This is a genomic window from Tuberibacillus calidus DSM 17572 (genome assembly GCF_000430685.1).
In the GTDB taxonomy this organism is placed as follows: domain Bacteria; phylum Bacillota; class Bacilli; order Bacillales; family Sporolactobacillaceae; genus Tuberibacillus; species Tuberibacillus calidus.
Genome location: NZ_KE387193.1, coordinates 1 through 97,916 on the forward strand (window position 1 = coordinate 1; position 97,916 = coordinate 97,916).

Here is a 97,916-nt window from a genome sequence, read left to right on the forward strand (position 1 = left end):
TGACTTCTGATAGTTCAGCGGGCATTCGCATGCCCGGTTACGCAATGTGTTGCGCGTGTCTATCAGATCTCCCAGGGTAAGCGCACATTCTTCCTCTCCATGTCCCCACTCCATTTACTCTGTATGCCCTTCGGCAGTACGGGCTTTGACTTGTATGGCAGCCTCACCCAAGCACACCTAGCCTTATATGGAGTTCGTGTTCCTTGGGGCGGAGATTTGCCGCCGACTTCCTTCAGATTCCAGGTCACCCTGGACACCCTTGTCTTAAGCTAACGACTACTACTGCCTTCGTCGTTCGGGACTTGAACCCTATAGAACGTGCGCATGCCTGGCGCACCACAAAAAAACGCCGGCAACATGCCGACGTTTATTTTTCCTCAAGGACGCGTTGGTCTTTCGTGATGGCTTCCGTGACCCGTTCTGAGATCGTCTTTGAAATATATTGCAGCAAATCGTTGACCTCTTTTTGGGATTGTTTAAACTCTTTGACTAACGGGATGGCATCCAATTCATCCATCAGTTGGTCAATTTTGTTTTCGTTTTCCCGCAAAGCCTCAAATTTTTGATAATGTTGTAGGTTGACGGATTCTTTTTGCAAGCGTTTAATATCCTGGATCAACTTTTGCACTTTTTCATTTTTATTGATTTGCGCTTCTGCTTTTTTAAAAAAGGCGACTTCTTCGGTTTCGGCGAGCATTTTGGCAAGCTCATTGGCTTTCGCTAAAATTTCGTCATGCGTATACACGGTCATTGAGTGACAGCCTCCGCTTCTTCAACGAGCTCCCCATCCAGCGTCCATGTTTTTGCGCGTGTGATGCGGACATTAACGAGTTGGCCAATCAATGATTGCGGACCGCGGAAATTGACCACTTTATTCGTGCGAGTATGTCCCGATAAAACCGCATCGTTTTTCTTGCTGACACCTTCTACGAGCACTTCGACGATTTGGTCTTGATATTTCTCGTTGCTTTTTCTAGCTAATTCATCAACGAGCTTATTCAAGCGCAGGAGGCGTTCTTTTTTCACTTCCATGGAAACATTGTCTTCCATCCGTGCTGCCGGTGTTCCCGGGCGCGGGGAATAGATAAATGTATAAGCACCGTCAAATTGGCATTCTTCAACGAGTGATAATGTATCTTGGAATTGTTCTTCGGTTTCGTTCGGGTACCCGACAATAATATCCGTTGTAAAAGATGCATGAGGAATAGCCTTTTTCAACTTATGAAAAAGTTCGAGATACAATTCTCTCGTGTAATTTCTACCCATAATTTTGAGAATGGCATTATTGCCGGATTGCACCGGTAAGTGAATATGTTCGACAAGATTGCCGCCTTTCGCCAAAACCTCAATTAAATCATCAGTAAAGTCCCAAGGATGGCTCGTCGTAAACCGCACGCGGGGAATGTCAATTTTGCGGATTTCATCCATGAGATGGCTTAACCGATACGAGCCGTCACCGAGATCCTTGCCGTAAGCATTGACGTTTTGACCGAGAAGCGTGATTTCCTTATAACCTTGGCGGGCAAGGTCGCGCACTTCTTGTATGATGTCTTTTGGCAAGCGACTCCGCTCTTTTCCCCTTGTATAAGGCACAATGCAGTAAGTGCAGAATTTGTCGCAGCCATACATGATGTTCACCCATGCGCGAACGCGGCCTTTTCGGGCTTTCGGCAAGTTTTCAATGATGTCGCCCTCTTTAGACCAGACTTCCATCACCATTTCCTTGCTGAACATGGCCTCGTTCAAAAGTTGTGGCAAGCGGTGAATATTGTGCGTGCCAAAGATCAAATCCACATGTTGGTGTTTTTGTAAGATGCGGTTGACGACGGCCTCCTCTTGCGCCATGCAGCCGCAAACACCCAAAATAAGGTCAGGCTTTTCCAATTTCAGCGCCTTTAAGTTACCGATTTCACCAAACACTTTATTTTCGGCGTTTTCACGGACGGCACATGTGTTTAACAGAATAATATCCGCCTCTTCTTCCCGTTCCGTGGCCGTATAACCGAGTTCTTCAAGAATCCCCGCCATGACTTCCGTGTCATGTTCATTCATTTGGCAGCCGTATGTGCGGATCAAAAACCGTTTTCCCTTACCAATGCCAATGAGGTTTTCGGGGATCGAAAAATCATTTAAATATTGCGTGGTATTGCGCCGTCTTCTGCGCGCTTCTTTTAAATTTGGCGCTTGGTAGGTGTGTTGGAAATATTTCGCGAAATCTTCAGGTTTCTTATTTAAAATCCGCTCTAAATTTTTATCTTTCGTTATATTTTTAGGCTCAACAGCCTGATCATGCATTTTTCTGTGCTTTTCGTCCATGACTGTACCCCTTTCGATCAAGGTCACTTGGTTAAATCTATACCTTATAACAGTATAAAGGCTTTTGAGAAATTAAACAATCTAGAAGCCCACCAAGAAACGCATGGTTTTCAATCATTTAAAAGTATTATTGACATATCAATCAAAAATCAATTATCGGATTCCTGGTCCGTGTGAAAACAGAAAAGCTGACCCTCGGAAAACATCCGGAGAGTCAGCTTTTTTAGAGTTATATGATGCCGATTTCTTTTCCGGCTTTTTCAAAAGCGTTGAGCGCTTCTTGCAGCTCATCTTGGGTATGCTGAGCGGTCACAATGGTGCGGACTCTTGCCGTTCCCTTCGGCACGGTTGGATAAACGATACCTTGAGCGAAAACACCGTATTCAAAAAGCTTATCGGAAAAGGCGAGCGCTTTAGCTTCATCGCCAATGATAACCGGTGTGATCGGCGTTTCACTCTTTCCGGTGTTAAAGCCGAGCGCTTTCAAGCCATTTTTGAAGAACGCGGTGTTATCCCAAAGCTTCACGATGAGTTCCGGCTCCTCAAGAAGAACATCGATGGCTGCTGAACAAGCCGCTGTAACGGCCGGCGGATGTGAAGTGCTGAACAAGAACGGACGTCCCTTATGTATGAGATAATCGCGCAATGTATTGGTGCTTGCGACATACCCGCCGAGCACGCCGATCGCTTTACTCAATGTGCCGACTTGAATGTGGACGCGACCATCCAATCCAAAATGATTGACCGTACCGCGGCCGTTCTTCCCTAACACCCCACTTGCATGGGCATCATCCACCATGACCATCGCGTTGTATTTTTCTGCCAGCTCAACGATTTCAGGGAGTTTCGCGATGTCGCCGTCCATCGAAAACACACCATCTGTCACGATGAGGCGAGCGCGATAGCCATCAGACTCTTTTAATGCCGCTTCCAAGGAATCCATGTCTGAATGCTTATAAATTTTGCGATCCGCCTTCGTTAAACGAATCCCATCGATGATAGAAGCGTGATTGAGTTCGTCGGAGATCACGACATCTTGTTCCGCTAGAATCGCTGATAATACCCCTTGGTTGGTCGTGAAGCCGGATTGGAAGACAAGTGCTGCCTCAGTATGCTTAAAATCGGCCAACTTCTCCTCCAGAGCGTTATGCATGTCCATCGTCCCAGCGATGGTCCGGACAGATCCCGTTCCAGCACCAAATTTTTCAATCGCTTCAATGGCGGCTTGTTTCAAGCGGGGATGGTCGGTTAAACCGAGATAGTTGTTCGATGACAATTGGATGACATCTTTCCCTTTAATCTTTACGCGTGAGCCTTGTTTTGAAGCAAGCGGAATTAAAGGGCGAAAGGTTTGATTCTCCTTCATTTGATCTAATTCTTCTTGTAAATATTGAAAGGCTTCTTTCATTTTTTGGCCTCCTTTGTCATGCAAAAGGGTCCCGCACAGTGGAACCCTTTTCATTCATTAGTCTTATTGTAACACCTTATTTTAAAGGAAGACAATACTAGGGCATTTATAATGGCATCGCGCGGTAAAAGTTTTCGAATAAGAGGCCTTTCACCATATCTTCCGAATAATGTTTCAACAATTCATTGATTAAAACGGGATAGTCTCCGTAATTGGTTAGTTCCCTCGGGGTTGTTTCAATCCCGTCGAAATCGGAACCAAAGCCGAGATGGTTGGCACCGCCGAGGCTTGCGGCATAATCAATGTGCTTTAAAATGTCTGCGATTTGCGCCTTGCCGCTTTCGTTTAAAAAGGAAGGCACAAAGGTGATGCCCATGACACCCCCTTTATCAAAGAGAGCTTTCATTTGCTCATCCGTTAAATTACGCGGATGGTTGCAGAGCGCTTTGACATTGGAATGAGAAGCAATGGGAAACTCGGCCTCCTCGAGGACATCCCAAAAGCCTTTCTCCGAGATATGCGACACATCCGTCCAAACCTTAAATCGGTTGTTTTCGCGAACGATGCGTCGCCCGAAGTCTGACAAGCCGGCTTTCCGGGATTCCAGCGCACCGTCGCACGCTGCATTCGCGTTGTTCCACGTCATGCCCACCGAACGCACGCCAAGTCGAAACAGCGTTCGCAGCTTGACAAGATCGATATCGATGGCATCAACGCCCTCTAATGTAAGCATAATGCCCACTTCATCCTCGCCAAGCGCATCAATGTCCTGTCGTGTTCGTATGAGGTGAATATCGCTATGACGGTCCAGAATCTCTTGATGTAAAAGGTCGATCATGTCCAGGGCAGTTTTAAATTTGATTTCCTGGGGCAATGTGTCTGGTACAAAAAGGGCAAAGCATTGGACTTTCGCTTTCGCTTGCTTTAAGTATTCATAAGTAATATGTAAACCGTTCGCTTGGTCAAAACGCAATTGGTTATCATGGTGCATCCGATATAAAACATCACAGTGCGCATCAAAGATCGCCATTTGTATCCCTTCCGTTTCTGTATTTAGTCAAATATGGTGGTCAACCCCCACATAATGATCGCAACGACAGGAACGAGTACCCATACCGCCGACCCCAAGGACGGGCGCTTTTGAACGAGCCGTTCCAAATTCTCTACTTTTTCCTTAAGCGCCTTGATTTCGTTTTCTAACTGCTCCCATGGCGCATGATTTGGATCCATCCGTTAACCTCCTTTCTTTTTTTCTTCTTTCGCCATAAAAGCCGTCATTCCTTCTCACATTTTCGAATTTCTCTAAAAATGAAAAACCTGTTTGCGAGTTGGCAAACAGGCATAGAAGGCGTCAGCGCGGCTCCACAATTAACTTTATGGCTGTTCGTTCTTCCCCATCGATCAAAATATCCGTAAAAGCGGGAATACATATGAGGTCGACGCCACTCGGTGCAACAAACCCTCTTGCAATCGCTACCGCCTTCACCGCTTGATTTAAGGCACCGGCACCTATCGCTTGAATTTCAGCGGTTCCGCGTTCCCGAAGAACACCCGCTAACGCACCGGCTACGGAGTTAGGGTTCGATTTTGCTGAAACTTTTAATACGTCCACTCCTGTCCCTCCTCTTGAATGGTCATCCCATTAAATCTATATTCCCCATTGAGAAGCGGTATTCCTGCTCGTGAAAAGTAATTTTCCAATTTTTCTAAAAAGCCTTGGCGTTAAACATGTTATACATTAAAAGGATGATCGTCATTAATCAGCCGTCGGGAAATGGCCGTTGCCCTCCCGGTTGCCTCATCGATATCAATGACGACGGCCGAAAGCTGACCGCGTCCGGTAGCACTCTCGAAACGAACAGGAAGTGCTGTTAAGAATTTGCGAATGACGGCTTCCCGCTCAACGCCAATGACCCCGTCATAAGGACCCGTCATCCCTGCATCCGTTAAGTAGGCCGTGCCTTGAGGCAAAATGCGCTCATCGGCCGTTTGCACATGCGTGTGCGTACCGATCACAGCAGAAACTTTGCCGTCCAAATACCAGCCCATCGCGACCTTTTCACTCGTCGTTTCCGCATGAAAATCGACAAAAATGATAGGCGTTCGCAAACGGGCTTCGGCGATCAACGCATCGGCCGTGCGGAAAGGGTCATCAATAGCGGGTAAAAAGGTGCGCCCTTGCAAATTGATGATGGCGACCTCCACACCATTGCGATTCAAAAAGAGCATGCCCACTCCGGGCGTTCCGTCAGGGTAATTAGCCGGTCGAATCAATTTCGGTGCACGGTCAATGAACTCGAAGATTTCTTTGTTATCAAATGTGTGATTGCCCATTGTCACCGCATCGGCGCCGCATTCCATCAGCATCCGATAAATTTTTTCGGTGAGACCTTTCCCGCCAGCGCTGTTTTCGCCATTGACAATCGTAAAAGTCGGTTTATAATAATTTTTTAATTTTTGAAGGTAATCCTCTACCATCTTTCGTCCAACTTTGCCATAGATGTCGCCAATAAAAAGCAATCGCATGTTTTTTCTCCTTCTCTTGATGAACGATTTAAAGCGTATAACCTTATTTTAACAGAAAAAGCGACCGTTCGGCCGCTTTTTCTATTTGGCGTATTCAATGGCGCGCGTTTCCCGGATGACCGTGATTTTAATGTGTCCCGGGTAATCCAGTTCGTTTTCGATTTTCTTCGTGATTTCCTTCGCCAGTTGATAGGACTTCGCATCATCAACAATATCGGGTTGAACGATGATGCGAACTTCCCTCCCTGCTTGAATCGCATACGATTTTTCCACGCCTTCAAAGGACTCGGAAATCTCTTCTAGCTTCTCCAGGCGGCGGATATACGTCTCAAGCGTCTCTCTTCTGGCACCAGGCCTTGCTGCTGATAAAGCATCGGCCGCGGCAACCAAGACGGCAATGACCGATGTCGCTTCGGTATCACCATGGTGTGAGGCGATGCTGTTGACGACCACTGGATGTTCTCCGTATTTCGTCGCCAGCTCAACCCCAATTTCAACATGGCTGCCTTCCACTTCATGGTCAATCGCTTTCCCAATATCGTGCAATAGACCAGCTCTTCGGGCAAGCATGACATCTTCTCCGAGTTCAGCTGCCATCAATCCCGTCAGGAAAGCAACTTCCATAGAGTGTTTGAGCACGTTTTGCCCATAACTGGTACGGAAACGCAAGCGCCCGAGAATTTTGATCAAATCTGGATGCAATCCGTGAATACCGACCTCAAACGTCGTTTGTTCGCCGTATTCGCGAATCATTTCATCCACTTCTCGCCGTGATTTTTCCACCATTTCCTCAATGCGCGCCGGATGAATGCGCCCATCTTGAACGAGTTTTTCCAAAGCGATTCTCGCAATTTCACGGCGTATGGGATCAAACCCGGATAAAATGACGGCTTCGGGCGTATCATCGATGATGAGGTCAATGCCTGTTAGCGTCTCTAGCGTGCGAATATTACGGCCCTCACGGCCAATGATCCGACCTTTCATCTCATCATTTGGCAGAGACACAACGGAGACAGTCGTTTCGGCAACATGGTCGGCGGCACATCGTTGGATGGCAAGAGAAAGAATGTTTTTCGCCTTTTTGTCGGCTTCTTCTTTCGCCCGGTTCTCGATGTCCTTCGCCATCTGCGCAGCTTCATGAATGGCTTCCTGCTTGACTTGGTTCAAAATAAAATCACGCGCTTCTTCCCTTGTCAAACCGGAAATCCGTTCAAGCTCCGTTTGTTGCTCTTGGAGTAATACCTCCACTTTGCTTTCCATCTCTTTAATTTGTCGTTGTTGTTTCTCGAGAGAATCCTCCCTTTTCTCAAGTGATTCCTCTTTTTTATCAAGCATTTCACTTTTCCGATCTAGGAGATCTTCCTTTTGGACAAGTCGATTTTCTTGTCTTTGGAGTTCACTGCGTCTTTCGCGAATCTCGCTTTCGGCCGCTGTTCGTAAGGCGTGGATTTCATCTTTTGCCTCAAGAAGCGCCTCTTTTTTTGTGGCTTCGGCATCCCGCTTGGCTTCTTCGATAATTTGCCTTGCTTGATTTTCAGCGGATTGAATCCTCGCCTCAGCGATCGATTTACGCACAAAATAACCGACAAATAACCCAACGACTACAGAGATAAGCGCAATGGAGATGATGATGAGTGTCGTTCCCATACGTTTCACCTCCTCGCTATCAACAGTCGTTATGCATCGACGTGCTGAAGCCATACTGCTCTCGGCACACAATTTTCTTAAATTTTCAGCCTATCAATATAAAAAAATATAAAGAGACAATTTCATTGTATAATTGGAAAAATTAGTTGTCAACCTAGGCGGGTGAAATTCAAGTCAGAGGGCATAAAAGAAAGGACACCCGCTTTAGCGTCGCGGGTGCCTTAATGACTATAATAATTCACTTTGTTCGAGTGTTTCGTTGTTTGTCTCCACATTGAGGCCAAAATGGCTGCGGATTGCCTTTTCGATTTCATTGCGGATGGCTTCATTTTCTTGTAAAAAGAGTTTGGCATTCTCACGGCCTTGACCCAGTCGCTCATCATTAAAGGAATACCATGCACCGCTCTTTTGAACGATATCCAATTCCGACCCGATGTCGAGAATTTCCCCCTCTTTAGAAATGCCTTTGCCGTACATAATGTCCACTTCCGCCTGTTTGAATGGCGGGGCTACTTTATTTTTGACAACTTTAATCTTCGTACGGCTCCCAACCATATCGTTTCCTTGCTTCAGCGTTTCTGCCCGGCGAATCTCAAGTCGGATGGAGGAATAAAACTTTAAAGCGCGCCCACCGGGAGTCGTTTCGGGGTTTCCGAACATGACGCCAACTTTTTCACGAATCTGGTTGATGAAGATCGCAATCGTTTTGGATTTGTTAATGGCTCCTGATAATTTGCGCAAGGCTTGTGACATTAAACGCGCCTGCAAGCCAACGTGAGAATCGCCCATTTCGCCTTCGATTTCGGCCTTGGGAACCAGTGCGGCGACAGAGTCGATGACGATAATGTCAATCGCCCCGCTTCGGACAAGTGCCTCGGCTATTTCCAAAGCCTGTTCACCGGTATCCGGCTGCGACAACAGCAATTCATCAATATTGACGCCAAGATTCTCGGCATATACAGGATCAAGGGCATGCTCAGCATCGATGAAAGCCGCTTGTCCACCCGCTCTTTGGGCTTCGGCGATGGCATGCAACGCAACGGTCGTTTTCCCGCCTGATTCCGGGCCGTAAACTTCGATAATCCGTCCGCGCGGATAGCCACCGACACCCATAGCTATATCCAGCGCCAAGGATCCGCTGGAGATGGTGGACACACGGGTTTCTGCTTGTTCCCCGAGCCTCATGATGGAGCCTTTACCAAATTGCTTTTCTATTTGTTTCAACGCCATATCTAAAGCCGCTTTGCGTTCATTCAAAGTTAATCTCTCCTTATTTTCACCTAGTATATCTTTATCATAGCCGTTTCCAAACGATTTGCCAACCATTTTCTCGAACATTTATTCGTTTTTTTGCCCAAACGGCTCTGCGTTTAAAAGGAAGCGTCGAATGAGATCAAAACCCGTTAAAACCGTGCGATGACGGATTTGCTCGCGCGTTCCGTTAAATCGATAGGAAAAGGATCGGGTTTCTCGACCGTCGGCGAAACCGATAAAAACCGTTCCGGGTGTTTTTCCTTCACTTGAGTTGGGACCTGCGACCCCCGTAAAACTAATGCCGAGATCACTTCCCGTCATCACCCGCACCGCGCAAGCCATCTTTTCCGCACAAATTGCGCTCACGGCGCCTTCGGTTTGCAGGACATCGACCGGTACGTTCAAAACTTGTTCTTTCACCGCGTTGACATAAGAAACGACACCGCCGACAAAGACATCGGAAGCGCCTGGGACATCCGTGATTTGTTTGGCGAATAATCCCCCTGTCAGGCTTTCCGCTGACGAAACGGTCAGATGATGCTCCCTTAATAGATGGGAGGCGACTTCCGCCAACGTCGTCTGGTCCCCATAACCATAGAGGGTATCGCCGGTTCGTTCGCGGATGCGCTGTTCAGTTTCATCAAGTAATTTTTTGGCGGCGAGGGGATCAGAGTGAGCGGCCGTTAACCGAATGGTGACTTCCCCGTCTTTGGCTAACGGAGCAATCGTGGGATTAGTTTGATTTTCAATTAAATCCAAGATCTTCGTTTCCAAAGCCGATTCGCCTATACCGAAAAACCGAAGCACTCTTGAGACGAGTCGTTTTCCACTTGCGGAGGCTAAGGCGGGAAGCACTTGGTCAAGGAACATGCCTTTCATTTCTGAGGGGACGCCGGGCATGAGGACATAAGTCGTTGACCCTTCCGTCAATATCATTCCTGGAGCTAAACCGTTATGGTTTTCTAAAACGCGAGACCCTTCAATGACCAAGGCTTGTTTGCGATTGTTATCCGTCATCTTCCGCCCTGTTTTGGCAAAATGATCTTCAATCTTCTTCAACGCCTGTTGATCGGTAACGAGCCGCTTACCAAGGCAGGAAGCGATCACTTCTTTCGTTAAATCGTCTTTGGTCGGACCAAGTCCCCCAGTCACGATGACAAGGTCAGATCGGTCGCGCGCGGTTTCAAACACATGTTTTAACCGATCGGGATTGTCGCCGACAACGCTATGAAAGTAAACGTTGACACCCACATCTGCCAAACGCTCGGAGATCCATTGCGCATTCGTATTTGCGATTTGGCCGAGCAAAAGCTCCGTACCGACAGCAACAATTTCTGCGTTCATTTTTCAACACCCTTTAGACCATGCGAAATTCTCCAGCATTTCACCGTATTACCCCACTTTATTAATTAGCCAAATGCTGCGAAATTCCTTCTAAATTAAGGAAAAAACCGCAATTTTCTTCATTTCGATTTGAGAATGATCGCGCGATTTTTATAAAAATATTCCCAACCACTGACGATCGTCATAACTACAGCTACCCACATGAAGATCATGGCGAGAGGAAATCCGTCGCGTCCAAAAGGAATATTATCAAAAAGAAATAAAATGGTAGCGACCATTTGCGACGTCGTTTTCCATTTGGCCATCGTGCTTGCCGCAAGAACAACCCCTTCATCGGCAGCAATCGTCCGCAACCCAGTGACTGCAAATTCACGCGCTAAAATGATGATGACCATCCAGGCCGGAATGAGCTCTACCCCAACAAATGCCACAAGGGCACTCATGACGAGCAATTTATCGGCTAGTGGATCGAAAAATTTTCCAAAATTCGTGACCAAATGGTACTTTCTCGCTAACCGACCATCAATAAAATCAGTCATTGATGCGACAATAAATACGATGGCCGCGATGAACCGACTGATAGGAATAACCGATTGACCAATGGTCAGTTCTCCCATCTCCATCGGCACAAGATAAAAGACAAGAAAAATCGGGATCATTATGACCCGTGATACAGTAAATTTATTGGCAATATTCATCGTTGACCTCCGTTCAAAAACCCTCTTATGTACTGTGTTCATTATAATCCTATAGAAAAAACGTGTCATCCATTTCCCATTGAACATCAACATTCCGAATGTCGCTTCACTCTTATTGAACAACCTGTAAATATTAATGCCACCGTCATCGCTCGCCCATTGCCACTATTGGACAGCATGCATAAAAAGAGAGTCATCCTTCGATGACTCCGCTAGTCAAGAGGCTTTGTTAAAAGTGATGTACAGTTCCTGGACCGTATTGTCGTTTGGAAATGTGAAATCTTGACCGTTAATTTGAATGCGCGTATTGGGGGCACTGCCAATTTTAATATAAATGGTCTTAACATCTGAAACATCTTGATGGAATTTCGCATCCTTCGTACCGTTTACCCCGTTTGACACCATGCTGTAGAAAAGCCGTTCACCTTTCGGACTATCTTTGGAAACTTGGATCCATGAATTTCCACCTTGTTTAGCCGTGATTTCCAAATCAAAATGCGTGGTTCCCGTTAAGGTGTAATGGGAGACGTGACCGCTTGTTTCCTCCAATTTCAATTGTTGGGCGGCTTCGGCATCGGACTTGTTAGAAGTTTGTCCGGCTAACTCATCTTCTTTTGATTGTTTTTGGTCGCTTGTCTCTTTTGCCGAAGATTTTGAAGCCTTTCCGTTACCAAGATCTGCACCTTTTTTAATCGCGACATGATTCGCACTGTCAGCTCCCGTTTGACTATCCTCATTCGATGTAATTTTTTGCATGAATACCCAAATGCCGACTAATATGAGCACAATGACGAAAACGGCAAGAATTTTGGGCATGGCGTTGACCCATTTGGACGACTTTGCCGAGACCTCATGGGTTTCCGTGCGAGAGGGGACGGTATCCACACCATTTTCCAACCGCGGCAAATCCTTGGCATATTCGGAGAATAACTGTTTCGGATCCATTCCAACAGCCTCGGCATAGCTTTTCATAAAAGCTCTTGTATAAAAATTGCCGGGAAGTTTATCGTATTCACCGTTTTCAATGGCCAAAAGATACCGTTTCTGTATTTTCGTGAGATCTTGGATATCGTCAAGCGTCATGCCACGCGCCATTCGTGCTTCTTTCAAAGCTTGACCCAACTCACTCAATCCAAACACCTTCCCGTTCAATTAATATCATCAAAAGGGGTGATATCCTGATCGACCGCATCATAGGTAATTTCTTCATTCTGATGGTTGCGCAGCTCGATAATATAATCAAAGTCATCCATACGATACTCTGTGTTTCTCACAAAAATATCCGGATGTTCGATGATTTTTGTGACCGGCATGCGCATCACTGTTCGTAATAATTCCATATGCCTTTCAGAGGAGCGCCGCGTTGAGACGATCCCATCAATTATAAAAATATGGTCATCGGAAAACTCATCATCGGCAAGCTGATTGCGAATCGTTTGCTTTAATAAAGTGGAAGAGAGGAATACCCATCTTTTATTGGCGCAAACACTGGCGGCGACGACGGATTCTGTTTTGCCAACGCGGGGCATCCCGCGAATCCCAATCAGCCGATGACCTTCTTTTTTAAATAATTCCGCCATAAAGTCGACCAATAACCCAATCTCATCGCGGACAAAGTGGAAAGTTTTTTTGTCATCTGCATCCCTTTGGATATATCGGCCATGCCGTACGGCTAAGCGATCACTAAGTTTCGGTTCACGAAATTTTGTAATTTTAATACTGTTCATGGATTCGGCCATTGTCATCAGTTGACGGATTTGGGTTTCGTCCTCTGTGACTAAAAGCATGCCACGGCGGCTATCGTCTACGCCATTGATTGTTAAGATATTGATGCCAAGCATCCCAAGTAGAGAGGCGACATCCCCAAGTAAACCAGGGCGATTTCTATGTATTTCATATTCGAGATACCATTCTTTCCGACCCATTTTCCTCTCCACCCCTTGGTCTGATCCATGAAAATAGTCATACACATTTATCATAAATCAAAAATCATATGAAGAAAAGAGGAAAGGGAAAATTCAAGCCGATTTGCTGCCTTTCATCCATGCCAAAAAGGGATGCCCCCGGGGACACCCCTTTTTTATTTATTGCGTTTTACCTGTACCATTATTTTGTACGAGCTTAATCATCATATTGGCGATCGCCCGTTGCTCATCTTTGTTTGCGACGCTCCAAAGGTCGGATAGCACGCGTTGTTGCTCATTTTTTGGATCAACTTTATCGGCAAGGTAATCGCCAATCTCAGTGGCAAAATTCGCAATGGTTTCATCACTGATGCCTTTGGCTTGTGCTTGATGAAGGCGATCGGCTAAAAAGTTTTTCCAATCATCCCAGCTTTCTAATACTGACATCCCTTTATCCTCCTTCAATTGTTCTACAAGGGTTAGGATGCCAATACCTTCCGTAAATTATGCGCCATTAACCATACCAAGCGCCGTTTACGGAAATAATTTGACCATTAATGTAAGAGGCGGCTTCGGACGATAAAAATCGGACAAGAGCAGCCACCTCTTCAGGCTGCCCCAATCTGCCGGCAGGAATGTCATCTTCCAGAAGACGCAAATCTTCCTCCGAAAAGACATCCAGCATGGCGGTGCGAATGGCACCCGGTGCGACACCGTTTACCGTAATTCCGCTTGGAGCCAGTTCCTTGGCCAATGCTTTAACGAGGCTGTTTTGACCGCCTTTAACCATCGAATATAAAACTTCGGTCGCAGCTCCCGTTTTTCCCCAGACCGAGGTTACAAAAATCATTTTTCCACGCTTTTTACGAACCATTGACGGCGTGAGCGCCTGCACGAGACGAAACGGCGAGATCAATTGCATTTGAATCAGCGCATCCACCACGTCGGGGGGTGTATCCTGAACCAAACCGATGTAACTCTTTCCGCTGTTTTGAACAAAACAATCGATCGGGTGGACAACCCCTTGAAGTAGTGTTTCCACCCCATTCTGGTCGCTTAAATCCGCTTGGACGATCTCAAAAGTTTGGTGAGGAAATTTTACGCCAAGCTCTTCCAGCAGAATAGCGAGGGGCTGTCGGTTCTGATTATAATGAGCATAAATGGAATACCCTTCTTCCGCCAATGCTTGAACGATGGCGCGCCCTATTCCGCCGCTGGCTCCGGTCACTAAAGCCCATTTTTCCCCATGCACTTATTTTTTCACCACTTTACACTGACTAAAGGCTTCTTCTTTGAAATGGTCATTTAAAACCGTCACAAGGTCATCTGCCGTTAATTTTTCCAAGGCACTGACGGTATCAAAGAGATTCATCTTATTAAAAAAGTAGCGCGTATATTGGTTGGCGATAAACTCAGGCGAATTCAGCGCTTTTAAAAAGGAGCCAATTTTTTTCTTGCGCACGCGATGAAGGCTCTCTTCATCCAGTGCCCCGCTTTTAGCCGCGCGAACGATTTCTAGCAACCGTTCGGATAGCCGATCGGGGTCTTCGGTATTTCCGCCGACTGCAGAAAACCCGAACTCATGCTCCTCGGTATATTCAAAGGAAAAACTATCATCAATCAACCCTTCATCAACAAGCGCTTGATAATTTTCCGAGCTCTTTCCAAACATGACTTCCAATAGAATTTGAACCGCTAATTCATGGCGAAGAAGATCGCCACCTTCCCGATGTACCCGGCCTTCTTTAAATCCGATCATGCATTTTGGCGTTTGCACAGCCATTTTGAGGACAGATTCTTTCTGGTACGCTGTCTTGGGTTCATCGGGATAACGGCGCTCGATGGGCGGTGCATCATCGTAGTTTTTCGCTTGCTGGTTAGCTTCCACAAGGGCGATGATTTTTTCAGGATCGACAGGGCCGACAACAAAAAGCACCATGTTACTCGGATGATAAAAAGTTCGGTAACAATCTAAAAGCAAATCTTTCGTAATATGTGAAATGGACGATACCGTTCCGGCAATATCCACTCGAACAGGATGGGTGTGATAAAGATTTTCAATCAGGCCGAAGTACACCCGCCAATCCGGATTATCATTATACATGCGGATTTCTTGGCCAATAATCCCTTTTTCTTTTTCGACACTTTGCTCCGTAAACCCGGGCTCCTGTACAAAATTTAACAGCGTCTCGATATTCTTTTCCACGTGTGATGTGCTGGAAAATAGGTACGAGGTTCGGGTAAATGTGGTAAACGCATTCGACTCTGCACCTTGTCTGCTGAATACCTGAAAAACATCGGTCCCATCGGGCTGTTCAAACATTTTATGCTCCAAAAAATGGGCGATGCCATCCGGCACTTGTAGCCAATGTTCGCTGTAAAACGGTTTAAAGTGATTATCAATCGATCCATATTGGGTGGTAAAGGTCGCATAGGTCTTATGAAACCCTTTTTTCGGCAACACACAGACCGTTAAGCCATTGTCGAGCACATGTCGATAAACGGTTTCTTGAAGCCTCTCAAAATATTCGGTTTTCATGCTCATACCTCCGAAAAAGAATTCAATCCTCTTGTCCTTGTAAAAAATAAATGGTATCCAATGCCGTCATCCCAGCCACTTGTTTGACCTCATCAGGTGTCACCTTTTCAATGCCGTTCAGCCAAGCAGTGAGATCCCCACTGTCTTTAATAAGGACTTTTCTGTACAACTGTTCGATGAGACTGAAGGGGTTGTCTAATGCTTCCAAAACCGCATTTTTCAAAAGGGCCTTCGTTTGATCAAGCTCTGTGACCGTAAACGCACCATCCTGTAAGCTTTGAAATTGCTCTTTAATAATGGCAACGGCTTTCTCGTAATTGGCACATTCAATGCCGCTCATCACGATGATGATGCCTTTATAGCTATCGTAACGCGAGGCAGCATAATAAGCGAGCGACGCTTTTTCGCGGACATTCATAAATAGTTTTGAATGGGGGAATCCGCCGAAAAGGCCATTGAAAACCTGTGCCGCATAAAAGAGCGGGTCATTGGCAACGATATTCGTTCGATAACCAAGGTTTAATTTGCCTTGTTCCACATCTTGACGCTCTTTAACCACTTTCGGTGCCGTGACGTGAACAGGCTCAAAGAGAAAATCATGGACGAGACGGCTTCGTCCTTGAAATGAGAAGACCCTTTCAATGATGGAGAGGATGTGATCACGGTCGATATCGCCAACAATGTAAAGGTCAATCTCGTCTTCTTTTAAAGCTTGCTGAAAATAATCATAAAGCGCCTTAGGTGTGAGACTGTCAATGTCTTCGGTATAGCCATAGGCATGTAAGGCATACGGTTCATCTTTACACATTTCATCGATGAGTCGTTCATTTGCATAGAGCATTTTATCATCAAACGTTGCCTCAATGCGTTTTCTTAATGCGCGTTTCTCTTTATTTACTGTCTTTTCATCGAATGCACCATCTGTAGCATGGGGTTGAAATAGCGTTTCGGCTAAAAGCCGGATGCTTTCTTCGGTTAATGACGAAGTTCCAGACAGGAAGCGGTCATTTGCCGTATGTACAAATAAGGAAATAAGGTGGTCATTGCCGCGCTTTTGCACCTGTGATGATAAAGTCGTCCCGTATAAATCATCCAACCGGTTTTGCAACGCTTTGGTGGACGGGGATTTTGCCGTTGCGCTTTTTAAAACATACGCTAAAAGCGCTCGTTTCGTAACGGTATCTCGCTTGAGAGGCGCTCGCATTTGCAAGACGAGCGTTAACGTCTTAAATTGATCGGTTTTGACGGTATGAACGGTAATGCCATTAATTGGATGAATCTTTTCATCAATATAATCCAAATTCTATCCCGCCTTCCTTATATTTCATCTCCCATTTTAACTTAAAGCAAGCTCATTGAATATCATTTTTGACCTAAATTCATTCATCCTATTCCAAAAAGGCTGTGAAAATCCCAAGGGCATTTTGTCCATCCTCACAAGCCATAAAAAATAAAAAGCCGCCTCGAGCGTCCCAAAAGGACATCGAGGCGACGACGGACTTTATCGCCTTCCTTTAATATACGGAATACCGATGGCTTTCGGAGCTTCCGCACGTCCGACAAAGCCAGCCAAAGCTAAAATGGTGAGGACGTACGGAGCGATGAGCAAATACACACTCGGTACCTCTTTTAGAAGCGGGATGGATTCCCCGGTGATACTTAGGGATTGGGCAAAACCAAAAAACAATGCGGCACCCAAAGCCCCAATCGGATTCCATTTACCAAAAATCATCGCCGCGAGCGCCAAAAACCCTTGACCAGAAATGGTCGTTGGGCCAAAGTTGGTGGCAATGGTGACGACGTAAACAGCACCGCCAATGCCACCAAACGCCCCGCTGAGGACAACGCCAATATAGCGCATCCGTGAAACGTTAATCCCAAGCGTGTCAGCAGCCATTGGATGCTCACCAACCGAACGGAGACGCAAGCCAAATGGCGTTTTATAAATGACATACCAAACTAAAAAGCTAAAGATGATCGCCACATAAGACGTATACGCAATATGCGAGAAGAACAGCGGCCCGATAATCGGGATATCATGTAAAAGCGGTACGTTGGCCTTATCGATGCGGTAATCAATAAACGGTGTTTGACCGCTTCCTTGAAACAGTTTCTTAACAAGAAACACCGTTAAGCCAAGTGCTAAAAAGTTAATCGCAACGCCGCTAACCGTTTGGTCGGCGCGAAACGTCACACAAGCGAGCGCATGAAGCAAGGAAAAGAGGCCTCCGCAAATCGCAGCAACGACAAGCGATAACCAGGGCGATGCGGCACCTAGGCCGAGATGCTCAAACCAAATCGTAAATACCGCTCCGACAAATGCGCCGATGATCATCAACCCTTCAAGACCAATATTGACGACACCGGATCGCTCACTGAAGACACCGCCCAAGGCTGTAAAAATAAGAGGTGTTGCCGAAAGAATGGCACTCGGAATGATGATTTCAAGGATTTGCATCAGACTCACGATACCTCTCCCCCTTTCTTCAAGCGAGCCATCGCCCATTTAATAATATAACTAGATGCGACAAAGAAAATAATTAACGCGATAATAACTTGAACGAGATCATTCGGTATGCCGAGCGATTGCATGCTGATGCCACCCGTCTCAAGCGCGGCAAATAAATACGCCGCGAGAACGACGCCAAAGGATGTGTTTAATCCGAGCAGAGCAACGGCAATGCCATCAAAACCGATTCCGGTAAAATCACCGTTAATTGTCATAAAATGATAAGTGCCAAGCCCTAATGTTGAGCCAGCAGCACCGGCAAAAGCACCGGCGATGACGAGTGAGATAATAATATTTCGATTGACGTTCATGCCTGCATACCTGGACGCATCGGGATTATAGCCGACTGCCCGCAGTTCAAATCCTTTTGTTGTCCGCCAAAGCAAAAACCACATGACAAAAGCTCCAATCAAGGACACAATAATACCCCAATGCAGCCTCGAACCTGTCGTCAAATCCGTCAAAAACTGTGAGGATAGTGACGCATTATCAGGAATGACCGGTGTATGTTCCCCTTTTGCAAAAAGAAAATTTCGGATAATAGCATTCGTCATATGAAGGGCAATATAGTTCATCATGATGGTGGTAATGACTTCGTGAACATGAAAGCGCGCTTTTAACAAGCCGGGAATAAATCCCCAAAGTCCGCCAGCTACTGCAGCCACTAGAATACAAAAAGGAATCGCCAAAATCTTCGGCAAATCCGGAACAGCTAGGGCTGCTGCAACCGAGGCGAGCCAACCTACCAAGAGCTGACCTTCGACACCGATGTTAAACAACCCCGTGCGGAAAGCAAAGGCGACGGATAACCCGGACAAGATCAGCGGAATCATTGTCACAAACGTCTCACCAGCATAGTATGGATCCATAAAGACCATTTGAAAAATCGACAAATAGGCAGAAGCCGGGTTATAGCCACTGATCACCATGATGACAGCGCCGGCGATGAGCCCAAGCAAAACGGAGATAACAGGGATGAGCGCATTGGATAATTTATTGCTTTTCATGAGATTCCGCATGATGAGTCCCCCCCGTCAGTTTGTGGCCGGCCATCAGCAACCCGATTTCTTCTTCATTTGTTTCGCGCGGATTTAAGATATCAATGATCTTACCATCATAAATCACGGCGATGCGGTCGCTGATATTCATGATTTCATCCAACTCCAACGATACGAGAAGCACGGCCTTTCCCTTTTTACGCTGTTCAATTAAGCGCTTATGAATAAATTCAATCGCACCGACGTCCAAGCCCCGCGTCGGCTGACTCGCGATCAACAAATCTGGGTCCCTGTCCACTTCGCGGGCAATAATCGCTTTCTGCTGGTTACCGCCGGATAAAGCCCGCGCTGGCGTATCAACGCTCGGTGTGCGCACATCAAATTCCTTAATCAGCCGTTGTGCATGCTTTTTGATTTCATCGAAACGCATCAGTCCGCCGCGAGCAAAAGGCTTTTGATAATAGGTTTCGAGTACCATATTATCCCCAATGGAAAAATCCAAAACGAGGCCATGCTTATGGCGGTCTCCAACTTATGCAGATTTTCGTTAAAAAATTTGTCTAAATTTGTCGAGTTATGATGTTTTTTCTTCATCACTCTTACTAATTAACACTTCCCGCGGCCGCGAACCTTCATATGGCCCGACAATTTGCCGCGCCTCCATGGCATCGATCAGGCGTGCCGCACGGGCGTAACCGATTCGAAAACGCCGTTGAAGCATGGATACCGATGCAGTCTGCATATCGACGACGAGTTTGACCGCTTCATCAAACAGTTCATCATCAACCTCATCCGGTCCGCCTTCCGGTTCATCATCGGGAATCATATTTTCTTGATATTGCGCTTTTTGTTGAGATATAACGAAATCAACGACTCGCTCAACTTCCTCGTCGGTCAAAAATGCCCCTTGAATCCGCGTGGGCTTGGAAGCTCCGATGGGTAAAAAGAGCATGTCCCCTTTGCCCAGCAATTTCTCAGCGCCAGCGCTGTCAAGAATCGTCCTTGAGTCCGTTTGCGAGGAGACGCTAAAGGCGATCCGCGATGGGATATTGGCTTTAATTACACCAGTGATGACATCGACGGACGGGCGCTGGGTCGCAATAATGAGGTGAATGCCCGCCGCCCGGGCCATCTGAGCGAGACGTGTAATGCCATCTTCCACATCTTTGGAAGCGACCATCATCAGATCAGCCAACTCATCGATAATCACAACAATATACGGCATGAGCGGTTGTTGCTCACCGGTTTCTTCATTGCGTTTTCGAATAATGTTATTATAGCTTTCAAGATTGCGGGTTCCGGTTTCGGAAAACCGTTCATAACGCCGCTCCATCTCTTCTACGACTTTTTTTAATGCAAGAGAAGCTTTTTTCGGGTCTGTGACGACCGGTGTCAATAAATGCGGCACCCCGTTGTAACCGTTTAGCTCAACCATTTTCGGGTCGACCATCAAAAGTTTGACTTCATGCGGTTTTGTTCGCATTAAAATGCTCGTAATGATGCAATTAATGCAGACGCTTTTCCCGCTACCAGTTGCACCGGCAATGAGTAGGTGCGGCATCTTCGCTAGATCAGCCATGATCGGTACGCCGGATATATCCCGTCCGAGCCCGATGGCCAGTTTCGAGCTTTCCCGTTTTGCCTCATCCGAATCCAATACTTCGCGAAGACTGACCATTGCGATTTCTTGATTCGGAACTTCAATGCCGACGGCGGATTTGCCGGGGATCGGCGCTTCAATGCGCACCCCTTTCGCCGCAAGCGCCAAGGCAATATCGTCGCTAAGGCTGACGATGCGGCTGACCTTCACACCGACATCGGGATAAACCTCATATTTCGTCACGGATGGACCGAGATGCACTTTTTTTATCTTCGCCTTGACGCCGAAGCTTTCAAAAGTTCTTTCCAGCTTTTTCACATTTGTCGCGATATGTTTTTTTTCACCGGCCTGAGTTTGTACAGGCGGACGGTTCAATAGATCGATCGGTGGCAAAACATAGGTTTCATTTTCAGGTTCCGAGTGAATTTGAAAGGAGTCGGGAGTCGCTTCTTTTTCCCTTTCCGATTTTACAGAGGTCTGTCCGTTTTGCTCCGTTGGGACTTCACGAATGTTTTCATTAAAGTCATGAATGACTGGCGGCTCCTCTGGCAATGTCGTAAGCTCTGGGTTGTCCATTTCGGTCGGTTCCATTGTAGAAGGCGAGGACGATGCCCTTTTCGCTTGCTGTTGAGCTTTTCGTTTCTCCCAATTCATTTTTTGCCTTTCCCATATCGCCTTATTCGCGGACTTCGTTTTATTCAATAGACGTTCCATACCATCGCGGAGCGAACGGCCGCTGAGTAAAATGATGCCGACGAGGATTAAAATGATCGACATGAACAGCGCACCTTGAGTGCCAAACATGAGAAAGAAAAAAGCAAAACCAACCGCACCGATCATCCCACCGCCTAAGTATTTGGAGGGAATGTCACCGATGATTTGCCCTTTGTAAAGTTCCCAAGTGTTGCGGATGACTGAAGCATCTTGCCACTGGCCGTTTCCGGTTAAGGCTTCAAATAATTTGACATGGGTAAATAAAAGTATCGCAAAAACGAGGAGATATGCCCCTGTCAGCCTTCTTGAAAAAAACGACGGTTGCTTGCGGTGCCATATGTAATAAATCGAGAGTGAAAAAGTGCCTAATAAGATGAGACTCCACCAGTTCCCGGCAAAAAAGCGAGCCAGTTGATAAATGACCCGGCCGACCACACCCATTTTTGCCAGTCCAATACATGTGATGGCAAATAACAAAATGCCCGAGATCTCATAAATGATGGATTGCTTCCACCCCTTATGAGCATGGCGTTTCCGTCTTTTCCTTTTGGCCATAAGGACCACCCTAATCTCATAAAATTAAAGAAGGTTAGCGGGCTAAACGCGGCGCCCGCTTGCTCGTCTACTTATACTCTACATGATGTCTTGCGTTTCTTCAAAGGTAACCTTAGTGCCAAAAAGGTTTTAGCCCGATTTTTTTTCCTGGTTGAAAACGGGCATCGAGAAAGTGGGAGGGATTTGAGCTGATCAAGCGAACAATTTCATACTCTTCCTCATTGACTTGTGCCACTTCAAGAAATGCCCCGCCGATATCTATGGTGCGTCGCTTTTTTTTCTTTTCATCCTCCACCTCCTCCTCACCAAAAATCTGTTCCATCGGTATCAGTGTGTACAATACCATTACTGCATCACCCGATTCACACGTTGTTTTCCGCGCCGTTCCTCAATTAATTGATGGAGTTTACCAAGGGCTTGGGCGACGCCGCCGACTTCATCAATCAGCCCGTATTCTACCGCTTGCCTGCCGACGACATTTGTCCCCACATCGGTCGTGAGACTTGCCTTGCTGTACATCAGCTCCTTAAATTTCTCTTCTGAAATATGGGAATGCTCGACAACAAAACGGGTGATGCGCTCTTGAATTTTTTCAATGTAATCAAAACTTTGCGGGACACCGATGACAAGACCGCTCATCCTCACCGGATGAATCAACATCGTTGCACTTTCGGCGATAAATGAATAGTCGGCAGAAACGGCGATCGGCACCCCTATGGAATGCCCTCCGCCGATGACAAGGGCAACCGTCGGTTTTGAAAGCGTTGAAATCATTTCCGCGATGGCTAGCCCTGCTTCCACATCGCCACCAACGGTGTTTAACATCACCAATAAACCCTCGATTTTTTCATTTTGTTCGATGGCAATAATTTGTGGGATCAAATGTTCATATTTGGTCGTTTTGTTTTTTGGCGGGAGGGCGAGATGCCCTTCGATTTGACCGATAATCGTCAAACAGTGAATATTGCTTTCGGCTGCGGCAACATTCGTTTGACCCAATTTTTGTATTTGCTCCATAAGCGTATTTTGTTGTTGATTTTCTTGAGTTTCTTGTTGTTCTTGTTGTTCTTCCATTTCGTTGGACATATATGCCATCCTTTCCTGCATCTATGGTTAAGACTTGTTTTAGTATTTGAATGACAACGGTTTTTGATGCAGGTGCGATGCAAAAGAACGACTCGTCAACGTTAAATGATTTTTCAAAAGCCGCCGCAAAGCCTATATGGCACTTAAGCTGACTTGACAAGATGTTCTCTTTCCTTACTTATATAAAAAAGACGATGCCCGTAGACATCGTCTTCCATGTTATATTTCCATAATGATTGGCAAAATCATTGGGCGGCGTTTCGTTTTTTCATAAAGATAGCGGTTTAAGCTGTCGCGGATGCCGTTTTTCAACGAAGACCATTCGGAAACATTCTGTGTCAGAGATTTCGACAACACTTCCCTTACAATACGGATGGCATCTTCAATCAAGGCTTCGGATTCTCTGACATAGACGAAACCGCGGGTGATGATCTCCGGTCCCGACAAAATTTTCTTGCTTTGTTTTCCAATTGTGACGACAACGATTAACGTTCCGTCTTCGGCAAGAAGCCGGCGATCGCGTAAAACAATGTTGCCGACATCGCCAACACCGAGTCCATCCACGAGTACCTGTCCAGCCGGAACTTTTTCCGTCTCACGCGCCACACCATCCGAAAACTCAACAACATCACCTTTATCCAGCAGAAAAATATGATGTAATGGCATGCCAGTTGAGGCCGCAATATCCATATGCGCTTTTAACAGACGAAATTCCCCATGAATCGGAATTAAATATTTCGGCCTTACCAGTTCTATCATCAATTTCAAATCTTCTTGGGATGCGTGCCCGGAAACGTGAACATCGTCTCCATAAACGACTGTAACGCCAAGGCGCATCAGCGCATCAATCGCTTTGGTCACATCCTTCTCATCTGCCGGTGTTGCTGATGATGCATAGATAAATAAATCATTAGCTTTGGCACTAATCCGTTTGTGCGTATGAGCAGAAATCCGCATTAACGGTGACATCGGATCACCGGTTTGACCGGCAGAAATGATGCAGATTTCACGATCTGGTCGCTTATCGATCTTATCTAAATTGATAAACGCGTTTTTGGGGATGTGTAAATACCCTAATTTTGACGCCAGTCCGATAATTCGTTCCAAATATCTGCCGTCCAAAGCTATTTTTCGGTTTGTCTGAACGGCTGCGTTTATCACTTGTTGAATGCGATGGATATTGGAAGCGTAAAGGGCCGTGATGACTCTACCTTCCGCAAAATAAAAATAGTCTTCCAGTCGCGGGCCGATCACGGATTCAGACGGAGTATTCCCCGGACGATCGGCATTTTTGCTGTCGCTTAATAAGCAGAGCACACCTTCATCGCCGATCCGAGCTAATTTACTTAAATCAAATTTCACGCCATCAACGGGCGTATAATCAAATTTAAAATCGCCGGTATGAACGACAGCCCCTTGGGATGTATGAAAGGCAATGCCGATGGAATCAGGCACGCTATGGTTGGTTTTAAAAAATGAGATGCGGTGCCCACCAATCGTCACATCTTTATTTGGATCGATCGTCACCATCATCGGCTTTTTCGTCATTTGCGCCTCTTTAAAAATCAGCTCAAGAAGCTGTAGCGTAAACAACGTTCCGTACACCGGTGCTTTTATTTTCCTGATCAAATAAGGCAGGCCCCCGATATGTGCCTGGTGGGCATGAGTCAGAAAAATCGCTTTAATGCGGTCCTTATTTTGCTCAAGGTAAGTCGTATCCGGAATAACGCTATCCACGCCGAGCATTTCATCTTTTGGGTGCATTAACCCCGCATCCACAATGAAAATATCACCGTTCAACTCAATAACGGTCATATTACTGCCAATTTCGCCAACGCCGCCCATCGCATAAACCCTGATTTTTTCATCAGTCGTCTGCAATGAGCATTCCTCCCAGTATTCAATTTTTATAGAACGATCGATTCACCCGTACCAATCATTGGTCTTATTATAACCGAATCAGCGCTCCTTTCACAAGACCAAACGGGATAATTAGCTTAAAAGACGATCCCATCCATAGATTCTCCCAAAAAACAAAAAATAAAAAGAGGGTGACAACGTCCCCTCTTTTAACTGTTTTCTTGGTAGCGCGAAAAAACGCGCTCTAATTCGCTTTTTTCCCCAGCAGTCAGCGGAACCAGCGGCAGCCGGACATCGCCAACTTCCACGCCGATTTTGTTTAACAGCGCCTTGGTGGGCGCAGGGCTCGGCTGGGCAAACAATTGGCGCATGATCGGCAGTAATTGGCGGTGAAGGTCTGCGGCTTGTTTAATATTACCCGTTAAATACGCCTCAATCATCTGCGCCATTTCTCGCCCGACGACGTGAGAGGCGACCGATATCACCCCATAACCGCCAATCGCCAAAATCGGTAAGGTAATCCCGTCATCACCGCTGTATACGACAAAATCATCGGGTGTCCGTTCGATAATTTCAGCCACTTGATCCAAGTTGCCGCTCGCTTCTTTGACACAAACGATGTTGTCGATCTCTGAGAGTTTGACAATGGTGTCTGCCGTCACATTGACATTTGAACGGGATGGGATATTGTAAATCATAACGGGCAAATGCACGGATTCGCTAACGGCTTTGAAATGCTGGTACAGCCCTTCTTGATTTGGTTTGTTGTAATAGGGGGCGACGAGCATGACGCCATCGACGCCGATTTTTTCCGCCTCTTTCGTTAGTTCAATCGTGGTTTTCGTATTGTTCGAACCCGTTCCAGCAATAACCGGCACTCTTCCAGCTGAAGCTTCGATCACTTCCGCAAATAAGGTCAATTTTTCCTCATGGCTGAGTGTCGGCGATTCCCCGGTCGTTCCCGCAACGACCAAACCTTCTGTACCATGGTCTATTAAATGATCGACTAATTTTTTTATTCGATTCGCATCTAACGCGCCATGATCATCAAAGGGGGTCACCATTGCCGTTAATAATCGACCAAAAACCATAAAGAGTTCCTCCTTAGTCACCGTAAAAAGTGACAGTGAGATTAACGCTCTGAAATCGACCTTTTACACTAAATTAATAGTTGTAGGTTTTCTCGACTTCTTCCTTTTCAAGTTCAAACGTTTTGTGCAAGGCATTGACCGCAGCCTTTAAATGCTTTTGATGAATTAATACCCAAATGGTCGTATGCGAATCGGCCGATTGTAAAATTTGAATGCCCAAATCGGTTAAGGCGCTGACGATTTTCGCCATGACCCCCGGCACTCCAGCGATCCCAGCACCGACCGCGGAAACCTTTGCACAACCGCGATGACATTCAGGTTGATAACCGAGTTGTTTCAGTGCGTCAAGTGCCCGATCCGTGACATGGTCGCTGACCGTATAGACGATTTCTTGCGGGCTGATATTGAAAAAGTCCACACTGATATGTTCTTGAGCCATTGCTTTAAAAACCTTCGCCTGGAAATCAAACTCTCCTTCTCCGGCCTTCACTTTTATCTGTGTCACATTATCCATGTATGTGATCCCGGTGATCAACCGCTCTTGAACATCGCGACCGCGGTTGATTTTTTTAATGGACGTCACAAGCGTCCCAGGATGGTCCGTATAGGTAGAGCGAATGCGCAGCGGTACTTTGGCGTTCATCGCAATTTCCACCGCTCTTGGGTGGATGACCTTTGCCCCTTGATACGCCATATTGCACACTTCAGTATACGTCATTACTTGCAGTTTGCGCGCATTGGCCACAATGCGGGGGTCCGCTGTCATGACGCCATCCACATCGGTAAAAATATCAATCCATTCCGCATTGAGGGCCGCCCCTAAAGCGGCAGCCGAAGTATCACTACCGCCGCGGCCGATGGTTGTGATTTCACCGGTTTTGGTTTGCCCCTGAAAACCAGCGACAACGACGCAATCAAGGGTTTTCAGCGCCTGGCGGAGGCGTTCCGTTTTCATTTCAATAATTTTGGCGTTGGTATGATTTTCACTCGTTCGAAAACCGGCCTGACCACCCGTATAGGCTTCGGTTTTGAGGTGGTAAGAACGGAGCAAATTGGAAAAAACGACAGCGGAAATGGTTTCGCCGCAGGATAAAAGCAAATCCACTTCCCGCTTGCTCGCTCTTTCCGTTTGGATTAAGTCGAGTAGTGTATCAGTGGCGTAGGGATCGCCTTTTCTTCCCATCGCCGATACAACTACGACGACTTTATAGCCTTCTTTGACGGCTTTTCGGACGTGCTCCGCTGCGCGCTTTCGTCCCTCTTCATTTTGTACAGATGTGCCGCCAAATTTCTGGACAATAATTTTCATGATCATCCTACCTTTTAAACACGAATCAATCCTAATTCAACTAAACTTTCAGCTATTTGTACCGAATTCCATGCCGCACCTTTTAACAAGTTATCTGAGACAATCCATAGGTGCAAACCGTTTTCTACGTCAGGATCTTTTCGAATGCGCCCGACAAAAACATCCTTTTTGCCAACCGCATCGATGGGCATCGGGTATAATTGACGGGAAGGATCGTCTGCGACAGTCACTCCTGGTGCAGAAGCCAAAATCTCCCTAACCGTTGCGACATCCGGGATGATGTCATTTGTTTCAATATATACAGATTCAGCATGGCCGGTGATAATGGGCAGCCGGACGCACGTTGCGGCAACCGCGATCTCATCGTCTCCCATAATTTTTTTCGTTTCATTAATCATTTTTATTTCCTCAAATGTAAACAAATTATCTTGAAAGACATCGATTTGCGGAATCGCATTGAAAGCAATCGAGTAATGCTTCTCGGCGCCTTTTACCGGCAGGATTTCAGGTTTTGGCGGCTCTTGATTTAACGCGCGTAGCGTTTCCTTCTTCAATTCCTCAATAGCTGATTGCCCGGCCCCGCTGACGGCTTGATAAGTCGATACGATGATGCGCTTTAGACCGTATGCTTGACGGAGCGGCTCTAATGCCGTCACCATTTGGATCGTCGAACAATTTGGATTGGCAATAATACCATGATGTTGCTTTAGCGAATCCTCATTGACCTCAGGCACAACAAGCGGCGTGTTGGGATCCATGCGAAAAGCGCTTGTATTATCTATGACAACAGCCCCTCTCTTTACAGCTTCTGGGGCGAGTTGTTTTGAAACAGACCCTCCGGCACTGAATAAGGCAATATCAATCCCTTCGAAAGATTCAGGAAGTGCTTCTTCGACCGTAATAGGTTGACCTTTATAGGTCAAGGTCACTCCAGCCGAGCGCTTCGATGCGAGCAACTTTACTTGTTTTATAGGAAGGCTCGTTTCTTCAACTAAGCGCAACATCTGGCTACCAACAGCACCCGTCGCGCCTACTATGGCTACAGCTAATCCGTTTTCGATTGTCAACGGGATTCCTCCTCAACTCATCAGAATGGAGGGAGAAACGATGCCGTTTCTCCCCGTACCTGTACCTATTTTATCATATACACGCAACGATGACATCGTTATTGTCAATCACGGAATTTTTCAACCAAAAGCGGTTGGAGTTGCTCACCGTTGATCGCAGAAACAACGGTATCACACATCGCTTCCATTCTTGCGACAAGCGAGGTCGGCTTTTTGATCGGATCATCTTGGCCGAAGGGAATAAAGTAGACGTGTTTGGCCACTAATAATTTGGCAATATTTACGGCATTCAAGCCTAAAGCATCATTTGTTGAAATACCGAGGACGACCGGTCTGCGATTGCGGAGCGTCGCTTTGGCGGCCATAAGAGGGGGTGAGTCCGTCATTGCATTAGCGAATTTACTTAAAGAGTTGCCGGTCAGCGGCGCGATGACCATGCAATCAAGAGGTGTCTTTGGTCCAAACGGTTCAGCCTTGACAATGGAATCAATGACCTCATGGCCAGTGATTTCCTCGACTTTTTTAACCCAATCTCTCCCATCACCGAACTTCGTGACTGTATTTTTGACCGTATACGTGACAAACGCCGTCACTTTGGCCCCTTCATCGATTAAGGTTTGGATTTGCGGTACCACTTGGTCATAGGTGCAATGCGACCCTGTTAACCCAAAACCAATATGTTTTCCTTTCAATCGCATCCTTTAATCTCCCTCCACAACAAATTCTTCAAGAAGCAGTTCGCTTAAGACATTCGCAATAATGCGACCGGCCGTTTTCGGAGCGACAATCCCGGGAAGGCTTGGTGCTAAAATCGCCTTAATGCCGCGCTTTTCGGCATATCTAAAGTCTGTTCCTCCCGGTTTAGAAGCAATGTCGACAATTAACGCTTGCGGCGGCATATGGGCGAGCACGCGGCCGGTTAAGATTTTGGCGGGAACGGTGTTGATACACACGTCAATGTCAGAGACATGATGTTCCAAATCTTTAATATAAAAGGGTGTCATGCCCATTTCCGTGATTCTGGCGATGTGCTCACGTTTCCTCGCACCTACTTTTACATGAGCCCCGAGAGCATGGAATGTCCGCGCCAGTGTCATCCCCGTACGCCCAAGGCCGAGGATGGCGACACGTGATTGATGGATGGTAATATCCGTATTTTGAATGACGAGCATTAACGTCCCCTCAACGGTCGGAACGGAGTTATAAATCGCCAAATCATCTCTTTCAAACAATTTGACAAGCTCGCGGTTTACATGGCGGGAAACACGTTCAAGATACGGTGTGCTGATGCCTGTGTATACAATGCAATGTTCGGGCGTTTTTTCGAGCCACTCTTCTGTTAAACGCACGACGTGATCGCTGAAGATGGCCTCGACGACCCCCTCTTCGTTCGCTCCGCTAACCGGCAATACAATGGCATCAACGGTTGCCGGGTTGATGTCTTCCAAATCAACCTTGGCGGCACCTGTAAAATATTGATCCAATTGATCAAAGCCAACGAGGGATATTTTGGCATCGAGTTCATTTAACTTGCGTATGACTTCAAGATATCTGGCATCGCCACCCATGATGACAATGTGTACATCCGTCAGCATTTGACTTCTCCCCTTTTTCGTACAAATCGGCTGATCGAAAGAATGATGGGTAAATGCCTAGGTTTATAGTATGTATGGGGATGGTATATGGTGAAAAAATCCATGAGGCAAAAAACTTGGCTCTCCAAGCCATTGGGTGTTTGGCAGAGCCTTTCGTTGCCCTTTAGTTAACCTGTAAATACATACGAATAAAAAAAGCTGTCTTCCAGTTCCGTGGCGGGAACTTGTGAAGACAGCTTTGTTATAAACGGTTTATCCTGTAATGAAAACGGTTTTCGAGGCTGCACAAGTCATTCAAGACCAGCGCTTATCTATAATCAAGCGGACAATGACTTCGGCAATTCTCCATAAGGACTAATGACGGAACACGAAAATTCATCGGTAAAAATATCCCGAGCGACACGATGAACATCATCCAATGTTACCGCATCAATCGCTTTTACAATCTCGTCAAGTGAACGATGCCGCTCAAGCAACAATTCGTTTTTGGCATTGCGACTCATGCGACTTGAGGTGCTCTCAAGACTTAACATCATATTGCCTTTTAGCTGTTCCTTACTGTTATGCAACTCTTTCTCTGTAATGCCAGATTCTAAGGTGCCCCGAATCGTATGGAAAATCGTCTCGTAAAGGGCATCGACTTGGTCGGCAGCGGTTCCGCCATAGATTGTTAACAGACCACTATCACGATAAGCGGTATGATAGGAATAAATGGAATAAGCTAAGCCCCGTTCTTCCCTGACTTCCTGGAATAAGCGACTGCTCATGCTTCCACCGAGAATGTTATTCATGACAATCAACGGGTAAATGTTTTCATCGCCGATTGGGAACCCTTTAAATCCAAGACATAGATGGGCTTGCTCGGTTTCCTTTTTCTTGGCGATTTTTCCAGGATGAAATTCAGGTTTGACATAAGGTTGTTCAGAACGAACGGCACGATAGTCAGAAAATACAGCGCCAGCTTTTTCAATAAATCTTTCATCGACATTACCAGCAACAGAAACAACAATATTTTCAGGCAAATAATGACCGGCCATATGATTCCGCAGCACATCAGGCGCAAACGTTTCTAAGGAAGTTTGTGTACCGAGGATGGGAAAACCGAGCGGATGATGACCAAAACTCGCTTGACTTAACAAATCATGCACTCGGTCATCCGGTGTATCCTCATACATCTTGATTTCTTCATATACCACTTGCTTTTCCTTTTGCAGTTCCGTTTCATCAAAAGTGGAATGAAACAGCATGTCGGCTAAAATCTCAATCGCGTAGTCGGCATGTTCATCCAATACGCGAGCGTACAAACATGTATATTCCTTAGAGGTAAAGGCGTTCACTTGGCCGCCAATTCGGTCAAAGCTTTCGGCAATTTCCCTAGCATTGCGCGTTTCTGTCCCTTTAAATAACATATGTTCAATAAAGTGGGAGATGCCGTTGTTTTTTTCGTTTTCATCACGGGAACCGGTGCCAATCCATAAACCGATCGTTACAGAGCGCACCGTTGGAATTTTTTCCAATACAAGGCGAATGCCGTTAGGGTACGTATGGTTAATTATCAAATTCCTTTCCTCCTAGTTGCCGGACCATGCTTTCCGCTAAAAGGTGACCCTTTTACGAAAGGCACGAGATGACTTTTTCCTAAAAAATACTATAGCATGATTCCCTTCTCGTGCACAACGAATTGTCAGACCCTAGGCATCAAGTTTTTGTCGAATCAATCGCTTTTGTCGATGGACAATCGCCCTCATTCTCACTACAACAGCACGGCATTAAAAATCGTTTCCGAAAACGCGCTTTTCACTTAAGAGCTCTGAGACGGTCCCAAGCTGATACCCACGGTTTTTAATATCTAAAATAAGTCGGCTGAGCCCTTCTGCGGCCGAATCCGTTGGATGCATGAGAATCATCGAACCAGGTCCGATTTGACTGACGACGCGACGCACCATCTCATAGGGTTCCGGATGTTTCCAATCGATGGTATCGACCGTCCACAAGATCGTCGACATGTTCAGCGAATCGGCGACCTCAACAGTGGTCTGTGTGTAACTCCCGGACGGCGGTGCAAACCATTTTGGCACGACGCCGAGCGTTGCCTTGATGACTTGATTTGTTTTATAAAGTTGGTCACGGGTTTCTTTGGCCGACTTTCTTGCCAAATCAGGATGATTGTAGGCATGATTGCCGATTTCATGCCCTTCTTCGATAATCATCATGGCTAGGTCCGGATGTTTCTTTGTCCAACTGCCATCGAGAAAAAACGTCGCTTTAACTTGATACTTATCCAATGTTTTAAGCATTTGCGGCAAATATTCATCACCCCAGGCAACGTTGATGAGGAGAGCGACCATGTTTTTCTTCGGATTGCCCCGATAGATCGGGGCGGGCGGCAAATCTTTGAGATGCACCTTAGGGGCCACTTCCTCATAAACGACTAGGTCTGGGCGAAACACGCCTTTTGAGCGCATCTTTTTATATGACGCATCGACATTGACGCGAAGACCATTATAGCCGGGAATGGCCTTCCAAACCCGGTCAATGCGCGCGTTTTCAGGAGCCACGTCGTGTTCCTTCGCATACGCCTCGATTTTTTTATATAAAGGATCTTTTTTCGCGGTAGCCAATGTGATGGTCGAAGATTCCGGTACAAACTGTGATAAATAAAAATCTTCGTAATCTTTCAGTGATGTAAAGACAAACACGCTAATCCCAACAAATAAAAGCGTTGTGAGAACACCTTTAAACACATAAAATCCCCCCGTGCCGGATGGACGAACTGTTTATATACATAAATCTATGCACTGAGGGGAAGGGCTTAGAACAAGCTGTCTGGAACTACAGAGCGGTCGCAAACATAAAAGACGCAAAAATATAAAAGGGTCATGCCGTGCGGGGTGCCCCGCCGAAATGACCTTTCCTTCGTCAGTAGTGTTTTAAATTAAGCTTTGACTTCCTTTTCTTGTTGATTGGCCATCGCTTGCTTGCGCGAGAGTTTCACACGTCCTTGTTTGTCAATGTCAATGACTTTTACGAGGATCTCATCGCCAATTTGCACGACGTCCTCCACTTTGGCTACGCGTTTATTATCAAGTTCCGATATGTGAACAAGGCCGTCTTTACCGTTGAAAATTTCAACAAACGCGCCGAATTTTTCAATCCGTTTGACTTTACCAACGTAAATATCACCGATTTTAACGACCCGAACGATATCTTCAATAATGCTTTTCGCTTTTTCATTCATTTCCGTATTAGAGGAAGCAATATAGATCGTGCCATCCTGCTCAATATCGATTTTGACACCGGTCTCATCGATGATCCGATTGATCACTTTTCCACTAGGCCCAATGACTTCACGAATCTTTTCAGGGTCAATGGTCATCGTTAAAATTTTTGGCGCATAAGGCGACAATTCACGGCGCGGCTCAGAGATTGTTTCCATCATATGTTTCAAAATGGTCATACGCCCTTCACGGGCTTGTTTGAGCGCTGTTTCTAAAATGTCGCGGTTAATACCCGAAATTTTTATATCCATCTGTAAAGCCGTGACGCCTTTTTCGGTTCCAGCTACTTTAAAATCCATGTCGCCAAGAGCATCTTCCATGCCCTGGATGTCGGTCAAAACGACCACTTCATCCCCGTATTTCACCAAACCCATGGCGATGCCTGCAACCGGAGCTTTAATCGGTACCCCAGCATCCATCATGGCTAAAGTGCTAGCGCAGATGCTCGCCTGTGATGTAGACCCATTGGACTCGAGCACTTCCGAGACTAGGCGAATCGTATAAGGGAATGCATTTTCATCCGGTATGACCGGCTCAAGGGCGCGTTCCCCAAGTGCACCATGACCGATTTCACGACGGCCCGGGCCCCGCATCGGACGGGCTTCCCCGACACTAAAAGGTGGGAAGTTATAATGATGCATGAAGCGTTTGGATTCTTCAGTATCCAATCCATCCAGGATTTGCACATCGCCGAGTGCGCCAAGTGTGCAAACGCTTAAAGCTTGAGTTTGTCCCCTTGTAAACAATCCTGAACCATGTGTTCTTGGCAAGATGCCGACCGATGAAGACAACGGGCGGATTTCGTTAATGCGGCGGCCATCTGGGCGTATGCCATCAACGACAATGGAGCGCCGAACTTCCTCTTTAACGATTTGATGAAGCACATCATTAATTTGGTCAAGTTGTTCGGAATAAGCCTCGTCTTCTTCATAACGGGCCAATATTTCCGATTTCACGCGGTCAATGGCCTCTTCTCGCTCCTGTTTATCCTTCGTGAGAATCGCTTCTTTTAATTTATCGGTCGCTTCTTCACGGATTTTGGCGGCAAGCGTTTCGTCAGGAACAAATAACTCCACTTCCATCTTTTCCTTGCCAACCTCAGCGACAATTTGTTCTTGAAAGGCAATTAATTTTTTGATTTCTTCATGGCCAAAGAGGATGGCATCAAGCATGACCTCTTCCGGAACTTCTTTGGCACCAGCTTCAACCATATTAATGGCCTCTTTTGTGCCGGCGACAGTAAGGTGGATATCGCTTTTTTCCGCTTGTTCAACGGTCGGATTGATGACAAACTCGCCATCCACACGGCCGACAACCACCCCGGCAATAGGTCCATCAAAAGGAATATCTGAAATACAAAGCGCTAGTGATGAGCCGATCATCGCCGCCATTTCGGATGAACAATCTTGATCGACACTCATGACCATGCTGACGATTTGCACTTCATTGCGGAACCCTTCTTCAAAAAGAGGGCGAATCGGCCGGTCGATCAAGCGGCTGGCAAGAATCGCTTTTTCACTTGGCCTTCCTTCCCTTTTTATAAAACCGCCCGGAATTTTCCCGACCGCATATAACCGTTCTTCGTAATTAACGGTCAGCGGGAAAAATGGTAAATCCTTCGCATCTTTTGAAGCGGTTGCCGTCGACAACACGACAGTATCTCCATATCGGACTAAGACGGCGCCGTTTGCCTGTTTGGCCAGTTCTCCGATCTCAAACGTCAACGGCCGGCCAGCCCAGTCCATGGTGTAGACTTTTTTCTGTTGATCCATGTGTTTTCGGAAACTCCTTCCATAAAACTGATCACAAATCCTAGCTTGGATAAGACGTAACCAATGTAGCTTCCTTAACGGATAGCAAAATCCCAAGGAATATATGATATGCAAAAGATCTCGTGGTATCCATAGTATGTAATAAACTTGGCGGTTTTAAAAGATTGTGATGCATAAAGAAACTCAGCTCAGCCAAGCACTTCAAAGCAAAGGCATGGTTGTCATTGACATTTTGCCAGCCTTTTAAACGTTTTATTTTCTTACCAGTACAAAAAAGCGGGAAAAAAATCCCGCTCTTTTTGCCTATCGGCGCAAACCGAGTTTATGAATCAAATTGCGATAACGCGTAACATCGTTTTCGCGCAGATACGTCAGCAGATTTCTCCGCTTACCGACCATTTTTAAAAGGCCGCGGCGCGAAGCGTGATCCTTCTTATGAATGCGCAAATGCTCGTTCAATTGATTGATTTGTTCCGTCAGGATCGCCACTTGTACTTCCGGAGAACCGGTATCGCCTTCATGAATGGCAAATTCTTTAACGATTTCATTTTTGCGTTCTTTCGTTAAAGCCATCCTTTTCACCTCCTAATTGAATCCCCGTCAGCCCAGCAAGCGTCGGTGAATCGGCATGCCGCGCTGCGGTTAATACATACAATAGCATACAACTTTTTTCGGCAAAAAACAAGACAATGGATGAAATGATCGATAAAGACTGTCAGATTTCGGCTAAGCCTCTTGAAAATAACGCTTAGCCGCTTCAATATCGCGGTGCATTTGTTGGACGAGATCCTCGCTCCGATCAAATTTCTTATCGTCGCGGAGCCGTTTCAGCCATTCAACTGTCACCATTTCCCCATAAATCGTCCGATGAAAATCAAAAAGGAAGACTTCCACGACTGGTTGTTCGTTGTCATAGTATGTCGGCCGCGTACCAATATACCCGGCACCTTGGTAAACCTCATCATCTAACATCAAGCGGACGGCATAAATGCCTCTTTCTGGGAACACATAGGGATCAAGCGTCTTAATATTCGCTGTTGGAAAGCCGAGCGTATTGCCGCGCTTATCGCCGTGCACGACCATGCCTTTAATGCGGTAAGGGCGGCCAAGAAGCGGTCTTGCGCTTTCTACATCTCCAGATTGGATGAGCTCTCTGATTTTTGTCGTACTAACTTTCTCATTAAAAAGAGTCACTTTTGGAATGACCGTGACCGTGAACATATTCCGGGAATGTTCTTTCATGGTTTCCATATTGCCTTGAGCCATTCGGCCATATGTGTAGTCAAAGCCGGCGACAACATGTTTCACATTTAATCCGATGACATAACGATCAATAAAGTCCTGCGGCGACATCCGGCTCAAGTCATGGTCAAATTTAACAAAATAAACGATATCAACACCAAGCTGCTTCATCAATATGGCTTTTTCTTCTGGCGGGGTTAAGTAGTCATCCCTTTTACTCATATGTTTTAATACGACGGAGGGATGCGGATGAAAGGTCATCACCGCCGCTTTCATACCATGATCTCGAGCGATTTTCAAAGCAGTTTGAATCACTTTCTGATGGCCGATGTGAACACCGTCAAAATAGCCTAAGGCCAAAACCAGTTGGTCGGGACGATTTTTTTTGGGCGGTTGCGTCAAGTGGATGACTTCCATGGCGAAACCCACCTCACTTTCTCTCAGGTCTCGTAAGCGAATTGGTTCTAGTTTACGACGAATACCTTTTCAGGTTTGATCACATCCGGTCTTTCGGGATGTACTTGATAAATGGCAAGGCAAACACCCTTTTTATTATAAACCGCCATGCGTTTGTTTTGAAAGTTTTTCGGTAATGGTAGCACTTTTCCATGCTTGATATCCGCTTCCGTTTTTTCATCGACGATCCAAGATGGAAAAGTCGTTAGCGCCTCCCCAATCGAAACCATCAAGGCACTGACCGTACCACTTGCCACCGCTTCTTCAATCTCTTTGAAAGTTAAGCAGTCGGCAAGCTGAAAAGCACCCGAACGCGTGCGCGTTAAAGATTCCATATGTGCTGGAACCCCTAAGGCTTGACCGATATCGACGGTTAATGTCCGTATGTAAGTACCTTTGCTACACTCCACGACAAAAGGGATGCGTTCCTGAAATTGCTCATCATCGGAAGCGAGCTCCAAGCGATGAATGGTCACTTTTCGTCGCGGTCGCTCTACCGTTATCCCTTCGCGAGCATATTCATAAAGCCTTTTGCCACGCACCTTCACGGCAGAATAAAGCGGGGGGATTTGTTCGATCTCACCGATAAAACGCTGGAACACTTGTTCAATTTCCGAACGATGCCACCCTTTTTGTATCGGGACTTCTTCAACGATGTCGCCCGAGGCATCTTCTGTGGTCGTCGATTGGCCGAGTTTTATGACACCCCGATATGTCTTGCCATCTTCCGATAAATATTCGGCGATTTTCGTGGCTTTCCCGATGCACATCGGTAGCACCCCGTCGACATCCGGATCCAATGTTCCGGTATGGCCGATCTTTTTCGTCTTTAAAATCTTTCTGAGCTTGTTGACACAGTCATGAGAAGTCATGCCTTTAGGTTTATAAAGCGGGATGACACCGGTTAAATCGTCCATCTGATCCCTCCTTCCGGCTCTGCTTTTAGTCTCTTAGACGCAAAGAAGCTCGGCTCTCCGCGGCATCAAAAAAACCTTCATGTTTTTTAATACCCGGAATAGAGCCGAGAGTCTTGATTAATCCTCATTTCGCTTTAAGTCATGAAGAATTTTGTTAATCCGATTGCCATATTCAACGGATTCATCGATTTTAAAATCGAGTTCTGGCGTCTTTCTGAGTCGGATGCGTTTGCCGATTTCGGAGCGAATAAAACCTTTTGCTTGGCTAAGCCCTTCCAACGTTTCGGCGATCTTTTCTTCTCCACCGAGCACCGTAATATAGGCTGTTGCCTGTTGAAGGTCTCCGGTCACATCCACCCCTGTGACCGTGACAAAGCCGATGCGCGGGTCCTTAATGCGATTGCTGATAATATCGCTTAGTTCTTTTTTCATCTGTTCGGCCACCCGGCCGATGCGATAATTGGCCATTTCTTGATCCACCTCGATTCAAAGCCATTCCCAAGTGCTCTTAGCACAGTCCAATTCTTCGTTTTGATCAATCAACGTGAGCACTTGGCGCAGTTCGTTTTCAGCTACGGTCTTAGATGAGGCGACCGTGACAAAAGCGAGCTCGGCGCGTTGCCAAACATCTTGAAAGCCGATTTCGGATGCGGCAACGTTAAACCGATTTTTGGCACGCGCTAAGACGCTTTGTATCACCGAGCGTTTATTTTTTAAAGATTGGGCATTATAAAGGATGCATTCACACCGCAAAAGGCCGATGATCATCGCTTCACTTCTTCCATCACGAACGCTTCCATCACATCACCCTCTTTAATATCATTGAAATTTTCAAGGGTAATGCCGCACTCATAACCCGCAGCAACTTCTTTCACATCATCTTTGAAGCGTTTTAAGGTGTCCACTTTGCCTTCGTAAATGACTATGCCGTCGCGAATGAGACGGATGCCAGCATCGCGGCTGACTTTACCGTCTGTCACGTAACAACCTGCAATGGTACCGATTTTAGAAACTTTAAAGGTCGTGCGCACTTCGATTTGACCGATGACTTTCTCAACATATTCAGGATCAAGCATTCCTTTCATCGCGGCTTCCATTTCATCGATCGCATCATAAATGACGCGGTACAAGCGAATCTCAACCCGCTCTGTTTCTGCGGTCTTTTTGGCATTGGCATCTGGACGCACGTTGAAACCAATTATGATGGCATTGGATGCCGAAGCCAAAATGATATCGGATTCCGTGATCGCTCCGACACCGGTATGAATGATGTTGACGCGCACGCCTTCCACATCGATTTTTTGCAAGGCGCCGCTAACGGCCTCAACCGATCCTTGAACATCGGCCTTCACAATGACGTTAATTTCTTTGATATGACCTTCTTGGATTTTTTGGAAGAGATCATCTAAGCTGACCTTCGATGACTCATGGCGTTCGGCAATGCGCTGTTTTTCGGCACGCGCTTCACCGATTTGTCGAGCCTTTTTCTCATCTTCGAACACCATAAACGGGTCACCAGCATTTGGCACATCATTTAAGCCGGTAATTTCCACTGGTGTCGATGGCGGCGCAGATTTTACCCGGCGCCCAAGGTCGTTGACCATGGCCCGTACACGGCCATACGTATTGCCGACAACAATCGGATCGCCGACATTTAATGTCCCGTTTTGCACGAGCAAGGTCGCCACAGGTCCGCGGCCTTTATCTAATTCGGCTTCAATGACCGATCCTGTCGCTCTGCAATCGACATTTGCTTTATAGTCTTCGACTTCAGCAACAAGCAAGATCATTTCCAGCAGTTCATCGATGCCTTCGCCTTTTAATGCCGAGAGTTTAACAAAAATCGTGTCGCCACCCCATTCTTCCGGTATCAATCCATGCTCTGTCAGTTCTTGCATGACGCGGTCGGGATTGGCATTTTCTTTATCGATTTTGTTCACGGCGACGATGATTGGGACATTGGCCGCCTTGGCGTGGTTGATCGCTTCGACGGTTTGCGGCATGACGCCATCATCTGCTGCAACAACTAAAACAGTAATATCCGTGATTTGTGCTCCACGGGCGCGCATCGTCGTAAACGCGGCATGTCCCGGGGTATCGAGGAAAGTGATTTTTTTCCCTTCATGAGTCACTTGGTAAGCGCCGATATGCTGTGTAATGCCGCCAGCCTCACCTTCAGTGACGCGTGTATGGCGAATGGAATCAAGCAAGGTCGTTTTGCCGTGGTCGACGTGCCCCATAATCGTGACGACCGGTGGCCGCGGAACAGCTGTCGCTTCATCGATTTCCATGCCATATTCTTCAAAGGCGGATTCATCGAACTGTTCTTCTTCTTCGGCTTTCACACCGTAATCGTCACAGATCAATTCAATGGTATCTTTATCTAAAACTTGGTTTTTTGTCGCCATAATGCCGAGAACCATTAGTTTTTTGATGATTTCGGTCGCTTGACGACCCAGTTTCTCAGCCAATTCACTGACGGTCAATGAATCGACAAACGTAATTTTTTCCGGTAATTTGATTTCAAGGTCTTGCCGCGGCGTTTTTGCACGGTCATTGCGGCCGCGCTTCCCTTTATGTTTTTTGTTCGTATTTTGGAATTTTTCTTCCTCTTTAATCGAACGACGCTCTTTTTTCACTTTTTCCGTCCGTCTCCGGTCGTCATGGCGTGAAGCTTTATCCCCTACCGCTTGAGACCGGCTTTGTACTGCTTGCGCTTTAGGACTTCCGCTTGGCCGTGAGGCGTTCGGCTTCCGACCATCCGAGTGGTGATTTTTCGCTACTGGCTGATGCTGGCCGCTCCCATTTTGTCGATCATTGCTTGCGGCGGCATGATTAGGCCGCGGACGGCGGTTATTGTTCCGAGAATCTGATCCAGAGCCGTGATGATTGGTATGGCGAGCGGTTGCCCGGCCTCGCCCATTGGACGATCGGTTGTTTTTTGCTTCGCTTGAAGAGGTTGACTGAGCATGCGTGTTTTTCTCCGCTTGCTGCGGCTTGAACTTTTGCTCCAATGCCTGGATTTCCTCCTCACCAATCACCGCCATATGGCTAGAGACAGGTTTTCCCATCTCTCGAAGCAGTTCCATGATCCTTTTACTCGATGTATTATTCTCTTTGGCAAATTCATAAACGCGTTTTTTATTCATACGTTCACCCCCGATGATTTGATTCGATCAATGATTGCAATTTGTCACCGAAACCTCTGTCCGTTATTGCAATGACGACTCTTTCCGCTTTACCAATCGCCTGACCAAGTGTTTTTCTGTCGGAGCAGACGATGTACGGAACGCCGTAATATTGGCATTTATCGGTGACGGTTTTCATCGTACGATTCGAAGCGTCATCCGAAAGTAAAACCAACTTCGCCTGACCTCTCCGAATCGCTTGAATGACGGTTTCCTCTCCTGTAACCACTTTTCGCGCGCGATAGGCTAAACCCAATAAAGCTGTCCAGCTTTTATTGTTGTTCACCATTGGTTTCTTCTCCAATTAACGATAACATTTCTATAAAAATGCGCTCATCGACATCGACGTTTAGATGTTTTGCCAACAAGTTTTTTTTACGGGCTTTTTCAATGCACGCTTTATCTTTTGATAGATAAGCCCCCCGGCCGTTTTTCTTCCCAGTTGGGTCAAGTGACACCTCACCCTCAGGCGAACGGACGATTCGAAAAAGCTCCCTTTTGTCTTGGGTGTTTCCGCAAGCAATACATTTGCGTATCGGTACTTTCCTTTGTTTCATGAGACCAACCACCCCCCACCGTTATTGGACATCTTTATCGACATCGGCGGCTAAGCGTTCGGTTTCGTCCATATCCTCCTCAAAAGCATCAGCATCGCCTCCGGTGTCAGACCATTCTTCATGATCGACTTCATCTCGGTTCACTTCGTCTTGGCCGGCTTCAACATCATTTTCATCATGAAAGTCTTCGTCGTAATCCGTTTCATCTCTTGATGGCACATTGGCTATTTGGTCAAACAATCCGAGTTCTTCCGCTTCGGACTCACTTTTTATGTCGATTTTCCAACCGGTCAGTTTTGCGGCTAACCGAGCGTTTTGCCCGCGTTTTCCTATGGCAAGCGACAATTGATAATCGGGAACGATCACTGTTGTCGCTTTTTCTTCTTCGTTAACGATGACGCCAAGAACTTTAGCCGGGCTTAAGGCATTGGCGACATATTCAACGGGATCTTTCGACCAATTGACGATGTCGATTTTCTCGCCTTTCAGCTCTGTGACGATGGCCTGTACGCGAGCACCGCGTGGGCCGACACAGGATCCAACGGGGTCGACTTCCGGATCTTCCGCGTAAACCGCAACTTTGGAACGGTCCCCCGCTTCTCGGGCAATGGACTTAATCTCCACTGTCCCATCAAAAATTTCCGGCACCTCTAACTCGAAGAGCCGTTTTAAAAGGCCAGGATGGGTCCGCGAGACTAAAACCGTCGGTCCTTTCGAAGTATTTTCAACCTTCGTGATGTATACTTTAATGCGATCATGCGGTCGATACGTTTCATTCGGCATTTGTTCGGATGCTGGAAGGAGCGCCTCAATTTTCCCTAAATCCACATAAATAAAGCGCGAATCTTGCCGTTGCACAATGCCCGTCATAATATCTTCTTCACGATCAATATATTCTGAGTAAATCACACCGCGTTCAGCTTCCCGCACGCGCTGGGTCACAACTTGTTTCGCCGCTTGGGCTGCAATTCGCCCAAAATTGCGGGGAGTCACTTCCTCTTCAACGATGTCACCGACCTCATAATGCGGATTGATGGCTTTCGCTTCTTCTAAAGAGATCTGTAAACGCGGGTCTTCGACTTCCTCGGTAACTTCTTTTTGCGCGAAGACTTTAAAGGTTCCTGTTGTCTCATTGATATCAACACGGACGTTTTGAGCCTGATTAAAATTACGTTTGTACGCTGAAATTAATGCGGCTTCTAAAGCCTCAATTAAAACCTCTTTTTTGATCCCTTTTTCTTTTTCAAGGGCTAAGAGCGCTTCAATCAAGTCACTGCTCATTTCATGATCCTCCCCTTATAAAGGCATCTTTTTCATTTGCGATTTAATAAAAAATGATGGCCAAACGGGCACTGGCAATTAATTTTACAGGAATATCATACGTCTTCGTTTTTGTTTTTTCCTGCACCGTGACGGTGACTTGATCGTCATCGGCAGCTTGTAAGACGCCTTCAAAAACGCTTTGACCGTTGACCGCTTCATAGGTAGTGATTCGGACATTTTTGCCGACGGCTTTTTTATAATCCTCTGGACCTTTCAACGGGCGTTCCGCACCGGGGGATGAGACTTCTAAAAAGTAGGCATCTTGGATGGGATCTTCCTCATCCAATATCTGCCCGACTTTTTCACTGACCATCGTGCACATATCTAAATCGACCCCTTGCGGCGAATCAATGAAAATTTTTAAAACCCAGTTCTTTCCTTCTTTCACATATTTAAGGTCGACTAACTCAATATGAAGGTCGTTAAGCGTCGGCTCAATCAGTTGTTTCACCGTTTCGGCAATTTTCCCTGCCAACTAGAACCGCCCTCCTTCAAAACGAATTTTTGCGGAAAATGAAAGAGTGGGAAATTCCCACTCTTTGGCACGAGCTATTCTCAGTATTTCCAATAATACTATAACATAGCCATTTATTATAGGCAAATAGAAATATCCGAAAAATGGTTTTAAAACAATGATAATTGGTTAGCTTCAGGAAGGCCTTTAAGGCAACCGTGTTGGTCCAACAAATCGACAACGGTCTTTGAAAGCTTCGCGCGTTTTTGCAGATCTTCTTTCGATAAAAATTCGCCTTCTTCTCGTGCCTTAACGATATTGATGGCCGCATTTGTGCCAACACCGGGCAAAGCGTTAAACGGGGCAAGGAGAGCGTTTCCGTCCACGATAAAGTTCCGGGCATCGGAACGGTATAAATCGATTGGCTTAAACGAAAAGCCGCGTTCACACATTTCCAAAGCGATTTCTAAAACCGTATGAAGGCTTTTTTCTTTCGGTGAAGCATCGAGCCCTTTGGCTTCAATTTCCTCAATTTTCGCCCGTATCGCTTTAGAGCCGCGACGCATGACATCAATGTCGACATCATCGGCGCGCACAGAAAAATATGTCGCATAAAAGAGAATCGGATAATGCACTTTAAAATAGGCAATCCGCACGGCCATCAACACATAAGCTGTTGCGTGTGCTTTTGGGAACATGTATTTAATCTTTAAACAGGAATCAATATACCAATCTGGCACATTATGTTTCTTCATTTCTTCAATCCACTCATCCGTCAGACCTTTGCCTTTCCGCACGGATTCCATGATTTTAAATGCGAGTGACGGTTCCAACCCTTTGTGCATCAAATAGACCATGATGTCATCCCGACAGCCGATAACATCTTTCAGCTCACAAATGCCATTGTTAATCAATTCCTGAGCATTACCTAACCAGACATCTGTACCGTGGGAGAGGCCAGAAATCTGGACTAACTCCGCAAAGGTCGTCGGTTTAGTGCTTTCAAGCATTTGCCGGACGAAGCGCGTGCCATATTCGGGTATGCCAAGCGTGCCAGTCTTACAGCGAATCTGTTCCTCGGTGACGCCGAGGCTTTCCGTTGAACTGAATAATTTCAGAACATCGGGATCATCCGTCGGAATCGTTTTTGGATCGATGCCGCTTAAGTCTTGTAACATACGGATAACCGTCGGATCATCGTGGCCGAGAATATCGAGTTTCAAAATATTATCATGGATCGAATGGAAATCAAAATGCGTCGTTTTCCATTCCGACGTTTTATCATCAGCGGGATATTGAATCGGCGTAAAATCGTAAATATCCATATAATCTGGTACAACGATGATGCCGCCAGGATGTTGACCTGTCGTTCGTTTGACACCGGTACAGCCTTTTGCCAACCGGTCGATTTCCGCACTTCGGAAATGGAGATGATAGTCGCTGGCATAGCCTTTCACATATCCGTAAGCGGTTTTGTCGGCAATAGTTCCGATCGTTCCGGCGCGATACACATAATCTTCACCGAAAAGCACTTTCGTGTAATTATGGGCGATCGGCTGATATTCCCCAGAGAAGTTCAAATCGATATCAGGTACCTTGTCCCCTTTGAAGCCAAGGAATGTTTCAAATGGAATATCGTGACCATCTTTTATATATTTAGCATCACATGCGGGGCAATTTTTTTCCGGCAAGTCAAACCCGCAGGCGACACTCCCATCCGTAAAAAACTCCGAATGCTTACACGACGGGCAAACATAGTGTGGGGGAAGCGGATTGACTTCGGTAATTTCCATCATCGTCGCCACGAAGCTCGAACCTACAGAACCTCGCGAACCGACCAAATACCCATCGGACAACGATTTTTTCACCAATTTATGAGCAATTAAATAAATGACCGCAAAACCGTGTCCGATGATGCTATTCAATTCTTTTTCCAAACGTTTTTCAACAATCTCCGGCAATGGGTCTCCATAACGACGTTTTGCTTCTTCATAACTCATATTCCGAACATCGTCATCAGCGCCTTCAATCTTAGGCGTATAGAGCTCATCTTTGACCGGTTTGACATCCTCAATAAGGTCAGCGATCTTTCTTGTATTTTCTACGACAACCTCCATCGCTGTCTCCTCACCGAGGAAGCGGAAAGCATCCAGCATCTCCTCTGTCGTTCGGAAATGAACCGGTGGTAAAGTTTGCCGGTTTAACGGGTTTCCGGATTGTGAGGCGATCAAAATTTTTCGGTAAATGTGGTCATGCGGGTCGAGATAATGCACATTGCCCGTCGCCACAACAGGTTTGCCCATTTTCTTCCCGAGTTTTACAATATTAGAAATAATCTCGCGCAAACCCAATTCATCATTGACTAACTCTTTTTCTATGAGATGCGGATAAATTTCTGGTGGTTGAATTTCCAAAAAGTCGTAAAACTCCGCAAGTTTTTCCGCTTCTTCAGCAGATTTTTGCATCATCGCCTCGAATACTTCCCCTTTATCGCAGCCCGAACCGATCAATAAACCTTCGCGATACTTATTAAGTACAGAGCGGGGAATGCGGGGAACGCGGTAAAAATAATCCACATGGGCAAACGAGATCAGTTTATACAAATTCTTAAGACCCGCCTGCGTTTTAGTCAGGATCGTGCAATGCGTTGGCCGAGCCCGTTCATAGCCCCCTTGGTTGTTTTGCGCATTCAATTCGTCATGGCGGTTGATGCCTTTTTCAAGCGCATCCGTAATCATTTTCCACAACAAATAACCTGTCGCTTCCGCATCATAAATCGCCCGGTGATGTTGGGTCAACTCAATCTGGAACGCCTTACAAAGCGTGTTCAAACGGTGGTTTTTCATGTGCGGATATAAAAACCGCCCTAATTCCAACGTATCGATCACGGGGTTCTTGGCTTTACCCATTCCCATGTTCTCAAAGCCAGCATTTAAAAAGCCCATATCAAAGGAAGCGTTATGGGCAACGAGTATGGCATCACCCATGAAATCATAAAAATCCCTTAAGACATCCTCGATTTCCGGGGCATCCTTCACCATGTCATCGGTGATGTGGGTTAACTCAATCGTCGTCTGCGACAATGGCTCATGAGGATTGGCAAAAGCTTCAAAACGATCAATGATTTTACCATCTTTTACTTTAACGGCAGCAAGTTCAATAATTTTATTATAAATGGCGGATAATCCTGTGGTTTCCACGTCAAAAACGACGTAAGTCGCTGTTTTTAAATCAATCGGTTGTTCGTTATAGGCGATCGGAACCCCGTCATCAACAAGATTAGCCTCAACCCCATAGATAACTTTTATCCCATGTTTTTTTCCGGCTGCATACGCCTCTGGAAAGGCTTGGGCAACGGCATGATCGGTGATGGCAATGGCCGGATGTCCAAATGCTTTGGCTCGCGCAACCAAGTCACTGGCGGAGACGACGGCATCCATTTGGCTCATCATCGTATGGGCATGCAGTTCCACCCGTTTTTTGCCTTCCGGTGCGTGATCTTCTCTTTTCGGAACTGAAACTTCTTGGATGTCTCTCGCCATGAGCACTAAATCACGCATGAATGTGTCGGTTTGCACACCGCCGCGCACCTTCACCCAAATGCCTTTTTTCAAACCGCTTAGTTTATTTAATTCTTCTTTGTCTTTAACGAAAATTTTCGCGGCAATTGAATCGGTATAGTCGGTGATTTTAAACGTAATCAATGTTCGGCCGCTTTTTAGTTCGCGGGCTTCGGTATCAAAAACATAGCCTTGCACCGTTACGCGCCGCTCTTCTTCTTGAATCTGTCGGATTTCCATTGGCTCGTCATCAATTGCATAGCCAAAAGCCAATGGACCTTGGGCCGGTTCGGGTTTTTCCCGGTCTTTCTTTTGATGCTCTATCACAGCGACTCTTGCCAAGTTTTCCGTCTCTTCATCGCGTTTTTTGAGAAAATCCTCAAGCTCTTCCAAAGAAGCATTCACCCGTATTTCAATGGGTGGAATCGCAAGACCAAATGCGCTGAACTTCTCCGTTAACAGAGCGGGCAATTTTCTTCTGAGAGCGGCCTCTTCTGCTTCATTATTGGCGGAAAACACGAGTTTTCCATTTTCATAGGCCGGCGGTTTGCTGAACACCGCTTTAAAAGCTGGCAGCTTGTCCATCAATTCACCTGAAACGTGCGGCCAATAACTAATAAATAATGTTTGATCAAAATCGGTGTGGCGAAATGTCATTTTCATGCCAACATCGGCCAAATGCTGAAACGCCTCTTTTAATTGATGATCCAACCAATGATAGACGTGGGCGGGAAGTGCTTTGTCTAAGGTGAAATGAAACTCCCAATGTTTCTTTTCTCGAGAAACGACTAATTTCTCAATGCAGCCATCCTTAAAATGTTTCTCAATCAGTTCTTCCGGGGTATGAAGTTGTTGAAGCAAAATAAGAAAGCGCTCCGACTTGGATTTCCCTTCCATGTTTCTCCCCCCTTATATTTATTAAGAAAAATGAGGTTGGATAAAATGGTGTGTGCCATTTCCCTCCAACCTTTTTACACTCATCACCTTATTTGTTCAAAAACTCCCGAATAGCTTCTTCTACTTCGCTGACCGCGCATTCCCTTTGCTCGCCGGTGCGCCGGTCTTTCAGTTCAATGAGGCCTTCTTGCGCTTTTTTGCCAACGGTTATGCGTATCGGGCAACCAATTAAATCGGCTTCGGCAAACTTCACGCCGGCACGCTCGTCACGGTCATCGAGCAAGACGTCATAATCACGGCTAAGGTGTTCATACAATTGTTCAGAAAGCAATTTTTGTGCTTCGTTTTTCGCATTGACGGGAACAATATGTACCGTAAAAGGTGCTACGGATTTCGGCCAAACGAGTCCGAATTCATCATGATGTTGTTCGGCAATGGCAGAAAGCGTTCGTGAAATGCCAATCCCATAACAGCCCATGATGATGGGTTGGCTTTTTCCGTTTTCATCTAAAAAGTTAGCCCCCATGGCATCGGCGTATTTTGTGCCAATTTTAAAGATTTGTCCCACTTCAATACCGCGGGCAAAACGGATGGTGCCGACTCCATCCGGTGACGGATCACCTTCTTTAATCATGCATAAATCAGCGATGCGAGCATGAGGCAAATCCCTTTCCACATTGACGTTATAGTGCAAAACCTCTCCGTTTTTATTATCAAGCCGGCCGTTAACTACATTTTTTAAGGCCTGATCCGCAAGCAAAACAACGCTGTCTTTCATTTCAAATGGATCGCCGTCATGCGCCCATTCTTCTATCATAGCCGCATCCAACACATTTTTCACTTTGACTTCGTTGATTTCATTGCCTGCCCGATACAAAACGCAGACGTTCGTGTCATCGGCTCGGTACCAACCTATTTTAATACTGTTTTCCTCTCCGGCCTTAACGTCACCGGTATCGAGCGGAAGAAGCGCTTCATCCGATTTCTCTTCTTTAAATAGAACGGCAGCCATTTCGATATTCGCGGCATAGTCTGACGAATCGGAATAGGCGATCGTATCTTCGCCAACTTCAGCAAGCGCCATAAATTCATGGGTATCCTTACCGCCGATCGCACCGGAATCGGCAATGACGGGACGAAAATCCAACCCGCAGCGGCTGAAGATGTTCTTATAGGCTTCATACATGATTTGGTAACGTTCATCAAGCGATTCCGGGTTGCTATGGAACGAATACGCATCTTTCATAATAAACTCGCGGCCGCGCAACAGTCCAAAGCGTGGGCGGCGTTCATCGCGATATTTTGTTTGGATTTGATAAAGTGTCATCGGTAATTTCTTATAAGAATTCAGCTCATCACGCACGAGGCTTGTGATGAGTTCCTCATGTGTCGCGCCAAGCGCAAAATCCCGGCCGTGACGGTCTTTTAAACGCATAAGCTCTGGGCCGTAAACATGCCAACGCCCTGTTTCATGCCAGAGTTCCGCCGGTTGCATCGCCGGCATTAAAAGCTCGACACACCCTGCTTTTTCCATCTCATCCCGGACTATGGCCTCAATTTTGCGAATCACGCGATATCCAAGAGGCAAGTAGGAATAAATCCCCGCTGCCGTTTGTCTAATAAAGCCCGCGCGGACGAGATAGCGGTGACTCGCGCATTCGGCATCAGCTGGATTTTCTTTTAAAGTCGGCACTAACATTTGACTCTGCCGCATAGACATCCCCTCTACATCAGAAATTTTTGAATATCATTCCACGTGACTAAAATCATAACGAGCATTAAAAACGCAAAACCAATAAAGTGGACGAGCGTTTCCCGCTTCGGGTCAACGGGTTTTCCTCTCAGTCCTTCCAAGAAAAGGAACATCAGTCGGCCGCCATCAAGAGCAGGTAGCGGCAATAAGTTAACAATGCCGAGGTTGATGCTTAAAATGGCGGTCCAGCGCATCACCCAATAAATACCGCCCTTAACGACTTCACCCGTCATGCTGTAGATGCCGACAGGGCCTGATAGCTGATCTAAACCGATTTTTCCGGTAATTAACTGTTTAAAAGCCATGAGTTCTAGCTTAATGGTTTGATATGTTTCAGTAAAACCGTGCTGAATGGAACCGATCACTGACTTATCTGTCGGACCGTAGACGCCGATGATGCCTTCACCACTTTCGGTTTTAGCCGTCGTTAATGTTTTTTCAAAAATTTTACCATTTCTTTCAATCGTAAATGTCAACTTGGTGTTCGGGTTTTCTTGAATGATTTTCGTCAGTTCCGTGAATGACGAAATCGCTTGCCCGTTGATTTTTAATACTTTATCCCCTTTTTGCAAGTGGACTTGGTCTGCGGGTTTTCCTTTCATGATCTCTCCGAGAATTGGTTGATTGCTCGGATAGCCGGCCACGGCGAAATAAATGACAAAAATAACAAGTGCCAAAACGAAATTCATGAACGGCCCGGCAAAGATGGTTAAAATCCGGTCAATAAGTGGCTTTGATGCGAATTGACGGTCAAGCGGGGCGATTTGGTAGGATTGGCCATCCATGACATATTCCGCTTGTCGATCAATGGAAAGTGTCATGAGACTGCCTTCATCCTCTTCATAGCCTTGAATCACTAAATCTTTTTCCAAATCGGCATGCTCCGCTGTGATCACTTTTGCATCCGGGTACCGATCCAAACGGTTAACAATAATTTTTGAGACGGAATGATCGGGGTTAAAAAAGAGACCGATGCGGTGACCGGGTTTGATACACACAATCTCGGGATCCTCACCGGCCATGCGGACATAACCGCCAATCGGCAATAGCCTTAACGTATAGACGGTTTCCCCTTTTTTTACAGAAAACAGCTTGGGTCCGAAACCGATCGCGTATTCCCGGCATAAGATCCCGGCGCGTTTTGCGAGCATCAAATGGCCTAACTCGTGAATGGAGATGAGTAACCCCAGGATAATGACGACCGCAATAAATGTTTCCATAGACTTCAACCACCTCTCAAACCGCCTTATGTTCAAATGAACTTATTGGCGCGCAATTAATTGGCGGACAAACGCCCGCGTTTGTTGATCGACGTTTTGAATCGTATCTAAATCAGGGTCTGCTATTGCCTCATGTGCTTCTAGTGCCTGATAAACCAATGATTCTATTGATAAAAAGGGAATCTCCTTATTTAAAAAGGCAAAAACAGCCGCTTCATTGGCAGCATTCAGAACCGTTAATGCCGTCCCTCCAACTTCTGCTGCTTGATACGCCCATTTGAGCAAGCGATAACGATCCATATCGACTTTGGCAAAGTGAAGCACACCTGTTTCCCATAAGTTTAACCTTTTTGCCCCCGGACTTTCAACCCTGTCCGGGTAACTTAGGGCATATTGGATCGGCACGCGCATATCAGGTTCCCCAAGTTGTGCGATCACGCTTGTATCATCATATTCCACAAGCGAATGGACAATGCTTTCTTTATGAATCAATACTTCAATTTGCTCATACGGCATATCGAACAGCCAATGGGCTTCAATGACTTCCAAGCCTTTATTCATCATGGTTGCCGAATCGATTGTCAATTTAGCGCCCATCGACCAATTCGGGTGCTTCAAGGCTTCTTCGACCGTGACGTCTTTTAACTGATCGCGGGTGAGATCACGAAAACTGCCGCCCGAAGCGGTGAGTATCAATCGTTTCACTTGCGACCGTTTTTCATTTTTCAGCGCTTGGAAGATGGCGGAATGTTCACTATCAACAGGAAGAATCGTCACACCTTTGTCAACGGCCTTCTTCATAACAAGATGTCCCGCTGTCACCAACGTTTCTTTATTAGCAATCGCTAATGTTTTCCCTGCCTCAATGGCCGCTAATGTCGGCGGCAAACCGACGGCACCTAAAAGCGCATTTAACACGATGTCTGCATCTGGATAAGCGGCGACTTCTAATAAACCCTCAGGTCCTGTGACAATTCTCACCGGAGTGGATAATCGCAAGCTTAGACGCTTCTTAATGTCTTGATTTTTTACACTGACAAGCTCAGGCTTAAGCCGTTCAACAAGTTCCGCGCCTTTTTCCACATTTTCACCAAATGAAAGGGCTCGCACCCTAAAAAGATCGGGGTGTTTGAGGACAACATCGGCGGTTTGCGTGCCAATTGACCCAGTAGCCCCCAACAGACTGATATTTTTCATAATGACGAATCCTTTCTATAACCTTCGCGCGGTTCTTAAAAATTAAAGACATTTAGCAAATGAAGGATGGGCAAAATAAAGATTAAACTGTCGAAGCGATCCAGGAGCCCACCGTGACCAGGTAAAATTTTCCCAGAATCTTTGACGCCAAAGTGTCTTTTCAACCCAGATTCGGCAAGGTCGCCTAATTGCCCGAAAACCGAAACTATTAAAGCTGATGCCACCAATTTAACCGGTGAATGGAGGATAGCGAGATCAGCCACCGCTTGGAAAAGACATGCCGCAAGGACCGCAAGGGTAACGCCTCCCAAAAAGCCTTCGACAGTTTTATTGGGACTAATCACCGGGGCGAGTTTGTGCTTTCCAAATTTCCGTCCGACAAAATACGCCCCTGAATCCGTCGTCCATATTAAAATGAGGATAAAAAGGATGATGCCCAATCCGCTTTCTCTTGCAGCCGAGAAATAATGAAAGGATAAACCGATATAAAAAGCAGAAAAAGAAACAAAGGCACAATGAGCAAAATGAAACTGGTTATGCGTGAAAATGGACAATAGTAAAAGCAAAATCGTCAATGCCAACCAGAGATCGGTGAAGGATAAGCCGAAAAGATAAGGGGAAAGCACATCATAAAGCACCAAGATGGCTACGGTGATGGCGCCGAGCACTTCTGCCACTAGCACCTTTTCATGCTTTGCCATCGCCATTAATTCATGAAAAGTAATGACGCTGATCAGTGCAATGAAAAGCGTAAACCAAATGCCGCCCGCAAATAATAAGGCCAGAAAAAAAGCGCCTGCAATGACACCTGTCACGATTCTTTGTTTCATAACGTCCTCCTAGCTTTCAACAACGCCGCCAAAACGTCGCGTCCGGCCGCAGTATTGTTGTATCGCTTCATGCAAATGGCTTTCATTAAAATCCGGCCAATAAACATCTGTAAACCAAAATTCCGTATAGGCGAGTTGCCAAAGCATAAAATTGCTGAGGCGAAGTTCCCCGCTTGTACGAATCAATAAATCCGGATCCGGCAAATGACAGCTTAAGAGGTGGTTTTCTATAATATCTTCCGTAATTTCATCTGGTACGAGACTGCCGTTTTTCACTTTTTCGGCGATCCCTTTCACCGCATCGGTGATTTCCTTTCGGCTGCCATAATTAAGTGCAAAATTTAAGATCATGCCGTCATTGTTTGCGGTTTTTTCTTTAGCCGTATTCACAGCCTTTTGCGTGGCTTCGGGCAAGCGGCTTTCATCGCCCATCACCATCACGCGCACGTTTTTTTCTATGAGTTCAGGCAAATAGCTTTTCAAAAATTGTTCTGGAAGCCGCATCAGATAGTCTACTTCATCTTTCGGCCGCTTCCAATTTTCCGTGGAAAATGCATAAAGAGTTAAAATCTTGACGCCTAGTCTGTCCGCCTCACGGACAATTTTCTTAACTGTATTCATGCCTTCCCGATGTCCGGCGACACGTGGCAGACCGCGTTTTTTTGCCCAGCGCCCATTACCATCCATGATAATAGCAATGTGACGCGGAACTTGTACAAAGGTCAGGCCACCCTTCTCGGATCGTTTTTTTCTCTGAAACCATTTATCGAACATCAGGATTTCCTCCAAAAAGAAGATACGTTGCCAAGTGAAGCTAACAAATTATTATTATAAAAAACAAGGCACCCGCGGAATCGGACAACCATTCCCAGCGGAAGCCCACCATATTCGATTAAACCTCCATAATTTCTTTTTCTTTATTATCAGCCACTTTATCAATGGATTGAATATGTTCGTCGGTTAGCTTTTGAACCTCATCGGTTAATCGTCTGAGTTCGTCTTCTGTAATTTCCCCTGCTTTTTCTGCCTTTTTCAAATTATCATTGGCATCGCGACGGACGTTGCGAACGGCAACTTTTGCTTCTTCTGCGGCCTTTTTAACTTGTTTGACAAGGTCTTTTCGACGCTCTTCCGTCAGCGGCGGAATAGCAATGCGGATGACGTTGCCATCATTTGCGGGGGTTAATCCAAGATCCGCTTTCAGGATGGCCCGTTCGATTTCGCCCATTGCAGTTTTATCATATGGTTGAATGACGAGCATGCGCGCTTCGGGAGCCGTAATGTTGGCTAATTGATTGAGCGGTGTCGGCACACCGTAATATTCCACTTGTACGCGATCCAAAATGGACGGATTCGCTCGGCCAGCACGGATTGTGGTCAATTCATTGCGCAATGCTTCAATGGCCTTTGACATGCGGTTTTTTGCGTCTTGAATGATTTCATGAGCCATATTATTTCCCCCTTACTATCGTACCGATGTTCTCACCAAGTACGGCTTTTTTAATATTTCCTGGTTCTGTGATTGAAAAGACAAGAAGCGGGATCTGATTATCCATGCAAAGGGAAGATGCTGTCGAGTCCATGACGCCAAGTCCTTCGTTTAAAATATCGAGGTAGGACAACTCCGTATATTTCTTGGCATCCTTAACGACTCTCGGGTCGGCGTTATACACACCGTCAACGTTGTTTTTCGCCATAAGTATGACTTCGGCTTCGATTTCTGCCGCTCTGAGTGCAGCGGTCGTATCTGTTGAGAAATAAGGGTTCCCCGTACCAGCTGCAAAAATGACAACCCGCTTTTTCTCGAGATGTCGGATGGCTCTTCTTCTTATGTATGGTTCGGCCACTTGGCGCATTTCGATTGATGATTGCACGCGTGTTTCCACGTCCAGCTTCTCTAACCCATCTTGCAATGCTAAGGCATTCATGACGGTTGCGAGCATCCCCATGTAATCGGCGGTTGCCCGATCCATGCCCATCTCACTGCCGGTTTTTCCGCGCCAAATGTTACCAGCGCCGACGACGACGGCGACTTCTACTCCTAATTCTACTATTTCTTTGATTTGGTGTGCAATGGATTCAATGATTTTTGGATCAATGCCGTACCCCACGTCTCCTGCTAATGCTTCACCGCTTAATTTCAAAACCACTCTGTTGTATTTTGCTGATTGCCTCATGCCGACACCTCCAAAACCCATTATGCTTTCCATTTGAAAACAGGGAACACATCGGTGTTCCCTTATAAGCCTTCTCACATTTGATTTTACTTTTTCAGCTGTGCTTGAACTTCTTCTGCGAAGTTTTCTTGGCGTTTTTCCATGCCTTCGCCAACTTCGTAACGGACAAAGGCTTTCACAGTTGCGCCTTTATCAGCAAGATATTTTTTCACTTTAAGATCTGGGTCTTTAACATAAGCCTGATCGACTAAGCAAATTTCTTCAAAGAATTTGTTCAAACGACCTTGCACCATTTTTTCCACGATGTTTTCCGGTTTGCCTTCATTTAAGGCTTGTTGTTTCAAAACTTCTTTTTCCCGGTCGATTTCATCTTGTGGAACATTTTCGCGATCAATATAACGCGGGTTCATCGCTGCCACATGCATGGCAATGTCTTTCGCTGCTTCTTCGTTTTGCCCGGTGACTTGCGTTAAAACAGCGATGCGGCCGCCCATGTGTACGTAGGAACCGAATGTTTCGTCATCAGCTTTTTCCAATACGGTAAAACGGCGTAAGGAAAGCTTTTCACCGATTTTGGCAATCGCTTCATTGATGCGCTCACCTAAAGTCGTGCCATTGTCAAGTTTGACTTCAAGGGCCGCTTCGACGTTTTCAGGTTTATTTTTCAAAAGTACCCCGGCAATTTCATCGACTAATTGGATGAACAAATCATTTTTTGCGACAAAGTCGGTTTCTGAGTTGACTTCCACGATGACCGCGGTATTGCCATCAATTTTAACAGCGCTTAAACCCTCTGCCGCGATGCGGTCAGCTTTCTTCGCGGCTTTGGCGATTCCACGCTCTCTTAAGACATCAATGGCTTTTTCAATATCACCGTTCGTTTCTGTTAAAGCTTTTTTGCAATCCATCATGCCAGCTCCTGTTTTTTCGCGGAGCTCTTTAACCATTTGCGCAGTAATAGCCACTGGATTTCCTCCTTATGTAAATGTTTTTTGCTATTTTCATCAGCTTACTTTTAGGATAAGCCGAAGGTGGCTTCTTTCATCCATCGGATGAGAAAAAAGCATTTTAGCAGTTATCGTTTCATAAAATATTTTAAGACATCTTAAAAGGGTGACAAGGGTTTTTCGCCCTTAATCACCCTTCGACCGTTCCGTATTATTCAGCTGTAATTTCTTCCGGTTCGGTTTCCTTAACTTCTTCGGCTTCCTCAACAGGTGCCTCTTCGGAAACCGTTTCACCTTGATTGGCTTCGACAACGGCATCGGCAATTTTGGCTGTCAATAATTTAACCGCGCGAATAGCGTCATCGTTACCCGGAATAACAACGTCGACTTCATCCGGGTCACAGTTCGTATCAACGATCGCAATGACCGGAATTTTCAATTTGCGGGCCTCCGCAATCGCAATGCGTTCTTTGCGCGGGTCAACGACAAAAAGCGCGTCGGGAAGACGTTCCATGTCTTTAATCCCGCCAAGGAATTTCTCAAGACGTTCGAGTTCTTTATTTAAACCGACGACTTCTTTTTTGGGCAAAACATCAAACGTGCCGTCTTCACGCATTCTTTCAATTTCTTTCAAACGATTAATGCGTTGACGGATGGTTTGGAAGTTCGTCAGCGTACCGCCTAACCAGCGTTGGTTGACATAGTACATACCGCAACGTTCAGCTTCCGATTTAACGGAATCTTGTGCTTGTTTCTTCGTTCCGACGAAAAGCACGGTTCCGCCGTCAGCGACCAAATCTCTTACGAAATGATACGCTTCTTCCACTTTCTTAACGGTTTTTTGCAAATCAATAATGTAGATGCCGTTTCTTTCAGTAAAGATGTACGGCTTCATTTTCGGATTCCAGCGGCGGGTTTGGTGACCAAAATGCACGCCGGATTCCAACAGTTGCTTCATTGAAATAACTGCCATGACGTGGTTTCCTCCTAGTACATTGGTTTTTCCTCCGCTTAAGTCATATTCCCACAGAGACCGCTAAGCGGCACCATTTGTGAAAATCGTTAAGCGTGTGTATTCACACCATCCGTTAATATACCATAATAACGTCCAAAAGGCAATCGGGAAAATCACCAAGTTTTCATTTGCGGTTACTTTTATTGTATAAGTTGATGATGAGTTCAACCTCGCCATTGCCAAGGCCGAGGTGTTTCGCAATTTCTGGCATGGACCAACCTTTTTGATATAGATGGATGATTTCACTTGTTTGCGATTGCTCGACTTGGTCTTCAATCCCCTCCACTGAAGGCGGTGGGATTTCATGGTCCAAAGGCTGTGCTTTCTTCTCTATAGCGGGTTTTTCTCCATCTTTCGGCTCAGAATCCGAGATATTGTGATGATCAAGAGGGGTTAGTTGCGCAATAAGGCGTTGATTTTCGGCTCGAACAGCCTCCAGATGGGATTCTAAAATTTCCGCTAATTCACGGTTTTCAATTCCACCGGTTTGATTCTTTATTTGATGGATGCGTTGCGCTAAAATCATAATTATGTAAAAAGTAACAAGGTGCAGCAATAAGCTGAACACCAATAAAACATTTGTCACAGCCTTCCCTCCGATACGGCATCCTTTTCTAACCGCGCTTTTAATTTCCCTAATGCCTTGGAATGGATTTGGGATACCCGAGATGTTGATAACCCCAGTATGCGGCCGATTTCCGATAAGGTCAATTCTTCATGATAAAACAAACTGATCACCAATTGTTCTTTTTCTGTTAGTTTTGCAATCTCTTGTGCCAATTGATCGATCGTCTCAACTTTTAAAAGGAAATCCATTGGATTGACCGACTTCTTATCTTCAATGAAAGAACCGACCGATTCCGGGCCGTTTTCTGCATCAATGGCTTCGTCAAGAGATAAAACCGTTCCTGAATAACCGTTCGATAAAATTTTTTCGACTTCATCAATGGACATCCCCAAGGCGAAGGCGACTTCTTCGGTTGTCACTTCCCGTCCCCATTTTTGTTCTAAATCTTCAATCGCTTTTTCAATTTTTTTGGTTTTGGCCCTTAATGACCTGGGGAGCGGGTCATCACGGCGCAAGCCATCGATGATGGCACCTTTTACGCGTATGGAGGCGTAAGTGTCAAATTTTAGATGGCGGCTGACATCAAATTTTAATAAAGCATCATAAAGGCCCGCATAGGCATAGCTCATCAATTCGTCAGTCGTCACGGTTTTTGGAACGCTTCCGCGAATGCGCTTCACCTGAAAGCGAATAATCGATTCATATCGTTTAATGAGATGATTTGCGGCATCGGGATCTCTGTGATTTAACCATAAATCCCAATAATCATTTTCATTTTTTTCATTGGTTTGAGGTATGACGGTCATGATCCCATCCCTCGCTTTTTTAATTTACCGGCGTTAAATCACTTTTTCACCACTTCGTGCCGTTTTAATCAAGAGCTCCGCCGTTTCAGTAAAAAATTCGATCGTCCGTCCTGCATGGCCCCCTGTATCTTCGGCCACAATCGGGATTTTGTAACGGTTAAGCAAATCTCTAATGGTCGTAATATTTCTTTTTCCAATGGAGGGAAAATGGTTTCGGGCATTTGGAAACATTTCAGCCCCTCCAGCCATTTTGGCTTCGAGTTCCAAAAGTGATGCCCCGTGCTGCATGAGCATATCTACTAATCCGGGTATAGCGGTATCGGCGAATTTGGCCGGATGAAAAGAGGATTTGGCTAAATGATGATCCGGAAGCATCACATGCGCCATGGCCGCAAGACCGATTCGCCTGCAGTATAGAACAATGCCGACGCAAGAACCTAGCCCAAGAGACCGCAATCGGTCGGGTGAGTGCGCGAGCCGCCAATCGCTGATCCCAACGATCATCACTTCAGCCATCTTGCACCCCTAAAAGGGCTAGCAATTTCGCCAAATCCTCAGCGAGCGGTAAAAACGTAAATGTGGAACGAATCGGGCCGGATTCTGCGAGATTCGTTAATTCGCAATCAATGACTAACACTTCTTCTCCATATAGGGATAAATCCAATAGTCCTTCCCCCAGAATAGCCCCGGCCATATCAACAAGAACCGTCGGCGGAGATGTTTGAATGTTAAGATGCGTAAAGTCGGACAGGCTGGCTAGATACGATCCAGCTAAGATATTCCCCACTTCACCAAATGCGGATGTTTCGAGGGAAGGAAAGCCTAGCGCTTCCATGTTCACATCCCTCGAAGCGAGCATTGCTTTTAACAGCTGACGGGTTTCTTCTAATGGAAATGACAAGTAAAAATGCCCATTTAAATCGCCGCTCATATGGATGTAAGCACAGGCGACGGTCATTTCCGCTTCATGGTCGCTAAGCCAATCCGAAAATCGGCTAACTTTGACCGAAGGCACCTTCATTTCGACCACCTGGCCAATTAACTGAGACAGTGCTGAGGCCGCATGGCCTGCACCGATGTTGGCGATCTCTTTCAAAAGATCCAATTCACCTTCATTCAGTAAAAAAAGGGAATCCATTACGCACCCTCGATTTGTTTAATTTTTTCAATATGGTCGTCTCGAAGAACGCGTTCAAGATTTAATAAAATCAAGATGCCAGTTTCTAATTTAGCAATCCCATTGATGTATTCTGCGTGGACACCACCGACAAGATGCGGAGCCTGTTCGATTTTTTCCATATCAATCGTTGCCACATCTTCAGCGCCATCGACAATGAAAGCCACTTTCATCTCGTCCAATTGCACAAGACAAAGTCGGGTTTCTTCATTGATAATCGACGTGCCAATCTGAAACCGTTCCAGAAGATCAATGACTGGATAGATGACCCCTCGTATATTGATAATGCCTTTAATAAAATTTTCCGTATTAGGAATGCGGGTGAGGGTCGTCATTTTTTCAATCGAAAGGACTTGTTCCACATCGACTCCGTATTTTTCCCCGCCAAGCGTAAAAATGATCACTTTTTTCTCTGCCACGTTACCGTACCTCCCTTTTAATGAATAAATGCTTGTGCATCAATGATCAGTGCCACACGGCCATCGCCTAAAATGGTGGCGCCGCTAAATCCTTCGACATCACCGAGATAACGCCCGAGAGGTTTGATGACGATTTCCGACTGGCCGATGAGGCGATCGACGGCTAAGGCGGCATGTTTTGAACCATGGCGAATGATAACGGTCGGAATAAATTTCCCGGACGGACGTTCTCCCGGTACTGCAAAAGCATCCGCTAGTCTTATAAAAGGGATGACGCTGTCGCGGAAAGCTAACACTTCCTTTTCATGGACATTCATGATGTCATCCTCTTTAACCATTGCGGTTTCGAGAATATTTGCAAGCGGAATGGCGTAATGTTCATCCCCCATTTGAACGAATAGCGCCGTAATGATAGATAGCGTTAAAGGCAAGCGAATCGTAAAGGTCGTCCCTTTGTTTTCCTCCGATTCAACGAACACCTCACCGCTGAGCGATTCGATTTTACTTTTCACAACATCAAGCCCGACACCGCGCCCGGAAATGTCTGAGATGACATCGGCTGTACTAAAACCGGTGCGAAAGAGCAGTTGATAGACCTCTTGGTCGCTTAAATGCTCGCGGTCAGATTCATTAATGAGACCATTTTTAATGGCCTTATTAAGTACCTTTTCACGATTAATCCCCGCGCCGTCGTCTTTGATTTCAATGTAGACATGATTGCCAGAGTGATAGGCTTTGAGGTCAATGGTTCCTTCTTCCGGTTTTCCTAGTTTCTTTCTCTTTTCTGGCGTTTCGATGCCGTGGTCCATCGAGTTGCGCAAGAGGTGGACGAGCGGATCACCGATTTCATCGATGACGGTGCGATCGAGTTCTGTTTCTTTTCCTTCCATATTTAAGCGGATTCTCTTATTTAATTCCTTGCTGACGTTGCGGACCATCGTCGGGAAGCGGTTAAACACTTGCTCAATGGGCACCATGCGTAAATTCAGGATGACATCTTGCAAAGCTTGTGTGGTCCGAGCGATGTCTTCGGTAATATCTGTCAGTTCAGCGTCTTTGAACTGTTTAGCCAAGCCTTCTAAACGGCCTTTTTCAATAACAAGCTCTTCGAACAGATTCATCAAGGTATCAATACGCTTCAAGTTGACGCGAATGGATTGACCGCTTGAATGGGCGTTAGCTTTTCGTATTGGTGCTTTTCCTGATTTTTCATCCTCGGGTTTGCTGTCCTTTTTAACTGTCACCGGTTCGATGTCCACACGGTCGATTTCGGATACCTTTAGAATCTTCTCCTTAATGTCATCGAGCGGTTCTTTTGTAATTAGAGTGAAAACAAATTGGGTATCAAATGCCCCTTCTTCCAGTTTTTCAATGGAAGGTTCGGATTTTATAATGTCACCGCTTTGTTCGGCGATTTGGTAGACCATATAAGCCCTTGCCGCTTTTAAAAGGCAGCTTTCACTTAAGGTGACGGCGATTTTAAAGACGCTGTATCCTTGTGACAAAGACTCGCCGATGACATTCATTTCGTATGTATTATAGTCACTCATATCGTTTTGCTCTTCTGGATTTGGCCCCGATTGCGCCTCAGAACGTTGAACAGATGACTCGGACACTTTTAACAAAAGTTCAATGAGATCTTCCGCGGGTTTTGTGTCACCAGCACCATTGGCGATCGCTTCTGTCATCGATTCCAAACGTTCGACGGAAGCAAAGAGCGCATCCATGATCGCTTCATTAACCGCCCGTTCCCCATGTCGGATCGCATCCAACACGTTTTCAAGCTTATGGGTAAGATCGGCCATGCTCTCATACCCCATTGTGGCGCTCATCCCTTTTAAAGTATGGGCGGAACGGAAAATTTCATTGACAATGGCAGTATCCCCTGGGTTATTCTCCAATTCGAGGAGCTTGGCATTCATGTTTTGTAAGTGCTCGCGGCTTTCATCAAGAAAAAGATCCAAATATTGATTCGTATCCATTCCTTTTTCCCCCTATATATGGAAATGGTTTGCAATCGCTTGGGCGATATCGGGTAATGGCAACACCGCATGGATGCGGCCCGTTCCGATGGCCGCCTTGGGCATACCGAACACGACAGCCGTTTCGGCGGATTCGGCAATCGCATAAGGCGGGTACTCAGAGTTAAAACGCGATAGGCCTCTCGCCCCGTCATTTCCCATACCCGTTAAAACGGCCAGAACGAGCGATAAGCCTTCCATCCCTGCCAGAGACTCTAAAAGGGAGTCAAAAGCGGGTTTCAATCCATGCACGGGGGCGGAATCTTCTAGTACAACCGTGAGCATCCGGTCATTGTTTTTTAGTTTCATATGATACCCGCCCGGCGCAATATAGACCGTCCCATTTTGCAAAATTTCTCCGTGTTCTGCTTCTTTAACGGTTAATGGGGTCAAACCGTTTAGTCGCTCCGCTAATGTCGTCGTAAATAATGGTGGAAGATGCTGAACGACGACCACTGGTGCTGGTAGGTTATCCGGCAATCCGCCGATTACGGTTTGAAGCGCCCGCGGTCCTCCGGTAGAGGCGCCGATCGCGATAAGACGCATGCCATCTTTTGCCCGAAGAACAGGATTCGAAGTGGTCTTCCCTGAAGCTTGAATCGTAGCCACCTGTCCTTTGATATTGGCCGAAGCCGCTGTTTTCACCTTTACAAGCAATTCCTCTTTCACAAGATGAAGATCCGGTGAAATCACCCCTGATGGCTTGGCCACGACATCCACAGCCCCGATCGCCATCGCATCCAAGGTCGTCTTTGCCCCTCTTTGAGTAAAGTTACTAACCATCACGACGGGCAAGGGCTCCTCTTTCATAATTGAGCGCAGAACGTCAATGCCGTTAATATCGGGTAATTCCACATCCAAAGTAACGACATCGGGGGCAAGCATTTTTACTTTCCTGAGCGCATCCCGCCCATTGCGGGCGCTGCCGACGACGCGAATGGCTGGATCTTCCGAGAGAAATTCCGATAACAGTTTTCTCATAAAGGCTGAATCATCGACGATTAAAACGTTGATCGGGTCCATGTACATCATCCTTTAGATCTAAAAAGGGACTTCAAACGATGAATAAAACTATCGAAAGACGGCGGTGCTTGATAAGCTTCCTGCTGTAAGTACTTTTTTGTCAATGCCTCTAGTCCGATACTCACCTTGGCTTTTGGGTCACCGGTGAGAAACGGCTTTTGATTTTTAACGGCTTGAACGACTGCTCGATCTCTTGGCAAAGTGCCAAGCAAAGTTAACGTTTTTCCAAGAAATCGAGCTGTTGTCTGTTCAAGGTTGAACCAAATCCTTTTGGCTTCCTGGAGACTATCGTAGCGATTAATAACACAGAAAATGGGTACATCAATATGATTTTTTGTCATGAGTTTAATAGCGGCATAACCATCAGCGAGCGAAGTCGGTTCAGTTGTGGTGACGAGGATCACTTCATGAACCGCGCTTAAAAAACGATGGGTGTCCGCATTAAACCCTGCTGGTAGGTCAAAGATGACGTATTCATACATTCTTTTTAAATGAGCAAATTGCTCGAGAAAGAAGCGGAAACTTTCTTCATCCAGATTAAAGAGATGACTCAATCCACTCCCGCCGGAAATGATAGACAAACCGCTCGGATGTTGAGCAATGACGGATTCGATGGGTAGCCTTTTGTCTATCATATCGACAAAATGGTAAGCCGTATAAAGGTTTAATAGAATATCGACATTCGCCATCCCAATATCTAAATCAATCAACAATGTTTTTTTTCCATGCCGATGAAGCGCTAAAGCAAAGTTAACGGCAAAAACCGATTTCCCAACGCCTCCTTTTCCGCTTAAGATGCCAATGACCCGTGTGCTACTTTCTTGCAGCTTGCGGACTTTATTTCTAAGCGCTTCTGCCTGGTCAACCATTCGTCACACCTTCGATCACTCGGCGGATAAAGGCGTCTTTTTCTGCTTCCATTAAATCGTCAGGAACGTTTTGGCCATTCGTAAAATAGGAGACACCGATCCCATGTTCAAGCAGCACATGAAGAAGAGAGCCGACCTCGGCTGTTTCATCGACCTTCGTAAATAGACATTTATCGATCGGAATATCCTGAAACTGGCGAATGATTCTGGAAAGGTCAGACGGTTTAGCAGTAGCCGATAATACCAAATGTGTTTCCATCCCGTTATCAAAAGGAATCAACGTTTTGAGTTCCATTACAAATCGGGATTGTTGATAATTTCGACCCGCTGAGTCGACGATGATAAAATCTTTATCCTTCATGTCCGTAAGCGCCTTTTTAAAATCATCCATGTTATAAGCGACAACGACCGGCACATTTAAAATTTTGGCATACGTTTTTAATTGTTCTACGGCGGCAATCCGATAGGTATCCGTCGTGATAAACCCCACCGTTTTACCGTCATCAAGAACCGCCTTTGAGGCTAATTTGGCAGCTGTTGTCGTTTTCCCGACACCGGTTGGACCAACGAGAATCAAACCTTTTCGGTTGTAGCGGAGCCCCGAAAAGTCAATGGAGGAAAGCCTTTCCGCAAGCAAATCATTAAGCTTTTGCAAAATCAATGCTTCGGTTGGTTCTTGACTTGACGAATACCAATATTTTAATAATTCTTTACCAATTGCTTCGACATGACGTGACCCAACCCCTTGCTCGCTGAGGGTTTGACAGAGTTTTTGAATCGGTTCGGGTTCCGGTATCTTCCACCTAGATGGCTCAGGGGTTGCCGAATCCAGCTGCCTCTCTGTTTGAAAGGGTTTCACGTCGATCGGCTCACTCTTTTCACGTAACATGTTTACGGCTTGAGTATTCAAACCTTGCTCGATACCTGCGACAACTTCGACGGCATTTTTTTGGCGCATGCCGAACCATTGCTTTTTTTTAACATTTCGCGTATATAAAATGACAGCCTCACTGCCGTAAGCTTTCTTTAACTTCGCCATCGCTTCCGGCATTGTTGGGGCGGTTATTTTGGTAATCTTCATGCCGCATTCACCACTCCAATGCTTTGGATCTCAACCGTCGGCTCCAATTCGTTGTAGGAAAGAACAACGACCTGCGGCAAAACGCGCGAGATGAGCTGTTTTACATACGGACGGATGACGGGTGAACAAAGTAAAATAGGTTCCTGATCCAAATCTTTTTGCATTTGTATTTGTTGAGCCACTTCATTTAAAATCGTTTGCGTTACATCCGGCTCAAGCGCAAGATAATTGCCATGCTCGGTTTTCTGTATGGATTGAGCAATCTTTTCCTCTAAGTTGGGTGTCAAGGTAATGACTTTTAAAACGTCGCCTCTGACATATTGCTGTGTGATTTGTCGGCTTAACGCTTGGCGGACATATTCCGTCAGTAAATCCGTATCTTTTGTCAGCCGCGCATAATCTGCTAGCGTTTCAAAAATGACGGGCAAATTTCGTATAGACACATGTTCTCGCAGCAAATTAGCAAGCACCTTCTGTATTTCGCCGACGGATAATAAGTCGGGAGTCACTTCCTCGACTAATGTTGCATCTGATTCCCGTAAATGGTTGATGAGCTGTGTCGTTTCCTTTCTGCCTAATAATTCGTGGGCATATTGCTTAAAGACCTCCGTTAGATGGGTCGAAACGACGGATGGCGGATCGACAACCGTATAGCCGGCGAGCTCCGCCTGATCTTTCATACCCTCTGGAATCCATTTTGCTGGAAGCCCGAAAGCCGGTTCTGTCGTATCGATCCCTGTGATCGTCGGATCATCTTCACCAGGACTCATCGCGAGGTAATGATCTAAGAAAAGCGTGCCACGGGCAATTTCCGACCCTTTTATCTTTAATCGATAGGCATTCGGCTCAAGTTGAATATTATCCCGAATGCGGACAACCGGAATGACTAAGCCTAGCTCTGAGGCGATTTGCCGACGAATCATCACGATGCGGTCGAGGAGATCCCCACCCTGATTGGCGTCAGCCAAGGGCACCAGGGCATAACCAAACTCAAATTCAATCGGATCGTTTTGCAGAAGGTCGACGACATTTTCCGGATTTTTAAAATGCTCTTCTTCCAGTCCGATGGCCGCTTCTTGCTCTGCCATCGGGGCATTGGCCATGTTCCTTCGTAATAGATAGCCACCAATAAATAGTAAAAGGGCGACGGGTGCCGTGACCATAAAACCAATGGGCGTCAGTCCCAACAACAGAATGACACCACCTGCGACAAACAACATCGTCGGATAGGCCAACATTTGACGGCTGATGTCTTGCCCCAAGTTGCCGTCGGAAGCCGCGCGGGTCACGACAATGCCGGTTGCGGTTGATATTAATAGTGCCGGAATTTGGCTCACTAAACCATCGCCGACGGATAACAAAGTAAAATGATGAACGCTATCATTGAGTGACATGCCTTGTTGAACCATACCGATAATCATGCCGACGATGAGATTGATCGTCACGATGATGATGCTTGCAATCGCATCACCTTTAACGAATTTACTTGCCCCATCCATTGCTCCGTAGAAATCAGCTTCTCGTTCGATTTTATCCCGTCTTTCCCTGGCCACCTGTTCATTGATAAGGCCCGCATTGAGGTCGGCATCAATGGCCATTTGCTTCCCAGGCATCGCATCCAATGTAAAACGTGCGGCCACCTCGGATACCCGTTCGGCCCCTTTTGTGATCACAATAAATTGGATGATGACGAGGATCAAAAACACGACGAACCCGACAAGTGCGTTTCCGCCGATAACAAAATTTCCGAACGTTTCAATGACCACGCCGGCATCGCCCTTTCCAAGGATCGCCCGAGTGGTTGAAACGTTGAGCCCTAAACGAAACAAAGTGAGCAATAACAATAATGAAGGAAAAATGGAGAATTCCAAAGGTTCCTTCATATTCATAGAGACAAGGATAACGATGAGGGCGAGAGAAATATTGACAATAATTAAGAAACTGAGCAATACATTTGGGAGAGGAATAATTAACATGAGAACAATTAAAATAACACCGAATAGCACAATCAATTCTCTTGGTTTCATCTCACCTCACCCCTTTCACTCGACTCTTTTTCCTTTAAGCTGATAGACATAAGCCAAAATTTCAGCGACGGCCCGGAAAAACGTTTCCGGTATTTGCATGCCGATTTCAAGCGGGTACAATGCTCTCGCCAATTCTTTCTTCTCCACTATCGGCACACCATTTTCTTTTGCAATTTCTCTAATTTTTAAAGCGACAAAATCGGCGCCTTTGGCCACAATCGTCGGTGCATCCATTTCGCCGTCTTTGTAAACGAGGGCAATGGCTAAGTGTGTCGGGTTCGTTATGATGACATCGGCTTTCGGCACCTCTTGCATCATCCGGCGCATTGCCATTTGCCGCTGCCTTTCCCGAATCTTGGATTTGACGAGCGGATCCCCCTCAGTTTTTTTATATTCATCCTTAACCTCTTTCTTGGTCATGCGGATATTTTTTTCGTAGTCAAATCGTTGATAGATAAAATCCAAAAGCGCTAAACACAATAAAACAATGGCTGCTGAAAGTCCCATTTGAAAAGTGATTTGACCGATTATGCCGAGCGATTCCGCAAGAGGTTTCCGCGCCAGACTCATAATGTCATCGACATGCATCCAAATGATGAAAAATGTGCAGAATCCGACTGCTGCTATTTTTAGGAGCGATTTGAGCAGTTCCACGATGGCTCTTATGGAATAGATGCGTTTAAAACCGCTAACCGGGTCGATGCGGTTGAAATTAAACTTGATGGCTTCTCCTGAAAAAATAAAACCAATTTGCATGAGATTGGCGAAAATCGCGGTAACGAAACTTACCAATAAAATCGGTGCAACGATTTTTCCGGATTGTAACGCGAGTTCGGTAAATAACTGGTGAATTCCTTCTTCAGAAAGCGGCTCGAGAAGCCCTTTTGAAAAGGTATCCGTCATCATCGTGGCCAGCTGTTTGCCCATCCAAGGAATGGCAAAGAGAAAAGTCAGAAACAATGTAAATAATGTGACGGCCCCGACAAGGTCGTTACTCTTGGACACCTGGCCTTTTTTCCGCGTTTCGCTCCGTTTTCGCGGCGTCGCCTTTTCGGTTTTTTCCTCGGCAAAAAATTGAATGTTTAAACGCATCATGGCGAACTCCCCAAAAGTGTCATCAACTCATGCAATAGATCGGTCGATGATTGAAAGATCTCCCGGAAGATGATCACATAAAGCGGCATAAGGATGAACAATATGACTAAACCGACGCCAATTTTCAGCGGCAAACCGACGACAAAAACATTAAGCTGCGGGACAGCCCGGCTCATGATCCCAACGGCTAGATCAACGAGAAAGAGCGATCCGACAATCGGCAATGCCATTTGAAAACTGATGGCAAACATTTTCACAAAAACAAGTACCATCTCATGGACGACGCCTCCATCAAATCGCAGTGAAAGTTGATCGAGTGGAAGCATTTGAAAGCTGTAAAATATTCCATTAAGAAGCATGTGATGGGCATCGACTGTAAATAGAAAAACCATCATGATAATGTATAAAAATTGTCCTGTCAGGGGTGTGGCGACACCGCTGTTTGGATCAATTAAATTCGCTATGGAAAGGCCCATTTGTAAATCGATAAACGCCCCAGCCGTGTAGACCGCGTAAAAAAGCAAACCAGCCATAAACCCCAACGTCAACCCAACGGTGGCTTCTTTCAACACTAATAAAGCGTAATGGCTGTTGATCATGAACTGAGCGGGGTCAAGTGTTAAAGTAATCAGATAGGCAAATACTCCAGCCAGTCCGATTTTAAATGGGGCTGGAATGGTTCGATATGAAAAAACAGGCGCGGTCAGAAAGAAACATGTTAAACGGACGAGTACGAGCAAAAATGCCGGTAGTGCTTGTATGATTTCCATATCAACCTACGAATTTGTACAAATTTAGAAAGATATTTTCGGTATAGGATAAGATTTGCGAAAGCATCCAAGGTCCGAAAATGACGAGCCCGACGAGGACGGCGATAATTTTCGGGATAAAAGCGAGCGTCTGCTCTTGAATTTGCGTCGTCGCTTGGAAGATGCTAATGACTAAACCAACGACGAGCGCAATAATCAAAAGAGGACCAGCGATAAAGAGCGTCGTCATGACGGCACGCTCGGCAATATTAATGACAAATTCCATGCTCATCGAACATTCACAACCTTTGCGGCTTCGAAGGTCGACATGATGCGAACATTTCTAAGAATAAGAAACCAAAAGCGACTTTACGATTAAATACCATCCATCGACCATGACGAATAATAAAATTTTAAAAGGCAGAGAAATCATGACCGGAGGCACCATCATCATCCCCATCGCCATCATGACGCTGGCTACCACCATATCAATGATTAAAAACGGAATAAAGATCATAAACCCCATTTGGAAGGCGGTTTTTAACTCACTGATTGTAAACGCCGGGATGAGCGCGGTCAGGGGAATGTCTTGAATAGTCTTTGGCTGTTTGTATTTCCCGTAATCCAAAAACAGTTGCAAATCTTTTTGTCGAGTTTCCTTAGCCATAAAACTTTTCAGTGGCGCTTCTGCCCTTTTGATCGCTTCTTTTTGGGTAATTTTATGATCCAAGTACGGTTGAACGGCGTTTTTGTTCACATCGCCGATTACCGGCGCCATAATAAAAAAGGTTAAAAATAAGGCCAGTCCGATAATCACCTGGTTCGGCGGCATGTTTTGCGTAGACAGTGACGTCCGGACAAATGATAAAACAATGACAATTCGGGTAAAAGAAGTCATCAAAATAAGAATAGACGGAGACAGCGTCAACACGGTCAGCAAAATAAGCAAGCCCATTGTTGAAGTGACATCATGTGGTTGCTGAGACAGAAAATCCGTGTCAATGCCCGGTATCATGGTTTATGTCCTTTCTTGACTCTTTTCTCGATCTCATCGGTGCGCGTTCTCAACAATCGTTGTAATTCATCGCTGAAGCTTTGTGTGATACTGCCCTCTTTTTGCCCCTCTGATTTTGATAGGCCAGTTTGTTCCTTTACCCAATGAAGCACTTTTGAGACATTCTTGGGCATGCTAGTCGCTACTTCATGTTCTTCTTCCAATAATCCTGCGACCACTATAGGGTCATTTATTTCTTTTAAAAGCTGGACGGACTCGCCGACACCAACCACTAAAATTTCCTCGCCAATACGAATCAATTGAACGGAGCGATTCGGTCCGACGGATACGCCGCCGATAGTTTTAATCGGGCCGGTTTGTTTAAAGACTTTGGCTCGTTTGGCAAGCAGGCGATATAATCCATAAATTAAGCCTAAAATGATCGCTAAGGAGGCGATTAATTTAATCAACGTCATAAATGTTGACGGAGAGCTACTGGTATTCGTCTCCGCCTGATCCGTTGTGACTTGCTTTTTATTTTGATCGGATGCCGGCTCGCTTTTTTGATCCGATGACTTTTGCAAGCAATCGCTAACGGTTTCACATTGATGACTTTCGGCATGAATCGATGCTTCAGGAACAAGGAAGAGAACTGCTATAGCTAAGCAAATGCCCAATATAAGCCGTCTAAAACTTTCTGCCATCGCCTTACACTACCCAAGGGTTTTATTGATCGCTTCGATCACGCGATCATTTTGGAACGGTTTAACAATAAAATCTTTAGCACCGGCTTGAATCGCATCAATAACCATGGCTTGTTGCCCCATCGCCGAGCACATGATCACTTTGGCTTGCGGGTCCAACTCCCGAATCTTCTTCAAGCTCGTAATGCCGTCCATCTCCGGCATGGTAATGTCCATCGTTACGAGGTCGGGTTTATATTCTTGATACTTTTCAATCGCTTCCCGGCCATCGCTCGCTTCAGCGACAACCTCAAACCCGTTTTTAACCAAAATATCTTTAATCATCATCCGCATAAATGCAGCGTCATCTACGATAAGAATGCGTTTTCCCATTGTAAGGTCCTCCCCAAAACATGTCTTTCTAATTTAATTTTTCCAGCCGGTCGCGCTTATTGATGATTTCTGTAATGCGCACGCCGAAATTTTCATCAATGACGACCACTTCACCTTTTGCAATCGGTTTATGATTGATGAGCACGTCAACTGGTTCGCCGGCCAATTTATCTAATTCCACGACAGCTCCAGGACTCAAGTCCAAAATATCTTTGATGGTCTTTTTTGTTCGTCCTAATTCGACCGTTACGGTAAGCGGAATGTCGAGCAGCAAATCGATATTATTTGACGCCGTAAAGCTTGTATCCAGCGTTTGGAATTCACTGAAAGCGGCTGGTTGCACACGTACGGACGATGACTGCGTCAGTCGATTGGTTCCTTTCGAAGATGCTTGAGCATCTGGCACGATCGACGCTTCAGAAACCGGTTCGCTTTGACCTTCAACAGCCTGCGAATGGGTTTCAGGGGACGAAGCCTTTTCATGTTCTGTTGCGGACGGGTCATGGTTGATATCCGAGTCATTTATCACCATGGTATTGACGAGCTCTTTACAGAAGTCAATCGGCATAAGCTGCATGATGTTCGAATCAATCAAATCGCCGACTTTCAGTTTGAAAGAGACTTTAACGAATACATCTTCATCAGGGATTTGTTCGGTTCCCTTATCTTCCTGTACATTTAAAATTTCAATTTGTGGTGGTGAAATATCGATCTTTTTATCCAACATCATGGACATGGATGTTGCGGATGAGCCCATCATTTGGTTCATCGCCTCTTGGACGGCGCTAAGGTGTATCTCATTGATTTCCGCTGCTGGAGTTCCGTTTCCGCCAAGCATGAGATCGGCGATAATACCGGCATCTTGTTCCTTAATGAGTAAGACATTTTCACCTTTAAAGCCCTCGGTGTATTCCACCCTAACGGAAACATGCGGGTACGGGAATTCCTCTTTAAAATTCTCCTTTTTAATAATGGAGACGGTCGGCGTCGTAATTTCCACTTTCTGATTCAGTAACGTCGATAAAGCGGTCGATGCACTGCCAAAGGAAATGTTGCCGATTTCACCAATCGCATCCATTTCCATGTGAGTTAAATAGGCTTCTTCAGATCCATCATCGGCGGTATTAGCCAAACCCGCTCCTCCCAAGAGGGCATCAATTTCTTCCTGTGAGAGCATCCCATCATTGTGGCTCATCCGTTTCAATCCCTTCCTCATAGATATCCATAACTTGAACAGCTAATTTATTTTTGAATTTGCCGGGTTGAACGTAAAACTTCGGCATCTCGCCGACCTTTAAGATCAGCGGCTCGTTAATCCGGCGATTAAGAGGGATGACATCCCCAACATCTAATGCTATTAAATCTTGTATCTTTAAAACAGTGGTACCGAGGATCGCTTGAACATCGACGGCTGCTTCTTTGATATGCCGGGTCAATTGGGCGGTATCTGCTGATGTCGGTTGCTTCTTTTTCTCAGTCATCCATTGATGGAGTGATAGTTTTTGAATGATGGGCTCAAGTACCACATGAGGAATACATATATTCATCATGCCGCTCGCCTCACCGATCGTCACAGAAAGGGAGATGACGACAACGGTCTCATTTGGTGAAACCATTTGCAAAAACTGCGTATTCACCTCAAACGCCTGCATGGTCGGCTCTAGTTCAATAACCGATGACCAAGCTTCTTTAAAAGGTTCCAAGCTTTTCTCAAAAATTTGCGAGATCAGTTTTGTTTCAATTTCGGTGAGATTATCGATTTTATTATAGCTCGAACCGATTCCGCCGAGTTGACGGTCGAGCATCGCATAAGCAATGTTCGGGTTCACTTCAATCAACATGCGTCCTTCTAACGGCGGCGCTTCGAAAACGTTTAAAATGGTGAGCGAAGGAACGGAACGTACAAATTCTTCATAAGGGAGTTGCTCGACGGATGCAACCGTAATATGTACATAACATCTCAATTGTGAAGCATAGTAGGTGGTTAACAGTCGGGCAAAATTTTCATGTATGCGCGTTAAACTACGAAATTGATCCTTTGAAAAGCGCAAGGCCCGTTTAAAGTCATAAATTTTCTCTTTCCTCTTCAACTCTTCTTTCTTTAGTTCTTCCGCATCCATTTCTCCGGTCGAAATGGCGGAGAGCAGAGCATCAATTTCGGATTGTGATAAAATTTCGGCCATAGGATTCACCCCCCCTTATGTACATAAGCCGGTGATTCACCCGTTATTGAATGATTTTCTCGGTTGTATAGACATGGACGATTTTTCCGGATTCCATCAAGGCATTCAGCTTCGTCTCCAATTCACTTTCCAATTTCTTTAAACCTTCCTGACCATTCAAATCCTTCTCGGTCATATTGGCTAAAAGATACAAAATCGTATTTTTCACTTGGAATTGGCGGTTTTCCAATTCTTCTTTCGCCTTTTTGCTTGAGACTTGCATCATGAATTTAATCCGGATAAATTTATCATCCTTCAGATTCGTTGTCATCTCTTCCGTTTCTACCGACAAGTGATCCACAATATCATTGATGGCGGGAGGTTTCGCGGCGGCTGCTTCTTTATTGTTAAGATAATAAAATACACCCATAGCTACGATAATGGCAAAAGCCATGAATAAAATTAAGAAGTTCACGATTTTGCTTTTGAACACGCGTCATCCTCCTTGTGCATCTGCGGGGCGAAAACTAAACCGATCGTGCGATATAGCGCAACGATTTTTTCTCGGACTTCTTCTTCTGATTCTTTAACGATAATCTTTTTACCCGTGACTAGAGTAATCGTCGTATCCGGCAATGCCTCGATTTGTTCAATTAAAAACGCATTCAAGGAAAAAGGTTTACCATTCAGCCGCGTTAACACGATCATGTTTGTCATGGCCGGGAGGGGGATTTCATAAAGGCTTACCCCCTTCCCAAACCGGCCGCCCTCCTTTTATCGTTTCAAATCGACTAATTCTTGTAAAATTTGATCTGAAGTCGTGATAACGCGGGCATTCGCTTGAAATCCGCGTTGGGCTTCAATCATTCCGGTGAATTCTTCCGATAGATCGACATTGCTCATCTCAAGCGCCCCAGGTTGAATGGTTGATCCCGCATCGATGGCCGTGCCAATCATTGGCTCACCTGAGTTTGCGGACGCTTTAAAGAGATTGCTGCCGGCTTTCGTCAAGCCACCGGGATTATTGAATTGGCTAAGAACGATTTGCCCCAACAATTGCACAGAGCCATCGGATAAGACGCCGTAGATTTCGCCGGATGAACCGATGCTAAAGCTGTCCAACGTGGCGACATCGCCGACAATATCCGCATTCTCAGGCATATTACTCAACAAGGTAAGTGTATCGAAGTCTAAGTTTTGAATATTTACGACCCCATCAGCCCCGAAATTAAATGTATCTGACGTCGGCGTAATGGATTCGACGGTCCCGTCCGGTTTAAAGTTGATCGTACCTGTATGTGGCGTCCCATCACCGGCAGCGGTAATGGTAAATGTCAAAGACTTGACATAATACCCTTTTGACGGATCGGCTGGGTCAATTTGAGAAGATGTTGGCGTATCCAAGACAATTGTTGCGTCATGACCTTTGCCGTTCGCATCAAAAATTTTGAAATCTGTGGTAAAATTACCGGCCTTTGCCGTACCTGTTGCAAGGTCAATAAAATCATCGGGTTTTAAATTCCCTGTCAACGTGATGAATTTCGTCATCGGTTGATGAATGGCTTGTTCATTGATGGTAAGTTTTTGCAACCGAGTCTTATCTAAAGCCCCGTTGGCGTCTAAACCGTACCCCATTAACCTCAAGCCATCGGCATTCACGAGGCTGCCGTCCCGGTCAAGATAAAAATTGCCGGCACGGGTAAAATATTGATTAAAACCATCTTGAACGACGAAATACCCATCACCTGAGATCGCAAGGTCCAAGGAACGGCCTGTCGTCTGCAAGTTGCCTTGCTCCGTAATCGTGTCAATGCTTGCGATCTTAGACCCGAGGCCGACTTGTTGCGGATTGACACCACCGCGATTAAAGGACGGGGCACTTGCACCGGAGACTTGCTGACTTAAAAGATCTTGAAACGTCACGCGCCCTTTCTTAAAACCATAGGTGCTGACATTAGAAATGTTATTCCCAATAACATCCAGTTTTGTTTGGAAATTTTTCAAACCGCTGATTGCGGCATACATGGATCGAAGCATTATGATACCCCCTGTTTTGAGACGATCTTCGGGCACAGCCTCTGTCCTTCAGCATGTGCCAAAGGCTCCCAGATGGTCCAGCCTTTAAGAATCTAAAAGGATCGCCCCATCAATATTTGAAAAAATTTGTTTTGAAGCTTCATGTCGATGAAGCACCGTAATAACGGTCTCGTTTTGCGGACTGACAACGAGCGCTTCTTTTTTCGTGACGACAAGCGATTCTTTAATGCCCATGGATTTCGCTTCACGGACTTTTTGGCAAATTTCTTCCCATTCCTTCGGTGTAAACGTGATCTGTCGCTCGGCCATGCGTTGTGCGGCATGCTTGCTTATTTTTAAAGTGGTTTCACGCTGGGTAACCGCTTCGTTAAAAACTTGATGAAATGATTGCGTCGTTGGTTTTGACGGTTGTGCAGGCGGCGCTTTGATCCTCGGATAGCTGACATATGGGTGAATCGGCCCGACCGCCATCACTTATGCCCCTTCCGTTCCCGATGTAGCTGGAACGGGTTGTTGCGTCACTTCAATGCGTATCACCGCTTGTGGGTCAACTTCTTGACCATCCTGAGTGACATATAAAAGCTTGCCATCTTTAAGTGTCACTGCTTGGACGATGCCAGAAAGGGTTTGTTCATCATTCGTATCATCCGTTTGATCCGTCCAAGTAATCGTTTTGCCAATCACTTCTGCCTGCGAACTGAGCAAATTTTGCGTTTGACTTTGCACAAATTGGGTGAGCAAATTCGTCATGTTATTGGTTTGCTCCAATGAGGTAAATGTTGCCATTTGTGAAATAAACTCTTTATCTTGCATAGGTTGTAAAGGGTCTTGCATTTGCAGTTGCGTGATTAAAAGTTTAAGAAAGTCGTCTTTGCCAAGAATCTGTGAACCGGTTTGCCGTTGGGGCGTCGATGATCCCCATAACAGCGTTGGATCGATATTCATAAGCGGATCCCCCTTTCGGTTAACCAATCATCAAAAGGCTTTGTATCCTCAGAATCCTGATTTTGCTCCTGGTTTTTATATTCTTGATGATTCCGGCCGGAGCCGGGATGCTCGCCAGGATACCCATTCGACGTATAGGCATTTGATGGCAAGGCATACGCATTCAAAACATCCACTTTTTGGATTTGAATACCAAGTGTTGCTAATGATTGTTTTAATTGCGAAAGCTGTGATTCGATGAGATCTTTCGTTACTTCATTGTGAGCCGTTAAAACCGCTGTCAGTCCGCCATCCTTTTCCGTCAAAACCAGATTGATCGTACCAAGATGCTCTGGTTTTAGCTGAATGGATAATTGCAAACCACCTTGAGGTAACGGTTTCAGCATGCCTTTTGCCATCAATGCTTTGACGGCATCGATGATTTGTGTATCGATAGCAGGCGGCTTCCCGTTTGTATGAACGGCCCACTGATGCACTTCATTCATAGGACCGCTAAACCAAAGTGCTTGCTCACTTGGATCATGGCCGAGAAGGCGATAAGTTTCTTTTGCCTCAGTACCGTTTTGTCCGTTTCTTAGTACATGTAGCGAGCGATCGAAGCTCACATTTATAGCAGCTTTTAGCCTTTGCCCATCTGGGACGTTTGCGGATGAAACCGTTGCTGTCGGTTTAGCAAGAAAACGGTCTATCATGTTTCGTGTGAACCCATTTGTGACGTCTTCAGCATCCGATGAGATTGGCGTTCCGAAAGCCATCATAAGAGGCGGGTTATTACCATTTATCGGAAACCAAAAAAAGTTTTCAAGTAGTGCCTTGAATTTTTCCAATAAATTTTCCCAATCCGCCTGCTTTATAGAAGGGTTAACTTCTCCAGACTCCTTAATCGCAAATCCCCACTCCGTCAAAGCCTGTTTTAATTCGTATAGACCTTTGCCCGGCATGAGAGCATATGAAGTTGGTGCCTTAACAGCCTCTTCCGTTATTTTTTGCAGTTTACCCAGCCATTGTTGAAAATCGTTTTTCACGTTCGCCGGAAGATCCGTATTTTTCAATTGATTACCAAATGCTTGCACCGCTTGTACAAGATCTTTCATTGCCATAAGAAGGTTTGCTGAACCTTTTTGCTTATCATCAGCACCAACGAGGGTGGCTTTAAACGATGTTTGCGCATCAAAAGTTCCAAATGTCTTGGACAGCGGTCCGCTACTTGGCAGAAATTGAGGCGGTTTAGGATAGATGGCCATTCCGTTCGTCATGTTTTCACCTCCTTTCACGGCGCATGTTTAATTGCCTGAAGCTCCACCGTTAGCTGATCCCGCTTTCTGAGTCGACCCGTTTAAGAGAGGCGTCACTTTTGCTGCTTGATCAGCGGGCATTTGCTCCAATATCTTTGCTTTCGTTAAATTGTTCATCATGTTTAGATATTTGGCCGCCTCACTCGTTTTCATTGCAGATAGAATGGCTGCCGCCTTTGCCGGATCCATTGATTGATAGACTTGGGCGATCGTTTCGGATTTTGCTTGCGTTTCCTGATTTGGCGTTTGCTCAGTTAATGCGGCGTTGTCCTTTGTCTCTAAATCCTTAATTTGGCCGTTAAGACTTGCAATTTGCTGATTTTTCGCCTCTAAGTCCTTTTGTAATTGCTGAACTTGGCTTTTCAGTGCAGCGATGGTAGACGCAGCTGCTGAAGATGCCTCTTTTTTCTCTGCGGTATGAGAAAGTAAAGGAAGATGCTTCATAAGCTGGTGAGCTTCCTCTTTGACATCAAAGCCAGCAATTTTTAAAAATAAAATGGCAAAAGTGAGAATAAAAAGGATGGGTATCATGACGACCAAGACGCCTTTAATGATCTTTAATCCAATGGAATCGGTCATCTATCTATCCCCTTACTGTTTAAGAACGGCACGCTGAGCCGCTTCATCCATTTGCTTTGCTTCACTGCGTTTCCGTTCTTCTTCATAATGAGCGAAATGTACATCCTTCAACTTTTCATATTTCTTAATTTCGATCGCCTTATCGGTTAACTCCGCCTTTAAGCGTTCAAGGCGGGTGCGGAGCGCTTCGTATTGACATTGTTCCGCATGGATTTTGTGACCAATGTTTTCAAGCGCGTGAATATGTTCGCGCACACCCATGATGGACATTTTCTTTTTCTTTTCGCCTTCAAACCGCTTGATCAGCATTTCTTTTCGTTTCATTAAGTCGACGAGTTTTTTGCCTTGTTCTTCGAGCAAACGAAAGAGGTCTTGATAAATTTGTTCCAATTGTCTTTTCTCGCTTTCGTTCACCTTTAAAAGTCTTTCAAATCGATATTGAAACGCCATTTTATTCCCCTCTTCCGAATTCCGAGAGTAATTGCTGAACAGCTGCATCACGGGTGACATTTTCTGTGACGTCTTGTTTTAAAAAGCGTATGATGGATGGATAAAAGCGAATCGCTTCATCAATCTCCGCAGAACTTCCGGCTTTGTAGGCGCCGATTTGAATCAAGTCGCTCGCCTCCTCATACTGAGCGAGCAAGTTTCTGAAACGGTTGGCCGCTTCCCGTTCTTCTTTCGATACAATTGATGTCATGACGCGACTGATGCTTTTTAAAATATTGACAGCGGGATATTGGCCTTTTTCTGCTAACCGCCTGTCTAAAACGATGTGGCCGTCCAAGATTCCTCTAGCCGCATCGCTAATCGGTTCATCGAGATCATCGCCATCAACCAAAACGGTATAGAAAGCGGTGACAGAACCGTCACGGCTCGTTCCGGCTCGCTCCAGAAGCTGTGGCAACAAGGCGAAAACAGAGGGGGTATAGCCTTTTGTCGTTGGCGGTTCGCCAATGGCTAGTCCAATTTCTCTCTGCGCCATGGCCACCCTTGTCAAAGAATCCATCATCAAAAGGACATCTTGACCTTGCGCGCGAAAATATTCGGCAATCGCTGTTGCTGTTAGAGCTCCTTTAATTCGCATGAGAGCTGGCTGATCAGAGGTTGCCACAACCAAAACGGAACGCCTCAACCCTTCCTCGCCAAGATCATTTTCAATAAACTCTAATACTTCCCGCCCCCGTTCGCCGATTAATGCAATCACGTTTAAATCTGCTGATGTATTCCTGGCAATCATCCCCAAGGTCGTGCTTTTGCCAACCCCGCTCCCTGCAAAAATGCCCATGCGTTGCCCTTTGCCAACCGTCAAAAGCGCATCAATCGAGCGTATGCCGACAGTCAAAGGGGAGTGAATCCTCGGGCGGTCCAATGGGTTTGGCGGCGGTTGGTGGGTTGAATATTCGCACAAATCTGCCGGTAGCTCGCCTCCATCCATCGGCATGCCGAGACCATTCAAGACACGGCCTTTTAAAGCGTCACCAACTTTGATAGCAAGCGGTCTTCCCGTTGACTCTACTAAACACCCTGGTGCAATCCGGTGGATATTTGTATAGGGCATCAGCAGCACATGTTCATCGTTAAAACCAACGACTTCAGCGTACACTGGAGGATGATCGCGGCCGATGAGAATTTTGCAAAGATCCCCGATGGACGCCTTTGGGCCTTTCGATTCAATCATCAAACCAACCACTCGGGAAACGCGCCCCAATCGGTAATACGGATCGATGTCAGTCACCCGAGAAATAAGGGCGTCAATTCCCATTCAAATCCGCCTCCAGAAATTCTTTGAGCTTTTGCTTAATAATGGAAAGCTGTCGATCGACGGAAGCATCCACGCGTCCGTAGGGCGTTTCGATATAACAATCATTCTCCCCTAGTGATTCATCGGGGAAAATTTGGATTCGGGCATCATGAGAAGCCGCTTGCAACGTCTCACTAAAAGCCAAGGTTGCTTCGTAACGAACGGGTGAAACGTGAACTTGGACCACCGTCTGATCCTTAACGTCCCGTATGGCACGTTTGACTAAATCGATCCAAGCTTCCGGGTCACTTGCCAATACCTGCGTAACAATCCGGCCGCTAATCGCGATGGCTAAATCGAGGAGCACTCTTTCCGATTCATCCAGATGTTTTTTGTAATCTTCCTCTGCGAGCTGTATCAATCTTTTCGCTTCTTCAAGGCGGTGGACCCATTCGGCTTCCGCCTTCTCTATACCTTGACGAAACCCCTCTTCATAACCTTCTTGACGCGCCTTTTCTCTTTCACTCTCTTTTTGCGATTGCCAAGCTTCTTGATCTCTTTGGAGTTGTTCTAACACTCGCACGCGTTCGCGTTCCGCCTCGCTATGGATGGCTTCTGCTTTTCTCACCGCTTGTTGGATGATGTCATGTGCCGTGTTTTCGGGTGGGTGTTCTGCTATGATCCGTTTTGGTTGAGGTGACGTCACTTGAATGGGACGCACCTCACCGTATGAAACGGATTTGTATATATTAGACAATGACATCATCACCGCCTCCGCGGGCGATCACAATCTCACCCGTATCTTCTAACCGCCGGATAACAGTGACAATCCTTGTTTGGGCTTCTTCCACATCGCGGAGACGAACAGGACCGAGATATTCCAGTTCTTCTTTAAATGTTTCAACGCGCCGTGCGGACATGTTTTGAAAGATCACATTCTTCACTTCTTCGCTAGCCGTTTTAAGGGCGAGCAGTAAATCATCATTTGACACATCGCGAATGATGCGCTGAATGGCCCGGTTATCAAGACCAACAATATCCTCAAAGACGAACATGCGCTTCTTGATTTCTTCTGCAAGGTCCGGATCTTGAATACTTAAAGCGTCGAGTATCGTTCGTTCCGTCGTTCGGTCCACCCCATTCAAGACGTCGACGACAGCTTCAATGCCGCCCGCTTTCGTGAAGTCTTGGGAAACCGTAGATGAAAACTTTTTCTCGAGCACCATTTCCACTTCATTGATGATTTCCGGTGAGGTGCGATCCATCAAAGCGATGCGCCGCGCCACTTCCGCTTGCAATTCCGGCGCTAATGAGGATAATATCTGACCGGACTGCGCGGGATTAAGATAAGATAATACCAATGCGATCGTTTGCGGATGTTCGTGCTGTAAAAAATTCAAAATTTGTTGTGGGTCCGCTTTTCTCATAAAATCGAACGGTTTCACCTGTAATGCCGACGTCAGACGATTGATAATATCTGTGGCTGCGGTTTTGCCAAGCGCCTTTTCCAATATTTGTTTCGCATAACCGATGCCGCCTTGGCTGATATACTTCTGGGCAAGAGCAATTTGGTGAAATTGTTCGATTACTTCATCGATTTCATCCTGGTTGACACGGCGGACATTGGCGATCTCAAGTGTCAGTTGTTCGATTTCTTGTTCGCTTAAATGTTTAAGTACTTGGGCGGAAACCTCCGCACCTAGGGAGATCAGGAGGATGGCCGCTTTTTCTTTGCCCGTTAATCCTTTTTTAATCGCCAAGACAAAGCCTCCAATCAATCAATAAGAAAAATAGATAAATAGAGTGACAGCAAAGTATGTCAACTTTCTGAAATCCACGTTCGCAGCAGTTTGGCAAACTCCTCGGGATGTTTTCGTGCCAAATCCTCCAACTGCTGCTTCTTCTCATCTTCAGGTTTGATTTCAGTACTTGCAGCGATGAGATCTTTTGTCTCCTGCACATCAAATGGGATGACAGTACCAGGTGCCTCATCCTCACGCGCTTTTCTTCTTTTAAGAAATAGCCATATGATGAATCCTACCAATACGACAGCCATAGCGATACCTGCAATTTTCACCCAGAGCGGTAGTCCTGTTTTAACAGGTTGCTCTTCGGGAGCTTTACCGTTGAATTTCTCTACGGTCACTACGGTTTTCGCGTCGATTTGATCTTGGGTTAGTCCGTTTTCGCCATTTTCGCTAAGTGTCGTTTGCACAATGGCGTTTAGAATCTGTTTGATGTCTTGGACGCGCTGAGCCGGTAGCGATGCTGGATCATTCGGGTTCGGCGGCTCGACCATAACTTGAATGCCCATATCCTTAATCTTGTAGGGGCTATCTTCAATGTCGTTATGGATTTTATTGAAAACATTGTTCACGCGGTCTTCGACATGTGAATAATCACCGTTGCCGTTCGTTGAAGATGGGTAGTTCGGCACTTGGTTATCACCAGTGCCAACGACACCTTGTGCACCTTGACCTTTGTACGTTTCCGTAATATGTTCTGTTGAAACTTGCAAACCTTGCATCGTATTGGGGTCAACAGGTTCAACAAGGTCCTCCGAAGTCTTCTTTTTCGTAAAATCAATGTCAGTCGTGACGTTGACCATTACTTTGTCGCTACCCATCATCATCCCAAGCATTTGCTGCACGCGATTCCGAATCCCTTTTTCAATATCATTTTTTACTTGCTGTTGTTGCTGATAGACCGACAAAGTTGAATCGGCATTATTTGAAGAGTTCTTATCATAATAGTTAAAATACTGGTCCATGATGACGATATTATCTTCAGGTAGATTCGGAACGCTTTTCGAAACAAGGTGGAATAATCCTTCCACTTGGTCTTGTTTCAACGTATAGCCGGGTTTCAACTTCAAAACGATGGATGCCGAAGCTTGGTCAGGCTTATCGGTTACCCAGACGCTTTTTTCAGGCATGTTGATCATGACTTTGGCGGATTGTACGCCAGAAATCCCCGAAATTAAATTGGATAATTCCGTTTGCACAGCCGCTCGTTCCAAGACGTCAAATTGTTTATCGGTCATTCCAAAGTTCGCATTTTTTCCAAAGAAGGAATAATCAATTTGACCAGTTTTCGGAAGACCTTCAGCGGCTAAATCTACTTTTAAATTATTGACTTGATCGTCAGGAACGCTGATCGTTGTCCCATCCGAACTAATTTTATAAGGGATGCCCTTACTATCCAGAACGTCCTTAATTTGGCCGGTTTCTTCGGGTGACAGATCACTGTATAACGGCACGTAATGTTTATAGTTGGATAATGCCACGGCGACCGCGATGACCGCAATGACAAGAACCACTCCAGCCAAAAGCCAGATTTTTTGTTTCTTTGTGACCTTTTCCCACCGGAGCTTCATACTCCTTAGGAGGGTTGTCATTCTCTCTCTCATAACGGTTCCTCCAAATGTGGCTTAAACTTGCATTCTCATCACTTCTTGATAGGCACTAACTGCCTTATCGCGAACTTGAACTGCAAGCCGGAGCATGATCTCAGCTTTTTCCACGGCGATCATCACATTATGTAAATCATTAACGTTTCCGTTTACCATTTGTGTCACTAATTGATCGGCCTCGTTTTGGGACTGATTGATTTGATTAAACGCCTGGCTCAACATTTTCGAAAAAGTGTTTTGAACATCGCTTGCGCTCGTCTTATTCGTAGAAGGCGACGTAAACGAAGTCGGCGTAAGCGATGAGACTTGAATGGGGAACGTCATTTCTCTTTCTCCTTCCAAAATAGCTGCGAGGGTTCGTTATCGATCATTAACTGCCGATTTGCAGTGCTTTCATAAGCATATTTTTATTAGCGTTTAAAACCGTGACATTGGCTTCATAAGAACGCGTGGCACTCATGAGATCCACCATCTCACGCAGCGGGTCAACATTGGGCATTTTGACATATCCGTCAGGACCCGCATCAGGGTTCGATGGATCGTAAACTAATTTAAAAGGGGTAGGGTCTTCGTTAATTTGATTGACGCGCACACCACCGGATAGTCCGGCACGCTCTTTAAAAGCGAGGTTTAAATGGTCACTAAAAGCGAGGGGTTCTGCTTGGAATGAAACCATTTTACGTCTGTAAGGCTCCCATTCACCATTGACCTGCCGTGCTCTCGTCGTATCGGCATTGGCCATATTCGATGAGATGACATCCATTCGTAAACGTTGAGCGGTCAGCGCCGAACCAGAAATGTTGATGCCGTCAAACATACCCATTACCCTTGACCTCCTTGTAAAACAATTTTCCACTCATTAAACTTACGGCTGATAGCTTCCGAATAAGCTTGATAGGCAATTTGATTTTTGGCTAGATTTATCATTTCGGAATCCATGTCGACATTATTGCCGTTATTCTGTACTGTACTGCTATTATCTGTTTCAATTCGGCCAATGCTTGTGTCACCTTTAAAACTGAAGTGGCGCGGATCGGTGCGCAGAGCCCGAATCGCCATCTCCAAATGATCGTTGAACACAACCCGTTTGGCTTTATAGTTCGGTGTATCGACATTGGCAATGTTTTGGGAAATGACGCGCTGCGTTAAACTTGAACGGTTTAAAGCCGTCTCTAACAGCGGAATGGTTGTTTGGTAAAAAAGGTCCATGGCAAGCCCTCACTTTCATCCCCTACTGTTTATCTATCAATATTGTAACAAGATTTGACATTTTGTCATTAAAATATTTCTTAATCTACAATATTCGATACAATAGTCCCGGACACCTTTGGGTCTTAATTACTATTTTCATTCCTTTTTTTGTTTAATTTATGAAGTAAATGTCATATCATGTCGAAATCGCGGATATTCACAGAAGTGTGTCTGTGGAAAACCGAGGGTCGCGATTACCTTCAACGCAATAAGGAGGGAGATTCTTGGGAATACTCTGGCCACGAGGGTGACGGGGCGAGGTATTTCCCGTCAGTCCCAAGGTTTGGGACGCCTAACATATGCGTGAGGAAATGGAGGATAAATTAAAGTAACTAACTTTGCCAAGCCTTAACTTGGGGCAGTGCCAGCGGCTTAGCCATAAATCGATCCACTTTCTTACCTGTATAAAAAAAGAAATTGACGCCATATGAGGTTTCATAGCGAAACGCTCACGCGCGTCAATTTCTTTGTCAAGCTTATTTATTCTCCACGAATTTTATCCAATTCCACTAAGAATTTGTCGTTCAATACTTTGATGTAAGTACCTTTCATGCCAAGGGAACGCGATTCAATAACCCCAGCACTTTCTAATTTACGCAAAGCATTAACGATGACCGAACGGGTAATGCCGACGCGGTCAGCAATTTTACTTGCGACAAGTAAGCCTTCTTTACCATCAAGTTCATTAAAGATATGCTCGATGGCTTCCAATTCACTGTAGGATAAGCTGCTAATGGCCATTTGAACAACGGCTTTTTCACGAGCTTCTTCTTCGATTTCTTCGGTTTTCTCGCGCAAAATTTCCATGCCAACAACCGTCGCACCGTATTCTGCCAAGATCAAATCTTCTTCTGTGAAAGATTCCTTCAGGCGGGAGAGAATCAGCGTGCCCAAACGTTCGCCACCGCCGACAATCGGTACGATGGTTGTCAACCCAGATTGGAACAATTCTTTATTTTCCACTGGGAATGCCGTGTACGGGCTGTTAATATCCAAATTCGAGGAAGTTTCCGTGATTGAGAATAGGCTTTCCGTATACTCCGTCGGGAATTGACGTTTTTCAAAGATTTCTTGCATGCGCGGGTTGTCGATTTCCAATTTTAGCGCCATGCCGAGTAATTTTCCGCGGCGGCTCAAAACAAAGATGTTGGAATCGATCACATCGCGCAGCGTTTCCGCCATTTCATTGAAGTTCACGGGTGTTGTGGTTTTCTGCAACATATTGTTGATTTTACGTGTTTTTTCTAAAAGACTCATTTTTCAAATCCTCCTAGTATGTAATTACAAAATATATTGGCTTAAATCGCGGTTTCTTGCGATTGTTCCAAGCTTTTCATCAACGTATTCTGGCGTAATCGTGATGTGGGAGAGATGAATGTCAGGCGCCTCAAACAACAAATCTTCCAGTAATTTCTCAAGGATCGTATGCAGCCGGCGCGCACCTATGTCGTCGGTTTCTTTGTTCACATCATAGGCAATGGATGCAATCTTATGAATAGCATCGTCAGAAAATTCAACATCTATACCTTCTGTTTTTAACAATGCTTTATATTGCTTCAATAAAGCGTTATTCGGCTTGACCAATATATTCACAAAATCATCAACGGTAAGGCTGTTTAATTCGACGCGAATCGGAAAACGACCTTGTAGTTCCGGAATGAGATCCGATGGTTTGGCCATATGGAAGGCTCCTGCTGCAATAAAAAGAATATGGTCGGTTTTGACGGTACCATATTTGGTCATGACGGTTGAACCTTCGACGATCGGTAAAATGTCGCGCTGGACCCCTTCCCGAGATACATCCCCGGATTGATGATTTTTGCCGACGATTTTGTCGATCTCGTCAATAAAGATAATCCCCGATTGCTCCGCCCGTGAAACGGCCTCTTGCGTGACCTCGTCCATGTCGATCAATTTTTGCGCTTCATCCTGTGTCAAGACTTTTCTGGCCTCACGAACAGTTAGTTTACGCCTTTTTTTTCGTTTAGGCAAGACATTTCCTAACACATCTTGCATATTGAACCCTAATTGCTCCATTCCGGCCCCTTGGAAGAGGTCAAACATACCTTGTTGTTGTTCTTCGATTTCAATTGTTACAAGCTGATCCTCAAGTTCGCCGCGCGCAAGCTTTTGGCGAATTTCCTTCCGCCTTTCTCTCACACTTGCTTTTTCTTCATCGTCATCCGTAGACGCCGAATTAGTGGCACCACCGAAAATCATTTCAAAAGGATTTTTTGGTGATGTGGCCTTTTTGGCAGAAGGGACTAAAAGCTCCACTAACCTTTCATTGGCTAACTCCTCAGCTTTTTCCTTGACGCCAGCCATTTTTTCTTCTTTAACAAGGCGCACGGACGTCTCCACCAAGTCGCGGACCATGGATTCAACATCTCGACCGACATAGCCGACTTCCGTAAATTTGGTGGCTTCCAATTTGACAAAAGGCGCGTTGACGAGTCGCGCAAGCCTTCTGGCTATTTCGGTTTTACCGACGCCGGTCGGCCCGATCATCAAAATGTTTTTGGGCATAATCTCATCCCGCATTTTCTCATCCAATAATTGCCGGCGATAACGATTTCTCAGGGCAATGGCCACAGCCTTTTTAGCCTTATCCTGACCAATAATGTATTGGTCGAGCTTTTCAACAATCTGTCTCGGGGTTAAAGCCTTTGACATAAGAAAAGCGCCTCCTTAAGGATTTAGAGCTCTTCCACAACGATATTGTTGTTTGTAAAAACGCAGATTTCACCGGCTATTTCAAGCGCATGGCGGGCGATTTCACCGGCTGATAAATCACTGCTGAAGCGTTTTAAGGCTCTCCCAGCAGCTAGCGCGTAATGGCCGCCAGAGCCAATGGCCAAAATCCCATCATCCGGTTCGATGACTTCACCGGTTCCAGAGATGAGTAACATGCCATCCCTGCTCATGACGATCAGCATCGCTTCCAGCTGCCTCAGTATCTTATCACCGCGCCATTCTTTGGCCAGTTCAACAGCGGACCGGCGCAAATTCCCACCGTACTTCTCAAGATTCGCTTCGAATTTTTCATAAAGCGTAAACGCATCGGCAACGGAACCGGCAAAACCGGCGACTACTTTCCCGCCATATAAACGACGGACTTTACGGGCGGAATGTTTCATGACCACCTTTTCCCCTAATGTAACTTGACCGTCTCCAGCCATGGCAAATTGCCCATTATGCTCAATCGCAAATATGGTGGTGGCATGAAAGGTCATGGATTCCTTCAAAGATTGTCCTCCCTTCATCTGAAAGTATTTATGTAAGGCCCAAAAACGTGCGGCTTGCGCGGTGACACTAAAAAGACTCCTAAATATTATCATAATATTAGGAGTCTATGCAAGGATTTTACACGCTTTTGACAAAATTTTGAATTGTATTTGAATCTGAGCCTCTCTTATTTTACCAAACCATCCGGATGGAATGAAGATTTTGTAAAAATTTTTATTTGATTTGTGAATGCTTGAATCAGGCCTCTGTGTAATCACAAGCTGGGCACTGAACAGCCACACCTTTTTTCCCCTTTTTTTCAATGAGGTGATGGCCGCATTTCGGACACTGTCTTGCCAGCGGTTTATCCCACGATACATAGTCGCATTCAGGATAGCGGTTACAGCCGTAAAAAATTCTTCGCTTTTTGCTGCGCCTTTCGACGATTTCGCCTTTATGACACGCTGGGCAGGTCACGCCAATCGTCTTTAAAATCGGTTTCGTGTTTCGGCATTCCGGAAAGTTGGAACAGGCGAGAAATTTTCCGTAACGGCCCATTTTATAGACCATCTCGTGCCCGCATCGCTCACACTTTTCCCCCGCCGGCTCATCTTTAATTTCCACCTTTTTCATTTCCTGCTCGGCAATTTTTAAACGCTTTTCAAATTCTTTATAGAATCGGTCAATGATGGTAATCCATTCCACTTTTCCTTCTTCAATGGCGTCCAATTCCGCTTCCATTTTGGCGGTAAAATGGACATCAATGATCTTTGGAAAAAACTCTAAGATGAGTTCCAACACGACTTCCCCGAGTTCTGTTGGAACGAATTTTTTGTCTTCTAAAACGACATAATGACGCCGTTGAATCGTATCTATGGTCGGAGCATACGTTGACGGCCGGCCGATACCGAGCTCTTCCATGGTTTTTACAAGCCGCGCTTCGGTATACCGCGGGGGCGGCTGAGTAAAATGCTGCTTCGGTTCAATTTTTTCACTTTTGACGGTGCTTCCTTCTTCCAAATCAGGAAGGAAGGTTTCTTCTTCTTCCCGGTTATCGTCCGTTCCTTCAATATAAACCTTCATAAACCCCGGAAATTTGATTTTTGAACCCGTGGCGCGAAATAGAACGGGACCGTTTTGCAGATCAACCCTGACCGTATCAAGGACGGCCGGCGCCATTTGGCTCGCCAAAAAGCGCTCCCAAATCAATTTATACAAGCGGTATTGATCCGGTGATAAATAGGGTTTTAAATCTTCTGGCGTATTTCGCACAGAGGTCGGGCGAATCGCTTCATGGGCATCTTGGGCGTTCTCCGCTTTTTTCTTTTTGTTTACGGAGCGATTGACATAAGCCTCACCGAATTTTTCTTGGATGTACTCGGCGCTTTCAGCGCGTGCCACCTCTGAAATGCGGGTGGAGTCGGTTCGCATATACGTAATTAAACCCGTCGCTCCGCGTTGACCGATATCGACCCCTTCATAGAGCTGTTGGGCCACCATCATCGTTTTTCTCGCTCGAAAATTAAGCTTTCTCGCCGCTTCTTGTTGAAGCGTCGATGTAATAAACGGCGGAACCGGATTCCGGTAGCGTTCCTTCTTGTTGACGGATGCGACTTTAAAGGTTTCTCCCGAAAGCGCCTCTAAGACCCGGTTCACGTCATCCTGGGATTTTAATTCCGTTTTTTCATTATTCATGCCGTAAAATTGTCCGGTAAACGTTTCACCGTTTATCGAAAAACGACCGTCAATCGTCCAGTATTCCTCAGGCACAAAATTTTTAATCTCTTTTTCTCTGTCAATGATCAGTTTTAACGCGACGGATTGAACACGGCCGGCACTCAAGCCTTTTTTCACCTTTTTCCAAAGCAATGGGCTGATATTGTAACCGACCAACCGATCGAGCACACGTCGCGCTTGTTGGGCATCCACTAAATTGTCGTTAATCGGGCGAGGATGTTTAAAGGCTTCTTGGATCGCCGGTTTAGTAATTTCATTGAAGACGACACGGCAATCCGAGTGTTCATCGATTTCAAGGATATGGGCAAGATGCCAAGCGATCGCTTCCCCTTCGCGATCAGGGTCGGCAGCCAAATAGACTTTTTTCACCTTTTTGGCGGCTGCCTTAAGATCTTTTATCACCGGGCCTTTGCCGCGGATGGTAATATAAGTCGGTTGATAGTCATTTTCGACGTCCACAGCCATTTTGCTCTTCGGGAGATCGCGAACATGGCCCATGGATGCTTTCACTTCGTATTTATTTCCTAAATACCGCTTAATGGTTTTTGCCTTTGCAGGAGACTCCACAATGACAAGATAATCTGCCATAAACTGCGTTCTCCCCCTCTCTCTAAAAAAGTATCAAATCTTCACTTATCTTAATGACTGAATTTCTTTTTGTCAAACGTAAAAAAGCAAAAGTTAACTTTTCAGTGAATATTTTTTTACAAAAAAGTCACCATTAAACCTAGATTTTCAAAACTCTCCGAATTCATCAAGGATGTCTTCAGCACTCATCACAAGTTTGGCCCCTTGCTGGATGAGACCATGCGTCCCCTTGTAATGCGGGTCGAACGCAGGGCCTGGAACAGCAAAAATGTCTCTGCCTTGTTCCATGGCTTGGTCAGCGGTAATAAGGGAGCCGCTTTTTTCTTTGGCTTCGACAACAAGGACGCCGCGGGAAAGACCGCTGATAATGCGATTGCGAACGGGAAATTGCCATTGGTGTGGAGGGGTATGAGGCGGGTATTCACTAATGACGAGTTGCTTTGCGGTTAGTTTTTCAAATAGGCGTCGGTGACTAGCAGGATACGGGTGATAAAGTCCAGAGCCAAGAACAGCAATGGTTTTTCCATTTAAACTCAGCTCATGGGCAAAACCATCGATGCCAAGCGCCATTCCACTGACAATGACCCACCCGCGTTGTATAAGGGGCGAAAGCAGTTCGCGCATGTTTTGATACGCCATCGCTGATGGGCGTCTCGTCCCGACGACGGCTAAAGTAGGTTGAGCCTTAAGCAAATCCATCCTCCCCAAAGTATAAAGCACCCATGGAGGATCATAAATCGCCTTTAGTAATTCGGGGTATTCGTCATCAAAGACCGTGATAATATGTATAGCGCTATTCCGGTATTGGGTCAAAAGAGCGGTCATGTCAAGGTGATGAAGATCGTGGAAGAGACGTTCTGCCCGACCTAAAGGTAGGTGTAAATCGGTGTGGAAGTCTTGAACAGTGAGGTCATAAAGCATGCGGAGCTCGGGATCCATTGACAATAGCTTTCGGATCGTTTGCCATCCTGCCCCACGGCAATGGTGAATGTGAATGAGTCTTTCGCGAAAATTCAACAAGACAACCTCATTTCTTTTGACACGTTTTTTTAAACCATTCGACATCGATTCCTAAAATCCTGCAAATAATGAGAAATTTTCCCATGATCATCGATGAAGAAAGCTTGCCATTGGGGCAAGCGTGAAAAAAAGCCGATTCCTAAAAAGGAATCAGCTTTTAAAACATTTATTTAATCAGGCATTTTTCGTATAAACCTTTTTCCTTCAATACGGAAATCAAGGTTTCGCCGATGACAGCTGGTGTTTCGGCTACTTTAATGCCATAGCTATTCAGTGTTTCGATCTTCGCTTTTGCCGTACCTTGGCCGCCGGAAACAATCGCACCGGCATGCCCCATCCGTTTTCCGGGCGGTGCGGTTTGTCCGCCAATAAAGCCGACAACCGGTTTGTCTAAGTTTTCGGAAATCCACTTCGCGGCTTCTTCTTCCGCATTGCCGCCGATTTCACCGATCATGATAACCGCATAGGTTTCATCATCATCTTTAAAAGCCTTTAAAACATCGATGAAGTTGGTGCCGTTAACGGGATCCCCGCCAATGCCGACGGCGGTTGATTGACCGATACCTGCTTGTGTGAGCTGATGAACGGCTTCATAGGTCAAAGTGCCAGAACGGCTAACGATGCCGACATGACCCTTTTTATGAATATAGCCTGGCATAATGCCGACTTTGCATTCCTCAGGCGTGATGACACCTGGGCAGTTTGGCCCGATCAGGCGGGTTTTCTTGCCTTCCATATAGCGTTTTACTTTGACCATGTCAAGGACAGGGATGCCTTCTGTAATACAAATAACAAGGTCAAGCTCCGCATCTACGGCTTCAATGATGGAATCTGCCGCAAATGCCGGCGGAACGTAAATGACCGATGTGTTTGCCCCTGTTTTTTCAACGGCTTCTTTAACCGTGTTAAAGACAGGCACGCCGGCAACTTCCGTACCGCCTTTTCCGGGCGAAGTCCCGCCGACAATTTTCGTGCCATATTCCAGCATTTGCTGGGTATGGAAAAGGCCTTGTTTACCGGTAATCCCTTGAACAATGACCTTTGTATCTTTATTTATGAAGATACTCATTTTCCGTTGCCACCTTTCTGCAGTTTAATCGTGGAAAGTCGTTCTCTTCAATTATTTAACAAGAGAGACAATTTTTTGAGCACCGTCCGCCATCGATTCAGCAGCGGTAATATCCAATCCGGATTCATTCAATAACTTCTTACCGAGTTCAACATTGGTGCCTTCAAGACGAACGACAAGCGGTATGGATAAGCCCACTTGTTTCGATGCCTCAATAACGCCTTTGGCAATGTCGTCGCACTTCATAATCCCGCCGAAAATATTAATGAAAATCCCTTTGACGTTCGGGTCGGACAGAATGATTTTAAACGCAGCCGCAACTTTTTCCGCAGATGCGCCGCCACCTACGTCAAGGAAGTTCGCGGGCTCCCCGCCATAATACTTAATGATGTCCATGGTGGCCATGGCAAGACCCGCACCGTTAACCATCATCCCGATGTTTCCGTCGAGTGCGGTATAGTTCAGATCATATTTCGAAGCTTCAATTTCTTTTTCGTCCTCTTCGCTGAGGTCGCGTAATTCAAGAATTTCCGGATGACGGTAAAGCGCATTGTCATCGAAATTGAGTTTGGCATCAAGCGCCAGGACTTGTCCATCACCTGTTGTGACAAGCGGGTTGATTTCAGCAACCGAGCAATCCTTTTCAACGAAAACCTTATAGAGACCCAACATGAAGTTGACGGCTTTATTGACCAATTCTTTCGGGATATTCATGTTAAAGGCGAGTCGACGGGCTTGGAACGGTTGGAGGCCGATGGCCGGGTCGATCGTTTCGCGGAAAATTTTCTCCGGTGTTTTGGCAGCTACTTCTTCAATTTCCATGCCGCCTTCTTCCGACCCCATCAAAACGATGCGGGATTTGGAGCGATCAAGAACTAATCCGACATAATATTCTTTTTTAATGTCGCTGCCTTCTTCAATTAAAAGGCGTTTGACTTCTTTACCTTCTGGACCGGTTTGATGCGTGACGAGTGTTTTGCCGAGAAGTTCTTCGGCATATGTACGCACTTCATCAAGGGTTTTGGCAATTTTGACACCGCCCGCCTTGCCGCGGCCGCCGGCATGAATTTGCGCTTTGACTACTTTAACTTCTGTATTCAAGGACTCTGCAGCTTTGACGGCTTCTTCAACCGTGAAGGCCACTTTTCCGTTTGGAACGGCCACACCATACTGCCTTAAGAGGTCCTTGCCTTGGTACTCATGAATATTCATGACTGTTGCAACCTCCTATCAACTAGTTAAAGCCATTACTTCATCATTTTATATAACACAACCGCTGTTTGTCTACTTATAGCGATTATTGGTGTGCCATCTTTCGACCATCATTGGCGGGGTGAGCTCTGGGAAGGCTTTGATCCAGGCTGTAGATGAACCGAAAGACTTCCGCGACGACTTCATACAGCTCTGGTGGAATCGCTTCACCGATATCTAATGTCATAAGTAAACTGGCTAACGTTTCATCTTCCTGTATGGGAATGCCATAAAGTTTGGCCGTTTCAATCATTTTGCGAGCAGTTTCCCTAACTCCTTTGGCACTTACATATGGGGCATCATCTCTGTCAGGGCGATACCTTAATGCCACGGCCTGTTTCGGTTGATCGTTCACTTCTTTCATATTCTCACATCCATGTTTCCGGCATGTGGGGTAAAAATCGCTTTAGCTTCACTCAGTCCGCTTGTCACATGTTTTACCGATACGAGCTCATAGCCCAACTCTTTCAGGCGGGTCTTCATTGGGCTGACCTTTTGTTCGATGAGCGCATCAACCATCGATTGTTCATTATAAACCGTTACCGACACGCGCCGCTTTTGCACGAGAATACTGACAACTGTCTCACCCAATTGGGACAATTCAAGCTTTAGAGCAATCCGACAATAATCGGGCTCGACGCTCCCATCCGGGTTGCGTCTTGCTTCCCAAAATAAATGCACATCGCGCAAATCCGAACCGAAATAAAGCGGAAAAGCGAGCCATAATTGAACAAAAGAGCGATCCACTTGTACAGACTGTAATTGTTCGCCAGTAATTTGGCTTAACAGCTGCCCGATTAGGTCATGACCGTCATTCTTTTGGGTTAAAGATAAAAGTAAACCTTTTAAACTATTTTGCCATTGAAGGGCGTTAAGGTTTTCATTTTTCACCGATTTCAAAAGCTCTGCCTCATAAAAATAACCCATGCGAAACAGAAGATGTTTTAACCATTCCCCACTGAACGGTTTGCGATAAGGGAAAAAGTCATTGATAAACATCGGCAGCCATTCGTCTTCGCGAATGGAAAGCCCTAATAATAGGGTGAGGGTGCGAAGATCTTGCTCTGTTTTCATTTTCGGTAAAAATGTTTTTGCCTCCGGCCAATGGCTGAGAATTTGTTCTTTATATTCGGGATAGCGAGCCACAAACCAATCCCGAAGCGTAGCCATCTGCGTTTCATCACGACCCATTGCCCTTATATGCTCAAGGAGTTCATCGATACGAACGGCTATATTTGTACCCGGCCAGTTTTCCAAAAAGTCCAAAATTGCTTTTTGCGATGGATGCCTTGCATCGTATTGTTTTAATACTTGTAGCAAGGCTTTCATGGAACCGGCAGGCGCTTGCGCTGCGGAAGCAGATAGTGCTTTAAATAAAGACTCGGAAAGCGGCCACTTTTTCGCTAAAATCACTTTTAAAGCTTGAAAGCCGCTATCACTGTCGGTTTCCCCGAGCCATTTCAGAGCTTGTTTTAAAACAGTCCTGTTCATCGGGACATTATATAAATAGAATAATCGGACTAATGCCGTAGAGCGAGCATCTGACGGAAGACCAAAATAGCGGACAAGCGCCTCAGCCGTCTCCTTGCGTCCCTGATTCTCTTGGCCCAATTCCTTAATAATCTTTAATCGAAAGCCTTCGGGTTCACGAAAAAATTGAAAAAGATAACCTGAACCAGGTTTGACAGGTACTTCGACTGCCGCCTTAATCATGCGGCCGTTGATTTCCACAACCGCTTCTTCCGCTCCTAAAAGCTGGATCACCTTTCCTCTTAAAACTTCTCCGTCCTGAAGGCGCGGATTTCGATGATGAATCGGCTCCGCACGCCCTACCGATGGCAATACATTCATTCTATTTCCCTCATCCCGTCTTAAATGGCGAAAAGCTTAAACGATGTTCAGGGCACGGCCCATATTTTTGTATCGCTTCTAAATGTTCCTTCGTTCCATAACCCATATGGCGGTCAAAGCCATATTCGGGATAACGCCTTCCTAAGTCTTCCATCATTTGATCGCGGGTCACTTTAGCCATGATGGAGGCGGAAGCGATCGAGACGCTTCGCCCATCCCCTTTTACAATCGAAAGTTGAGGGATGTCCGTTTCGATCTTCATGGCATCAATGAGAAGCGCGTCGGGGGTAACTGGAAGTTTGGCGACGGCTTGTTCCATCGCTCGACGGCTTGCTTGGTAGATGTTTAAATCATCAATCTCTTTTGCAGAAATAACGGCGATCCCAATGGCAACGGCTTTCGCCTCAATTTCTTGCGCCAGCCCTTTTCTTTGTCTTGCCGTGAGTTGTTTCGAGTCATTTAGCCCATAAATAGGAGCATCAGGATTTAATATGACAGCCGCTGCAACAACCGGGCCGGCTAACGGACCGCGGCCAGCCTCATCAATGCCGGCAACAAGCTTCCAACCTTTTTCCAAACACTTCTTTTCAAAAACGAGCATGCGTTCATATTGCTCTTGTAATATTTTATCTTTTTCTTGCTTTCGCAAATAACGTTCCAATAGTTTTTGGACACCGATGCGTTCGTCACGGCGAAGCTGTTCAATTTCTTCTTGTGACAAGCTCGTTGTCTTCGCCAAGCGATCGGCAATTTCTTTAATCGTCTTTTTGTGCATCCACTAACACGCCTTTAACAATATTATCGACAGAAAAAAACCGCGTTTTAGCTTTTTGGCATTCATACGCGGTTTGGTAACTCTAAAGTTTGCCGTCCTAATTTTTGTGTGCGAAAATCGCGGATAATGATTTCAGCTGTTTTGTCATAGTCGATGTCACCGCCGCTTATCATGCACCCGCGCCGCTTTCCGATTTCATCAAATAAAAAGACGATGTCATCTTCCGGCAGAGCCGACAATTGATACCGCTCCTTCAAAGCAACCGGGTCATTTTCCAATAAAAAACGGAGGATAAAAACAGCGATTTCCTGCGAATCAAGAATTTCGTCTTTAATCGCTCCCGTCGCAGCAAGACGCAACCCAATGGCCTCATCATCAAATTTCGGCCATAAAATACCGGGCGTATCTAATAATTCCATCGTTTTGCCGATCTTCACCCATTGTTGCGCTGTCGTAATGCCGGGGCGGTCACCGATTTTAGCAATCTTTTTGCCGGCGAGTCGATTAATCAAAGTGGATTTGCCGACATTAGGGATGCCCAAAATCAACGCACGGTCAGCGCGTGGGTTCATGCCTTTGCGTTCGGAGCGCGCCCGCCGTTCTGCGGTCAATCGCCGCACGGCTTGGGGGATCGCTTTTGTGCCTTCACCGGTTTGGGCATTCACTGCTAACGCCTCATAACCTTTTTCACGAAAATAATCGATCCACACCGCAGTTTTATCAGGGTCTGCGAGGTCGCTTTTATTTAAAATCATTAAGCGCGGCTTTGATCCCGCGATTTCATCAACTAATGGATTGCGACTCGATTGCGGGATCCGCGCATCCACCAACTCCACAACAACATCAATCAACTTAATTTTTTCGATCATTTGGCGTTTGGCCTTCGCCATATGGCCGGGATACCATTGAATGGTCATGCCTCACCCTCATTCCTAACGTCAGTTATTTGTAGAATGCAAAAAACAATGCTTAATGAATCACTTTAAAATCTTTTAACGGCCAGAAAAGAAGCCATCCTTTGCCGATAATTTCATCCATGGGAATCGGTCCGAAATACCGGCTATCCCGGCTGTTGCGTCGATTATCCCCGAGAACAAACACCATTCCCTTCGGTACTTTTGTTTTAAAGTTATAAGTTAAAAGACCAGTCGTTTCTTTTTTATATTGATCCAAATACGGCTCTTTTATCTTCTTGCCATTGACATAAAGAACGTCATTTTTATATTCGATCGTCTCACCGGGTAGTCCGATAATTCTTTTTATGTAATCTGATTTCTGTGTGGCATGAAAAACGACAATATCGAACCGTTTAGGTTTTGCGACTTTATAACAGATTTTACATATGATGACATGATCGCGGTCCTTAAAAGAAGGCATCATGGAGTGGCCTTCCACAACGATATGGGCAAAGAAAAAATAGCGCAACAATGCCGCAAGCATTATAGCAACAGCAATCGGTTTCAGCAATCCCCAAGAGCCATTTTTTCCGTTCGTCATTCACCGGCCCCTTTCTCATCGGACATGTTGACCTTTCCATAGGAAAAAAGGAGCTTGGCAAGCAAGCTCCTTTCCCTTTCTTCGATTATCGGCTTTTAATACGAGCCGCTTTACCGCGCAGGTTGCGTAAGTAATACAATTTCGCGCGACGAACCTTACCGCGGCGGATCACTTCAATTTTTTCGATTTTCGGCGTATGAACAGGGAATGTTCTTTCGACGCCGACACCATAGGACACTTTGCGAACCGTAAACGTTTCGCTGATCCCGCCGCCGCGGCGCTTAATCACGACACCTTCAAAAACCTGAATGCGTTCACGTGAGCCCTCGACAACTTTAACATGTACGCGCACCGTGTCACCAGGACGAAAATCGGGCAAATCCGTTTTCAACTGATCTTTCGTAATCTCGTTGAGCAACTCTTGCATCTCATTGCCCCTCCTTCCAACCAATGCTCATATAACGTTCACAAGCCGTTACAGCGGAACACCGTATTCGATACAAAACCACAAATATTAGGATATCACAGAGTACTCCCCCATGCAAGATCAAAAAAGCTTTTCCGCCAGACTTACTATACAAAGGAATGGCTTTTCCGCAAGCCGGATGACCCGGAAGCGCAGGACAAGCTTGCTTGTCCGAAAGCGACCGGTCATCCGGCGGAAGCGGCGCATGCCGCCTTTGCGAAGCAAAGGGCGGAAAAGCCATTCCGGATCTTTATGGGGCCCCCAACGACGCGCACCCGCAAAGCACCCATTTTCAGGCTTTGCG

The 97,916-nt window shown here is 45.8% G+C and carries 98 protein-coding genes and 1 pseudogene; all 99 read right to left on the bottom strand.

The features are described from left to right. Positions 1-367: 367 nt before the first annotated feature. A complete protein-coding gene (locus H532_RS19065) occupies positions 368-751 on the bottom strand; it encodes a YlbF/YmcA family competence regulator (protein ID WP_051263359.1) in 384 nt (127 codons plus the stop codon). Then, positions 748-2,316, bottom strand: coding sequence for a tRNA (N6-isopentenyl adenosine(37)-C2)-methylthiotransferase MiaB (miaB, locus tag H532_RS0114125; protein WP_027725981.1), 1,569 nt, complete (start codon positions 2,314-2,316; stop codon positions 748-750). The genes H532_RS19065 and miaB overlap by 4 nt, the downstream gene beginning before the upstream one ends. 229 nt (positions 2,317-2,545) lie before the next feature. Further along, a complete protein-coding gene (locus H532_RS0114130) occupies positions 2,546-3,724 on the bottom strand; it encodes a glycine C-acetyltransferase (RefSeq protein ID WP_027725982.1) in 1,179 nt (392 codons plus the stop codon). 106 nt (positions 3,725-3,830) lie between these two features. Next, a complete protein-coding gene (locus tag H532_RS0114135) occupies positions 3,831-4,754 on the bottom strand; it encodes a dipeptidase (protein WP_027725983.1) in 924 nt (307 codons plus the stop codon). A gap of 23 nt (positions 4,755-4,777) precedes the next feature. Then, positions 4,778-4,954 carry a hypothetical protein gene (locus H532_RS20660; RefSeq protein WP_169721031.1) on the bottom strand — a complete coding sequence of 59 codons (177 nt, stop codon included), beginning with the start codon at positions 4,952-4,954 and terminating at the stop codon, positions 4,778-4,780. Between the two features lie 121 nt (positions 4,955-5,075). Next, positions 5,076-5,336, bottom strand: a complete 261-nt coding sequence (spoVS, locus tag H532_RS0114145) for a stage V sporulation protein SpoVS (protein ID WP_027725984.1) — start codon at positions 5,334-5,336, stop codon at positions 5,076-5,078. Positions 5,337-5,455: 119 nt separating this feature from the next. Continuing rightward, positions 5,456-6,250 carry a TIGR00282 family metallophosphoesterase gene (locus H532_RS0114150; RefSeq protein WP_027725985.1) on the bottom strand — a complete coding sequence of 265 codons (795 nt, stop codon included), beginning with the start codon at positions 6,248-6,250 and terminating at the stop codon, positions 5,456-5,458. An 81-nt stretch (positions 6,251-6,331) separates the two neighbouring features. Further along, positions 6,332-7,897: a ribonuclease Y gene (rny, locus tag H532_RS0114155; protein ID WP_027725986.1), complete on the bottom strand. Its 1,566-nt coding sequence runs from the start codon at positions 7,895-7,897 to the stop codon at positions 6,332-6,334. Between the two features lie 228 nt (positions 7,898-8,125). Beyond that, entirely contained in the window at positions 8,126-9,235 is a 1,110-nt protein-coding gene (recA, locus tag H532_RS0114160; protein ID WP_169721032.1) for a recombinase RecA, read from the bottom strand. Next, positions 9,236-10,495 carry a competence/damage-inducible protein A gene (locus H532_RS0114165; protein WP_027725988.1) on the bottom strand — a complete coding sequence of 420 codons (1,260 nt, stop codon included), beginning with the start codon at positions 10,493-10,495 and terminating at the stop codon, positions 9,236-9,238. Between the two features lie 119 nt (positions 10,496-10,614). Continuing rightward, the gene (gene pgsA, locus H532_RS0114170; RefSeq protein ID WP_027725989.1) at positions 10,615-11,193 is read right to left on the bottom strand and encodes a CDP-diacylglycerol--glycerol-3-phosphate 3-phosphatidyltransferase; all 579 of its coding nucleotides are present in this window, start codon (positions 11,191-11,193) and stop codon (positions 10,615-10,617) included. A gap of 216 nt (positions 11,194-11,409) precedes the next feature. After that, on the bottom strand, positions 11,410-12,324 hold the full coding sequence (locus H532_RS0114175) for a helix-turn-helix domain-containing protein (RefSeq protein ID WP_027725990.1): 915 nt from the start codon (positions 12,322-12,324) through the stop codon (positions 11,410-11,412). A gap of 17 nt (positions 12,325-12,341) precedes the next feature. Then, positions 12,342-13,118, bottom strand: a complete 777-nt coding sequence (locus H532_RS0114180) for a DUF3388 domain-containing protein (protein WP_027725991.1) — start codon at positions 13,116-13,118, stop codon at positions 12,342-12,344. 159 nt (positions 13,119-13,277) lie between these two features. Next, positions 13,278-13,544, bottom strand: a complete 267-nt coding sequence (locus H532_RS0114185) for a DUF3243 domain-containing protein (protein ID WP_027725992.1) — start codon at positions 13,542-13,544, stop codon at positions 13,278-13,280. A gap of 67 nt (positions 13,545-13,611) precedes the next feature. After that, positions 13,612-14,349 carry an elongation factor P 5-aminopentanone reductase gene (ymfI, locus tag H532_RS0114190; protein ID WP_027725993.1) on the bottom strand — a complete coding sequence of 246 codons (738 nt, stop codon included), beginning with the start codon at positions 14,347-14,349 and terminating at the stop codon, positions 13,612-13,614. Further along, complete coding sequence (yfmH, locus tag H532_RS0114195; protein ID WP_425426299.1) at positions 14,350-15,642, bottom strand: EF-P 5-aminopentanol modification-associated protein YfmH; 1,293 nt, start codon at positions 15,640-15,642, stop codon at positions 14,350-14,352. It abuts the gene before it with no gap. A gap of 16 nt (positions 15,643-15,658) precedes the next feature. After that, a complete protein-coding gene (gene yfmF / locus H532_RS0114200; protein WP_027725995.1) occupies positions 15,659-16,936 on the bottom strand; it encodes an EF-P 5-aminopentanol modification-associated protein YfmF in 1,278 nt (425 codons plus the stop codon). 201 nt (positions 16,937-17,137) lie between these two features. Continuing rightward, positions 17,138-18,103 carry an ABC transporter permease gene (locus H532_RS0114210; protein WP_027725996.1) on the bottom strand — a complete coding sequence of 322 codons (966 nt, stop codon included), beginning with the start codon at positions 18,101-18,103 and terminating at the stop codon, positions 17,138-17,140. Further along, positions 18,100-19,152, bottom strand: coding sequence for an ABC transporter permease (locus tag H532_RS0114215; RefSeq protein ID WP_027725997.1), 1,053 nt, complete (start codon positions 19,150-19,152; stop codon positions 18,100-18,102). Before H532_RS0114215 ends, H532_RS0114210 begins: the two co-directional genes overlap by 4 nt. Continuing rightward, positions 19,139-19,669 (bottom strand): annotated as a pseudogene (locus tag H532_RS0114220) (heme ABC transporter ATP-binding protein); the annotation flags it as partial. The pseudogene H532_RS0114220 and the gene H532_RS0114215, both read right to left, overlap by 14 nt. 48 nt (positions 19,670-19,717) lie before the next feature. Next, positions 19,718-22,012 (bottom strand): DNA translocase FtsK, encoded by a 2,295-nt coding sequence (locus H532_RS0114225; RefSeq protein ID WP_027725999.1) that lies wholly within the window; start codon positions 22,010-22,012, stop codon positions 19,718-19,720. 112 nt (positions 22,013-22,124) lie between these two features. Beyond that, positions 22,125-22,358, bottom strand: a complete 234-nt coding sequence (locus tag H532_RS0114230; protein WP_027726000.1) for a YlzJ-like family protein — start codon at positions 22,356-22,358, stop codon at positions 22,125-22,127. Further along, positions 22,358-23,098 carry a ClpP family protease gene (locus H532_RS0114235; RefSeq protein WP_027726001.1) on the bottom strand — a complete coding sequence of 247 codons (741 nt, stop codon included), beginning with the start codon at positions 23,096-23,098 and terminating at the stop codon, positions 22,358-22,360. Before H532_RS0114235 ends, H532_RS0114230 begins: the two co-directional genes overlap by 1 nt. Before the next feature lie 219 nt (positions 23,099-23,317). Beyond that, positions 23,318-24,979 carry a ribonuclease J gene (locus H532_RS0114240; RefSeq protein WP_027726002.1) on the bottom strand — a complete coding sequence of 554 codons (1,662 nt, stop codon included), beginning with the start codon at positions 24,977-24,979 and terminating at the stop codon, positions 23,318-23,320. A gap of 188 nt (positions 24,980-25,167) precedes the next feature. Continuing rightward, positions 25,168-26,049: a 4-hydroxy-tetrahydrodipicolinate synthase gene (gene dapA / locus H532_RS0114245; RefSeq protein WP_027726003.1), complete on the bottom strand. Its 882-nt coding sequence runs from the start codon at positions 26,047-26,049 to the stop codon at positions 25,168-25,170. 73 nt (positions 26,050-26,122) lie between these two features. Beyond that, positions 26,123-27,358 carry an aspartate kinase gene (gene dapG / locus H532_RS0114250; protein WP_027726004.1) on the bottom strand — a complete coding sequence of 412 codons (1,236 nt, stop codon included), beginning with the start codon at positions 27,356-27,358 and terminating at the stop codon, positions 26,123-26,125. A 14-nt stretch (positions 27,359-27,372) separates the two neighbouring features. Further along, positions 27,373-28,419: an aspartate-semialdehyde dehydrogenase gene (locus tag H532_RS0114255; RefSeq protein ID WP_038112675.1), complete on the bottom strand. Its 1,047-nt coding sequence runs from the start codon at positions 28,417-28,419 to the stop codon at positions 27,373-27,375. Between the two features lie 110 nt (positions 28,420-28,529). Continuing rightward, a complete protein-coding gene (gene dpaB / locus H532_RS0114260) occupies positions 28,530-29,123 on the bottom strand; it encodes a dipicolinate synthase subunit B (RefSeq protein WP_027726006.1) in 594 nt (197 codons plus the stop codon). Positions 29,124-29,126: 3 nt separating this feature from the next. Next, positions 29,127-30,020 (bottom strand): dipicolinic acid synthetase subunit A, encoded by an 894-nt coding sequence (dpaA, locus tag H532_RS0114265; protein WP_027726007.1) that lies wholly within the window; start codon positions 30,018-30,020, stop codon positions 29,127-29,129. A gap of 317 nt (positions 30,021-30,337) precedes the next feature. Continuing rightward, positions 30,338-31,579, bottom strand: coding sequence for a M16 family metallopeptidase (locus tag H532_RS0114275; protein WP_027726008.1), 1,242 nt, complete (start codon positions 31,577-31,579; stop codon positions 30,338-30,340). 210 nt (positions 31,580-31,789) lie between these two features. Further along, positions 31,790-32,764: a polysaccharide deacetylase family protein gene (locus H532_RS0114280; RefSeq protein ID WP_027726009.1), complete on the bottom strand. Its 975-nt coding sequence runs from the start codon at positions 32,762-32,764 to the stop codon at positions 31,790-31,792. A 191-nt stretch (positions 32,765-32,955) separates the two neighbouring features. Then, complete coding sequence (gene pnp / locus H532_RS0114285) at positions 32,956-35,070, bottom strand: polyribonucleotide nucleotidyltransferase (protein WP_027726010.1); 2,115 nt, start codon at positions 35,068-35,070, stop codon at positions 32,956-32,958. Between the two features lie 303 nt (positions 35,071-35,373). After that, entirely contained in the window at positions 35,374-35,643 is a 270-nt protein-coding gene (rpsO, locus tag H532_RS0114290; RefSeq protein WP_027726011.1) for a 30S ribosomal protein S15, read from the bottom strand. Positions 35,644-35,796: 153 nt separating this feature from the next. Then, positions 35,797-36,729, bottom strand: coding sequence for a bifunctional riboflavin kinase/FAD synthetase (locus tag H532_RS0114295; RefSeq protein WP_027726012.1), 933 nt, complete (start codon positions 36,727-36,729; stop codon positions 35,797-35,799). 47 nt (positions 36,730-36,776) lie between these two features. Further along, complete coding sequence (truB, locus tag H532_RS0114300) at positions 36,777-37,685, bottom strand: tRNA pseudouridine(55) synthase TruB (protein ID WP_027726013.1); 909 nt, start codon at positions 37,683-37,685, stop codon at positions 36,777-36,779. Positions 37,686-37,802: 117 nt separating this feature from the next. Then, positions 37,803-38,153: a 30S ribosome-binding factor RbfA gene (gene rbfA / locus H532_RS0114305; protein ID WP_027726014.1), complete on the bottom strand. Its 351-nt coding sequence runs from the start codon at positions 38,151-38,153 to the stop codon at positions 37,803-37,805. 18 nt (positions 38,154-38,171) lie between these two features. After that, on the bottom strand, positions 38,172-38,453 hold the full coding sequence (locus H532_RS0114310) for a DUF503 domain-containing protein (protein ID WP_027726015.1): 282 nt from the start codon (positions 38,451-38,453) through the stop codon (positions 38,172-38,174). Continuing rightward, complete coding sequence (infB, locus tag H532_RS0114315; RefSeq protein ID WP_027726016.1) at positions 38,450-40,834, bottom strand: translation initiation factor IF-2; 2,385 nt, start codon at positions 40,832-40,834, stop codon at positions 38,450-38,452. The genes H532_RS0114310 and infB overlap by 4 nt, the downstream gene beginning before the upstream one ends. 4 nt (positions 40,835-40,838) lie before the next feature. Further along, positions 40,839-41,162, bottom strand: a complete 324-nt coding sequence (locus H532_RS0114320; protein WP_027726017.1) for a YlxQ family RNA-binding protein — start codon at positions 41,160-41,162, stop codon at positions 40,839-40,841. Further along, positions 41,146-41,430 (bottom strand): RNase P modulator RnpM, encoded by a 285-nt coding sequence (gene rnpM / locus H532_RS0114325; protein ID WP_027726018.1) that lies wholly within the window; start codon positions 41,428-41,430, stop codon positions 41,146-41,148. The genes H532_RS0114320 and rnpM overlap by 17 nt, the downstream gene beginning before the upstream one ends. A 21-nt stretch (positions 41,431-41,451) precedes the next feature. Further along, entirely contained in the window at positions 41,452-42,711 is a 1,260-nt protein-coding gene (gene nusA, locus H532_RS19070) for a transcription termination factor NusA (RefSeq protein WP_081412480.1), read from the bottom strand. Positions 42,712-42,754: 43 nt separating this feature from the next. Next, the gene (rimP, locus tag H532_RS0114335) at positions 42,755-43,228 is read right to left on the bottom strand and encodes a ribosome maturation factor RimP (protein ID WP_027726019.1); all 474 of its coding nucleotides are present in this window, start codon (positions 43,226-43,228) and stop codon (positions 42,755-42,757) included. Between the two features lie 149 nt (positions 43,229-43,377). Continuing rightward, positions 43,378-47,664 carry a PolC-type DNA polymerase III gene (locus tag H532_RS0114340; RefSeq protein WP_027726020.1) on the bottom strand — a complete coding sequence of 1,429 codons (4,287 nt, stop codon included), beginning with the start codon at positions 47,662-47,664 and terminating at the stop codon, positions 43,378-43,380. A gap of 88 nt (positions 47,665-47,752) precedes the next feature. Continuing rightward, positions 47,753-49,378 carry a proline--tRNA ligase gene (locus tag H532_RS0114345; protein WP_027726021.1) on the bottom strand — a complete coding sequence of 542 codons (1,626 nt, stop codon included), beginning with the start codon at positions 49,376-49,378 and terminating at the stop codon, positions 47,753-47,755. A gap of 11 nt (positions 49,379-49,389) precedes the next feature. Continuing rightward, a complete protein-coding gene (gene rseP, locus H532_RS0114350; protein ID WP_027726022.1) occupies positions 49,390-50,637 on the bottom strand; it encodes an RIP metalloprotease RseP in 1,248 nt (415 codons plus the stop codon). Between the two features lie 42 nt (positions 50,638-50,679). Then, complete coding sequence (gene dxr, locus H532_RS0114355; protein ID WP_027726023.1) at positions 50,680-51,834, bottom strand: 1-deoxy-D-xylulose-5-phosphate reductoisomerase; 1,155 nt, start codon at positions 51,832-51,834, stop codon at positions 50,680-50,682. A gap of 35 nt (positions 51,835-51,869) precedes the next feature. Continuing rightward, the gene (locus H532_RS0114360) at positions 51,870-52,664 is read right to left on the bottom strand and encodes a phosphatidate cytidylyltransferase (protein ID WP_027726024.1); all 795 of its coding nucleotides are present in this window, start codon (positions 52,662-52,664) and stop codon (positions 51,870-51,872) included. A 9-nt stretch (positions 52,665-52,673) separates the two neighbouring features. Beyond that, entirely contained in the window at positions 52,674-53,438 is a 765-nt protein-coding gene (locus H532_RS0114365) for an undecaprenyl pyrophosphate synthase (RefSeq protein ID WP_027726025.1), read from the bottom strand. A gap of 118 nt (positions 53,439-53,556) precedes the next feature. Next, positions 53,557-54,114, bottom strand: a complete 558-nt coding sequence (gene frr, locus H532_RS0114370; RefSeq protein ID WP_027726026.1) for a ribosome recycling factor — start codon at positions 54,112-54,114, stop codon at positions 53,557-53,559. Position 54,115: 1 nt separating this feature from the next. Continuing rightward, the gene (gene pyrH, locus H532_RS0114375; protein WP_027726027.1) at positions 54,116-54,841 is read right to left on the bottom strand and encodes a UMP kinase; all 726 of its coding nucleotides are present in this window, start codon (positions 54,839-54,841) and stop codon (positions 54,116-54,118) included. Positions 54,842-54,927: 86 nt separating this feature from the next. Beyond that, positions 54,928-55,806 (bottom strand): translation elongation factor Ts, encoded by an 879-nt coding sequence (gene tsf, locus H532_RS0114380; protein ID WP_027726028.1) that lies wholly within the window; start codon positions 55,804-55,806, stop codon positions 54,928-54,930. 193 nt (positions 55,807-55,999) lie between these two features. Continuing rightward, on the bottom strand, positions 56,000-56,761 hold the full coding sequence (gene rpsB / locus H532_RS0114385; RefSeq protein WP_027726029.1) for a 30S ribosomal protein S2: 762 nt from the start codon (positions 56,759-56,761) through the stop codon (positions 56,000-56,002). Between the two features lie 166 nt (positions 56,762-56,927). After that, on the bottom strand, positions 56,928-57,389 hold the full coding sequence (locus H532_RS0114390; RefSeq protein WP_027726030.1) for a DUF6115 domain-containing protein: 462 nt from the start codon (positions 57,387-57,389) through the stop codon (positions 56,928-56,930). Further along, positions 57,386-58,177, bottom strand: coding sequence for a FliA/WhiG family RNA polymerase sigma factor (locus H532_RS0114395; protein ID WP_027726031.1), 792 nt, complete (start codon positions 58,175-58,177; stop codon positions 57,386-57,388). Before H532_RS0114395 ends, H532_RS0114390 begins: the two co-directional genes overlap by 4 nt. 33 nt (positions 58,178-58,210) lie before the next feature. Next, the gene (locus tag H532_RS0114400) at positions 58,211-58,693 is read right to left on the bottom strand and encodes a chemotaxis protein CheD (protein ID WP_027726032.1); all 483 of its coding nucleotides are present in this window, start codon (positions 58,691-58,693) and stop codon (positions 58,211-58,213) included. Then, positions 58,686-59,315 (bottom strand): chemotaxis protein CheC, encoded by a 630-nt coding sequence (locus H532_RS19075; protein ID WP_051263360.1) that lies wholly within the window; start codon positions 59,313-59,315, stop codon positions 58,686-58,688. The genes H532_RS0114400 and H532_RS19075 overlap by 8 nt, the downstream gene beginning before the upstream one ends. After that, positions 59,315-59,773, bottom strand: coding sequence for a chemotaxis protein CheW (locus tag H532_RS0114410; protein ID WP_027726033.1), 459 nt, complete (start codon positions 59,771-59,773; stop codon positions 59,315-59,317). Before H532_RS0114410 ends, H532_RS19075 begins: the two co-directional genes overlap by 1 nt. A gap of 17 nt (positions 59,774-59,790) precedes the next feature. Next, positions 59,791-61,755, bottom strand: a complete 1,965-nt coding sequence (locus H532_RS0114415) for a chemotaxis protein CheA (protein ID WP_027726034.1) — start codon at positions 61,753-61,755, stop codon at positions 59,791-59,793. 12 nt (positions 61,756-61,767) lie between these two features. Further along, positions 61,768-62,817 carry a protein-glutamate methylesterase/protein-glutamine glutaminase gene (locus H532_RS0114420; RefSeq protein ID WP_027726035.1) on the bottom strand — a complete coding sequence of 350 codons (1,050 nt, stop codon included), beginning with the start codon at positions 62,815-62,817 and terminating at the stop codon, positions 61,768-61,770. Between the two features lie 5 nt (positions 62,818-62,822). Continuing rightward, positions 62,823-63,686, bottom strand: a complete 864-nt coding sequence (locus H532_RS0114425) for a MinD/ParA family protein (RefSeq protein ID WP_027726036.1) — start codon at positions 63,684-63,686, stop codon at positions 62,823-62,825. Further along, the gene (locus H532_RS0114430) at positions 63,679-64,767 is read right to left on the bottom strand and encodes a flagellar biosynthesis protein FlhF (protein ID WP_027726037.1); all 1,089 of its coding nucleotides are present in this window, start codon (positions 64,765-64,767) and stop codon (positions 63,679-63,681) included. Before H532_RS0114430 ends, H532_RS0114425 begins: the two co-directional genes overlap by 8 nt. Next, complete coding sequence (gene flhA / locus H532_RS0114435; RefSeq protein ID WP_027726038.1) at positions 64,764-66,794, bottom strand: flagellar biosynthesis protein FlhA; 2,031 nt, start codon at positions 66,792-66,794, stop codon at positions 64,764-64,766. Before flhA ends, H532_RS0114430 begins: the two co-directional genes overlap by 4 nt. Before the next feature lie 15 nt (positions 66,795-66,809). Continuing rightward, positions 66,810-67,889, bottom strand: coding sequence for a flagellar biosynthesis protein FlhB (gene flhB / locus H532_RS0114440; protein ID WP_027726039.1), 1,080 nt, complete (start codon positions 67,887-67,889; stop codon positions 66,810-66,812). Further along, a complete protein-coding gene (fliR, locus tag H532_RS0114445; protein ID WP_027726040.1) occupies positions 67,886-68,659 on the bottom strand; it encodes a flagellar biosynthetic protein FliR in 774 nt (257 codons plus the stop codon). Before fliR ends, flhB begins: the two co-directional genes overlap by 4 nt. Before the next feature lies 1 nt (position 68,660). Beyond that, entirely contained in the window at positions 68,661-68,930 is a 270-nt protein-coding gene (gene fliQ / locus H532_RS0114450; protein ID WP_027726041.1) for a flagellar biosynthesis protein FliQ, read from the bottom strand. Positions 68,931-68,981: 51 nt separating this feature from the next. Further along, positions 68,982-69,653 (bottom strand): flagellar type III secretion system pore protein FliP, encoded by a 672-nt coding sequence (gene fliP, locus H532_RS0114455; protein ID WP_027726042.1) that lies wholly within the window; start codon positions 69,651-69,653, stop codon positions 68,982-68,984. After that, positions 69,650-70,336, bottom strand: a complete 687-nt coding sequence (locus H532_RS19080; RefSeq protein ID WP_051263361.1) for a flagellar biosynthetic protein FliO — start codon at positions 70,334-70,336, stop codon at positions 69,650-69,652. Before H532_RS19080 ends, fliP begins: the two co-directional genes overlap by 4 nt. A 9-nt stretch (positions 70,337-70,345) precedes the next feature. Further along, a complete protein-coding gene (locus tag H532_RS0114465) occupies positions 70,346-70,708 on the bottom strand; it encodes a response regulator (RefSeq protein WP_027726043.1) in 363 nt (120 codons plus the stop codon). A gap of 28 nt (positions 70,709-70,736) precedes the next feature. Beyond that, the gene (gene fliY, locus H532_RS0114470) at positions 70,737-71,903 is read right to left on the bottom strand and encodes a flagellar motor switch phosphatase FliY (protein WP_038112626.1); all 1,167 of its coding nucleotides are present in this window, start codon (positions 71,901-71,903) and stop codon (positions 70,737-70,739) included. Beyond that, positions 71,890-72,891, bottom strand: coding sequence for a flagellar motor switch protein FliM (fliM, locus tag H532_RS0114475; RefSeq protein ID WP_027726045.1), 1,002 nt, complete (start codon positions 72,889-72,891; stop codon positions 71,890-71,892). Before fliM ends, fliY begins: the two co-directional genes overlap by 14 nt. Before the next feature lie 43 nt (positions 72,892-72,934). After that, entirely contained in the window at positions 72,935-73,363 is a 429-nt protein-coding gene (locus tag H532_RS0114480; protein ID WP_027726046.1) for a flagellar basal body-associated FliL family protein, read from the bottom strand. Next, positions 73,342-73,578, bottom strand: a complete 237-nt coding sequence (locus tag H532_RS0114485; protein WP_027726047.1) for a flagellar FlbD family protein — start codon at positions 73,576-73,578, stop codon at positions 73,342-73,344. Before H532_RS0114485 ends, H532_RS0114480 begins: the two co-directional genes overlap by 22 nt. Positions 73,579-73,644: 66 nt before the next feature. Beyond that, the gene (locus tag H532_RS0114490) at positions 73,645-74,907 is read right to left on the bottom strand and encodes a flagellar hook protein FlgE (protein WP_027726048.1); all 1,263 of its coding nucleotides are present in this window, start codon (positions 74,905-74,907) and stop codon (positions 73,645-73,647) included. A gap of 84 nt (positions 74,908-74,991) precedes the next feature. Beyond that, complete coding sequence (locus H532_RS0114495; protein ID WP_038112628.1) at positions 74,992-75,378, bottom strand: TIGR02530 family flagellar biosynthesis protein; 387 nt, start codon at positions 75,376-75,378, stop codon at positions 74,992-74,994. Between the two features lie 3 nt (positions 75,379-75,381). Beyond that, complete coding sequence (flgD, locus tag H532_RS19085) at positions 75,382-75,852, bottom strand: flagellar hook assembly protein FlgD (RefSeq protein WP_051263362.1); 471 nt, start codon at positions 75,850-75,852, stop codon at positions 75,382-75,384. After that, positions 75,849-77,108, bottom strand: a complete 1,260-nt coding sequence (locus H532_RS0114505) for a flagellar hook-length control protein FliK (RefSeq protein ID WP_027726050.1) — start codon at positions 77,106-77,108, stop codon at positions 75,849-75,851. The genes flgD and H532_RS0114505 overlap by 4 nt, the downstream gene beginning before the upstream one ends. Before the next feature lie 27 nt (positions 77,109-77,135). Further along, the gene (locus tag H532_RS0114510) at positions 77,136-77,726 is read right to left on the bottom strand and encodes a MotE family protein (RefSeq protein ID WP_027726051.1); all 591 of its coding nucleotides are present in this window, start codon (positions 77,724-77,726) and stop codon (positions 77,136-77,138) included. Between the two features lie 12 nt (positions 77,727-77,738). Beyond that, the gene (fliJ, locus tag H532_RS0114515; RefSeq protein WP_027726052.1) at positions 77,739-78,176 is read right to left on the bottom strand and encodes a flagellar export protein FliJ; all 438 of its coding nucleotides are present in this window, start codon (positions 78,174-78,176) and stop codon (positions 77,739-77,741) included. Between the two features lies 1 nt (position 78,177). Then, complete coding sequence (fliI, locus tag H532_RS0114520) at positions 78,178-79,491, bottom strand: flagellar protein export ATPase FliI (RefSeq protein ID WP_027726053.1); 1,314 nt, start codon at positions 79,489-79,491, stop codon at positions 78,178-78,180. Next, the gene (fliH, locus tag H532_RS0114525; RefSeq protein WP_027726054.1) at positions 79,481-80,233 is read right to left on the bottom strand and encodes a flagellar assembly protein FliH; all 753 of its coding nucleotides are present in this window, start codon (positions 80,231-80,233) and stop codon (positions 79,481-79,483) included. The genes fliI and fliH overlap by 11 nt, the downstream gene beginning before the upstream one ends. After that, positions 80,220-81,230 (bottom strand): flagellar motor switch protein FliG, encoded by a 1,011-nt coding sequence (fliG, locus tag H532_RS0114530; RefSeq protein ID WP_027726055.1) that lies wholly within the window; start codon positions 81,228-81,230, stop codon positions 80,220-80,222. The genes fliH and fliG overlap by 14 nt, the downstream gene beginning before the upstream one ends. Before the next feature lie 59 nt (positions 81,231-81,289). Next, a complete protein-coding gene (fliF, locus tag H532_RS0114535) occupies positions 81,290-82,846 on the bottom strand; it encodes a flagellar basal-body MS-ring/collar protein FliF (RefSeq protein WP_425426301.1) in 1,557 nt (518 codons plus the stop codon). A gap of 54 nt (positions 82,847-82,900) precedes the next feature. After that, positions 82,901-83,206, bottom strand: a complete 306-nt coding sequence (gene fliE / locus H532_RS0114540; protein WP_027726057.1) for a flagellar hook-basal body complex protein FliE — start codon at positions 83,204-83,206, stop codon at positions 82,901-82,903. Between the two features lie 46 nt (positions 83,207-83,252). Next, positions 83,253-83,705 carry a flagellar basal body rod protein FlgC gene (flgC, locus tag H532_RS0114545; protein ID WP_027726058.1) on the bottom strand — a complete coding sequence of 151 codons (453 nt, stop codon included), beginning with the start codon at positions 83,703-83,705 and terminating at the stop codon, positions 83,253-83,255. Next, positions 83,705-84,091, bottom strand: coding sequence for a flagellar basal body rod protein FlgB (flgB, locus tag H532_RS0114550; RefSeq protein ID WP_027726059.1), 387 nt, complete (start codon positions 84,089-84,091; stop codon positions 83,705-83,707). The genes flgC and flgB overlap by 1 nt, the downstream gene beginning before the upstream one ends. A 522-nt stretch (positions 84,092-84,613) precedes the next feature. Continuing rightward, on the bottom strand, positions 84,614-85,390 hold the full coding sequence (gene codY / locus H532_RS0114555) for a GTP-sensing pleiotropic transcriptional regulator CodY (protein ID WP_027726060.1): 777 nt from the start codon (positions 85,388-85,390) through the stop codon (positions 84,614-84,616). 24 nt (positions 85,391-85,414) lie between these two features. Then, complete coding sequence (gene hslU, locus H532_RS0114560; RefSeq protein WP_027726061.1) at positions 85,415-86,806, bottom strand: ATP-dependent protease ATPase subunit HslU; 1,392 nt, start codon at positions 86,804-86,806, stop codon at positions 85,415-85,417. Between the two features lie 23 nt (positions 86,807-86,829). After that, positions 86,830-87,366, bottom strand: coding sequence for an ATP-dependent protease subunit HslV (hslV, locus tag H532_RS0114565; RefSeq protein WP_027726062.1), 537 nt, complete (start codon positions 87,364-87,366; stop codon positions 86,830-86,832). Between the two features lie 250 nt (positions 87,367-87,616). After that, a complete protein-coding gene (gene topA / locus H532_RS0114570; RefSeq protein WP_027726063.1) occupies positions 87,617-89,683 on the bottom strand; it encodes a type I DNA topoisomerase in 2,067 nt (688 codons plus the stop codon). Positions 89,684-89,830: 147 nt separating this feature from the next. Next, positions 89,831-90,700 (bottom strand): DNA-processing protein DprA, encoded by an 870-nt coding sequence (dprA, locus tag H532_RS0114575; RefSeq protein WP_245566482.1) that lies wholly within the window; start codon positions 90,698-90,700, stop codon positions 89,831-89,833. A gap of 169 nt (positions 90,701-90,869) precedes the next feature. After that, positions 90,870-91,772: a succinate--CoA ligase subunit alpha gene (gene sucD, locus H532_RS0114580; RefSeq protein ID WP_027726065.1), complete on the bottom strand. Its 903-nt coding sequence runs from the start codon at positions 91,770-91,772 to the stop codon at positions 90,870-90,872. A gap of 51 nt (positions 91,773-91,823) precedes the next feature. Further along, on the bottom strand, positions 91,824-92,984 hold the full coding sequence (sucC, locus tag H532_RS0114585) for an ADP-forming succinate--CoA ligase subunit beta (RefSeq protein WP_027726066.1): 1,161 nt from the start codon (positions 92,982-92,984) through the stop codon (positions 91,824-91,826). 85 nt (positions 92,985-93,069) lie between these two features. Beyond that, a complete protein-coding gene (locus tag H532_RS19090) occupies positions 93,070-93,387 on the bottom strand; it encodes an EscU/YscU/HrcU family type III secretion system export apparatus switch protein (protein ID WP_051263364.1) in 318 nt (105 codons plus the stop codon). After that, positions 93,384-94,874, bottom strand: coding sequence for a flagellar hook-length control protein FliK (locus H532_RS0114595; protein ID WP_027726067.1), 1,491 nt, complete (start codon positions 94,872-94,874; stop codon positions 93,384-93,386). The genes H532_RS19090 and H532_RS0114595 overlap by 4 nt, the downstream gene beginning before the upstream one ends. 10 nt (positions 94,875-94,884) lie before the next feature. Continuing rightward, positions 94,885-95,649: a ribonuclease HII gene (locus H532_RS0114600; protein WP_027726068.1), complete on the bottom strand. Its 765-nt coding sequence runs from the start codon at positions 95,647-95,649 to the stop codon at positions 94,885-94,887. A 62-nt stretch (positions 95,650-95,711) separates the two neighbouring features. Next, complete coding sequence (gene ylqF, locus H532_RS0114605; RefSeq protein WP_027726069.1) at positions 95,712-96,566, bottom strand: ribosome biogenesis GTPase YlqF; 855 nt, start codon at positions 96,564-96,566, stop codon at positions 95,712-95,714. Positions 96,567-96,618: 52 nt separating this feature from the next. Continuing rightward, entirely contained in the window at positions 96,619-97,146 is a 528-nt protein-coding gene (gene lepB / locus H532_RS0114610) for a signal peptidase I (protein WP_027726070.1), read from the bottom strand. A gap of 85 nt (positions 97,147-97,231) precedes the next feature. Next, positions 97,232-97,573: a 50S ribosomal protein L19 gene (rplS, locus tag H532_RS0114615; protein ID WP_027726071.1), complete on the bottom strand. Its 342-nt coding sequence runs from the start codon at positions 97,571-97,573 to the stop codon at positions 97,232-97,234. A 120-nt stretch (positions 97,574-97,693) separates the two neighbouring features. After that, positions 97,694-97,916, bottom strand: a 223-nt coding sequence (locus H532_RS20735) for a hypothetical protein (RefSeq protein ID WP_038112631.1), incomplete at its 5' end; no start/stop codon positions are given.

Bases quoted from the DNA above. Each gene is read 5' to 3' on its own strand.
- H532_RS19065 (WP_051263359.1), bottom strand. From the start codon at position 751: ATGACCGTGTATACGCATGACGAAATTTTAGCGAAAGCCAATGAGCTT.
- miaB (WP_027725981.1), bottom strand. From the start codon at position 2,316: ATGGACGAAAAGCACAGAAAAATGCATGATCAGGCTGTTGAGCCTAAA.
- H532_RS0114130 (WP_027725982.1), bottom strand. From the start codon at position 3,724: ATGAAAGAAGCCTTTCAATATTTACAAGAAGAATTAGATCAAATGAAG.
- H532_RS0114135 (WP_027725983.1), bottom strand. From the start codon at position 4,754: ATGGCGATCTTTGATGCGCACTGTGATGTTTTATATCGGATGCACCAT.
- H532_RS20660 (WP_169721031.1), bottom strand. From the start codon at position 4,954: ATGGATCCAAATCATGCGCCATGGGAGCAGTTAGAAAACGAAATCAAG.
- H532_RS0114150 (WP_027725985.1), bottom strand. From the start codon at position 6,250: ATGCGATTGCTTTTTATTGGCGACATCTATGGCAAAGTTGGACGAAAG.
- rny (WP_027725986.1), bottom strand. From the start codon at position 7,897: ATGGGAACGACACTCATCATCATCTCCATTGCGCTTATCTCTGTAGTC.
- recA (WP_169721032.1), bottom strand. From the start codon at position 9,235: ATGTTCGAGAAAATGGTTGGCAAATCGTTTGGAAACGGCTATGATAAA.
- H532_RS0114165 (WP_027725988.1), bottom strand. From the start codon at position 10,495: ATGAACGCAGAAATTGTTGCTGTCGGTACGGAGCTTTTGCTCGGCCAA.
- pgsA (WP_027725989.1), bottom strand. From the start codon at position 11,193: ATGAATATTGCCAATAAATTTACTGTATCACGGGTCATAATGATCCCG.
- H532_RS0114180 (WP_027725991.1), bottom strand. From the start codon at position 13,118: ATGGGTCGGAAAGAATGGTATCTCGAATATGAAATACATAGAAATCGC.
- H532_RS0114185 (WP_027725992.1), bottom strand. From the start codon at position 13,544: ATGTCAGTATTAGAAAGCTGGGATGATTGGAAAAACTTTTTAGCCGAT.
- yfmH (WP_425426299.1), bottom strand. From the start codon at position 15,642: ATGAGCATGAAAACCGAATATTTTGAGAGGCTTCAAGAAACCGTTTAT.
- H532_RS0114215 (WP_027725997.1), bottom strand. From the start codon at position 19,152: ATGAAAAGCAATAAATTATCCAATGCGCTCATCCCTGTTATCTCCGTT.
- H532_RS0114225 (WP_027725999.1), bottom strand. From the start codon at position 22,012: ATGGCCAAAAGGAAAAGACGGAAACGCCATGCTCATAAGGGGTGGAAG.
- H532_RS0114230 (WP_027726000.1), bottom strand. From the start codon at position 22,358: ATGGTATTGTACACACTGATACCGATGGAACAGATTTTTGGTGAGGAG.
- H532_RS0114235 (WP_027726001.1), bottom strand. From the start codon at position 23,098: ATGTCCAACGAAATGGAAGAACAACAAGAACAACAAGAAACTCAAGAA.
- dapA (WP_027726003.1), bottom strand. From the start codon at position 26,049: ATGGTTTTTGGTCGATTATTAACGGCAATGGTGACCCCCTTTGATGAT.
- dapG (WP_027726004.1), bottom strand. From the start codon at position 27,358: ATGAAAATTATTGTCCAGAAATTTGGCGGCACATCTGTACAAAATGAA.
- dpaB (WP_027726006.1), bottom strand. From the start codon at position 29,123: ATGCGATTGAAAGGAAAACATATTGGTTTTGGGTTAACAGGGTCGCAT.
- dpaA (WP_027726007.1), bottom strand. From the start codon at position 30,020: ATGCTGACGGATGTACACATTGTCATCATGGGTGGCGATGCCAGATAT.
- pnp (WP_027726010.1), bottom strand. From the start codon at position 35,070: ATGGATCAACAGAAAAAAGTCTACACCATGGACTGGGCTGGCCGGCCG.
- rpsO (WP_027726011.1), bottom strand. From the start codon at position 35,643: ATGGCTTTAACGAAAGAACGCAAAAATGAAATCGTTAAAGAATTTGCC.
- H532_RS0114295 (WP_027726012.1), bottom strand. From the start codon at position 36,729: ATGGAAGTCATCCACTTGACGCAACCGCCCAAAAAAAATCGTCCCGAC.
- truB (WP_027726013.1), bottom strand. From the start codon at position 37,685: ATGGACGATTTAACCGGTGTCATCCCGCTTTATAAACCTAAAGGCATG.
- rbfA (WP_027726014.1), bottom strand. From the start codon at position 38,153: ATGGCCAATTATCGCATCGGCCGGGTGGCCGAACAGATGAAAAAAGAA.
- H532_RS0114310 (WP_027726015.1), bottom strand. From the start codon at position 38,453: ATGATCATCGGCCTTTTGCGGTGTGAATGCATCCTTTATAATGCCCAA.
- infB (WP_027726016.1), bottom strand. From the start codon at position 40,834: ATGAATAAAAAACGCGTTTATGAATTTGCCAAAGAGAATAATACATCG.
- H532_RS0114320 (WP_027726017.1), bottom strand. From the start codon at position 41,162: ATGGTGAACAACAATAAAAGCTGGACAGCTTTATTGGGTTTAGCCTAT.
- rnpM (WP_027726018.1), bottom strand. From the start codon at position 41,430: ATGAAACAAAGGAAAGTACCGATACGCAAATGTATTGCTTGCGGAAAC.
- nusA (WP_081412480.1), bottom strand. From the start codon at position 42,711: ATGAGCAGTGACTTGATTGAAGCGCTCTTAGCCCTTGAAAAAGAAAAA.
- H532_RS0114340 (WP_027726020.1), bottom strand. From the start codon at position 47,664: ATGGAAGGGAAATCCAAGTCGGAGCGCTTTCTTATTTTGCTTCAACAA.
- H532_RS0114345 (WP_027726021.1), bottom strand. From the start codon at position 49,378: ATGCGGCAGAGTCAAATGTTAGTGCCGACTTTAAAAGAAAATCCAGCT.
- rseP (WP_027726022.1), bottom strand. From the start codon at position 50,637: ATGGAAACATTTATTGCGGTCGTCATTATCCTGGGGTTACTCATCTCC.
- dxr (WP_027726023.1), bottom strand. From the start codon at position 51,834: ATGAAAAATATCAGTCTGTTGGGGGCTACTGGGTCAATTGGCACGCAA.
- H532_RS0114360 (WP_027726024.1), bottom strand. From the start codon at position 52,664: ATGAAACAAAGAATCGTGACAGGTGTCATTGCAGGCGCTTTTTTTCTG.
- H532_RS0114365 (WP_027726025.1), bottom strand. From the start codon at position 53,438: ATGTTCGATAAATGGTTTCAGAGAAAAAAACGATCCGAGAAGGGTGGC.
- frr (WP_027726026.1), bottom strand. From the start codon at position 54,114: ATGGCTCATGAAATCATTCAAGACGCAAAAAACCGCATGTCAAAGGCC.
- pyrH (WP_027726027.1), bottom strand. From the start codon at position 54,841: ATGAGGCAATCAGCAAAATACAACAGAGTGGTTTTGAAATTAAGCGGT.
- rpsB (WP_027726029.1), bottom strand. From the start codon at position 56,761: ATGGCAGTTATTTCAATGAAGCAACTGTTGGAATCCGGCGTGCATTTT.
- H532_RS0114395 (WP_027726031.1), bottom strand. From the start codon at position 58,177: ATGACCGTCATACCTCAAACCAATGAAAAAAATGAAAATGATTATTGG.
- H532_RS0114400 (WP_027726032.1), bottom strand. From the start codon at position 58,693: ATGGCTGAAGTGATGATCGTTGGGATCAGCGATTGGCGGCTCGCGCAC.
- H532_RS19075 (WP_051263360.1), bottom strand. From the start codon at position 59,315: ATGGATTCCCTTTTTTTACTGAATGAAGGTGAATTGGATCTTTTGAAA.
- H532_RS0114415 (WP_027726034.1), bottom strand. From the start codon at position 61,755: ATGGATACGAATCAATATTTGGATCTTTTTCTTGATGAAAGCCGCGAG.
- H532_RS0114420 (WP_027726035.1), bottom strand. From the start codon at position 62,817: ATGGACCCGATCAACGTTTTAATCGTCGATGATTCAGCCTTTATGAGA.
- H532_RS0114425 (WP_027726036.1), bottom strand. From the start codon at position 63,686: ATGGTTGACCAGGCAGAAGCGCTTAGAAATAAAGTCCGCAAGCTGCAA.
- H532_RS0114430 (WP_027726037.1), bottom strand. From the start codon at position 64,767: ATGAAGATTACCAAAATAACCGCCCCAACAATGCCGGAAGCGATGGCG.
- flhA (WP_027726038.1), bottom strand. From the start codon at position 66,794: ATGAAACCAAGAGAATTGATTGTGCTATTCGGTGTTATTTTAATTGTT.
- flhB (WP_027726039.1), bottom strand. From the start codon at position 67,889: ATGATGCGTTTAAACATTCAATTTTTTGCCGAGGAAAAAACCGAAAAG.
- fliR (WP_027726040.1), bottom strand. From the start codon at position 68,659: ATGGAAATCATACAAGCACTACCGGCATTTTTGCTCGTACTCGTCCGT.
- fliQ (WP_027726041.1), bottom strand. From the start codon at position 68,930: ATGAGCATGGAATTTGTCATTAATATTGCCGAGCGTGCCGTCATGACG.
- fliP (WP_027726042.1), bottom strand. From the start codon at position 69,653: ATGATACCGGGCATTGACACGGATTTTCTGTCTCAGCAACCACATGAT.
- H532_RS19080 (WP_051263361.1), bottom strand. From the start codon at position 70,336: ATGGCAGAAAGTTTTAGACGGCTTATATTGGGCATTTGCTTAGCTATA.
- H532_RS0114465 (WP_027726043.1), bottom strand. From the start codon at position 70,708: ATGGGAAAACGCATTCTTATCGTAGATGACGCTGCATTTATGCGGATG.
- fliY (WP_038112626.1), bottom strand. From the start codon at position 71,903: ATGAGCCACAATGATGGGATGCTCTCACAGGAAGAAATTGATGCCCTC.
- fliM (WP_027726045.1), bottom strand. From the start codon at position 72,891: ATGGCCGAAATTTTATCACAATCCGAAATTGATGCTCTGCTCTCCGCC.
- H532_RS0114485 (WP_027726047.1), bottom strand. From the start codon at position 73,578: ATGATCGTGTTAACGCGGCTGAATGGTAAACCTTTTTCCTTGAATGCG.
- H532_RS0114490 (WP_027726048.1), bottom strand. From the start codon at position 74,907: ATGCTTCGATCCATGTATGCCGCAATCAGCGGTTTGAAAAATTTCCAA.
- H532_RS0114495 (WP_038112628.1), bottom strand. From the start codon at position 75,378: ATGGCGGTCGGGCCGATTCACCCATATGTCAGCTATCCGAGGATCAAA.
- flgD (WP_051263362.1), bottom strand. From the start codon at position 75,852: ATGAATATCGATCCAACGCTGTTATGGGGATCATCGACGCCCCAACGG.
- H532_RS0114505 (WP_027726050.1), bottom strand. From the start codon at position 77,108: ATGACGAACGGAATGGCCATCTATCCTAAACCGCCTCAATTTCTGCCA.
- H532_RS0114510 (WP_027726051.1), bottom strand. From the start codon at position 77,726: ATGACCGATTCCATTGGATTAAAGATCATTAAAGGCGTCTTGGTCGTC.
- fliJ (WP_027726052.1), bottom strand. From the start codon at position 78,176: ATGGCGTTTCAATATCGATTTGAAAGACTTTTAAAGGTGAACGAAAGC.
- fliI (WP_027726053.1), bottom strand. From the start codon at position 79,491: ATGGGAATTGACGCCCTTATTTCTCGGGTGACTGACATCGATCCGTAT.
- fliH (WP_027726054.1), bottom strand. From the start codon at position 80,233: ATGTCATTGTCTAATATATACAAATCCGTTTCATACGGTGAGGTGCGT.
- fliF (WP_425426301.1), bottom strand. From the start codon at position 82,846: ATGAAGCTCCGGTGGGAAAAGGTCACAAAGAAACAAAAAATCTGGCTT.
- fliE (WP_027726057.1), bottom strand. From the start codon at position 83,206: ATGACGTTCCCCATTCAAGTCTCATCGCTTACGCCGACTTCGTTTACG.
- flgC (WP_027726058.1), bottom strand. From the start codon at position 83,705: ATGGGTATGTTTGACGGCATCAACATTTCTGGTTCGGCGCTGACCGCT.
- flgB (WP_027726059.1), bottom strand. From the start codon at position 84,091: ATGGACCTTTTTTACCAAACAACCATTCCGCTGTTAGAGACGGCTTTA.
- codY (WP_027726060.1), bottom strand. From the start codon at position 85,390: ATGAGTCTTTTAGAAAAAACACGTAAAATCAACAATATGTTGCAGAAA.
- hslU (WP_027726061.1), bottom strand. From the start codon at position 86,806: ATGTCAAAGGCTTTAACCCCGAGACAGATTGTTGAAAAGCTCGACCAA.
- hslV (WP_027726062.1), bottom strand. From the start codon at position 87,366: ATGACCTTTCATGCCACCACCATATTTGCGATTGAGCATAATGGGCAA.
- topA (WP_027726063.1), bottom strand. From the start codon at position 89,683: ATGGCAGATTATCTTGTCATTGTGGAGTCTCCTGCAAAGGCAAAAACC.
- sucD (WP_027726065.1), bottom strand. From the start codon at position 91,772: ATGAGTATCTTCATAAATAAAGATACAAAGGTCATTGTTCAAGGGATT.
- sucC (WP_027726066.1), bottom strand. From the start codon at position 92,984: ATGAATATTCATGAGTACCAAGGCAAGGACCTCTTAAGGCAGTATGGT.
- H532_RS19090 (WP_051263364.1), bottom strand. From the start codon at position 93,387: ATGAAAGAAGTGAACGATCAACCGAAACAGGCCGTGGCATTAAGGTAT.
- H532_RS0114595 (WP_027726067.1), bottom strand. From the start codon at position 94,874: ATGAATGTATTGCCATCGGTAGGGCGTGCGGAGCCGATTCATCATCGA.
- H532_RS0114600 (WP_027726068.1), bottom strand. From the start codon at position 95,649: ATGCACAAAAAGACGATTAAAGAAATTGCCGATCGCTTGGCGAAGACA.
- ylqF (WP_027726069.1), bottom strand. From the start codon at position 96,566: ATGACCATTCAATGGTATCCCGGCCATATGGCGAAGGCCAAACGCCAA.
- lepB (WP_027726070.1), bottom strand. From the start codon at position 97,146: ATGACGAACGGAAAAAATGGCTCTTGGGGATTGCTGAAACCGATTGCT.
- rplS (WP_027726071.1), bottom strand. From the start codon at position 97,573: ATGCAAGAGTTGCTCAACGAGATTACGAAAGATCAGTTGAAAACGGAT.